The 113,210-nt window shown below is 64.7% G+C and carries 105 protein-coding genes, 2 tRNA genes and 1 pseudogene (1 of these 108 running past the window's edge); 44 read left to right on the top strand and 64 right to left on the bottom strand.

All coding sequences use genetic code 11. The features are described 5' to 3' along the window. The 3 genes in view from LB554_RS21400 to LB554_RS21390 are tightly spaced (at most 10 nt apart) and all read left to right on the top strand, a layout consistent with a single transcriptional unit that may run on beyond the window. Nucleotides 1–798 carry the 3' portion of an SIS domain-containing protein gene (locus LB554_RS21400; RefSeq protein WP_140660278.1) on the top strand. 237 nt of this gene lie to the left of the window's left edge, so only the last 798 of its 1,035 coding nucleotides appear in the window; its start codon lies off the left edge, out of view; the stop codon is at nucleotides 796–798. Continuing rightward, complete coding sequence (nagA, locus tag LB554_RS21395; RefSeq protein WP_224586841.1) at nucleotides 795–1,967, top strand: N-acetylglucosamine-6-phosphate deacetylase; 1,173 nt, start codon at nucleotides 795–797, stop codon at nucleotides 1,965–1,967. The genes LB554_RS21400 and nagA overlap by 4 nt, the downstream gene beginning before the upstream one ends. A gap of 10 nt (nucleotides 1,968–1,977) precedes the next feature. After that, a complete protein-coding gene (locus LB554_RS21390) occupies nucleotides 1,978–3,090 on the top strand; it encodes an NAD(P)/FAD-dependent oxidoreductase (protein ID WP_224586839.1) in 1,113 nt (370 codons plus the stop codon). A gap of 33 nt (nucleotides 3,091–3,123) precedes the next feature. Here LB554_RS21390 and LB554_RS21385 read toward each other — a convergent pair whose 3' ends face one another. The 5 genes from LB554_RS21385 to LB554_RS21365 form a co-directional block, all read right to left on the bottom strand. Continuing rightward, the gene (locus tag LB554_RS21385) at nucleotides 3,124–4,650 is read right to left on the bottom strand and encodes a malonate--CoA ligase (protein WP_224586837.1); all 1,527 of its coding nucleotides are present in this window, start codon (nucleotides 4,648–4,650) and stop codon (nucleotides 3,124–3,126) included. A 155-nt stretch (nucleotides 4,651–4,805) separates the two neighbouring features. Further along, the gene (locus LB554_RS21380) at nucleotides 4,806–5,543 is read right to left on the bottom strand and encodes a GntR family transcriptional regulator (RefSeq protein WP_224586835.1); all 738 of its coding nucleotides are present in this window, start codon (nucleotides 5,541–5,543) and stop codon (nucleotides 4,806–4,808) included. 369 nt (nucleotides 5,544–5,912) lie between these two features. Then, nucleotides 5,913–6,590 (bottom strand): ribulose-phosphate 3-epimerase, encoded by a 678-nt coding sequence (rpe, locus tag LB554_RS21375; protein WP_224586832.1) that lies wholly within the window; start codon nucleotides 6,588–6,590, stop codon nucleotides 5,913–5,915. 220 nt (nucleotides 6,591–6,810) lie between these two features. Beyond that, nucleotides 6,811–10,659, bottom strand: coding sequence for a DUF11 domain-containing protein (locus LB554_RS21370; RefSeq protein ID WP_224586830.1), 3,849 nt, complete (start codon nucleotides 10,657–10,659; stop codon nucleotides 6,811–6,813). Between the two features lie 10 nt (nucleotides 10,660–10,669). Further along, on the bottom strand, nucleotides 10,670–12,883 hold the full coding sequence (locus tag LB554_RS21365; RefSeq protein ID WP_224586829.1) for a hypothetical protein: 2,214 nt from the start codon (nucleotides 12,881–12,883) through the stop codon (nucleotides 10,670–10,672). 241 nt (nucleotides 12,884–13,124) lie between these two features. On the opposite strand from LB554_RS21365, the gene dnaK reads away from it, so the two are divergent. The 6 genes from dnaK (at nucleotide 13,125) to LB554_RS21335 (ending at nucleotide 18,894) form a co-directional block, all read left to right on the top strand. Then, nucleotides 13,125–15,041 (top strand): molecular chaperone DnaK, encoded by a 1,917-nt coding sequence (dnaK, locus tag LB554_RS21360; RefSeq protein WP_015314664.1) that lies wholly within the window; start codon nucleotides 13,125–13,127, stop codon nucleotides 15,039–15,041. A 223-nt stretch (nucleotides 15,042–15,264) separates the two neighbouring features. After that, the gene (gene dnaJ, locus LB554_RS21355) at nucleotides 15,265–16,392 is read left to right on the top strand and encodes a molecular chaperone DnaJ (RefSeq protein ID WP_015314665.1); all 1,128 of its coding nucleotides are present in this window, start codon (nucleotides 15,265–15,267) and stop codon (nucleotides 16,390–16,392) included. Nucleotides 16,393–16,496: 104 nt separating this feature from the next. Next, nucleotides 16,497–17,102 (top strand): phospholipid N-methyltransferase PmtA, encoded by a 606-nt coding sequence (gene pmtA, locus LB554_RS21350; RefSeq protein ID WP_140619794.1) that lies wholly within the window; start codon nucleotides 16,497–16,499, stop codon nucleotides 17,100–17,102. A gap of 181 nt (nucleotides 17,103–17,283) precedes the next feature. Then, nucleotides 17,284–17,880, top strand: coding sequence for an NADPH-dependent FMN reductase (locus LB554_RS21345; protein ID WP_140711945.1), 597 nt, complete (start codon nucleotides 17,284–17,286; stop codon nucleotides 17,878–17,880). 26 nt (nucleotides 17,881–17,906) lie between these two features. After that, nucleotides 17,907–18,590, top strand: coding sequence for an orotidine-5'-phosphate decarboxylase (gene pyrF, locus LB554_RS21340; RefSeq protein ID WP_224586883.1), 684 nt, complete (start codon nucleotides 17,907–17,909; stop codon nucleotides 18,588–18,590). Nucleotides 18,591–18,606: 16 nt separating this feature from the next. After that, nucleotides 18,607–18,894: a DUF1330 domain-containing protein gene (locus LB554_RS21335; RefSeq protein ID WP_023781950.1), complete on the top strand. Its 288-nt coding sequence runs from the start codon at nucleotides 18,607–18,609 to the stop codon at nucleotides 18,892–18,894. On the opposite strand, the gene LB554_RS21330 is transcribed toward LB554_RS21335, so the two are convergent. The 8 genes from LB554_RS21330 to LB554_RS21295 form a co-directional block, all read right to left on the bottom strand. Then, on the bottom strand, nucleotides 18,891–19,949 hold the full coding sequence (locus LB554_RS21330) for a D-alanine:D-lactate ligase-like protein (protein ID WP_224586827.1): 1,059 nt from the start codon (nucleotides 19,947–19,949) through the stop codon (nucleotides 18,891–18,893). The two genes, LB554_RS21335 and LB554_RS21330, sit on opposite strands and share 4 nt — an antisense overlap. A 139-nt stretch (nucleotides 19,950–20,088) precedes the next feature. After that, on the bottom strand, nucleotides 20,089–20,970 hold the full coding sequence (locus LB554_RS21325) for an SMP-30/gluconolactonase/LRE family protein (protein ID WP_224586825.1): 882 nt from the start codon (nucleotides 20,968–20,970) through the stop codon (nucleotides 20,089–20,091). Continuing rightward, nucleotides 20,970–21,608 carry a 2-dehydro-3-deoxy-6-phosphogalactonate aldolase gene (locus LB554_RS21320; RefSeq protein WP_140619800.1) on the bottom strand — a complete coding sequence of 213 codons (639 nt, stop codon included), beginning with the start codon at nucleotides 21,606–21,608 and terminating at the stop codon, nucleotides 20,970–20,972. The genes LB554_RS21325 and LB554_RS21320 overlap by 1 nt, the downstream gene beginning before the upstream one ends. Next, a complete protein-coding gene (locus tag LB554_RS21315) occupies nucleotides 21,605–22,564 on the bottom strand; it encodes a 2-dehydro-3-deoxygalactonokinase (RefSeq protein WP_224586822.1) in 960 nt (319 codons plus the stop codon). The genes LB554_RS21320 and LB554_RS21315 overlap by 4 nt, the downstream gene beginning before the upstream one ends. Next, nucleotides 22,561–23,328 (bottom strand): SDR family NAD(P)-dependent oxidoreductase, encoded by a 768-nt coding sequence (locus LB554_RS21310; RefSeq protein WP_015314674.1) that lies wholly within the window; start codon nucleotides 23,326–23,328, stop codon nucleotides 22,561–22,563. The genes LB554_RS21315 and LB554_RS21310 overlap by 4 nt, the downstream gene beginning before the upstream one ends. 169 nt (nucleotides 23,329–23,497) lie before the next feature. Next, nucleotides 23,498–24,847: a putative bifunctional diguanylate cyclase/phosphodiesterase gene (locus LB554_RS21305; RefSeq protein WP_015314675.1), complete on the bottom strand. Its 1,350-nt coding sequence runs from the start codon at nucleotides 24,845–24,847 to the stop codon at nucleotides 23,498–23,500. A gap of 206 nt (nucleotides 24,848–25,053) precedes the next feature. Beyond that, nucleotides 25,054–27,285, bottom strand: coding sequence for a GtrA family protein (locus tag LB554_RS21300; protein WP_224586820.1), 2,232 nt, complete (start codon nucleotides 27,283–27,285; stop codon nucleotides 25,054–25,056). Then, a complete protein-coding gene (locus LB554_RS21295; RefSeq protein ID WP_224586818.1) occupies nucleotides 27,282–28,517 on the bottom strand; it encodes a glycosyltransferase family 2 protein in 1,236 nt (411 codons plus the stop codon). Before LB554_RS21295 ends, LB554_RS21300 begins: the two co-directional genes overlap by 4 nt. Nucleotides 28,518–28,736: 219 nt before the next feature. Here LB554_RS21295 and gshB point away from each other — a divergent pair, with 219 nt between their 5' ends. Together gshB and LB554_RS21285 are read left to right on the top strand one after the other, a co-directional pair. Beyond that, a complete protein-coding gene (gene gshB / locus LB554_RS21290) occupies nucleotides 28,737–29,678 on the top strand; it encodes a glutathione synthase (RefSeq protein ID WP_224586816.1) in 942 nt (313 codons plus the stop codon). Between the two features lie 355 nt (nucleotides 29,679–30,033). Next, nucleotides 30,034–31,566 carry a YifB family Mg chelatase-like AAA ATPase gene (locus LB554_RS21285; protein WP_224586814.1) on the top strand — a complete coding sequence of 511 codons (1,533 nt, stop codon included), beginning with the start codon at nucleotides 30,034–30,036 and terminating at the stop codon, nucleotides 31,564–31,566. A 25-nt stretch (nucleotides 31,567–31,591) separates the two neighbouring features. Here LB554_RS21285 and LB554_RS21280 read toward each other — a convergent pair whose 3' ends face one another. The 6 genes from LB554_RS21280 to LB554_RS21255 form a co-directional block, all read right to left on the bottom strand. After that, nucleotides 31,592–32,212 carry a class I SAM-dependent methyltransferase gene (locus LB554_RS21280; protein WP_140619811.1) on the bottom strand — a complete coding sequence of 207 codons (621 nt, stop codon included), beginning with the start codon at nucleotides 32,210–32,212 and terminating at the stop codon, nucleotides 31,592–31,594. A 177-nt stretch (nucleotides 32,213–32,389) separates the two neighbouring features. Continuing rightward, entirely contained in the window at nucleotides 32,390–34,573 is a 2,184-nt protein-coding gene (locus tag LB554_RS21275) for a malate synthase G (RefSeq protein ID WP_224586812.1), read from the bottom strand. 136 nt (nucleotides 34,574–34,709) lie between these two features. After that, nucleotides 34,710–36,752 carry a hydantoinase/oxoprolinase family protein gene (locus LB554_RS21270; protein ID WP_140619815.1) on the bottom strand — a complete coding sequence of 681 codons (2,043 nt, stop codon included), beginning with the start codon at nucleotides 36,750–36,752 and terminating at the stop codon, nucleotides 34,710–34,712. Nucleotides 36,753–36,942: 190 nt separating this feature from the next. Next, nucleotides 36,943–37,569: a CDGSH iron-sulfur domain-containing protein gene (locus LB554_RS21265; protein ID WP_140824614.1), complete on the bottom strand. Its 627-nt coding sequence runs from the start codon at nucleotides 37,567–37,569 to the stop codon at nucleotides 36,943–36,945. Nucleotides 37,570–37,740: 171 nt separating this feature from the next. After that, entirely contained in the window at nucleotides 37,741–38,112 is a 372-nt protein-coding gene (locus tag LB554_RS21260) for a hypothetical protein (protein WP_140824613.1), read from the bottom strand. A gap of 117 nt (nucleotides 38,113–38,229) precedes the next feature. Further along, entirely contained in the window at nucleotides 38,230–38,466 is a 237-nt protein-coding gene (locus LB554_RS21255; RefSeq protein ID WP_140824612.1) for a DUF1127 domain-containing protein, read from the bottom strand. 234 nt (nucleotides 38,467–38,700) lie between these two features. Here LB554_RS21255 and LB554_RS21250 point away from each other — a divergent pair, with 234 nt between their 5' ends. Then, nucleotides 38,701–40,221, top strand: coding sequence for a winged helix-turn-helix domain-containing tetratricopeptide repeat protein (locus LB554_RS21250; protein ID WP_224586810.1), 1,521 nt, complete (start codon nucleotides 38,701–38,703; stop codon nucleotides 40,219–40,221). Nucleotides 40,222–40,253: 32 nt separating this feature from the next. On the opposite strand, the gene LB554_RS21245 is transcribed toward LB554_RS21250, so the two are convergent. Genes LB554_RS21245 through LB554_RS21235 form a run of 3 tightly spaced genes read right to left on the bottom strand, consistent with a single transcriptional unit; the run spans nucleotide 40,254 to nucleotide 43,247 of the window. Beyond that, nucleotides 40,254–40,610 carry a hypothetical protein gene (locus LB554_RS21245; RefSeq protein ID WP_015314700.1) on the bottom strand — a complete coding sequence of 119 codons (357 nt, stop codon included), beginning with the start codon at nucleotides 40,608–40,610 and terminating at the stop codon, nucleotides 40,254–40,256. A 50-nt stretch (nucleotides 40,611–40,660) separates the two neighbouring features. Further along, entirely contained in the window at nucleotides 40,661–42,148 is a 1,488-nt protein-coding gene (locus LB554_RS21240; RefSeq protein WP_224586808.1) for a pyridoxal phosphate-dependent decarboxylase family protein, read from the bottom strand. 13 nt (nucleotides 42,149–42,161) lie between these two features. After that, on the bottom strand, nucleotides 42,162–43,247 hold the full coding sequence (locus LB554_RS21235) for a PLP-dependent cysteine synthase family protein (RefSeq protein ID WP_224586806.1): 1,086 nt from the start codon (nucleotides 43,245–43,247) through the stop codon (nucleotides 42,162–42,164). Between the two features lie 196 nt (nucleotides 43,248–43,443). On the opposite strand from LB554_RS21235, the gene LB554_RS21230 reads away from it, so the two are divergent. Together LB554_RS21230 and LB554_RS21225 are read left to right on the top strand one after the other, a co-directional pair. Next, entirely contained in the window at nucleotides 43,444–45,444 is a 2,001-nt protein-coding gene (locus LB554_RS21230; RefSeq protein WP_224586804.1) for a BTAD domain-containing putative transcriptional regulator, read from the top strand. Between the two features lie 99 nt (nucleotides 45,445–45,543). After that, a complete protein-coding gene (locus LB554_RS21225) occupies nucleotides 45,544–45,720 on the top strand; it encodes a hypothetical protein (RefSeq protein WP_023772044.1) in 177 nt (58 codons plus the stop codon). A 39-nt stretch (nucleotides 45,721–45,759) separates the two neighbouring features. Here LB554_RS21225 and LB554_RS21220 read toward each other — a convergent pair whose 3' ends face one another. The 11 genes from LB554_RS21220 to LB554_RS21170 form a co-directional block, all read right to left on the bottom strand. After that, nucleotides 45,760–46,068, bottom strand: a complete 309-nt coding sequence (locus tag LB554_RS21220; RefSeq protein ID WP_224586802.1) for a UBP-type zinc finger domain-containing protein — start codon at nucleotides 46,066–46,068, stop codon at nucleotides 45,760–45,762. Between the two features lie 70 nt (nucleotides 46,069–46,138). Continuing rightward, nucleotides 46,139–47,818 carry an FAD-dependent oxidoreductase gene (locus tag LB554_RS21215; RefSeq protein WP_224586800.1) on the bottom strand — a complete coding sequence of 560 codons (1,680 nt, stop codon included), beginning with the start codon at nucleotides 47,816–47,818 and terminating at the stop codon, nucleotides 46,139–46,141. A gap of 151 nt (nucleotides 47,819–47,969) precedes the next feature. Next, a tRNA-Leu gene (locus LB554_RS21210) sits at nucleotides 47,970–48,054 on the bottom strand. A gap of 73 nt (nucleotides 48,055–48,127) precedes the next feature. Then, the gene (locus LB554_RS21205; RefSeq protein ID WP_224586798.1) at nucleotides 48,128–48,748 is read right to left on the bottom strand and encodes a 2,3-bisphosphoglycerate-dependent phosphoglycerate mutase; all 621 of its coding nucleotides are present in this window, start codon (nucleotides 48,746–48,748) and stop codon (nucleotides 48,128–48,130) included. Between the two features lie 87 nt (nucleotides 48,749–48,835). Then, complete coding sequence (gene dapB, locus LB554_RS21200) at nucleotides 48,836–49,675, bottom strand: 4-hydroxy-tetrahydrodipicolinate reductase (RefSeq protein WP_140619833.1); 840 nt, start codon at nucleotides 49,673–49,675, stop codon at nucleotides 48,836–48,838. After that, complete coding sequence (locus LB554_RS21195) at nucleotides 49,672–51,531, bottom strand: ABC transporter ATP-binding protein (protein ID WP_224586797.1); 1,860 nt, start codon at nucleotides 51,529–51,531, stop codon at nucleotides 49,672–49,674. Before LB554_RS21195 ends, dapB begins: the two co-directional genes overlap by 4 nt. 77 nt (nucleotides 51,532–51,608) lie before the next feature. After that, nucleotides 51,609–52,655, bottom strand: coding sequence for a glucokinase (locus tag LB554_RS21190; protein ID WP_015314710.1), 1,047 nt, complete (start codon nucleotides 52,653–52,655; stop codon nucleotides 51,609–51,611). A 183-nt stretch (nucleotides 52,656–52,838) separates the two neighbouring features. After that, nucleotides 52,839–53,924: a penicillin-insensitive murein endopeptidase gene (mepA, locus tag LB554_RS21185; protein WP_140619836.1), complete on the bottom strand. Its 1,086-nt coding sequence runs from the start codon at nucleotides 53,922–53,924 to the stop codon at nucleotides 52,839–52,841. A gap of 64 nt (nucleotides 53,925–53,988) precedes the next feature. Further along, a complete protein-coding gene (locus tag LB554_RS21180; protein WP_224586795.1) occupies nucleotides 53,989–54,897 on the bottom strand; it encodes an SDR family oxidoreductase in 909 nt (302 codons plus the stop codon). Next, nucleotides 54,894–56,048: a tRNA epoxyqueuosine(34) reductase QueG gene (queG, locus tag LB554_RS21175; protein WP_224586792.1), complete on the bottom strand. Its 1,155-nt coding sequence runs from the start codon at nucleotides 56,046–56,048 to the stop codon at nucleotides 54,894–54,896. Before queG ends, LB554_RS21180 begins: the two co-directional genes overlap by 4 nt. Beyond that, a complete protein-coding gene (locus LB554_RS21170; protein WP_015314714.1) occupies nucleotides 56,029–56,721 on the bottom strand; it encodes a glutathione S-transferase family protein in 693 nt (230 codons plus the stop codon). Before LB554_RS21170 ends, queG begins: the two co-directional genes overlap by 20 nt. Before the next feature lie 232 nt (nucleotides 56,722–56,953). Here LB554_RS21170 and LB554_RS21165 point away from each other — a divergent pair, with 232 nt between their 5' ends. Beyond that, the gene (locus tag LB554_RS21165; protein WP_015314715.1) at nucleotides 56,954–57,760 is read left to right on the top strand and encodes an undecaprenyl-diphosphate phosphatase; all 807 of its coding nucleotides are present in this window, start codon (nucleotides 56,954–56,956) and stop codon (nucleotides 57,758–57,760) included. Between the two features lie 118 nt (nucleotides 57,761–57,878). On the opposite strand, the gene LB554_RS21160 is transcribed toward LB554_RS21165, so the two are convergent. Together LB554_RS21160 and rsmI are read right to left on the bottom strand one after the other, a co-directional pair. After that, the gene (locus tag LB554_RS21160) at nucleotides 57,879–58,256 is read right to left on the bottom strand and encodes a YraN family protein (RefSeq protein ID WP_015314716.1); all 378 of its coding nucleotides are present in this window, start codon (nucleotides 58,254–58,256) and stop codon (nucleotides 57,879–57,881) included. A gap of 81 nt (nucleotides 58,257–58,337) precedes the next feature. Then, entirely contained in the window at nucleotides 58,338–59,234 is an 897-nt protein-coding gene (rsmI, locus tag LB554_RS21155) for a 16S rRNA (cytidine(1402)-2'-O)-methyltransferase (RefSeq protein ID WP_224586790.1), read from the bottom strand. A 165-nt stretch (nucleotides 59,235–59,399) separates the two neighbouring features. Between rsmI and LB554_RS21150 the strand changes: the two genes are divergently transcribed. Then, nucleotides 59,400–59,585, top strand: coding sequence for a hypothetical protein (locus tag LB554_RS21150; RefSeq protein ID WP_015314718.1), 186 nt, complete (start codon nucleotides 59,400–59,402; stop codon nucleotides 59,583–59,585). A gap of 7 nt (nucleotides 59,586–59,592) precedes the next feature. Next, nucleotides 59,593–59,781, top strand: a complete 189-nt coding sequence (locus tag LB554_RS21145) for a hypothetical protein (RefSeq protein WP_015314719.1) — start codon at nucleotides 59,593–59,595, stop codon at nucleotides 59,779–59,781. Between the two features lie 97 nt (nucleotides 59,782–59,878). Here LB554_RS21145 and LB554_RS21140 read toward each other — a convergent pair whose 3' ends face one another. From LB554_RS21140 to LB554_RS21125, 4 genes are all read right to left on the bottom strand, one after another. Beyond that, nucleotides 59,879–61,048: a trans-sulfuration enzyme family protein gene (locus LB554_RS21140; RefSeq protein WP_224524798.1), complete on the bottom strand. Its 1,170-nt coding sequence runs from the start codon at nucleotides 61,046–61,048 to the stop codon at nucleotides 59,879–59,881. After that, nucleotides 61,045–62,484, bottom strand: a complete 1,440-nt coding sequence (locus LB554_RS21135; protein ID WP_224586788.1) for a pyridoxal-phosphate dependent enzyme — start codon at nucleotides 62,482–62,484, stop codon at nucleotides 61,045–61,047. Before LB554_RS21135 ends, LB554_RS21140 begins: the two co-directional genes overlap by 4 nt. Nucleotides 62,485–63,320: 836 nt before the next feature. Further along, nucleotides 63,321–64,664 carry an FAD/NAD(P)-binding protein gene (locus LB554_RS21130; RefSeq protein ID WP_140660307.1) on the bottom strand — a complete coding sequence of 448 codons (1,344 nt, stop codon included), beginning with the start codon at nucleotides 64,662–64,664 and terminating at the stop codon, nucleotides 63,321–63,323. Between the two features lie 31 nt (nucleotides 64,665–64,695). Beyond that, the gene (locus LB554_RS21125) at nucleotides 64,696–65,184 is read right to left on the bottom strand and encodes an RrF2 family transcriptional regulator (RefSeq protein WP_140619852.1); all 489 of its coding nucleotides are present in this window, start codon (nucleotides 65,182–65,184) and stop codon (nucleotides 64,696–64,698) included. A gap of 634 nt (nucleotides 65,185–65,818) precedes the next feature. Here LB554_RS21125 and tauA point away from each other — a divergent pair. The 4 genes from tauA (at nucleotide 65,819) to LB554_RS21105 (ending at nucleotide 68,780) form a co-directional block, all read left to right on the top strand. Continuing rightward, entirely contained in the window at nucleotides 65,819–66,832 is a 1,014-nt protein-coding gene (gene tauA, locus LB554_RS21120) for a taurine ABC transporter substrate-binding protein (protein WP_224586786.1), read from the top strand. A 109-nt stretch (nucleotides 66,833–66,941) separates the two neighbouring features. After that, the gene (locus LB554_RS21115) at nucleotides 66,942–67,715 is read left to right on the top strand and encodes a taurine ABC transporter ATP-binding protein (protein WP_224586784.1); all 774 of its coding nucleotides are present in this window, start codon (nucleotides 66,942–66,944) and stop codon (nucleotides 67,713–67,715) included. After that, a complete protein-coding gene (locus tag LB554_RS21110) occupies nucleotides 67,712–68,572 on the top strand; it encodes an ABC transporter permease subunit (RefSeq protein ID WP_140823037.1) in 861 nt (286 codons plus the stop codon). The genes LB554_RS21115 and LB554_RS21110 overlap by 4 nt, the downstream gene beginning before the upstream one ends. Before the next feature lie 19 nt (nucleotides 68,573–68,591). Beyond that, nucleotides 68,592–68,780, top strand: a complete 189-nt coding sequence (locus LB554_RS21105) for a hypothetical protein (protein WP_140619856.1) — start codon at nucleotides 68,592–68,594, stop codon at nucleotides 68,778–68,780. 51 nt (nucleotides 68,781–68,831) lie between these two features. On the opposite strand, the gene LB554_RS21100 is transcribed toward LB554_RS21105, so the two are convergent. Beyond that, entirely contained in the window at nucleotides 68,832–69,017 is a 186-nt protein-coding gene (locus LB554_RS21100; RefSeq protein ID WP_224586782.1) for a hypothetical protein, read from the bottom strand. A 309-nt stretch (nucleotides 69,018–69,326) separates the two neighbouring features. On the opposite strand from LB554_RS21100, the gene LB554_RS21095 reads away from it, so the two are divergent. The 4 genes from LB554_RS21095 to LB554_RS21080 all read left to right on the top strand — a co-directional run bounded on the left by LB554_RS21095 (nucleotide 69,327) and on the right by LB554_RS21080 (nucleotide 72,488). Then, complete coding sequence (locus tag LB554_RS21095) at nucleotides 69,327–69,695, top strand: septal ring lytic transglycosylase RlpA family protein (RefSeq protein ID WP_015314729.1); 369 nt, start codon at nucleotides 69,327–69,329, stop codon at nucleotides 69,693–69,695. A gap of 288 nt (nucleotides 69,696–69,983) precedes the next feature. Then, nucleotides 69,984–71,261, top strand: a complete 1,278-nt coding sequence (locus LB554_RS21090; RefSeq protein ID WP_224586780.1) for a polyhydroxyalkanoate depolymerase — start codon at nucleotides 69,984–69,986, stop codon at nucleotides 71,259–71,261. Nucleotides 71,262–71,419: 158 nt separating this feature from the next. Further along, nucleotides 71,420–72,034: a transglutaminase-like cysteine peptidase gene (locus tag LB554_RS21085; protein WP_224586778.1), complete on the top strand. Its 615-nt coding sequence runs from the start codon at nucleotides 71,420–71,422 to the stop codon at nucleotides 72,032–72,034. 214 nt (nucleotides 72,035–72,248) lie between these two features. Beyond that, a complete protein-coding gene (locus LB554_RS21080; RefSeq protein ID WP_224586776.1) occupies nucleotides 72,249–72,488 on the top strand; it encodes a hypothetical protein in 240 nt (79 codons plus the stop codon). A 46-nt stretch (nucleotides 72,489–72,534) separates the two neighbouring features. On the opposite strand, the gene LB554_RS21075 is transcribed toward LB554_RS21080, so the two are convergent. The 4 genes from LB554_RS21075 to LB554_RS21060 are packed head-to-tail and all read right to left on the bottom strand — an operon-like array spanning nucleotide 72,535 to nucleotide 75,256. After that, nucleotides 72,535–72,903, bottom strand: coding sequence for a helix-turn-helix domain-containing protein (locus LB554_RS21075; protein WP_015314733.1), 369 nt, complete (start codon nucleotides 72,901–72,903; stop codon nucleotides 72,535–72,537). After that, nucleotides 72,900–73,430 (bottom strand): Smr/MutS family protein, encoded by a 531-nt coding sequence (locus LB554_RS21070; protein WP_224586749.1) that lies wholly within the window; start codon nucleotides 73,428–73,430, stop codon nucleotides 72,900–72,902. Before LB554_RS21070 ends, LB554_RS21075 begins: the two co-directional genes overlap by 4 nt. Further along, the gene (locus LB554_RS21065; RefSeq protein WP_224586747.1) at nucleotides 73,427–74,527 is read right to left on the bottom strand and encodes a murein transglycosylase A; all 1,101 of its coding nucleotides are present in this window, start codon (nucleotides 74,525–74,527) and stop codon (nucleotides 73,427–73,429) included. Before LB554_RS21065 ends, LB554_RS21070 begins: the two co-directional genes overlap by 4 nt. A gap of 21 nt (nucleotides 74,528–74,548) precedes the next feature. After that, on the bottom strand, nucleotides 74,549–75,256 hold the full coding sequence (locus tag LB554_RS21060; protein WP_224586882.1) for a Tim44/TimA family putative adaptor protein: 708 nt from the start codon (nucleotides 75,254–75,256) through the stop codon (nucleotides 74,549–74,551). Between the two features lie 200 nt (nucleotides 75,257–75,456). Between LB554_RS21060 and LB554_RS21055 the strand changes: the two genes are divergently transcribed. Then, nucleotides 75,457–75,954, top strand: a complete 498-nt coding sequence (locus LB554_RS21055; RefSeq protein ID WP_140823087.1) for an FxsA family protein — start codon at nucleotides 75,457–75,459, stop codon at nucleotides 75,952–75,954. A gap of 277 nt (nucleotides 75,955–76,231) precedes the next feature. Next, the gene (gene secB / locus LB554_RS21050; protein ID WP_015314738.1) at nucleotides 76,232–76,732 is read left to right on the top strand and encodes a protein-export chaperone SecB; all 501 of its coding nucleotides are present in this window, start codon (nucleotides 76,232–76,234) and stop codon (nucleotides 76,730–76,732) included. 330 nt (nucleotides 76,733–77,062) lie between these two features. On the opposite strand, the gene LB554_RS21045 is transcribed toward secB, so the two are convergent. From LB554_RS21045 to LB554_RS21035, 3 genes are all read right to left on the bottom strand, one after another. Then, complete coding sequence (locus LB554_RS21045; protein ID WP_224586745.1) at nucleotides 77,063–77,914, bottom strand: sugar phosphate isomerase/epimerase family protein; 852 nt, start codon at nucleotides 77,912–77,914, stop codon at nucleotides 77,063–77,065. Between the two features lie 212 nt (nucleotides 77,915–78,126). Beyond that, nucleotides 78,127–79,314, bottom strand: a complete 1,188-nt coding sequence (locus LB554_RS21040; protein WP_224586743.1) for a Gfo/Idh/MocA family protein — start codon at nucleotides 79,312–79,314, stop codon at nucleotides 78,127–78,129. A gap of 53 nt (nucleotides 79,315–79,367) precedes the next feature. Beyond that, the gene (locus LB554_RS21035; RefSeq protein ID WP_140721060.1) at nucleotides 79,368–80,423 is read right to left on the bottom strand and encodes a sugar phosphate isomerase/epimerase family protein; all 1,056 of its coding nucleotides are present in this window, start codon (nucleotides 80,421–80,423) and stop codon (nucleotides 79,368–79,370) included. Between the two features lie 400 nt (nucleotides 80,424–80,823). Here LB554_RS21035 and LB554_RS21030 point away from each other — a divergent pair, with 400 nt between their 5' ends. From LB554_RS21030 to LB554_RS21010, 5 genes are all read left to right on the top strand, one after another. Further along, on the top strand, nucleotides 80,824–81,711 hold the full coding sequence (locus LB554_RS21030; RefSeq protein WP_140721057.1) for a sugar phosphate isomerase/epimerase family protein: 888 nt from the start codon (nucleotides 80,824–80,826) through the stop codon (nucleotides 81,709–81,711). Between the two features lie 60 nt (nucleotides 81,712–81,771). Continuing rightward, complete coding sequence (locus tag LB554_RS21025) at nucleotides 81,772–82,941, top strand: mandelate racemase/muconate lactonizing enzyme family protein (protein WP_140721054.1); 1,170 nt, start codon at nucleotides 81,772–81,774, stop codon at nucleotides 82,939–82,941. Nucleotides 82,942–82,943: 2 nt separating this feature from the next. Next, nucleotides 82,944–83,663, top strand: coding sequence for a FadR/GntR family transcriptional regulator (locus LB554_RS21020; RefSeq protein ID WP_015315641.1), 720 nt, complete (start codon nucleotides 82,944–82,946; stop codon nucleotides 83,661–83,663). A gap of 14 nt (nucleotides 83,664–83,677) precedes the next feature. Further along, the gene (locus tag LB554_RS21015) at nucleotides 83,678–84,658 is read left to right on the top strand and encodes a hydroxyacid dehydrogenase (protein ID WP_224586881.1); all 981 of its coding nucleotides are present in this window, start codon (nucleotides 83,678–83,680) and stop codon (nucleotides 84,656–84,658) included. Nucleotides 84,659–84,752: 94 nt separating this feature from the next. Continuing rightward, nucleotides 84,753–85,088 carry a hypothetical protein gene (locus LB554_RS21010; protein WP_224586741.1) on the top strand — a complete coding sequence of 112 codons (336 nt, stop codon included), beginning with the start codon at nucleotides 84,753–84,755 and terminating at the stop codon, nucleotides 85,086–85,088. Here the strand turns inward: LB554_RS21010 and LB554_RS21005 are convergent. Next, nucleotides 85,077–86,408 (bottom strand): amidase, encoded by a 1,332-nt coding sequence (locus LB554_RS21005; protein WP_015315638.1) that lies wholly within the window; start codon nucleotides 86,406–86,408, stop codon nucleotides 85,077–85,079. The genes LB554_RS21010 and LB554_RS21005 overlap by 12 nt on opposite strands. 115 nt (nucleotides 86,409–86,523) lie before the next feature. Here LB554_RS21005 and LB554_RS21000 point away from each other — a divergent pair, with 115 nt between their 5' ends. Beyond that, complete coding sequence (locus LB554_RS21000; protein ID WP_015315637.1) at nucleotides 86,524–86,871, top strand: GFA family protein; 348 nt, start codon at nucleotides 86,524–86,526, stop codon at nucleotides 86,869–86,871. Nucleotides 86,872–86,909: 38 nt separating this feature from the next. Here LB554_RS21000 and LB554_RS20995 read toward each other — a convergent pair. The 8 genes and pseudogenes from LB554_RS20995 to LB554_RS20955 form a co-directional block, all read right to left on the bottom strand. Then, nucleotides 86,910–87,137, bottom strand: a pseudogene (locus LB554_RS20995) (MFS transporter); the annotation flags it as partial. Between the two features lie 223 nt (nucleotides 87,138–87,360). After that, a complete protein-coding gene (locus LB554_RS20985) occupies nucleotides 87,361–88,464 on the bottom strand; it encodes an ABC transporter ATP-binding protein (RefSeq protein WP_224529012.1) in 1,104 nt (367 codons plus the stop codon). Next, on the bottom strand, nucleotides 88,464–89,567 hold the full coding sequence (locus LB554_RS20980; protein WP_140618969.1) for an ABC transporter ATP-binding protein: 1,104 nt from the start codon (nucleotides 89,565–89,567) through the stop codon (nucleotides 88,464–88,466). Before LB554_RS20980 ends, LB554_RS20985 begins: the two co-directional genes overlap by 1 nt. Beyond that, nucleotides 89,564–89,794 carry a hypothetical protein gene (locus tag LB554_RS20975; RefSeq protein WP_015315634.1) on the bottom strand — a complete coding sequence of 77 codons (231 nt, stop codon included), beginning with the start codon at nucleotides 89,792–89,794 and terminating at the stop codon, nucleotides 89,564–89,566. Before LB554_RS20975 ends, LB554_RS20980 begins: the two co-directional genes overlap by 4 nt. Then, entirely contained in the window at nucleotides 89,791–90,750 is a 960-nt protein-coding gene (locus tag LB554_RS20970) for a carbohydrate ABC transporter permease (RefSeq protein WP_015315633.1), read from the bottom strand. Before LB554_RS20970 ends, LB554_RS20975 begins: the two co-directional genes overlap by 4 nt. A gap of 1 nt (nucleotide 90,751) precedes the next feature. Then, nucleotides 90,752–91,657, bottom strand: a complete 906-nt coding sequence (locus tag LB554_RS20965; protein ID WP_224586739.1) for a carbohydrate ABC transporter permease — start codon at nucleotides 91,655–91,657, stop codon at nucleotides 90,752–90,754. A gap of 69 nt (nucleotides 91,658–91,726) precedes the next feature. Then, entirely contained in the window at nucleotides 91,727–93,043 is a 1,317-nt protein-coding gene (locus LB554_RS20960) for an ABC transporter substrate-binding protein (protein ID WP_015315631.1), read from the bottom strand. A gap of 360 nt (nucleotides 93,044–93,403) precedes the next feature. Next, nucleotides 93,404–94,084 (bottom strand): TetR/AcrR family transcriptional regulator, encoded by a 681-nt coding sequence (locus LB554_RS20955; RefSeq protein WP_140875042.1) that lies wholly within the window; start codon nucleotides 94,082–94,084, stop codon nucleotides 93,404–93,406. 139 nt (nucleotides 94,085–94,223) lie between these two features. Here LB554_RS20955 and LB554_RS20950 point away from each other — a divergent pair, with 139 nt between their 5' ends. Genes LB554_RS20950 through LB554_RS20940 form a run of 3 tightly spaced genes read left to right on the top strand, consistent with a single transcriptional unit; the run spans nucleotide 94,224 to nucleotide 96,709 of the window. Beyond that, the gene (locus LB554_RS20950) at nucleotides 94,224–95,420 is read left to right on the top strand and encodes a Tm-1-like ATP-binding domain-containing protein (protein ID WP_224586737.1); all 1,197 of its coding nucleotides are present in this window, start codon (nucleotides 94,224–94,226) and stop codon (nucleotides 95,418–95,420) included. A 9-nt stretch (nucleotides 95,421–95,429) separates the two neighbouring features. Further along, on the top strand, nucleotides 95,430–96,287 hold the full coding sequence (locus tag LB554_RS20945; protein ID WP_140713146.1) for a phosphoenolpyruvate hydrolase family protein: 858 nt from the start codon (nucleotides 95,430–95,432) through the stop codon (nucleotides 96,285–96,287). A 5-nt stretch (nucleotides 96,288–96,292) separates the two neighbouring features. Beyond that, nucleotides 96,293–96,709: a cupin domain-containing protein gene (locus LB554_RS20940; protein WP_140823935.1), complete on the top strand. Its 417-nt coding sequence runs from the start codon at nucleotides 96,293–96,295 to the stop codon at nucleotides 96,707–96,709. A 110-nt stretch (nucleotides 96,710–96,819) separates the two neighbouring features. Here the strand turns inward: LB554_RS20940 and LB554_RS20935 are convergent, their stop codons facing one another. Continuing rightward, complete coding sequence (locus LB554_RS20935; RefSeq protein ID WP_224586736.1) at nucleotides 96,820–98,010, bottom strand: M24 family metallopeptidase; 1,191 nt, start codon at nucleotides 98,008–98,010, stop codon at nucleotides 96,820–96,822. Between the two features lie 366 nt (nucleotides 98,011–98,376). Between LB554_RS20935 and LB554_RS20930 the strand changes: the two genes are divergently transcribed. The 5 genes from LB554_RS20930 to LB554_RS20910 all read left to right on the top strand — a co-directional run bounded on the left by LB554_RS20930 (nucleotide 98,377) and on the right by LB554_RS20910 (nucleotide 103,596). Beyond that, complete coding sequence (locus LB554_RS20930; protein ID WP_224586734.1) at nucleotides 98,377–99,987, top strand: ABC transporter substrate-binding protein; 1,611 nt, start codon at nucleotides 98,377–98,379, stop codon at nucleotides 99,985–99,987. 144 nt (nucleotides 99,988–100,131) lie between these two features. Next, entirely contained in the window at nucleotides 100,132–101,118 is a 987-nt protein-coding gene (locus tag LB554_RS20925; RefSeq protein ID WP_224586732.1) for an ABC transporter permease, read from the top strand. After that, the gene (locus LB554_RS20920) at nucleotides 101,115–101,945 is read left to right on the top strand and encodes an ABC transporter permease (protein ID WP_224586730.1); all 831 of its coding nucleotides are present in this window, start codon (nucleotides 101,115–101,117) and stop codon (nucleotides 101,943–101,945) included. Before LB554_RS20925 ends, LB554_RS20920 begins: the two co-directional genes overlap by 4 nt. Beyond that, a complete protein-coding gene (locus LB554_RS20915; protein ID WP_224586728.1) occupies nucleotides 101,942–102,823 on the top strand; it encodes an ABC transporter ATP-binding protein in 882 nt (293 codons plus the stop codon). Before LB554_RS20920 ends, LB554_RS20915 begins: the two co-directional genes overlap by 4 nt. Continuing rightward, nucleotides 102,820–103,596: an ATP-binding cassette domain-containing protein gene (locus LB554_RS20910; RefSeq protein ID WP_015315621.1), complete on the top strand. Its 777-nt coding sequence runs from the start codon at nucleotides 102,820–102,822 to the stop codon at nucleotides 103,594–103,596. The genes LB554_RS20915 and LB554_RS20910 overlap by 4 nt, the downstream gene beginning before the upstream one ends. Nucleotides 103,597–103,632: 36 nt before the next feature. Here the strand turns inward: LB554_RS20910 and LB554_RS20905 are convergent, their stop codons facing one another. The 4 genes from LB554_RS20905 to LB554_RS20890 all read right to left on the bottom strand — a co-directional run bounded on the left by LB554_RS20905 (nucleotide 103,633) and on the right by LB554_RS20890 (nucleotide 107,857). Further along, nucleotides 103,633–104,388, bottom strand: coding sequence for an ATP-binding cassette domain-containing protein (locus LB554_RS20905; protein WP_140618990.1), 756 nt, complete (start codon nucleotides 104,386–104,388; stop codon nucleotides 103,633–103,635). Further along, a complete protein-coding gene (locus tag LB554_RS20900) occupies nucleotides 104,381–105,442 on the bottom strand; it encodes an ABC transporter permease subunit (protein WP_140618992.1) in 1,062 nt (353 codons plus the stop codon). Before LB554_RS20900 ends, LB554_RS20905 begins: the two co-directional genes overlap by 8 nt. A 99-nt stretch (nucleotides 105,443–105,541) precedes the next feature. Next, a complete protein-coding gene (locus tag LB554_RS20895) occupies nucleotides 105,542–106,519 on the bottom strand; it encodes an ABC transporter substrate-binding protein (RefSeq protein ID WP_015315618.1) in 978 nt (325 codons plus the stop codon). Between the two features lie 432 nt (nucleotides 106,520–106,951). Next, nucleotides 106,952–107,857, bottom strand: a complete 906-nt coding sequence (locus LB554_RS20890) for a sugar-binding transcriptional regulator (protein WP_224586724.1) — start codon at nucleotides 107,855–107,857, stop codon at nucleotides 106,952–106,954. A gap of 276 nt (nucleotides 107,858–108,133) precedes the next feature. On the opposite strand from LB554_RS20890, the gene LB554_RS20885 reads away from it, so the two are divergent. After that, complete coding sequence (locus tag LB554_RS20885) at nucleotides 108,134–109,042, top strand: tagatose-bisphosphate aldolase (protein WP_224586723.1); 909 nt, start codon at nucleotides 108,134–108,136, stop codon at nucleotides 109,040–109,042. A 35-nt stretch (nucleotides 109,043–109,077) separates the two neighbouring features. Beyond that, nucleotides 109,078–110,550, top strand: coding sequence for an ROK family protein (locus tag LB554_RS20880; protein WP_224586722.1), 1,473 nt, complete (start codon nucleotides 109,078–109,080; stop codon nucleotides 110,548–110,550). On the opposite strand, the gene LB554_RS20875 is transcribed toward LB554_RS20880, so the two are convergent. Next, entirely contained in the window at nucleotides 110,534–111,145 is a 612-nt protein-coding gene (locus LB554_RS20875; RefSeq protein WP_140720309.1) for an NAD(P)-dependent oxidoreductase, read from the bottom strand. The genes LB554_RS20880 and LB554_RS20875 overlap by 17 nt on opposite strands. Before the next feature lie 36 nt (nucleotides 111,146–111,181). After that, nucleotides 111,182–111,820 carry a DsbA family protein gene (locus LB554_RS20870; protein WP_140720307.1) on the bottom strand — a complete coding sequence of 213 codons (639 nt, stop codon included), beginning with the start codon at nucleotides 111,818–111,820 and terminating at the stop codon, nucleotides 111,182–111,184. Nucleotides 111,821–111,959: 139 nt separating this feature from the next. On the opposite strand from LB554_RS20870, the gene LB554_RS20865 reads away from it, so the two are divergent. Continuing rightward, entirely contained in the window at nucleotides 111,960–112,877 is a 918-nt protein-coding gene (locus LB554_RS20865) for a LysR family transcriptional regulator (protein ID WP_224586721.1), read from the top strand. 134 nt (nucleotides 112,878–113,011) lie between these two features. Here LB554_RS20865 and LB554_RS20860 read toward each other — a convergent pair. Beyond that, nucleotides 113,012–113,088, bottom strand: a tRNA-Met gene (locus LB554_RS20860). Nucleotides 113,089–113,210: the final 122 nt, after the last annotated feature.

Genomic DNA, 113,210 nt, shown 5'->3' with positions numbered 1-113,210 from the left:
GCCTCGATCTATGGCCGCAAGCTCCGGCTTGACGGCTCGGCCTGCCTGGCGATCTCGCAGTCGGGCAAGAGCCCCGACATTGTCGCGATGGCCGAAACCGCACGAGCCGGCGGCGCGCTGACCATTGCCGTCACCAACACCGCCGATTCGCCGCTCGCGCGCGCCTCGGATTATGCGATAGACATACTCGCCGGGCCGGAGCGCAGCGTCGCGGCAACCAAGACCTTCATCAATTCCGCCGTTGCCGGTCTCGCCCTGATGGCGCATTCGACCGGCGACGACGCGCTTCTCGCGGCCCTGGCCCGCCTGCCCGAGCATTTCGGCAAGGCGATCGCCTGCGACTGGATGAGCGTGCTGGCCGAGACGATCGAGAAGCAGAAGTCCCTGTTCATTCTCGGCCGCGGTCCGTCGGCGGCGATGGCAAACGAGGCGGCGCTGAAGTTCAAGGAGACCTGCGGCATGCATGCCGAGGCCTATAGCGCGGCCGAAGTCATGCATGGCCCGCTGGCGCTGATCGGCCCCGACTTTCCGGTGCTGGCGCTGGCCGCTCGCGACGCGTCCGAGCCCTCAGTGGCCGACGCCGCCGACAGCCTGGCGGCCAAGGGCGCGCCGGTTTTCGTCACCTCGGCGCTCGCCAATCGCGCCACGCGCCTGCCGCATGTCGCCACCGGTCACCCGCTGACCGATCCGCTGACGCTGATCGTTTCCTTCTACATGTTCGTCGAGGCCTTTGCCCGCCATCGCGGCCTCGATCCGGACGCGCCGCGCAACCTTCGCAAGGTGACGGAGACCGTATGAGCGACCGTTTTGCCCTGACCGGCGCCCGCATCTTCGACGGCGACGACTGGCACGAAGGCGCGGCCCTTGTCGTGCGCGACGGCCTCGTCGAAGCCATGCTGCCGCAAGGCGCGCTGCCCGGGGATATCCGTGCCGTCGACACCGGCGGCGGCATGCTGGTGCCGGGCTTCGTCGACATCCAGGTCAATGGCGGCGGCGGTGTGATGCTCAACGATCATCCCGATGTCGCCTCGATCGAGACCATCTGCCGCGCGCACGCGCCGTTCGGCACGACGGCGCTGCTGCCGACGCTGATCACCGACACGCCCGCAATCACGGCCGCCGCGATTGCCGCCGGCGAAGCGGCAGCGCTGCAAAAAGTGCCGGGTTTCCTCGGCCTGCATCTGGAAGGTCCGCATCTGTCGATTGCCCGCAAGGGTGCGCATGATCCGGCGCTGATCCGGCCGATGACGGACGCCGACCAGGCCATGCTGATCGCGGCGCGACAGAAGCTGCCGGTGCTGCTCACCACGATCGCGCCCGAATCCGTCGATCCTGCCCGCGTCAAGGACTTGGCCAAGGCCGGGGTCATCGTCAGCCTCGGCCATTCCGACACTGGCCATGCCACGGCTAAAGCCTTTGCCGAGGCCGGCGCCAGCGTCGTCACGCACCTGTTCAACGCGATGAGCCAGATCGGCAACCGCGAGCCCGGGCTGGCGGGCGCCGCGATCGACATCGGCGCCTTGTCGGCGGGGCTGATCGCCGACGGTATCCATGTCCACCCCGCCACGATCAGGATCGCGCTCGACGCCAAGCAGGGACCGGGCAGGATCGTGCTGGTCACCGACGCGATGGCGACGATCGGCACCGAGATGAGTTCGTTCACGCTCAACGGCCGCACCATCTACCGCAGGGATGGCAGCCTCAGGCTTGCCGACGGGACGCTGGCCGGTGCCGACCTCGACATGATCTCGGCCATCCGGTTCATGCACCGCACTGTCGGGCTCGAGCTGTCCGAAGTCTTGCGCATGGCCTCGCTCTACCCGGCCCAGGCGATCGGCCAGTCGCACCGGCTTGGCCGCTTCGCCAATGGCACGGCGGCCGACATCGTTGCGCTGTCGGACAATCTTGACATAGGAAGCGTCTGGATCGGCGGCGACAAGGTGTTCGAGGCTGCCGCTCCGCGCTGAGAGCGAGGCCATGCAGACAATCGATTGTGTCGTCGCCGGAGCAGGCGTCGTCGGGCTTGCCGTCGCCAGGGCACTTGCCTTGTCGGGCCGCGAGGTGGTGGTGATCGAAAAGGCCGACGCGATCGGCACCGTCACCAGCTCGCGCAATTCCGAAGTCATCCATGCCGGGCTCTATTATGCGCCCGGCAGCCTGAAGGCCCGGCTGTGCGTCGAAGGGCGCCGGCAGCTCTATGCATACTGCGCCGAACACACTGTCGGCCATCGCCGCGCCGGCAAGCTGATCGTCGCCAGCCAACCCGGCCAGACGGACGGGCTGCGGGCGATCGAGGCCAATGCGAAACGCTGCGGGGTCGACGATCTCGCGCTTTTGACACGCGCCGAGGCCGAAAGCCTGGAGCCGGCGCTGAGATGCGCCGGCGCGCTGCTGTCGCCATCGACGGGCATTGTCGACAGCCACGCGCTGATGCTTTCGCTGCGCGGTGACGCTGAAGCCGCAGGCGCGTCCTTCGCTTTCCTCACCTGCGTTGCCGGGGCGACGATCGAAGCCGATGGGATCCGGATCGACACGCGCGACGCCAATGGCGAGACCTTCGCCGTGGAGGCCAGCGCTTTCGTCAATGCAGCCGGCCTCGATGCGCAGGCCGTGGCCAGTCGGATCGAGGGTTTCCCAAGGGATCTCATCCCCCGGCAGTGGCTGGCGCGCGGCAATTATTTCGCGCTTCCGGGGCGATCGCCGTTTTCGCGGCTGATCTATCCGGTTCCGGTCGAAGGGGGTCTTGGCGTCCATCTGACGCTCGATCTGGCCGGCAAGGCGCGCTTTGGCCCCGATGTCGAATGGATCGACAGCGTGGATTACACGGTCGACCCTAGCCGAAGCGCCGTCTTCTACGAGGCGATCCGCCGCTATTGGCCCGATCTCGCGGATGGCGCCCTGCAGCCGGCCTATGCCGGCATCCGGCCGAAGCTCTCGGGACCCGGGCAGCCTGCGGCGGACTTCGTGATTCAGGGACCGGCCGATCATGGCGCGGGCCGGATCGTCAATCTGTTCGGCATCGAGAGCCCCGGCCTGACGGCGAGCCTGGCCATCGCCGACCATGTCGCCGAACTGTTGTACCCGACCTGAGCCAGCGTTCGCGCGCCGGAGCGCGATATCTGCTTAGCCGGCTTTATTTGAGACGTAGAGATCCTTGTAGCTGTCGCGCAAAAGGTTCTTCTGCACCTTGCCCATCGTGTTGCGCGGCAGGTCGTCGACGAAGATCACCCGTTTGGGATGCTTGTACTTTGCCATGCGGCCGGTGATGGCGTCGAGAATCTCGGCCGCGCTGATCCGCGACGCGGGCGAGCGTACGACGACCGCGGTGACGCCTTCGCCGAAGTCCGGATGGGCAAGGCCGATGACGGCGCTTTCCAGGACGCCGTCGAGCGCATCGATCTCGCTTTCGAGTTCCTTCGGATAGACGTTGTAGCCGCCTGAGATGATCAGGTCCTTGCCGCGACCGACAATGTGGACATAGCCGTCGGCGTCGATCATGCCGAGGTCGCCGGTGATGAAGAAGCCGTCGGCGCGGAATTCCGCCTTGGTCTTTTCCGGCATGCGCCAGTAGCCGCCGAACACGTTCGGACCCTTGACCTCGATCATGCCGACCTCGCCCTGGGCGAGCGGCTTGCCGGAATCGGGATCGGCGATGCGCAGCGACACGCCGGGCAAGGGGAAGCCAACCGTGCCGGCGCGCCGCTCGCCCTCATAGGGGTTGGAGGTGTTCATGTTGGTCTCGGTCATGCCATAGCGCTCGAGGATGGCGTGGCCGGTGCTCTCGCGCCAGGCCTTGTGCGTTTCGGCCAGCAGCGGCGCCGAACCAGACACGAACAGCCGGATGTTTTTCGCCGCCTCGCGATCCAGCCCGTCCTGCTGCAGCAGCCTGGTATAGAAGGTCGGCACGCCCATCAGCGCGGTGGCGCGCGGCAGCAGCGAGACGATGCGGCTCGCGTCGAATTTCTGCTCGAACAGCATCGAGGCGCCGGCCATCAGGGTGACGTTGGTGGCGACGAACAGGCCGTGCGTGTGGAAAATCGGCAGCGCGTGGATCAGCACGTCATCCCTGCTGAAACGCCATTGCTCGACCAGCACCCGCGCGTTCGAGGCGAGATTCTCATGGCTGAGCATGGCGCCTTTCGAACGGCCGGTCGTTCCCGACGTGTAGAGGATCGCCGCAAGGTCGTCGGCGCCGCGCTCCACATCGTGGAACTCGGAAGACTGACGCGATGCCTGGTCCGCGAGGGATCCCTGGCCACCGCGGTCGAGCGTGACCACGACGGCACCGGACGGCTCGACCATCCCACGGATGTCCGCCGACCGTGCCGGATCGCAGACGATCACCCGAGGTGCGGCATCCCCAAAGAAATAGCCGAGCTCGGCCAGCGTATAGGCGGTGTTGAGCGGCAGGAAGACGGCGCCGGCGCGCAAGCAGGCGAGATAAAGCAAAACCATCTCCGGGCTCTTCTCGACCTGCACGGTAACCCGGTCGCCGGGCGCGACATCCATTTGCAGGAGCGCATGCGCAAGCTGCGCCGACCGTGCCAGCATGTCGCCATAGGTGAGCGAGCGTCCATCATCGGTTTCCATCAACAAGCGCCCAGGCGCCGGCATCCGGGACCGGAACGCATCGAACAGATGATTGGTCATGAAATCTTCCCAGGTGACGCCGGCCGCGATCTTGGGCGGCACGCGACGAAGAGTTCGCGTTTCCCAGCCCTGCCGTCAAGGCCGCAGCCGGCTGCCCGGCGTCCACCGAAAAGATTCGAGGGATGGGACGGCAGAGGGCGCCGACCAAACAGCCGTCAACGCTGGGCGCGCTTACCCGGACCGGCGGGTGCCTCGCCTTGCCTGAAGCGTTCCATGCACATGGCGGCGGTCAGCTGGTAGTGATCGATCAGGGCCTGGACGGCACCATCCGCATTTCCGTCCAGCGCATTTTCAGCAATCAGCCGGTGTTCGGCGAAATCGTCGCGCTGGATGCTCTCCCCGTCATTGGCCATTTGCCTGTAGCGGTAGGCGTGATCGGAAAGCTGGTCGCAGAAACCAACCAGCCAGTGCGACCGGCACGCCGAGATCAGCACCCGATGGAAAGTGCGATGCACTTTCTCCCACTCCGGATTGAGCGACGAGCTACTTTGCGGCGAAAGCCGTGAGGCCCGCCCCAGGCGATGCAGCGCCAGCACCAATTGTTCTTCCCATTCGGCGGTGCGGTGGGCAACGGATTCGCGCAGCGCCCGCTCCTCGAGCCAGCAGCGCGTGCGCGTCAGTTCCTCGAGTTCCGTCGCGCTGACCGGCATGATGAAAAAGCCACGCTGGTCATGGCGGCCAAGGAGACCTTCGGAGGCAAGGCGATTGAGGGCTTCACGAACCGGAGAGGCACCGGCGCCATACTTGGAAACGACCCACTCGACGCGCAGCTTGCTTTCGGTTTCAAGAGCGCCGCTGAGAAGATCATCACGCAATTGGTGATAGACCGTGCTAGCAAGCGTGCTCTTGGCTCCTGTGCCGTCGTCGTTCAGATTGGCAGCTCCGTATGTCAAAAGCGACTCCTTGTCCCCTTACTGTCGTCTTGGGCAATTCGAGTCCGAAATTCTCTCTCCGTACGCGTACCATATAGCGTGACGCTTCCGGCACTCAAGCAGAAGATCGCGCTATTGTACTTTAGGACAATGGAATATACCCAATCCGCGGGGCCGATCGCGAGAATTCGAATATTTCTACAACCAGCAGAAGTTTAACGTGTTTTGTATGCACGCAGGATCATCTGTTTCTTGTGCTCCCATGCGAGCATCTTTTCTGTCGCGCGCAAAGACAGCGGACGACTGCCCGAATCAGATCGTCGCGCAACCTGATTCGGATGTACAACGACGCCGATCCGTAGCAATTGGTGCCGGAATGACCGCGCTGTGTCAGCCGGCGGCCTTGTCGGCCGCCGCCCTGATCGCTTCGATATTGGCGCCGTAGGCCTCGACACTGCCACCCCTGAAGATGGCAGCACCGGCCACCAGCACGTCGGCGCCGGCAGCGGTGACCAAGGGGGCGGTTTCCGGCGAGACGCCTCCGTCGATCTCGATGCGGATCGGCCGGTCACCGATCAGCGCCTTGATCCTTCTCACCTTGTCGACCATCGCCGGGATGAAGGCCTGCCCGCCGAAACCCGGATTGACGGTCATGATCAGGATCAGGTCGAGCCGGTCGAGCACATATTCGATCGCCGTTTCCGGCGTCGCCGGATTGAGCGACACGCCCGCCTTCTTGCCGAGGTTCCTGATTGTCTGCAGCGAGCGGTCGAGATGCGGCCCGGCCTCGGCATGCACCGTCATGCCGTCGCAGCCGGCTTCGGCAAAGGCGGCGAGGTAGGGATCGGCTGGAGCGATCATCAGGTGGCAGTCGAAAAAGGCCTTGGTGCGATTGCGGATCGCCTTGATGACAGGCGGGCCGAAGGTGATGTTTGGCACGAAATGCCCATCCATCACGTCGAGATGGATCCAGTCGGCACCGGCCGCCGCCACCGCCTCGACCTCGTCACCGAGCTTCGAGAAATCCGATGCCAGCACCGACGGTGCGATCAAGGTTTTTTTGCTCATGTCGCGGCCTTTCCGGGCGCCCTTTTGATACGATCGCTGCGTACCGACTGCCTAAAGCGCTCCCGCGGACTTGTCGAGGGCGCCAGTACAGCGGTTCCACAGGCAGGGGTAACGTCGCGGCGTTCCCGATCCTGTCGCCGCCAACCTCCGCCTGCCTGGATCATGAAGAAAGACCCGCCGGATTGCTCCAGCGGGTCTTCGTCTGGCGTCGCGCGGGTGCCTATTGCTGCTGAAGCTTCAGCACCCTGTTTGGCACCGGGTCCTGCTGCTGGTCGATCGGCTGCCTGCGCCGCGGCAGCAATTGCAGCAACTGGCCCGGATCGATTTCCAGCGATGGCTGCCCGCGCATCGGCCGGCAGTTCGGATACCGCCCGACCATGCCTTCCGGACAGTGCCGCGTGAAGATCGGCTGGCACTGGCCGTTGACCATCTGCGAGCCCGGCGCGCACTCGCTCTCTTGCCTGAGCTTGCGGCATGCGCCGTCGATCACCTCGGTCCCACGCGGGCAGACGCATTCGCCGCGCTTGTTGTGGACCTGGCCGCGTATGTCGCACTGCTCCAACCGCGGCTGCTTGCGCCGACAGGCATTGCCTTGCACCTCGGTACCCCTCGGGCAAACGCAATTCCCGTCAGAGTCATGGACCTGGCCACGGATGGTGCACTGGTCAGGCTTCGGCCTGATCGGCCGGCAGGCCCGGTCTCGCACCTCTGTGCCTTGCGGGCAGACGCAGTCCCCGTCCGCATTGTGGACCTGGCCACGGATGGTGCACTGCTCGGGCTTCGGCCGGACCGGACGGCAGGCGCCATTGCGCATCTCGGTGCCTTGCGGGCAGACGCAATCGCCATCGGCATTGCGGACCTGGCCAGGAATGCGGCACTGCTGCGGCTTTGGCCGGATCTGGCGGCAGGCCCGGTCTCGCACCTCGGTGCCTTGCGGGCAGACACAGTCCCCGTCCGCATTGTGGACCTGACCACGGATGGTGCACTGCTCGGGCTTGTCGGTCCCGACGCATTTTCCGTTCTCCAGCTCCGTGCCGCGCGGGCAGACGCAACGTCCGTCCTCGGTGCGGATCTGGCCTTCGAGCAGCACGCAGCGCGGCGGAGGTGGCAGCGGCAGAAGGTTGGTGCATTGCCCGTTGCGGAAGGTGGTGCCTTCCGGGCAGACGCAGCGGCCGGCATCGTTCATGACGAAGCCCGGCGAGCACTGGTTCTTTACCTCATGCGTGATGATGAAGGGATGGCACGCATAGGCCCTGCCGCGATCGCCCTGCACGTTGGTCGCGTCGTTGGACAGCACGTCGCCGCCGCCCTGCACCCGTGTGTCGGGAGAGAGCACGCCAACGCAGTTCCGGCCGTTGACGTTGCCCTGCAGGTTGGCAAGACGCCCATCGTCAGGGATGACCACGGTCACACGGTGCGAGCGGCTTTCGCCGGCGCCGAGCGTCAGGTTGGCGATGCAGGAGGCCGGCAAGGTCGTCGGTTCCGGCGAACAGCCGAAGGGCGGCTCGATCGAAGTGATCGCGACGCCTTCCAGCCGGCCAAGCCCATCGACGCCGATCGCGTCGCCGATGCGGACCGGGCCCGAGAAGGGGCTCGTGCCGTCATTGGTGATGGTAATGTCGAACGAGCAGGGCTGGCCCAGCCTGCATTCGCGGTCGCCGGTCTTCTCGACACGAATGGTCGAGGAGCCGCCGCCCTTGGCGCAGGCCTGGCCGATCGGGTAGACGACGTCGTCGCCCTGCGCCGGCCCATAGGAGCCGCGCGCGCAGTTCTCGAATTCGCCATTGGCCGAAACCGTCACGTCGAAGTGCCTGGAGGTTCCGGGCGTCATGACGGCGCCCGGTATCTGGCACGACAACGCATTGGCCGGAACCGGTCCGCATGCCCATTCCGCGCCGTCAGGGGTTACGGTCTGGATCTGGACAGGCGCTCCGCCCGACACCAGCGTGGCGGCATCGTTGACCCGCACCGGACCGGTGGGGGCAGCCGTGCCGACATTGGCGACGGTGATGCGGCAGGACACCAGCGCCGCGCCGGCCAGCGAACCGTTGCACACCTTGGTGATGCGCAAGGCCGGCTGGCCGCTGTTGGGACGGCGGATGCGTTCCTTGGCGCAGGCCTTGTTGTTGGTGAGATCGACCTCACCGGGGATGGCCTTCACCTCGGCGCAGTTCTCGACCGTGTCGGACCGGTAGCCGGCCGGCATGACCGCCTTGACGAAGATCGGTGTCGAGGCGCCCGCGGGTAGCGAGATGCCGGCATTGTCGCAGCGGAACTGGCCGGGGCCGTTGGGGCCGCATGTCCAGGGCGGGCTCGGGCCGAAGGTGGAGGACGCCGGCGCGCCGCCGGGGTAGTTGTCGATCACCGTCAGCGGCCCATTGTAGGTCGATGTGCCGTTGTTGATGATGTCGATGATGAAGGTGCAGACGCCGTCGGCGGTGCAGACTTCGGTGCGGGCACGCTTCTTGAGAATCAGGTCGACCTTCTTCTCGACCGGCGGCTGGCAATCCGGATTGCGATCGCCGCGCCGGCAGATCGGGATCGACGCGCAGCCCCGGTCATTGGCCTGGCTGCCGAACAGCGGCTTGCCGCTGGCGCCGTAATTGTAGGTGGCGCAGTTGCGCAGCACGCTGCCTTGCCAGCCTCCGGCCGGCTTGAAGCCGAGCTTGAGGTCGACAAAGGCTCCCGGAGCGAGCGTGGTCACCGGGTAGGTGCACGTCATCGGGGTGGTTCCCGGCGCGCAGACCCAGGGCGGATTGGGCCCTGAACTCAGCGTCGAGCCGGCCGGCAGCGTCACCTCGTCGAGCACGATCTTACCGTTGTAAGGCGCTGTGCCGACATTGGTGACCCGGATGGTGAAGTCGCAGCCGCCGCCCATCGTGCAGCGTGTGACGTCGGCATGCTTTTCGACCTTGAGGTCCGGTTCCTTATCCCTGGGTGGGCACCTCTGGTCACGCGGGATGACGATGTCGATGGTTTGCGTGCAGCACAGGCCCCAGCCCTCCTTCGGTCCGGCATAGGTCTCGATACCGGTGACGATGAGGTGGATGACGTCGCCGGGTGACGCGCCGACGATCTTCCAGTTGAGCACGCCGCCGCCCGCCGGCACCTTCTGGGTGTCGGGGATGATGCTGATGCCTGGCGAGGTCGTCGACACCTGCACCCATTTGCCGCCCATCTCGGGGCCGACAGGCATGTGGTAGATGAAGGCGCCACCGCCGGGCACGCAGTCGACCGTGCCGCGTTCGACCTTGAAACACTCATGGTCGGTTGGAGGTGGAGGTTGCTTGTCGCATTTGGTGAGGTCGATCCGGATCGAGGTCTTTTCCCCGGTCGCGATGTTGCCGTCGTCCGGCTTGCCCGGATCCTGCGACGGGATGATGGTGCCCGTGCCGGTGCCGCCGGTGACCTTGATCATGCCCTGGTTGTCGACGTTGACCGGCGCTGGAAACGCGGCGTGGTCGATCTTGGCGGTGATGCGGAAGGTGATGACGCGTTCGTTCAGTGCGCCCGAGCCATCGAGATCGCTGGCGGAAATCCGGAAATCGGAAACCGTTGCCGTGTCGTTGGGGCCGGCCGAATTGCTTACGACAGCGCCCGGCAAGGCCCCACCCGATGCATCGGTGCCGTCGCCGGAGACTGTCACATTGACGATCGAAAGACCGTGCGGAAGCTGGTCCTTGAAGTCGAGCTTGGCTTTCTTCAGCGCCGCCTCGAGGGCAGGATTGGCAAAGCCTTGCGGATTGCCGCGCAGTCCGAAGGTCAAGGTATAGAAGACATAGTCGCAACTGCGCTGGCCACCGGTCTTGGTGAAGAACGGCACGACACGTCCGGGTTCCGGGTTGATGATGCGCGGATTGTCGAGCTGCAGCGGCTGCACATCCTGGCTGGTGACAGCCTGGACGGTCTGGGCGGCGGATGCCGGCAGTGCGGGCGCAAGGGCGACCGCGATCCCGGCCGCCATCAGCCAGCGCGCGCCGCGCCTGGCGAGTGACAGGGGTTTCATGATCGTCTCCATGACGGTTTTTGGGGATTTGGCCGCGAGCGGGGATGGGGCAAGACTGTTCATCTTTGCCTCCTCAACGTTCGCAGCTGACGGCTGGGGTCCGGAGCGGCAAGGTCATCTTGCAGCAAGGGTAGTAGCCACCCTTGTCCTTGTCGGACTTCCTGTAGAAGCAGAGTCCAACATCCACTCTGTCGCCCGGATAGTGGCCGGTGATGTCGATCGTGTAAGGCTTGCCCGGCGCATGCGACATAGGTGAGGTCACAGCGACGCCTGGCGTCCTGGATTGGGCCTTGATCGAATCGCCGCCGAAGCCGGCATGGTCATGGAGATAGAGATCGGCCTCGAGACCGCGCGGCGTGCAGTAATACTGCACGTCCTCGACATCGAGACACGGAGGCAGATTGCCCGGCGGTAGGAAATCCGGCGGGTAGAAGGGGGGCTCATAGCCGCCCGGTATGTCCTCATAATAGCCGGCCCGGCCCTCGCAGGGATGCCAGACGGCGACGTCGCCGACATGGCCTTCCACTTCGGGATCCTCGAAATAGCCGTCGAAATCGACGAACCAGGAGCCGAAGGGCGGCACGTTGGCCGGCTTGACCAGCTCCTTGGGCGTGATCTGCACGCCGTGCACGGCAAGCGGCCCGCCCGCGGCGAGCCTTTCGGCGAACTCGGGGTTGTCGCGCAATTTGTCGCCTGTGCTGACCAAGGTCTGGGTGCAGACCGAGGTGTCGAGATTGCCGTCGGCATCGTAGCCATATTGCAGATCGAGGCCGCCGGCCGACTGCCTGTTGCCTTGCGGGAAGCCGGCCGCATATTCCTGCGGCGCTTCCACCCAGACCGATTCCGTCGAGGGATCGTCGGGATTTTCCCTGAAGTAGCGGATGACCTCGCCTTTGCCGGAATCGGCGAAGCGGCTGTAATCATAGCGGTTTTCGATCGGGCCGCGCTGGGCGAGATACATGAAGCCGCTGTTGTCGAAAGCGATGTCGGTGACGGCGTAGTCCTTGTCGGCCTTCACAGTCAGTTCCCAGCGGGGATCGCCGGCGAAGGTGCCGTCTCGGGCAATGCCCACCGACCAGATTTCCGACTTTTCGCCAACCGAATAATAGAGCCGGCCGCCATTATAGGAGACGGCCCAGACGCGACGCTCGTCCTGGGTGTAGCCCCAGCTGTCGGGGTCCTCGGTGTCGAAGACTGCGCCCTGTACGTCCATCACCGCGCCATCGTCGGCGACCGGGGCCAGCCCATGCGTCGGCCGGCCGGCGACGCCATGGTCGAACGTGTCGACCAGTCTGCCGCCGGCGTCAATGCGATGGATCAGGCCGGTGTCGAGATCGGAGGCAAAGAACTGCCGGTGGGCGGGATCGAAGGTGATATTGCCGATGCCAGGTCCGCTGTTGGTGTCGATGTCGGCGAATTTGGCGACCTGGCCGGTGATGCCGTCGATCTTCCAGATGGTGCCCGGTCCGCCGCCGTTTTCGGTGCCGAACTGGCCCTCCATGAAGGTGGCGCCCGCCGTGCCGCGGCGCTGCCGCTCCGGCCTGCCGTCCTTGTCTGCGTCCGGCGTGACGATCTCAATGCCATGCAGCGAGGTGGCGGCGGCATAGAGGTTGGGAACGCCAGAGGGCACACCGTCGCGCACGCCGTCATCATAGGTGAGGCCGAACACCTCGCCGATCTGGCCTGCTGTCACCTCGAAAGGCGGCGGCGTGAAAACGAGCTGGCCCGAGGCCGGACCACCCAGGTGTGAAACGTCGAAGACGCGCAAGGTGGCGCGCGAGATGTCGATGAAGGTCTCGTCGACCGGATCGACGCCGGGCGGCAACCCCTCGTCGACATTGGGGATGATGGTGCCGGGAAAGCCGGTGACCGCCATCGAGCCTGGATAGATGATCTGGGTTTCCTGCGCTTGGGCGGTGGCGCCCAGCCACAGGCTGGCGGCAAGCGCCAGAGCCAGCAGGCCGCCGGCCTGCAAGGCACCGCGCAAGCGGTTGTCGAACTCAAGAAAAGGCACGAACGCGCCGCGGATGCGAGACATGACACTACCCCCGTAGTCCAGGGGAGAGACGTCCGGACTTGCCGCGCAAATCAGGGCAAGGCGCGGTGGTCCGGCTCGTTCTTCCCTGATCGAATTGTCTGCTTTCCTCACAGTGACGATACGCCTGCTCCTGCGCAGGGTCAACGGAATCAGCGGGAAGCCCAGCGCATCGACCCCGTCCCGAAGGCGGTGGTCGCGCCGAGCTCCTGTTGGTCCCGGAGACCATGGAGCCTCTGGGTTGCTGGTCATGGGGGGCTTCCTTTCCGGGGCCGCACCATGCGGCACCTGGACATCAGTCGCGGGCCGGCGCGGAAAGGTTCATGGAAGCGTTGCGCAGAATGCTTGCGCGCGATGCCGCCTGTTCTTATATACGCGCCAAGCCGTGCGGCGCCGGAGAACCGGTGGGTGGACGGTATTTCTTGTGAACAGGGGCTTTCGTCGGAACGCCTTACCGGGTCCTGAGAGCCTGCTTAGCGGAGAGACTAGAAAAATGGCAAAAGTAATCGGTATCGATCTCGGCACCACCAATTCGTGCATCGCCATCATGGATGGCAAGGAGCCGAAGGTAATCGAGAATGCGGAAGGCGCGCGCACGACGCCTTCCATCGTCGCCATCTCGGGCGACGGCGAACGTCTCGTTGGCCAGCCGGCCAAGCGCCAGGCGGTCACCAATCCTGAAAACACCATCTTCGCGGTCAAGCGCCTGATCGGCCGCCGCTATGACGATCCGGTGACGGAGAAGGACAAGAAGCTTGTCCCCTACAAGATCGTCAAGGGCGACAATGGCGATGCCTGGGTCGAGGCCGGCGGCAAGAAGCAGTCGCCCTCGCAGATCTCGGCCATGATCCTGCAGAAGATGAAGGAAACGGCGGAGGCCTATCTCGGCGAGAAGGTCGAGAAGGCGGTCATCACCGTTCCGGCCTATTTCAACGACGCCCAGCGCCAGGCCACCAAGGACGCCGGCAAGATCGCCGGCCTGGAAGTGCTGCGCATCATCAACGAGCCGACAGCGGCAGCGCTCGCCTATGGCCTCGACAAGAAGGAAGGCAAGACCATTGCCGTCTACGACCTTGGCGGCGGCACCTTCGACATTTCGGTGCTCGAAATCGGCGACGGCGTGTTCGAGGTGAAGTCGACCAATGGCGACACGTTCCTCGGCGGCGAGGATTTCGACATGCGCCTGGTCGAGTATCTGGCGGCCGAGTTCAAGAAGGAACAGGGCATCGACCTGAAGAACGACAAGCTCGCCCTGCAGCGCCTCAAGGAGGCGGCTGAAAAGGCCAAGATCGAGCTGTCGTCGACGACGCAGACCGAAATCAACCTGCCCTTCATCACCGCCGACGCGACCGGACCGAAGCACCTGACGCTGAAGCTGACGCGCGCCAAGTTCGAAAGCCTGGTCGAAGACCTCGTCCAGCGCACCATCGAGCCCTGCAAGGCGGCGCTCAAGGATGCCGGCTTGAAGGCTGGCGAGATCGACGAAGTGGTCCTGGTCGGCGGCATGACCCGCATGCCCAAGATCCAGGAGATCGTGAAGCAGTTCTTCGGCAAGGAGCCGCACAAGGGCGTCAACCCGGATGAGGTCGTCGCACTCGGTGCCGCCATCCAGGCCGGCGTGCTGCAGGGCGACGTCAAGGACGTGCTGTTGCTCGACGTGACGCCGCTGTCGCTCGGCATCGAGACGCTGGGCGGCGTGTTCACCCGGCTGATCGAGCGCAACACGACGATCCCGACCAAGAAGAGCCAGGTGTTCTCGACGGCCGAAGACAGCCAGTCCGCCGTGACCATCCGCGTCTTCCAGGGCGAGCGTGAAATGGCCGCCGACAACAAGGCGCTTGGCCAGTTCGACCTGGTCGGCATTCCGCCGGCGCCGCGCGGCGTGCCGCAGATCGAGGTCACGTTCGACATCGACGCCAACGGCATCGTCAACGTCTCGGCCAAGGACAAGGGCACCGGCAAGGAGCACCAGATCCGCATCCAGGCTTCGGGTGGACTTTCCGACGCCGACATCGAGAAGATGGTCAAGGATGCCGAGGCCAATGCCGATACCGACAAGAAGCGTCGGGCCGTGGTCGAGGCCCGCAATCAGGCCGAAGCCCTGGTGCATTCGTCGGAGAAGTCGCTGAAGGAATATGGCGACAAGGTCTCGGAGACCGAGCGCACGGCGATTTCGGACGCGATCGCAGCACTGAAGACCGCTGCCGAGGGCGACGACCCGGCCGACATCGAGGCCAAGAGCCAGGTGCTTGCCGAAGCTTCCATGAAGCTTGGCCAGGCCATGTACGAGGCCTCGCAGAAGGAAGCGGCGGAAGCCGACGCCAAGGCGGATGCCGCCAAGGACTCCGACGTGGTCGACGCCGATTTCGAGGAAATCGACGAAGACGACGACAAGAAGAAGTCGGCCTGAGCGGCCTGACGGCAAGATAATGCGAAAAGCCCGGCGCAAGGCCGGGCTTTTTTTGCAACCCTCGCTGAAAAAGTGCGAGCACCGCCGAAAAAATCACTGAAAACCACGGACAAGTTCGCGCCGGCCCTAGCATACGGGCAGCACCGCTCCTAAATCGAAACAACGTGCCGGCAAACGACGCAACATTGCATCACGACGTTGAGCATCCGGACTGCGGGAAAAAATGAAAGCTGATTTCTACGAAACGCTGGGCGTGCAGAAGGGCGCCGACGAGAAGGAGCTCAAGAGCGCTTTTCGCAAGCTGGCCATGCAATTCCATCCCGACCGCAACCCCGGCGATCATTCCTGCGAGCACAAGTTCAAGGAAATCAACGAAGCCTACGAGACGCTGAAGGACCCGCAGAAGCGCGCGGCCTATGACCGTTTCGGCCATGCCGCCTTCGAGCAGGGTGGGATGAATGGCGCGCAGGGCTTTGGCGCCGGCGGCTTCGCCGACATCTTCGAGGACATTTTCGGCGACATGATGGGCGGCCGCCAGCGCCGCTCTTCCGGTGGCCGCGAGCGCGGCGCAGACCTGCGCTACAACATGGAAATCTCGCTGGAGGAAGCCTTCGCGGGAAAGACCGCGCAAATCCGCGTGCCGGCTTCGATCTCCTGCACCGAATGCTCCGGCAGCGGCGCCAAGCCGGGCACCCAGCCGGTCACCTGCTCGATGTGCAACGGCCACGGCAAGGTGCGCGCCACGCAAGGGTTTTTCTCGATCGAGCGGACCTGCCCGCAATGCCAGGGCCGTGGCCAGACAATCAAGGATCCCTGCCCGAAATGCGCCGGCCAGGGCCGTGTCACCGAGGAGCGTTCGCTGTCGGTCAACATCCCGGCCGGCATCGAGGACGGTACCCGCATCCGCTTGGCCAATGAGGGTGAGGCCGGGCTGCGCGGCGGGCCATCGGGCGACCTCTATATCTTTCTGGCGGTCAAGCCGCACGAATTCTTCCAGCGCGACGGCGCCGATCTTTATTGCAAGGTGCCGATCTCGATGACCACCGCCGCACTTGGCGGCTCCTTCGAGGTGACGACGCTCGACGGCACGCAGACCAAGGTGAAGGTGACCGAAGGTACGCAGAACGGACGCCAGTTCAGGCTCAAGGGCAAGGGCATGCCGGTGCTGCGCCAGCCCAATGTCGGCGACCTCTACATCCAGACCGCGGTCGAGACGCCGCAGAACCTGTCGCGCCGCCAGCGCGAATTGCTGGAAGAGTTCGAACAGCTTTCCTCGCAGGACAATTCGCCCCAATCGAGCGGCTTTTTCGCCCGCATGAAGGACTTTTTCGAGTCTTTCGGCGAGCGTTGAGACGCGACGAAAACTATCTTATCCACGCCATAGGCAAGGCCGCGCCTTGCCTTGCGTCATCCAGATGTTAAGTAGTTTCAAGGGGCGCGCTGAGGAGAGCTTGCATGGCACGTGGTCACGGACTGCGGAAGGCGTTTGCCGAGAAGTTCGACGACGAACTCAAATTCTTCAAGGGCTGGATCGACAAGCCGAAGACGGTCGGCTCGATCGTTCCGACCAGCTCGATCACCGCGCGCAAGATGGCCTCGATCGTCAATCCCAAGTCCGGCCTGCCGGTGCTCGAGGTCGGCCCCGGCACCGGTGTCATCACCCGCGCCATCCTCGCCCAGGGCGTGCGGCCCGAAAACCTCTACGCGATCGAATATTCCACCGATTTCGTGCGCCACCTGCGCCAGCTCTACCCCGGCGTCAACGTCATCGAGGGCGATGCCTTCAACCTCAACGCCACGCTTGGCGAGAGGAGCGGGATGATCTTCGACAGCGTCGTTTCCGGCGTGCCGCTGCTCAATTTCCCGGTCGCCCAGCGCATCGCCTATATCGAGAGCCTGCTCGACCGCATTCCGGTCGGACGGCCGATCGTGCAGCTGACCTATGGTCCGATGTCGCCGATCCCGGCCGGCCGCGGCGACTACACGGTGAAGCATTTCGACTTCATCTTCCGCAACATCCCGCCGACGCAGCTGTGGATCTACCGGCGCGAGGCGCATTAGAAGAGAAGGCAGTAGGGCAGTAAGGGAGTAGGGGGGAAAAGATTGGCCAGGGAAACGTTTCTACTGCCCTACTGCCCTACTGCCCTACTGCCCTACTGCCCTACTGCCCTACTGCCTTTCCCCATCCAGCCGTTGATTTGATCGAACCTTGGCTGTACGTGTCCCAGAACAAGGGTGGCCAATGGCAGTGATCCCGAAAATCCTCGTCTTCGCCGGCTCGGTGCGCAGCGGCGCCTATAGCGGCAGGACCGCCGACGTGGCACAGAAGGAACTTGCGGTGCAAGGTGCCGAGGTGACCCGTATTTCGCTTGCCGATTACCCCTTGCCGATCCTCGACGAGGACCTGGAGAAGGAAAACGGCGTTCCGGAAAACGCCCAGAGACTGGCGCGGCTGATATCAGCCCATGACGGGCTGCTGATCGCGACGCCGGAATATAACGGTTCGATCCCGCCGCTGCTCAAGAACACGATCGACTGGGTGAGCCGGGTGCGACGGGATGGCGGCCGGTCGGTCAGGCCGCTTGCCGGCAAGGTCGCCGGCCTCTGCTCGTCCTCCAACGGGCACTTCGCCGGCATCCGCTGCATCAACCATTTGCGTGCCGTGCTGGTGCGCTGCCAGATGGAAGTGGTGACACCGGAATGCTCGGTGCCGGAGGGTGGCGACGCCTTCGACGGGGACGGCCATTTCCGTGACGAAAGACTGCACAAATCGATGGAGCACCTATGCCGCACGCTGATCGAAACCTCGCGCATGCTGTCGACCAGGGTCGAGGCGTGACCGCCGCACCCCTGCAGCCTCATTCCATGCAGGAGCGATTGATCGTCGGCCTCGACGTGCCGACCGTGAAGGAGGCCGAGCAGGCGGTGCGCGAGCTCGAAGGCGTCGTCTCCTTCTACAAGATCGGCTATCAGCTGGCTTTTGCCGGCGGCATCGACTTCGCCAGGGAACTGGCCAGCGGCGGAACGAAAATCTTCCTCGACATGAAGCTGCTCGACATCGACCACACGGTGGCCAAGGGCGTCGAGAACATCGTCAGGATGGGCATGACCATGCTGACCATCCACGCCTATCCCAAGGCGATACAGGCGGCGGTGGAGGCGGCGCGCGGCAGCGAGCTTTGCCTGCTCGCCGTCAGCGTGCTGACCTCGATGGACGAGCAGGACATGATCGATGTCGGCTATGAATACGACCCGCACACGCTGGTGCTGCGGCGGTCCGAACAGGCGCTCCATGCCGGCATGGGCGGCATCGTCTGCTCGGCCGCGGAAGCCGAAGCGGTGCGCCGCATCGTCGGCCCTGACATGGCGGTGGTGACGCCGGGCATCCGGCCGCCCGGCAGCGACCATGGCGACCAGAAACGCGTGGTAACGCCGGCGCAAGCGGTCCGCAACGGCGCCAGCCATCTTGTGGTGGGCCGCCCGATCGTCGCGGCAAACGACCGCCGCGCGGCAGCGCAGGCGATCCTCGACGAAATGCGCTCCGCGTAGAACAAGGGAGAGAACAATGCCGAAGGGATACTGGATCGCCCGCGTCGATGTGCGCGACGCCGAAGGCTACAAGGATTACGTCGCGGCGGCAAAACCAGCTTTCGAGCGCTTCGGCGCGAAATTCCTGGCCCGCGGCGGCGAGCATGAGAAAGCCGAGGGCCCAGGGCGGGCGCGCAATGTGCTCATCGAGTTCGAATCGCTCGCCGCCGCGCATGACTGCTACCACTCGCCGGAATATCAGCGCGCGGTGGCCATCCGCCAGAAGGTCGCCGACGGCGAGATCGTCTTGGTCGAGGGTATCTAGCGCAAAAGCCTGTTCGCCGCGGTTTCAGCCATCGCGTCGGCCAAGCTCAACCCCCATTGCCGGCGGCAATAGGCGCGGAAGTCGAAACAGGGCAGGCCGGGACAGACCTCGAATTCGATCAGGTGAACCGTGTCGTCGGCCTCGACGCGCAGGTCCATGGAAAACACGTCGCGCAGGCCGAGCCCGGTGATCAGCCGTTCGGCGATCCCCCTGATCCTCGCATCGGCCGCCGGCTGGCTGTCCGCGACCACAGCGAGTTCGGGTTCGGCGTATTGCCCGGCAGCCTTCGCCGCCTCGCCGGTCTCGCCATAGAGCGCCAAACTGTCTTCCATGGTCTGGAAATCACCTCCCGACTCGACAAAGGCGACGCCGAGCGCTTCGACCCCGGTATCCGGCATCAGCCCAAGGAAGCTGGCGCGGACGTTGCGGCCGGCGACATAGGGCTGAACGACGGCATCGTCGCGATAACAGGCGAAAACACGCCGGCTAAGCTCCAGCGCGTGAGCGAGATCAGTTACGCGCGAATCCGGCCAGATGCCGATCTTGGCGCCGAGCCGGTTGGGCTTGACGAACCAGCCGGCGGCGGAGGCCGGCGCCTCGACCAGCCATTTGCCATCCCGCGCGAGACCGGCCTGCGGCACCGGCAGGTCGAGCGCGCCAAGCACGGCGCCGGAGCGGAACTTGTCCTGGCAGAGCGCGAACAGCGAATCGTCGGCTCCGATAGTGTTGAAACCGCTCAGTCTTGCCAAAGCGGGTGCCGCGCCGCCACGGAAATAGGCGACGCCGTCGGTCAGCGTCCAGACCAGCGCGCTTCGCGGATCCTCCCCGTCGAGCACCTTGGCCGCATCGTCGAGCACCACCGGCGCAAAGGACAGGCCGCGCGCCTCGCAGGCGGCGGCTAGTGCATCGAATTCGAGAGCGAGATCGGTCGACTGCGCCAGATAGGACGAGATTTCGGCGGCACGCCGCGATGCATGACCGTCGGCGAGCAAGCGGTCGAAACAAGCCTTTTCAGGCTCGTGGACAAGGACCAGTTTCGGCTTGTGCGTTGGCATGATGTGGCGGTTCCCGACGGTGCGATGACCTACCATCGCACGGCCCGCACAATCGGCTTTCGCGAAATCGACGCGCCCCGGGCGCCTGTGTGACAGCGCCAGGATTGCGACCGTAGCCCCGGGTCCGCGTCCGGCAATGTCAGGCGATCAGCACGCGCGGTTCCAGGCGGCCATTGACAGGAATGTCGAGCAGGAAGGTCATGCCGCCCTGCAGGTCGAGCAGACGCTGCTTTTCATTCTTGCCCGACCAGGCCGAGGTCACGGCCAGCCGATCGGCATTCCTGCCGACGAAGGCCGGGCAGGATGGCTGCGTCACCGGCATTGCGACCGTGCGGACGAGCTCGCCGTCCGGCCCATAGGCCTCGATGACGCTGCCGCCCCAGACGGCGTTCCACAGGATGCCGTCGCGGTCGAGCACCGAACCGTCGATATAGCCCTTGGCCGAGCGGTGATCGACGAAGATCTTCGGCTCGCCGACGGGCAGGCCGGTCGCCGGATCGCAGGCAACGCGCATCAGCAATCCGGTCGAGGTGTCGGTGTAGTAAGCAAGCGTGCCGTCTGATGAAAAGCAGATCGAGTTCGAGACGGTGATATCCGAAAACAGGCGGCGCAGTTCGCCTTTGAAAAACCAGTAGATCGAGCCCGCGCCCTTCTCCTCGCCCTTGCCCATGGTACCGACCCACAAGGCACCGCAGGGATGGACGCGGGAATCGTTGGAACGGGTGACCGGGTTGTCGGCCTCGATGGCGGTGTGCAGCGTCATTCCGCCGGTGGCGACGTCGCGGACAAAAAGCCCGGTTTCGGTGGCGATCAGCTGTCGCTTGTCATCGATGATGGCGATCGCGCTTGCCATCCGGCCAAGCTCGTGGATTTTCAGCGCGCCGCCGGACAGCTGCTTCTCCAGAAGCTGGCCGTTGACGATGTCGAACCAGAATAGCGCATCCGTGCCGGGATCGTAACTTGGCCCTTCGCCGAGTTGGCAGACATGATCGGAAAAGACGGAAACGATCGGTTCACTCATCATGCTTCTCCGAATACCGCATCCCAGGCAGCGACGGCTGCGTAGGCGCGCGCCGCCACATCATCGACGCTCATGCCTGGCTTGAACAGGCTGGAGCCGAGCCCGAAGACCGTCACGCCAACCGCCTTGTAGCCGGCAAAGTCCTTTTCCGAAACGCCACCGACCGCGCCGACCAGAGTCTGCGCCGGCAGCACGGCCCGGATCGCGGAAATGCCCGATGCGCCGAGCACGCTGGCGGGGAAGAATTTCAGCGCCGAGGCGCCGAGCCGGATCGCCTGGAAGGCCTCGGTGGGGGTGAACACGCCGGGCATGGTGACCATGCCGTAGTGCGCGGCGCGGCCCATCACCTCGGCATCGATGTTGGGGCTGACCAGCAGTCGTCCGCCGGCCGCGTGAAGACTATCGACGTCGGCCGCGGTCAGCACCGTGCCGGCGCCGACCAAAGCTGTCTTCGGCAGCACTTGAACAAGCCTGGCGATCGACGAAAACGGCTGGGGCGAATTGAGCGGCACCTCGATAGCCTCGATGCCGGCATCGAACAATGCCTGGCCGATGGCGATCGCCTCGCTTGCCTTGAGGCCACGCAGGATGGCGACCAGACCGCGCTTGAGTTTTGGAAAGGGTGCGGTCTCGGTCATATGGCGGCTCCACTTCTGGCAATCATGCCATTCTCCCGCGCGGCCTCGATGAGACCGGCGCGTACAGCCTCGTCCGCGTCGACTGTCCGCACACCAAGCCCGCCGAGGCCAAGGGCGGCCTGGTAGAGCCCGGCCAGCGCGCCCGAGGCAACCAGCACGACCGATGTCGCGCCGGCGCCATGCCGGCGCCGGGCCGACGCGATCTCGCCGCCGATCAGCAAGCCGGACAGGCAGGCGGCGGCATTATCGGCCTGGAGATCCTGGAGCAGGCCGGCGGCGCGGATGGCAAACAGCCGAGAGGTGACGTCGCCGCCATCGGCCAGCGCTGTTTCGCACCAGCGGCGGAAGAACAGATTGTCTGGAGCAACCGGGCTCGGATGTTCACCCAGCGAATGGCGCAGGATCGAGTGCGCGGCAAGCACTGAAAACAGCTCGCCCGTCGGCCAGGTGCCGAAGCCGGCGACGGCGCCGTCCTCGACCAGCACCCATTTCGAATGCGTGCCGGGCATGCAGACCAGTTCGCGGCCCCTGGCGGGCAGGCCGGCGCCGGCAAGCTGCGTTTCCTCGCCGCGCATGACATCGGGCGCGTCGGCCAGGCGCTGGGCAAGGCCGGGAATGATGCGGATGTCGCGCTTCTGCCCGGGCACCCTAGCGGCGCCGCCGAGAATGGCGCCGAGCGGCGACGGCACGCCGACATAGGGCGCCTCCAGCCAGCCCTGGCGGGAGCCGGCCATGCCGCAGATGATGACTGGCAATTCCTCCGGCGCGCCCATCGCTGCCAGATGGCCCTCCAGAACGTTGGCGAAGCCCTTTTCGCGCGCGGTGATCAGGCCATCGTCGCCGCGCCGCTCGGCAAGCACCTTGCCGCCGCCGTCGATCAGCCAGGCCCGAAGCCGGGTCGTGCCCCAATCGAGCGCCGCGACTGCCGGCACGCTGCTTGCAAACCCGGGGCTCACAGGAAGCCTCCATCGACGATCAGCATCTGCGCGGTCAGCATGCGCGAGGCATCCGAGGCCAGGAACAGCACCGTGCCGACCATGTCGTCCGGCCGCATGACGTCCCTGATGCACTGCTTGGCGACATGGGCGGCAAGCGCCTGTTCAGTGACCCAGAGCTGCTTCTGCCGCTCGGTGATCACCCAGCCGGGCGCGATGGCATTGACGCGGATGCGGTCGGGCCCGAGCTTGCCGGCCAACCCCTTGGTGAGGCCGAGGATGCCGGCCTTGGCGGCGGTGTAGGCCGGTAGGTCGGGATGATTGATCAGATAGGACGTCGAGGTGAAATTGATGATTGAGCCGCCGCCGGCGCGCTTCATGCCCGGCGCCACCGCCTGCGCGGTGAAGAAATGCGGCCGCAGGTTGATCGCCTGGTTATTGTCCCAGAACTCCACCGTCACGTCTTCGACGGCGTGGCGTTCGTCCCAAGCGGCGTTGTTGACCAGCACGGTGACGTCGCCATGCGCTTCGGCCGCCTTCGCGGCGGACGCCCGCAGTGCTTCGATATCGCGCAGATCGGTCCTGAGATAGAGCGGCCGACGGCCGAGCTCTTCCTCGATACGGTCGGCGAGTGCGATGCTGGGCTTGTCGGCGATGTCGATGAAGGCGACCTTGGCGCCCTGGCGCATGAACCCTTCGGTCAATGCCGCGCCGATGCCGGAGCCGCCGCCGGTGATCAGCACCGAAGCGCCTTCGAGGTCGGCAAAACGCGCCGATGGCATCATGATTTTTCGTCTCCCGGGTCAACCGGCGCGCATCCTAGCCAGACACGTCCGGCGGGCAAGGGCGAAAAGACCGATTTCGGGGCTTATGTCTGACAAAAAGGCGATCGCGCCCGCGCTCGACCCCGCCAGGCGGCATCGCCGCATCGCGGGCAGGGCCGAAACCTGCCGCTCAGATCGCCTTGGCGCGCAAGGCGCCACGGAAGGAATCACGGAGGTAGCCCAATGTCGCGTCGGCATCGGCCGGCTTGCCGAACAGATAGCCCTGCCCGCCGGCGCAACCGAACTGGACCAGCCGGTCGGCCTGCGCCTCCTCTTCGATGCCTTCGGCGACCACGTCCATGCCAAGCCCTTCGCACATGGCGAGGATGGCGCGGATGATGTGTTCGGACGGCCGGTCGTCGAGAATGGAGGAGACGAAGGCGCGGTCGATCTTGAGCTTGTCGAAATGGAATTCGCGCAGGCGGCCGAGCGAGGACTGGCCGGTGCCGAAATCGTCGAGCGAGACACGGATGCCGACGCGGCGCAGATCCTCGACGATCTGCGCCGCCGAAGCCGGGTCGTTCATCAGGCCGGTTTCGGTGATCTCGATCTCCAGCCGGCGCGGATCGAAGCCGGTGCGGTCAAGGATCGCCAGTATGTGCAGGCCGGTGTTCTGGTCGACGAGCTGCGAGGGCGACAGGTTGAAGGACAGGAACAGGTCTTTCGGCCAGCTCCTGGCGGCCTCGGTGGCCTTGCGCAGCACGAGCTGCGACAACGGGCCGATGATGCCGCGCTCCTCGGCGATCGGGATGAAGACGGTCGGCGGCACCGCGCCGAGGTCGCGGTCTGTCCAGCGCGCCAGAGTCTCGAAGCCGATGGTGCGGCGCGTGGTGAGATCGACGATCGGCTGGAAATGCGGCTCCACCTCGCCGGCCGAGACGGCGCGGCGCAGCGCCTGCTCGATGCGGGTGACGCGTTTGGCGGCCTCCTCCATCTCGCGGGTGTAGACGACGACGCGGCCGCGGCCGGAGCGCTTGGCATGGTAGAGCGCCGTTTCGGCCTTGTTGATGAGGATCTCGGTGGTCTCGTCGCCGGAATAGAACAATGAGCAGCCGACCGAGGCCGAGAGCCTGGCGGTGCGCTCGCCGACATCGTAGGGCGCCGACAGGATCTCGATCAGCATGCGGGATTTTTCCGCCGCCGCCTCCTCCGAGAACACCAGCGGGTAGAGGAAGGCGAATTCGTCGGCGCCGATGCGGCAGACCGTCGAATGGCCGTCCATCGAGGCGCGCAGCCGCATCGCCACCTGGATCAGGATGTCGTCGCCGGCCTTGTGGCCGAACAGGTCGTTGATCGGCTTGAAACCATCGAGGTCGAGAATGCCGACGGTGAAGGGCGCGGGATCGTCGGAACGGTCGCTGATCAGGCGATCGACCTTGTCGAAGAAGCGGCGATGATTGCCAAGCCCGGTCAACGGATCGGTGAACGCCAGATCCGTGCTTTCCCTGTTTGCCTGACCGGTGCCAAACGGAGTTTGCATCGGTGTCCCTGTTCGTCCTGCTTTTGTCGTCGGAATTTATTTCCAGACTGGCAGCAAACCCTTTAGGAAACGTATCCCACGGACCGATTTTTGTGGCCGGAGCATGATCCCGAAAAGGGGTCCGGCTTTCGCCGCGAGCGGTGCCCAAACCGTAAGCCGGATAGCTTCGTGAAGCCGGCTACAAGATCCGTCAAGCGCTTGGATTTTCAGCCGTTTGGCTTGACGCGATACAGTTCCAGGGGTCTTCCCTTGGTCTCCGCCACCGGCTCCAGCCAGACCGGCACGTCCCCGCTCATCAACCTGGCCAGGAAACCGTCCGGTGCCCTGGCCATGAGCAGGCGGCTTTCCGCATTGCCACGGCAGAGTGCGACAAGGCCGACATGATGCCTTTCGACAACGGTTCTGGCATCGGCATCCGAGCCCAGCAAGGCATCAAGCGCGACCAGATTTCCGGCGACGTTGCGGTGGTAGAGTCCGGCCAGCACGCGGTGACCAGTAAAGGCCAGTATCGGCGAGCCAAGATTGGAGAGCGAAAGCACGGTGGTGGCCGGCATCAGGCCGAGCGCCGCGAACGATGCCTTGCCGAGGCAAGCCGTGTCTGCGGCCTTGGCACCGGTGGCAGCCGCGTCGGTTTGGAAAGCACTCGACGCCGCCCCGGCAGCGCCTGCCCAGATTGCATTTACCGATATCAGCCAGGCTGCGGCCATCCTGAGTAAGGAGCCGTTGGACGGACTGGTTTGCGCACGCTGCCGCCAGCGGGCGATCCATGCCGCAAGCGGGATCACCGCGAAGGCGATGGAGAAGGTCGAGCCGCGAACTTCCCAGGCGCTGACCAGGAACGCCATAACCAGCAGCGAGCCGACAAGGCTGTCCTGCCGACGCCAGCCATGGCCGACGCGGAGCGCCATCAGGATGATGGCCACCAACGGCGTGGCAAACCGTGCCACCGCTCTGGCCGGATCATTGGTGACGATCTGGAACAGCGGCTGCGCCTCGTCGATATGGCTGAGCCACATCTCCTTCAGGCGCGGATCGAGGTTGGCATAGGGCGAGGCCAGGCATTGCGGGAACAGGAATACAACCACAGCCGCAAGGGCTAGCCCAAGCAGGCCGAGCGAGGCCAGGCGGCCGGCGACGGTGGCACTGGTGGCCTTCCATGAAGCGATGATCGCCAGCCCCGCGCCGGCAAGTCCGGCGACGGCGAACTGCACAATCGAAAATGTGTCGCACTGTGCCTGGGTCCATGCGGATGCCGGGACGGTGGCGACGAAGACGAGAGCCGAAACAGCGGCGACGCCCAGGCCAAAGCCCCTCGCGGTCAGCCTTTCCCGAGCACCATTGCCAAGGAACAGCAGCGCGACAGCGGCGCCAAGGGTTCCGGCGTAGGGAGCGCTTTCCATGCCGATGGCCACGCTCAGCGTGGCGCAGGTGCCCGAGAGCAAGGCGGCCGGCCGCAGCAAGGGAGCCTCGAGCAGCAAGGCAAGGCTCGCCAGGATCAGCATCAGCTGCACATTGTGATGATCCAGCGAACCTGGGGAGAAAATGCCGAGGTAATAGAGCGCGGCGCCACCGACGACGGCGGCGGGCAGGACAGCGTGGCCGCCGGCGAAAGCGCGCGCGGCGCGGATGAGGAAGAAGACCGCCAGCCAGAACAGCAGGGCAGGCCAGGCCACCTGCACGATCTGTTCAGCCAAGGCGACGTTGCCCGTCAGGGCCGATACGGCAAGGACGCCAAGGGCCAGCGGCGCGTCGAGCAGCCGCGACCAATGCATGACGAAGCCGCCTTCCAGTCCCATCCTGTACTGGTGCAGGTCGAACCAGCCCTGGCCGGCCAGAAGATCGCGGACCTCGACCAGTTGCAGCAGGCTGTCATTGTCGCCCGCGGGATTGGCCAGTTGCGGAAATCCGGCGATGGCATAGACCAGGAGCGGCACCAGGGCCGCGAGCAGCGCCGCCAGCATGTCCGCCCGCCAGGAGGGACAGGCGGTTTCCTTGGAAGGCATCGCGGCATGGCCAGCGGTCATTTTCCCGGGATAGCCGTGGCCGCGCGCCGGAAACACCCAAAGCCTCGAGACCAGATAACTGATGGTGCTTGTCACGACCATCGTCAGCGCCGACATCGCGACGGGCGACAGGCCGAAATGCGTTACCGCCACCTGCGAGACGAGGCCGGCAAAAGCGGCGCATCCGGCTTGCAGGGTAAGATAGCGCGGGAACGCGACCTTGTGATCGTGTTCCGCACCGAACGTCCAGCCCCGTTGCGCCCGATAGGCAATGACGAACGCCGTCGCATAAGCCATGGCACTACCGGCGAACGGCGGAACGCCCAGCGAAACCAGCAGCCAGGAGAGCGTGAAAAACGATCCCGCCGCACCGATGCCCACCACCATGAAGCGGAACGGGCGCGCCTGGACAAGCGCCGGCAGCACGTCGGTCATTGTTGCTCGCGTGCCGTCGTTTCCCGCGACAGCCCGGCCTTCAGCCGCTTGACAGGTATCTCCAGCACACCGAGCAGGAATGCCGAAAAGAAGACCTGGAACGAAATGACGATCAGGCTCAAGCCCAGCACGACGATGCGCGGAATTTCGGAATCGTTCAGCGGACCGAAGCCGAGATGGGCCCAGCGCGCCACGGCATAGAGGCAGAACAGGAAGCCGGCGGCAAAGCAGATGCCGGCATTGGCGGCGAGACGGTCGGTGCTGATGGTCCTGGTCAGCCAGTCCGACCCGCGGCTTGGCGGCAGGATGCCGGTAATTTCGGCATAGTATCGCGAAATGGCACCGAAGGTGATGAGCTGGATGCCGGTGACGATCATGAAACAGGCGGCGACGAAGGTGTTGAGATCGAGCGAAAGATTGTCGACCACCCGCAAGGGGCCGAACACCAGCAGCGCCGCGAACAGCGTGCCGAGGCCGGAAAGCACCGCCCCTGGAATGAAGAACATCCAGCGCGGATTGTAGACCAGCAGGAATTTGAGATGCCGCCAGCCGTCGCGCCAGGTCCTGAGATGCGGCGGCCTGCTGCGGCCGTCGGGCTTGAGCGTGGTCGGCACTTCCTCGATGCGCAGCCCGGCAAGCGCGCTGCGCACCACCATTTCGCTGGCGAATTCCATCCCGGTGGTCTGCAGATCGAGCTTCCTGATGCTGCCGGCGTTGAAGCCGCGCAGGCCGCAGTGGAAGTCGCCGGTCTTGATGCGGAAGAACAGGCGGCCGACGAAGCTCAGCACCGGATTGCCGAGATAGCGGTGCAGAGCCGGCATGGCGCCAGCCTCTATGCCGCCGTGGAAGCGGTTGCCCATGACCAGGTCGGCGCCGCCGCGCAGCCGCGCCACGAATGCCTCCAGTGCACCGAAATCATAGCTGTCATCGGCATCGCCCATGATGATGAAGCGTCCCCTGGCGGCAGCGATGCCGCCCAGAAGGGCCGCGCCATAGCCCTTCTGCGCCACCGGGACGACACGAGCACCGCCTTGCGCTCCGATCTCCCGCGAGCCGTCGGTGCTGCCATTGTCTGCGATCAGCACCTCGCCCGCTATGCCGGATTGGTCGAGAAAGGCCTTGGCCTTGCCGATGCAGACGGCGAGCGTCTCGGCCTCGTTGAGGCATGGCATCAGGATGGTGAGTTCGAGCTGCTGGGTCGAGGCTGCGCGGACGGCAGTGAGCGCGTTCATGATCGTCGTTCCATCGGGTGCCCGGCGCTGCGTCAGGTCGGCCGGCTGCATTCGAAGCTTACCGTCGCACGGCAAGGCTTAAGAAAGCGATGATGTCAGTCCTCGTCTTGTCTGCAACCGGCAGACGCGCCTTGCTGATCCCAATGTTCAAAACGTCGCGATTGGCAGAACGCGCCGCGACGCTTATATCGCTTGCGTCGACTATGCTGGGGACCTGCCATGAAGTTGAAAATCGCCGTCCAGATGGACCATGTCTCCACCGTGTCGATCGCCGGCGACACCTCGTTCGCCCTGTCGCTGGAGGCGCAGCGGCGCGGTCACCAGCTGTTCCACTACACGCCCGACCGGCTGTCGATGCGCGACGGCAAGGTGTTTGCCCGCATCGAGGAGATGACGGTGCGCGACGAAAAGGGCAGCCACTATTCGCTGGGCGAAAAGGTGCGCACCGACTTGTCCGAAATGGACGTCGTCCTGCTGCGCCAGGACCCGCCCTTCGACATGAACTACATCACCACGACCCACATCCTCGAGCGCATCCATCCAAAGACGCTGGTCGTCAACGACCCGGCCTGGGTGCGCAACAGCCCGGAAAAGATTTTCGTCACCGAGTTCCCGGACCTGATGCCGGACACGCTGATCACCAAGGATCCGCTCGAAGTCGCCGCCTTCCGCAAGGAATTCGGCGACATCATCGTCAAGCCGCTCTACGGCAATGGCGGCGCCGGCATCTTCCACATGCTTGAAGCCGACCGCAATCTCGCCTCGCTGCTCGAAATGTTCGGCCAGATGTTTCGCGAGCCCTATATCGTGCAGCGTTACCTGAAGGATGTGCGCAAGGGCGACAAACGCATCATTCTGATCGACGGCGAGCCGGTCGGCGCCATCAACCGGGTGCCGGCCGAGCACGACTCCCGCTCCAACATGCATGTCGGCGGCCGCGCCGAGAAGACCGAGTTGACGACACGCGAGCGCGAAATCTGTGCCCGCATCGGGCCGTCGCTGAAAGAGCGCGGCTTCATCCTGGTCGGCATCGACGTCATCGGCGACTACATGACCGAGATCAACGTCACCTCGCCGACCGGCGTGCGCGAGGTCAAGCGCTTCGGCGGCGCCGACATCGCCAGCCTGTTCTGGGACGCGGTGGAGGGGAAGCGGACATAATTTGTTTTCAGTTTGTGTTAACCATGTTCCGCTTTTGCAGCCGGGCACAACCGGCGCGCAACCTGTGCGGCTACCGGTTGCGCCAATGTTCCCGATTTGATCAAGAGTGGCGCCTCAGAGCCGGCGCTGTTCGCGCTCTCCCTGACGTCAGCCGTCTGGGACCCAATCTCGGAACAGCTTGATCTTAGGCGTGTTGCGGCGGCTTTCGGAATGCACCAGCCAGTAGTCGCTCCATGCGCTCACCTCACTTGTTCCTGTAATGTTCTTGCCCTGGGCTGAAATCTGTGGTTGTCTTGCGTTGACGTCGCTCGCGGCCCGTTAAGGGGCAAGGGCGAGCCGGCATCGGGGGCAGACAATGGTGGCGCGGGTTCGTACGGTCGCTTTCCAGGGCATCGAGGCGGTGCCGGTCGACGTGCAGGTGATGATCGCGCCCGGCAAGGTCAACATGCATATCGTCGGCCTGCCAGACAAGGCGGTGGCGGAAAGCCGCGAGCGGGTGCAGGCGGCATTGCATGCGTCGGGCCTGTCGATGCCGTCGAAGAAGGTGACCGTCAACCTGGCGCCCGCCGATCTGCCGAAGGAAGGCAGCCACTACGATCTGCCGATCGCGCTCGGCTTGATGGCAGCCCTTGGCGCCATTCCGGGCGACATGCTGGCTGGCTATGTCGTGCTGGGCGAGCTGTCGCTCGACGGTACGATCACTGCCGTTGCCGGTGCCTTGCCGGCGGCGATCGGCGCCAATGCCGAAGGCAAAGGGCTGATCTGTCCCTTCGCTTGCGGGCCGGAAGCGGCCTGGGCGGGGCGGGAATTCGACATTCTCGCGCCCCGCAGCCTGATTGCGATCGCCAATCATTTCCGCGGCACGCAGGTGCTGTCGCGCCCGGAGGCCGGCATCCGCGCCGCACCGCGCGACCTGCCCGACCTTGCCGACATCAAGGGCCAGGAGACGGCGAAGCGGGCGCTGGAAGTGGCGGCCGCCGGCGGACACAATCTGCTGATGATCGGTCCGCCGGGCTCAGGCAAATCGATGCTGGCGCAGCGCCTGCCGTCGATCCTGCCGCCACTGGCGCCGAAGGAACTGCTCGAAGTCTCGATGATCGCCTCGGTGGCCGGCGAACTCGGCGAAGGCAAGCTGACCGACCGGCGGCCGTTCCGCGCCCCGCACCATTCGGCCTCGATGGCGGCGATGGTGGGCGGCGGCCTGCGCGCGCGGCCGGGCGAGGTGTCGCTCGCTCATCACGGCGTGCTGTTCCTCGACGAGTTCCCCGAATTCACGCCGCAGACGCTCGATGCGCTGCGCCAGCCGCTTGAAACCGGCGACTGCATGATCGCACGGGCCAACCATCGCGTCACCTATCCGGCCCGCATCCAGCTGGTGGCGGCGATGAACCCGTGCCGCTGCGGCATGGCCGGCGAACCGGGTTATCGCTGCCTGCGCGGCGATCGTTGCCGCACCGATTACCAGGCGCGCATTTCAGGTCCGCTGCTCGACCGCATCGATCTCAGGATCGAAGTGCCGGCGGTCTCGGCCAGCGACCTGATCCGGCCGGATCGAGCGGAAAAGAGCGCCGACGTGGCGTCGCGCGTGGCGCGTGCCCGCACCATCCAGCGCGAGCGTTTCGAGCGGCTCGGCGTCAACAGCGCCACCACCAACGCGCATTGTTCTCCAGCCGTCATCGAGACGATCGCCATGCCCGACGCCGCAGGCCTGTCGCTGCTCAAGGATGCCAGCGAAAAACTCGCCTTTTCGGCGCGGGCCTACCACCGGGTGCTCAAAGTGGCGCGCACGCTCGCCGACCTCGACGCCAGCGAATGTGTCGGCCGCATCCATCTGGCCGAGGCGATTTCCTATCGCATGAGTTCGGAGCGCATGGCGCAGGCGGCGTAGCCGCGTTCCGCCCAGCTCCGGTTACCTATCGCAAGGTCCCGATGAAATGCAGGCGACGGTCGAAAAACACGCTGGCCGGGAACGGATAGAGCGACAGCTTCTCACGCCAGGTGCGGGGTGTGATGCCCGCGGCGGCAAAAATGGCGTCCCACTCGGCCTTCGAGAGATAGTTGTAAGGCAGGCGCACATTGTGCCCCTTGTTGCCCACCCAATCCATGAAACGAAGCGTCTGGTAAGCCGCGAAGCCTTCGCGCAGGTGATCCTTGATGACAACGCCCTTGCGCGCCACCCGGGCCGCCTCGCGCACGAGATGGCCCGGGTGGTCGGCATGATGCAGCACATCGACAATCGTCACCCAGTCATAGGAGCCATTCGCGGCGGGAATGGTGCTGCCATCGAACAGTTCTACCGGGATATGGGTTTGCGGCCTGATCAGCACGTCAATGCCGCGAAACGTCAGCCCCGGCTTTTTTTCCATGATCGCCTTGGCGATGGAGCCGTCGCCGCAGCCGAGATCGAGAACGGTGCCGGCCGGGCCCAGTTCGTCGGCCAGCCGGTCGGACAGGATGCGCACGCGGCGCTGGAAAACCGCCCGGTCATGGACGGAATTCAACAGTTTCTTTTCGATCGCCATCGTGTTGGCCATGCCAATGCTCCCGAGCCTTCCAGCCAGCACTAACTGAAAAAAGCAAAGGAACCGTATCCAGCCATAAGAGCCTGCCGCCTTCGGCACGACATTGCCGCTGGGGCTGACGCCGCCGTCTTCGCCGCTCGATGGCCGACTACGCGGACCGGCGACATCCAGTCGGCGCTCCAAACCCTTTCAACGTGGCATCGCCCTACCTTGACGGGCCTTCAACTCCAGCCTGCGCTTGTGCAGCACAGGCTCGGTGTAGCCGTTGGGCTGGCTTGTTCCCTTGAACACCAGGTCGCAGGCGGCCTGGAAGGCGATGGAAGCGTCGAAGTCGGCGGCCATCGGCCGGTAGAGCGGGTCGCCGACATTTTGCAGATCGACAATTGCCGCCATGCGCCGCAAGGAATCCATTACCTGGATTTCCGAGCAGACCTTGTGGCGCAGCCAGTTGGCGATGTGCTGCGAGGAAATGCGCAGCGTGGCGCGGTCTTCCATCAGGCCGACATCGTTGATGTCGGGAACCTTGGAGCAGCCGACGCCCTGGTCGATCCAGCGCACGACATAGCCCAGAATGCCTTGGGCATTGTTGTCGAGTTCGCGCTGGATCTCGTCGGGCGTCCAGTTCGGCCGCACGGCCACCGGCACCGACAATATGTCGTCGAGCTTGGCCTTGGGCCGGCTCTTCAGCGCCGCCTGGACCGCATGGACATCGACCTTGTGATAGTGCGTGGCGTGCAGCGTCGCCGCCGTTGGCGATGGCACCCAGGCGGTGTTGGCGCCGGCCTTGGGGTGGGCGATCTTCTCGGCCAGCATCGCGGCCATCAAGTCGGGCATCGCCCACATGCCCTTGCCGATCTGGGCGTGGCCGGCGAGCCCGCATTCCAAGCCCGTGTCGACGTTCCAGGCCTCATAGGCGGAAATCCAGGCGGCCTGCTTCATGTCACCCTTGCGGATCATCGGGCCGGCTTCCATCGAGGTGTGGATCTCGTCGCCGGTGCGGTCGAGGAAGCCGGTGTTGATGAACACCACGCGCTCCCTCGCGGCGCGGATCGCTTCCTTGAGGTTGATCGTGGTGCGCCGCTCCTCGTCCATGATGCCCATCTTGATGGTGTTCCGGGCCATGCCGAGCAGGGCTTCGACACGATCGAACATCTCGACGGCGAAGGCGACTTCCTCCGGGCCATGCATCTTGGGTTTCACGACATACATCGAGCCGGCGCGAGAGTTCATCCGCCGTCCCTTCGGCCCGACATCGTGCAGCGCGATCAGGGCCGTCATCGCCGCGTCCATGATGCCTTCCGGCACCTCGTTGCCGTCGCGGTCCAGGATGGCCGGATTGGTCATCAGGTGGCCGACATTGCGCACCAGCATCAACGAGCGGCCAGGCACGGTCACCGTGCCGCCGGCAGGGGCGATGTAGGCGCGGTCGGGGTTGAGCTTGCGGACGAAACTCTTGCCGCCCTTGCTGATTTCTTCGGTGAGGTCGCCCTTCATCAGGCCGAGCCAATTGCGGTAGACGACGACCTTGTCCTCGGCATCCACGGCCGCGACCGAATCCTCGCAGTCCTGGATGGTGGTCAGCGCCGATTCCAGGATGACGTCGGCAATGCCAGCCGGATCGGTGCGGCCGATCTGATTGTCGCGGTCGATGACGATCTCGACATGCAGCCCGTTTTTCACCAGGAGCACGGCTTGCGGATTGGCGGCGTCGCCGCGATAGCCGACGAATTGCCTGGGATCGGCCAGCGTCGTCGAGCCGGCGCCGGCGCTGAGCTTCAGGGCGGCGTTGGCAATCGACAGGCCGTTGACCCCTGCCCATTTGCCAGAGGTGAGCGGCACCGACTGGTCGAGAAAGTCCTTGGCCCAGGCGATGACCTTGGCGCCGCGCGCCGGGTTGAAGCCCTTGCCCTTCTCAGCGCCATCCGTTTCGGGGATGGCGTCCGTGCCATAGAGCGCGTCATAGAGCGAGCCCCAGCGTGCATTGGCGGCGTTGAGCGCATAGCGCGCGTTCATCACCGGCACCACCAGCTGCGGTCCGGCCACGACCGCGATTTCCGGGTCGACATTGTCGGTCGAGACGCTGAAGGCCGGCCCTTCCGGCACGAGATAACCGATCTCCTTCAGGAACGCCTTGTAAGCGTTCATGTCGATGGGCGCGCCATTGTCGCGATACCAGCCATCGAGCTTTTCCTGCATGGCATCGCGTTTTGCCAGCAGCGCCCGGTTCCTGGGCGCCAGATCATGGACGATGACCGAGAACCCGTCCCAGAAACGCGCCGCTTCGATGTCGAGGCCGGGCAAAGCTTGGTCGACGACGAAGTCATGCAGCTCGCGGGCAATGCGCAATCCGGCGATCTCGATGCGATCGGTCATCAGGCTACTCCAGATGAAAGGCTTTGCGGGCGTTTGGCATGTCAGGGGTGCAGGGTCAATTCAGCTTAGGGTGTAGGTGGGGCATTTTGGGCGGTTGGCCAATCTCCCCGAGGAGGGCGGAAATGGCTCTTCTTCCTCAAACCGCGATCCTCGGCCTGCCCGAGGCCACCGCCACGATATGCGCTTCGATGAACATGCGCTGCGCTTCGACAGTCGAGACCCGGAACTCCGTCGCCACGTCGATCTCGGCGCTGTCGGTGCCGGCATCAAGAGCCCGCTGGGCGACAATGGCGCGCACATCGGCCTCGGCGGCCGCGATCGCCGCCGCCTCGTCGAGGAAATCGCGCACCATCTCACCCGAGGCAAGCCGGAACAGGCCTTCCTTGGGTTGGCTGACGCGGGCCTCCGCCGAAACCCTGACCTGGCCGACGACGGCGCCGAGCGCGTTGGCGACGTCGGTATCCCGGGGCACGACGCAGTCATTGCCCACCAAGGGCGCCAGGCCGGCATAGTGCAACGGCGCCGAAGCGCCGAGCCCGATGACCGGCCGGTCGAGCGCGACGCTGAGGCGGGCGATGCCGGGGTGAGCGTCGACGGCGCGCTGCACCAGCGCGTGCGCCACCGTCGCCGCGCCGTCGAGCCCGTCCTCGGCAAAGGCTGTCTCCAGGATGTATTCGGCCGACCAGCGCGTCAGGGTCAAGAGCACCCGTTCAGAGATCGCTTCCGGGGAGGCCGCGATGGCCTGGCCACGGCCGTCGCGCCTGCGGGCGAACAGTTCGGCGCCAAGGCGGGCGGCGGCGGCATCCCAGTTCGCCTGTTTGCCAAGCACGTGCGCGGCGTCCGACGGGGTGAAGCCCGAGATATGCACCAGCCCGCGCGAGACCAGCCGGTTCAGCGTGGCATTCTGGGCATTCGAGGTCAGCAGCCTGTCGAGGGCAAGCGGCGTCGCGCCGATCGCTTCGTAGAGCTTTGCCTCGGGGGCGGTCAGCCCCGCGGCGAGCCTGTCAGGCACGCCGGTGCGGACCGCGAAGCGGCCATCCATGCGGCCTGTGTTGGGCGCGCGCAACTGGCGTTCGAGTTCCGCCGTCACCGCCTCGCCATGCGCCATGCCGGACAGCGCCAGCGGCACCAGGCGGCGCGGCCCGAGCAGGATTTTCGGATTGAGCGCTCCATCCTCCAGCATCACTTCGGAATCGCCGCCGAGGCCGAAAGTGCGCATGGCGACCGCCTCGACCATGGTTCGGAAACCACCGACGGTGGCGCCTTCCGGATCGAGCCGCGGCCGGCCGCCGTCGAGGACCGCCACGTCGGTGGTGGTGCCGCCAATGTCGGAGACCACCGCGTTGTCGAGCCCGGTCATGTGGCGGGCGCCGACCAGGCTGGCGGCGGGGCCGGAGAGGATCGTCTCGATCGGCCGCTGGCGGGCAAACGCCGCCGAAACCAGCGCGCCATCGCCGCGCACCACCATCAACGGAGCGGCGATGTTGCGGGCCTGAAGGAACCCCTCGGTCGCCGCCACCAGCCGGTCGATCATCGAGATCAGCCTGGCATTGAGCAGCGTGGTGAGCGCCCGGCGCGGACCGCCGAGCTTGGCCGACAGCTCATGGCTCGCCGTAACCGGGAGGCCGGTCCTGTCGCGGATCAGCTCGCGGGCGGCGATCTCGTGCGCCGGATTGCGGGTGGCGAAATAGGCACAGACGGCAAAGCCGGACACCGACACGCCGAGTTCCGGCAGCATCGCCTCCAGCCCGGACAGGTCGAGCTTGGCGGCATTGCCATGCACATCATGGCCGCCCGCGCAAAACACCACCGGGTCGGTGCCGAGCGCCGTCTTCAAACCGTCGCGGGCAAGATCGGCCTCGGAAAAGCCGATCATGACCAGAGCCACGCGGCCGCCCTGGCCCTCGACCAGCGCATTGGTGGCGAGCGTCGTCGACATCGAGACCAGTTTGATATCGGCCGGATTGGTGCCCGCCTTTTCCAGCACAGCATCGACGGCGCCCGAAATGCCGACGGCCAGATCATGCCGCGTGGTCAGCGCCTTGGCCTTGGCCAGCACCTTGCCCTTGTTCGGCCCCTCCCGCGGACCTTCGGTCTCGGACCACAACACGGCATCGGTGTAGGTGCCGCCGGTGTCGATGCCGAGGAAGAGAGGGGCAGACTTGGTCTTGGCGGTCATTTTGGGCGAAAGTCCGGGCAGATTGTTTGGTTGCCTGCCCTTAGCCGATACCGGCTTGCGGATAAAGCCGGGAGAGATGGGCCAAGGGACGCGGCACTGCCGCGATGGAGACCTTATTGAAAGGTTGGTGTGAGGCGCCCCCCTCTGTCCTGCCGGACATCTTCCCCACGAGGGGAGATTGGCTACCCACCTATCCCACGAACCCAACCCTCTTGTGGCTGCCATCGCAGAACGGCTTGTTGGCCGAGTGGCCGCAGCGGCACAGGAAGACCTTTGTGGTGCGGTCGATCGTGTGGCCGGTGCCGGTGACGATCTCGACATTGCCTTCGAGCTTGAGCGGGCCGTTCGTGGTCGGCGTCGCCTGCAGCGGTCCGTCGCGGACCTCCAGCGCCGGCGTGTCCTTCAGCGCCGGTTCTCCGGTGGCGGCAAAGCCCGCCTTGATATGGCTGTTGTCGCAGAACGGCTTGTTCTGGGAGGCGCCGCAGCGGCAAAGCGTGGCGCGGAAAAACGTCTCGGCGCCAAGCACGATCTCGGCATGCACCGCCAGCGGGCCGTTTTCGCGCAGCCGCACGGTGTTGACCACGGGCGGCTTTTCCGGCGGGCCGCCATCCTTGCGCGCATAGGTGATCGCGCCCGAGGGGCAGTTCTCGGCCAGTGCGACGATCTTCTCGACGCTGGCCGCCTCGGGATGGATCCACTGGCCCGGCGCGTTGGGCACGAAGACATGCGGGTCGCCGAGCACGCAATTGCGCGAATGGATGCAGCGCTTGCCGGAAAACCCGACGTCGATTTTTTCGCCCTCGACCGTGCCGGCCATCGCGGTGCTCCTGTTGCCTGGAGTACGCCGCGCCTGAATGCACAGGCGCGGCGTGCCCTTGGGATGGTCTTGTTTCGGTGCATGTCGTCGCGCCGAAACCGGAACCGATTTTGGGCGGCATGCATGGCCAAGCTATGGCTCGAACAGGAAAACCGTCAAGCCGGCAACCGGTCAGGGGACCAGATCGATCTCCTCGGTTTCGCCGCCGCTACAGGTGTAGCAGCAATCCTCGCATTTTTCCTTGTTGCCGGGGCCGACGCCCCAATAGGTGCCCTCATCGCCATCGACCCAGGCGCCGTAGCAGATCGATTCGCCTTCGTTGCAGGAAATCGGCAGCTGCTTGGTCTCGCCGTCGTCGAGATAAAAATCCTTGCCACTGCCAGGCCAGACATAGTCGCGGTCCTGGCTATAGAGTTCCAGACGCATGGCGTTGGGATGGCTGTTCTTGACAGCGAAGGTGACGTCGCCGGCCTGGGCGGCCGATGCAGACAGGACGGCAAGCGAAAACGCGGCGGCGAGCCGGCGCGCGAATGTGAACGACATGGAAAACCCCCGATGTAGAATCGGCCCCCACGGCCGATAGGGGATCATGGCACGACACGGCCCGCCGCTAAAGGGATGATGCCGGCGATTGTTTCCAGATCGTCGCGGCATTTCGCCTTAGCGCTGCCAGAATGGCAGCTTGGCGATCTCAGCCTTGGCCTGCAATTGCGTCAGGCCAATATCGTCGATCAGATGCGGACTGACCTCGGACATTCGTTTGAGGTCCCAGCGAAAGCGTGTCCGCTCGCGCCAGCTTGCCAATAGGCTTCGCAGGGAGCGCGGATGCGACGATCGTTGGACGGGCACACCCGGCCGCACTGCCCGATGCTGGACCGATGCGATTGTATTGTTCATGGCAACCTCCATTGGGTTTGGCGGCCCACACCGTTGGGAACCGTGGACCTCACCGGAAAGAGATTGAATTCTGCAGGATACGAGCGGCGCCGTAATTAAGCCCTCCCAAATAGTTCTCAAAAGTTCCAAACTTGCGCTAACTGTTTGTTTTGACACCACTCTCGGGAGGGCTAGCCCCGCGTTTCCTGGCGAAACCGCTTCGCACTTTTCCCGGAATTGTCTATAGATGCGCCAATGCAGGGAGAGCGCTTCGCCTTTGGTCCGTTCGTGCTTGATCCGGGTGCGGGAACGCTGCTTCGGAACGACGATCCCGTTGCCGTTGGCTATCGCGGGCTGAAGCTGCTTGCGGCGCTCGTCGCAAAACCCGGCGAAATCCTGGGAAAAGCCGAACTGATGGACGCGGCGTGGCCGGGCACGGCCGTCGAGGAAGGCAACCTCACCGTCCAGATCGCGCAGCTGCGCAAGCTGCTCGGCCCGCCCGGCATTGTGGGTGAAGGGGGCGGGGAATGGATCACGACCGTTCCGCGCGTCGGCTATCGTTTCACGGGGGCCGTCGAACAGCTCGCCGGCGCCAAGCCGAAACCCTTGCCGCTGCCGGACAAGCCTTCGATAGCGGTGCTGCCCTTCGTCAATTTCAGCAACGATGCCGGGCAGGACTCTTTCTGCGACGGCTTGACCGAAGACCTGATCACCGACCTGTCCAGGATCTCCGGCCTGTTCGTCATCGCGCGCAATTCGACTTTTGCCTACAAGGGAAAGGCAATGGACGTGCGCGAGATCGCCAGGGAACTCGGCGTTCGTTATCTGCTGGAGGGCAGCGCGCGGCGCGATGCGGGGCGGGTGCGCATCAACGCGCAGCTGGTCGACGCGGCCAGCGGCGACCATCTATGGGCGGAACGCTTCGACCGCGGCCTGGACGATATCTTTGCCGTCCAGGACGAGGTGACCGCCAAGATCGTGGAGGCGCTGCTCGGCCGGCTGCGCGCACCGCCGCCACGCAACCGGCCCGCCAATCTCGACGCCTACGACCTGTGCGTGCGGGCGCGCAAGCTGATCGATGATTCGCCGCAGACCGCACGGGAAGCGCATCTGATGCTGACGCGCGCGGTTGCGCTCGATCCCCACTACGCCGAGGCCTATCGCTGGCTTGCCATGAACCACTGGATGGGATGGGTGCATTGGGGCGAGCCTATCGACCCTAACCGCCGCATTGCCCTGGAGCTGGCGCGCAGGGCGGTCGCGATCGATCCCAACGATGCCGGGTGCCACTGGGTGCTCGGCAATTTGCTTGCCTATGAGCATGAGTTCGCCGAGTCGGAGGCCGAATTCGCCAGGGCGTTCGAACTCGACCCGAACGAGGCCGATGCCTGGGCGACATTGTCCGACATAACGACCCTGGCTGGGCGGGTCGAGGAGGCCCTGGAGCAAATCCGCAAGGCGTTCCGGCTGAACCCGTTTCCACCGAGCTGGTACTATCTGACGCTCGGCCAGGCGCAATATGCGGCGCGCGACTACGCAGGCGCCGTCGAGACGCTGCGCCGGGACGAGACCTACCGCACCAGTTCACGCCGCTTCCTGGCGGCAAGCCTTGCGCAACTTGGCCGGCTCGAGGAGGCACGCACGGAGGTGGAACTGTTCCTCGTCGGCAACCCGCATTTCACGACCCGCCATTGGGTCTGGACGGAGCCCTTCCGCGACGACGCGACGCGCGAGCACTTCCTCGATGGCTTTGGCAAGGCCGGCCTTCCCGACTGACGCGCCGGGGTGGCTCCTGCACCGAAGCGCCGCTACGGCACCAGGTCGATGGTTTCGGTTGTGTGCTCCACGCAGATGAAGCAGCAGGTATCGCAAGGCTGGTCGTTGTCTGGACCGACTCCGGCGGAAATCTTGTCGTTGCCATCGACCCAGGCGCCATAGCAGATGCGTTCGCCCTGATTGCAGGAGATCGGCACTGATTTCTGCGAGCCCGGATCGACAAGGAACACCTTGTCGTTGCCCGGCCAGACGGTCTCGCGATCGCGGCTGAACAGCTCGACCGCGACCCCCTCCTTGCGCAGGTTCTTGACGAAAAAGGCCATGTCGGCGGCCTCGGCCGAATTGGCCAGGACCAGTGCCGCCAGCGCAAGCATGCGAAACAGCGTCACCGCCGACCTCCTCCGAATCATCGCGGGCAGGTTCGCACGGCGGCCGGGAACTAGGAAGACACGTGGCCCTGCGCGGTGATCTCACGTCCCAGCCTCACCACTTCATGGATCAGCAGATCGAGATCGTCGCGTCGGGTGCGATGGTTGGTGATCGCCACACGCAGCCAGTGCTCGCCATGCACGGTGGTGTCGGAGAGTGCGGCGATGCCTTGCTCCTGCAGCCGCAGCATGATCTCGGTGTTGAGCGCCTTCAGCGCTTCGCCCGCCAAACCGGGCTGATAGCGGAAGCAGACGATGTTGATGGTCGGCGCCGCCGACAGCTCCAGCGAAGGCTCGGCCTCGATCAGGCCGGCCAGATAGGATATCTGCGCGATGTTCTGGTCGATCAGGCGGCCGAATTTTTCGACGCCATGTTCCTTGAGCGCCATCCACACCTTGAGCGCACGAAACCCGCGCGACATCTGCAGACCGTAATCGAGCAGCCATTCGCCGGAGGCGATGCCGCGCGGCGTCAATTCCAGATATTCCTGCGTCACCACGAAAGCCCCGCGATGCGCGGCGGCATTCCTGACCAGGGCACAGCCGACCTCGAACGGCGCATGCAGCCACTTGTGCGGGTCGAGCGCGACCGAATCCGCCAATTCGATGCCGGCGACGCGATGGGCATTGTGCGGCGCGATGGCGATCAGCGCGCCGATGCAACCATCGACGTGAAACCAGAGGTCTTCCTCCCGCGCCAGCCTGGCAAGCGCCCGCAGGTCGTCGATCGCGCCGGTGTTGACCGTACCGGCGGTGCCGATGACGCAAGCCGGCTTGAACCCGGCTGCCCGGTCCTCGGAGATCGCGGCGCGCAGGGCGTCGATGTCGATCCGCAGTCCGGCATCCGTCGGGATGCGGCGCAGCGCCCGATTGCCGAGGCCAAGTGCCTCCATGGCCTTGCGGTGGCAGGCGTGGATCTGATCCGAGCCATAGAAGCGCAGCGGCTTCTCGATGGCTGAAACGCCGTGCTCGCGCACGTCGACGCCCGCCTTGACGTTGCGCGCCACCGTCAGCCCGATGATGTTGGCCATCGAGCCGCCGCTGACCAGCGTGCCGGAGGCCGAGGCCGGAAAGCCCAGCATCTCCTTGCACCAGTTCACCACCTGGCTGTCCATCAGCCCGGCGGCATGGTTGCCGCCGCCGAGGTTGGAGCCCTGGATCGCCGCCAGGAAATCGCCGAGCGCGCCGGTGAAGTTGCTGGATCCCATATACCACGACCAGAAGCGTGGATGGATGTTGCCCATCGGATAGGACATCACGGTGCGGGAGACCTCGCCATAAACGGCGGCAAGTGGCGTCGGCGAGCGCGGCAAGGGCGCGCGGAACATGCCTCTCACATCCGCCGGCATTTCCCGCCAGACCGGACGGTCTCGCACGTCGCGCAGATAGTTGACGGCTTCATCGACGGCCCGGCGCGACAGGGCCTGCACTTCGGCCCAGTCAGGCGGATCAAGCGTTTCCTCGGCCACCATGCCAGCAGATTCCCGCGCGACGTCCATGGCGATCTCCCTATCAAGCCGGGAACTGGCAGCCGGGCGTCGAGCGCGAGAGCGCCAGCTCATCGGCATCCATTTCAGCCTCGACGCCGTCGAACAGCGGCGTCGACATGTAGCGCTCGCCCGTGTCGGGCAGCATGCACAGGATCACCGATCCGGCCGCCGCCTTCTCGGCGACCTGGCGCGCGACGGCGAAGGTGGCGCCGCCGGAAATGCCGGTGAAGATGCCTTCCTTCCGCACCAGCGCCCGCGCCCATTTGATGCCCTCCGGACCGGCGATCGGCATCACCTCGTCATAGAGGCTGGCGTCGATCGCCTCCTGCAGCACGTTGGGGATGAAGTCCGGCGTCCAGCCCTGGACGGGATGCGGCTCGAAGGCCGGGTGGCTGGCGGCTGGCGCGCCATCGGCACCGCGCTGCTGCGCCTTGCCGCTGCCGACCAGTTGCGCGTTGGTTGGTTCCGAGAGCACGATGCGGGTGTCGGGCCGTTCGCGGCGCAAGACCCGCGCCACGCCGACGACCGTGCCGCCGGTGCCATAGCCGGTCACGAAGCAGTCGAGCCGCGAGCCGGCGAAATCGTTTATGATTTCGCGCGCGGTCGTCGACTCGTGGATGGCGGCATTGGCGGCCGTCTCGAACTGGCGGGCAAGGAACCAGCCATTGGCCTCGGCCAGTTCGACCGCCTTCTTGTACATGCCAAAACCTTTTTCGGCGCGTGGCGTCAGCACCACCTTGGCGCCCAGCATGCGCATCAGCTTGCGGCGCTCGACGGAAAAGCTGTCGGCCATGGTAACGACCAACGGATAGCCTTTCTGCGCGCAGACCATGGCAAGCCCGATGCCGGTGTTGCCGCTGGTCGCCTCGACCACGGTCTGGCCGGGCTTCAGCGCGCCGCTGCGTTCGCCCTCTTCGATGATGTTGAGCGCCAGCCGATCCTTCACCGAGGCGCCCGGGTTGAAGAACTCGGCCTTGACGTAGATGGTCGCATGGGCCGGTGCGAGATTGTTGATGCGCACAACCGGCGTGTCGCCGACGGTGTCCAGGATGCCGTCGAACAATCGGCCGCGCCCCGCGGTGGTTCTGATTTGTTGTTTGTTCAACATCGTCGATCTCCTCGATCGTGTTCTCACGGGCCGGTTACAAACCGGCGGCCTGGGCGGCGAGGTTTCGACACCTTGCCGCGATATGACGTGCCGCTCATACGGCAAAGGTGACATCGGGCGCGAAAGCATCGCCACCGGATGCGCCGTGTCGGGTCTGTGATAGAGTAAGGGCCGACAGGCCAACGTGGGAACAGGCGTGGAAACCGACGTGGAAACCGCACAGGCGAGGCGGGACGGCAGGGCAACGGCCCCGTCCGTGCGCCTGCTCGGAACGCTGGCGATCACACGCGACCAAGTGCCAGCCACCCTGCCGGGCTCGCGCAAGCTGCGGGCGCTGTTGGGTTATCTGGCGCTGGCGCCGCACCCCGTCGGCCGCTCCCGCCTGTGCGAGCTTTTGTGGGATGTGCCCAACGATCCGCGTGGCGAGCTGCGCTGGTGCCTTAGTAAGTTGCGCACCGCTCTGGACGGGCCGGAACGGGGTCGGGTCGTCACACAAGGCGATACGGTGGCGCTCGATCTCGAGGATTGCCCTGTCGATGCGCTGGAGGTCAGCCGCGCCGGCTTCGAAGGCATCGCAACGCTTGGTGTCGAGCGCCTGCGGGCGCTGGCGAAATTGTTCGCCGGCGAGTTCCTTGACGGCCTGGAGCTCGAGCGAAGCCCACTTTTCAACAGCTGGCTGACGGCACAACGCCGTCGCTTCGGTGCCTGGCACGTGGCCGTGCTGGAAAGACTCGTCGAAACCCTGCCGGCGGATTGCGACGAAGCGGTCGCTCATCTCGACAGATGGCTGGAACTGTCGCCGTTCGAGGAGCGCGCGCACCGGGCGCTGCTGGCCGGTCTGGCGCGGCGTGGCGCCGTCGGCGCGGCCGAGCAACATCTGGCGGCGGCCGAGCAGCTGTTCGGGTCGGAAGAACTGGATTTCGCGCCGCTGCGCGCGGCCTGGCAAGCGATCCGCGAGCGGCCGGCCGGCTTGTCCATGGTGTCGCAGCCGGTGGCCGGGCCGACCGTCGCCGAGACCGCCGAGCCGAGCCACGCTTCGCTGGCGGTGATGCCGTTTGCCGGAGAGGCGCGCGGCGGACCGGCCGACGGTTTCACACACGACATCATCACCCGGCTGGCCAAGCTGCGGGATTTCTTCGTCATCGCGCGCGGGTCGGTGTTTGCGTTGGCCGAGGAAGCCATCGCGCCCGAGGAGGCGGGCCGCCGGCTGAATGTCGACTATGTGGCCACCGGCGCGGTGCGCAACCCGGCCGGCAGGCTGGTCGTCAACATCGAGCTGATCGAGGTGCGCACGGCCAGGATCGTCTGGGCCGAAACCTTCGAGCGGCGGTCGGACGATCTCTTCACCGTGCTCGACGAGATCGGCGACAGCATCGTGTCGTCGATCTCGTCCGAGATCGAGACGGTCGAACGCAACCGCGCCCTGCTCAAGGCTCCCAACTCGCTCAATGCCTGGGAGGCCTACCATCGTGGCCTCTGGCACATGTACCGTTTCACGCAGGCCGAGAACGAAACGGCACGGCACTTCTTTGCCAGCGCCCTGCGGCTTGATCCAACCTTCGCCCGCGCCTATGCCGGCCTGTCCTTCACCCATTGGCAGAATGCCTTCCAGCGCTGGGGCGACCGCGATCGCGAAAGCGCGCTGGCCTTCGAGAGTGCCGGGCAGAGCTTGCTGGTCGATGACCACAATCCTGCCGCGCACTGGGCGATGGGGCGGGCGCTGTGGCTGCGCGGCGAACAGGACGGCTCGCTCGGCGAACTGGAACAGGCAGTCAAACTCAGCCCCAATTTCGCGCTCGGCCACTATGCGCTGTCCTTCGTCCATTCGCAGTCGGGCGACCCGCGGGCGGCGATCGGCTCCTCCGACCATTCGCGCCATCTGAGCCCCTTCGATCCGCTTCTGTTTGCCATGCTGGTGGTACGCGCCATGGCGCATGTCCGGCTCGGCCAGTTCGAGGAGGCGGCCGAATGGGCGCTGAAGGCGACGGCGCGGCCAAATGCCCATGTCATCATCCTGGCCGTCGCCGCGCATTGCCTGGCGCTGGCGGGCCGGCTCGACGAGGCGCGCGGCTTTGCCGCCGCCATCCGCAAGACGCTGCCGGATTACCGCGCCGACGATTTCATCGCCACGTTTCGCTTCGAGCCGGACGCCGAGGCGTTGTTCCGGCAAGGCGGCAGGCGGATCGGGCTCGGCTGAATTTCGTGCTTGAACCCTGCGTTAACGAAGTCGGAAGGAGTTGTTTAACCGTTGACGGCTATGTGACCTCGCGGGGGGGTCCATGGCAAAGTGAGTATGATGAGCGACAGCCCCGACAAGCGCAGCGAATGGCGCGCCATCCTTCATGTACAGGCCCGCATCGCCGTGCTGTTCGTTCCGGTCGTGGCCAGCCTGCTGCTCATCGCTGCCCTTGCCGGCAACGATCGCAAGTCCGTTCCGGATGTCGACCGAACTGTTACGGGCTCGGTGCGATAAATCAGGCCGAACCCGCTTTCCCCCTGCTCTTCGCAGCATTCAATAGAAGCGCGGGATCGGGCCGTTCTGCGGGGTGGTGCGGTCGCCGAGGTCCAGAAAAACCTCGTCGACGTAGCACCAGCCCCAGCCTTCCGGCGGGTCGTAACCCTCTATGACGGGATGGCTGGTGGCGTGAAAATGCTTGGTGGCGTGGCGGTGGGGGGAGTCGTCGCAGCAGCCCACATGGCCGCAGGTGCGGCAGAGCCGCAGATGCACCCACCACGAGCCGCTCTTCAGGCACTCCTCGCAGCCGAGCGCGCTCGGCGTCACGTCCTTGATCCCAGCGGCGTGCTTGCATTCATCCGCCATCACACTCTCCCGACCTATCTCTCATTCGAAGCATGATCTTTTCCGAAAACTGGTTTCCCACTTTTCGGGATCATACTTGAGGCGCGCCGGCCTGGCTGCCGTCCCGCGCAAGAAATGCATGCAGCGCCGCCACCACCTGGGCGCCCTCGCCGACAGCCGCCGCGACGCGTTTGACCGAGCCGGAGCGCACGTCGCCGATGGCGAACACGCCGCTGCGGCTGGTCTCCATCACGCCATGGGCCGATGCTATGTCCGATCCGGTGCGGATGAAACCCCTGGCATCCAGCGCCACGTCGGATTGGGCGAGCCAATCGGTGTTCGGGTCGGCGCCGATGAACAGGAAGAGATGGCGGATCGGCCGCGTCGTCGAGGCGCCGCTCGAGCGGTCGCGCCAGCGTACCGTGGCGAGATTGCCTGCCTCGCCGTCCAGCGCCTCGATTTCGGCGCCGGTCAGCACCTCGATGTTCGGCTGCGCCCTGATGCGCTCGACGAGGTAACGCGACATCGAGGCCTCGAGGCTGCCGCCACGCGCCAGCAGCGCTACTTTCCTGACCTGGCTGGCCAGGTAGACGGCCGCCTGGCCGGCCGAATTGCCGGCGCCGACCAGCGCCACTTCCTGGCCGCCGCAAAGCCGTGCTTCGATGGGCGAGGCCCAATAATGCACGCAGGTACCCTCGAACTCGGCGAGATTGGCGACATCGAGGCGGCGATAGCGCGCGCCGCTGGCGATCACCACCGAGCGCGTGCGCACCGTCTCGCCGTCGCCGACCGTGAGCTGGTAGCGCGCGCCGTCGTCGGCGGCACCGAACAGCTTCACCTCGTCGGGAATGACCATCTCAACGCCGAATTTCTGCGCCTGGTTGTAGGCGCGCGCCATCAGCGCCATGCCGGTAATGCCGGTGGGGAAGCCGAGATAGTTCTCGATGCGCGCTGAGGCGCCGGCCTGGCCGCCGAAGGCACGGCAATCGAGCACGATGGTCGACAGCCCTTCGGAGGCCGCGTAGACCGCCGCCGCCAGACCAGCCGGTCCTGCGCCGACTATGGCGACGTCATAGACCTTGCTGGCGTCGACCGGCCGCAGCAGGCCAATGCAGCGGGCGAGGTCTTTCTCCGCCGGATTGAGCAGCAGCCTGCCATTCGGGCACAGCACGACCGGCAGGTGGTGGGGATCGACCTGGAAGTGCTCGAACAGGGTCTTCGCGCAAGGATCGGTTTTGGAATCGAGCACGCGGTGCGGCTGGCCGCTGCGGGCGAGAAAGCCTTGCAGGCGAAGGACGTCGCCATTGTCGGCAGGTCCAACGATGATGGGACCGATCGTGCCGCTCTCGAGCAGCCCGACGCGGCGCAGGATCAGCGCCCGCATGATGCGCTCGCCGAGATTGGCCTCCTGCACCATCAGGTCGCGCAGTCGCTGCGACGAGATGACGAACGCCTCGACCGGCTCGGCCGCCTGGGCATTGACCAGCGACGGACGGGCCGAAAGCTGCGCCAGCTCGCCGGCGAAGCTGCCCGGGCCATGCGTGACGATCGTCTCGCGCCGGCCAAATTTGCCGTCCTGGGTGATATCGACCTTGCCCGCCAGCACCACGATCAGTCCCGGGGACACATCGCCGGCCTCGAAAATGTGCTCGCCGGCGGCATAGGCACTGGCCTCGCCGAACCGGCGCATGCGCTCGATGTCCGCCTCGGCGAGGACGGGAAAAGCCTGGTCGCGGCGGGCGCCGAAGATCGCGGTGCTGGATTGAGACATGGTCGCGAGCGTAGCGAAGGGGGCGCGCGGTTTGAAGCGGTTTGTTCGGGGACTGGCCAGGAGGGCAGGTCATCGGGCAAGAAAAAAGCCCGGACGAACCGGGCTTTTTCTCAGGGTTTCTGAACCGATCGAATGGTTCGAAACGGGAATTTGGTGCCCAGAAGAGGACTCGAACCTCCACTCCTTGCGGAACACGGACCTGAACCGTGCGCGTCTACCAATTCCGCCATCTGGGCTGGTGCGGGCTCAATAAGCGGGCAAGCGATTGCTGTCAACGCGCTTTTTTAAACCCGCTGCTCGCTTGCCGGCTTAGCCTTCCAGCACTTCCTTCGAAGCCACGGTCGAATCGGCGTTGAGCTGGTAGATCACCGGCACGCCGGTGCCGAGTTCCAGCTTGACGATCTCCTCGCCCGACTTGCCGTCCAGCGCCATGATCAGCGCGCGCAGCGAATTGCCGTGGGCGGCGACCAGCACCGTGCCGCCGCGCAGCACATGCGGTTGCAGATCGTGCAGGTAGTAGGGCCAGACGCGGGCGCCGGTGTCCTTCAGGCTTTCGCCGGCGGGCGGCGGCACATCATAGGAGCGGCGCCAGACATGCACCTGCTCCTCGCCCCATTTCTGGCGCGCGTCGTCCTTGTTGAGGCCGGAGAGGTCGCCATAGTCGCGCTCGTTCAGCGCTTGGGCGCGAACGGTCTGCAAGTCGCTCTGGCCGACCGCGTCGAGAATGTGCTGGCAGGTTTTTTGCGCCCGGATCAGCGCCGAGGTGAAGGCGATATCGAACTTCAGGCCGCGCGCCTTGAGTTTTTGGCCGGCGGCCTTGGCCTCGGCATGGCCCTGCTCCGTCAGGTCGACGTCGCGCCAGCCGGTGAACAGGTTCTTCAAGTTCCATTCGCTCTGGCCGTGGCGCACGAGCACGAGGGTTCTCGACATTTTTGCTCCTCTGGGGTCCGGGCATTCCAGGAAAAGTGTGTAGTGGTTTTCCGTCCTGCGTAAGAACGAAGATGGTTCAGGGTCGTTTCAGGCAAGCCCAAGCACGTCCCGCATCGAATACAGTCCCGGCTTCTGGCCATGCGCCCAAAGTGCGGCCTTGACGGCACCGCGGGCGAAGATGGCGCGGTCCTCGGCATGGTGCGACAGCGTGATGCGCTCGCCGGTGCCGGCCAGGATCACGCTGTGGTCGCCAACCACCGAGCCACCGCGCAACGTGGCAAAACCGATCGAGCCGGTTTGTCGCACACCCGTATGGCCGTCGCGCGAACGCACATCATTGCCGGCCAGCGCGATGCCGCGCCCGGCGGCGGCCGCTTCGCCGAGCAGAAGCGCGGTGCCCGAAGGCGCGTCGACCTTGTGCCTGTGGTGCATTTCGAGGATCTCGATGTCGAAATCGTCGGCGTCGAGCGCGCGTGCCGCCTGTTCGACCAGCACCGCCAGCAGATTGACGCCGAGGCTCATATTGCCCGACTTGACGATGGTCGCGTGGCGGGCGGCGGCAGCGATTTTCGCGTTGTCGTCGGCCGAACAGCCTGTCGTGCCGATGACATGGACGATGCGCGCCTGCGCCGCGTAACCGGCGAACTCGACCGTCGAGGCCGGGGTGGTGAAATCGAGCACGCCGTCGGCCCTGGCGAAGACCGGCAACGGATCGCTGCCGATCGCCACGTCGATGCGGCCGACGCCGGCGAGTTCCCCCGCATCCTTGCCCAGGTGAGGCGAATCCGGGCGCTCGACCGCGCCGATGACGCGGGCGCCCGGAATGGCGTGGATGGCGCGGATCAGCGTCTGGCCCATGCGACCGGCCGCGCCGGCCACCACAAGGCCCATATCGCCGGCCGGCTCGCCTGATGTGGTCTCGCTCATGGCGTGCTCCCGGCGATGTCCCGGGTCTCTAGTTCCTGAACCGAACTCTCGGCCGGGGCGCTGTCGTCGACAAGCCCCAGGCCCTTGACGCCCTGTATCCGGTGGAAACGGGCATAGACGCTGTGCGGGTCGGCCATCAGCGAGGCATGCGTGCCCTCTTCGACCAGATGGCCCTGTTCCAGCACGATGATGTGGTCGGCATTGACCACGGTGGACAGGCGGTGCGCAATGACGATGGTGGTGCGCCCTTCCATGACCTTGGTGAGCGCCTGCTGGACGCGCGCTTCGGCCTCGTTGTCGAGCGCCGATGTCGCCTCGTCGAGCAGCAGGATCGGCGCCTGGCGCACAATGGCGCGGGCAATCGACACGCGCTGGCGCTGGCCGCCGGAAAGCGTGGCGCCATTCTCGCCGACCGGCGTGTCATACCCTTGCGGCTGCTGGCGGATGAACTCGTCGGCCGCGGCCAGTCGCGCGGCCTGCTCGATCTCGGCATCGGTGGCCGAGGGGCGGCCATAGCGGATGTTGTCGCGGATGGTGCCCTCGAACAGATAGGGCGCCTGCGAGACATAGGCTATCGAGCCGCGCAGCGACTGTTTGGTGACCTTGGAAATGTCCTGGCCATCGATCTCGATCGTACCGCTCTCGACGTCGTAGAAGCGCTGCAGCAGCGCCACCAGTGTGGTCTTGCCGGCACCGGAGGCGCCGATGACGGCGGTCATCTTGCCGGCGGCGGCGACAAAGCTGAGGTCCTGAAGGACAGGCGTCTCTTCGACATAGCGGAAGGACACGTTGTTGAAGCGCACTTCGCCCGTGGTGAAGTTTGCCTTGGTAGCGCCAGGCGCGTCGCCCTGCTTCGGCTCGAGGTCGAGCAGTTCGTAGATCATGCGTGCATTGACCAGAGCCCGTTCCATGCCGACCTGCATGCGTGCCAAGCGGCGCGCCGGATCATAGGCCAGGATCAGCGCCGTGATGAAGGAGAAGACCGCGCCAGGCGGCTGCCCGAGAACCAGAGCCCGGTAACCGGAATAGGCGATGACGGAGGTGACGGCGAAGCCGGCCAGCATGTCGGAAATCGGCGACAGCCGTTCGGAGACGCGGGCAATCTTGTTCGAGCGCTGTTCGGCGTCGCTGGCGAGCTTGCCGATGCGGCCGGACAGTTCGTCCTCCATGGTGAAGGCCTTGACGATGGCGATGCCTTGCGTGGCTTCCTGCACGGCGCCGATCAGGCGCGAATTGATCAGCACGGATTCGCGGGTAATGCGCCGCACGCGACGGGTGAGGTAGACGACGGCCCAGATCAGCGGCGGTCCGATCAGCAGCGAACTGAGCGACAGGACCGGATCCTGGTAGACCATGACGCCGAGCAGGCCGAGCAGCGTCACCGCGTCGCGGGTGATCGAGGTCAGCGTCAAGGACAGGAGGTCGCGGATGCCGCCGACGTTTTCGTTGACCTGCGCCGCCAGCCGGCCGGAGCGTGTATCATTGAAGAAGCCGACGCCGAGCTTCATCAGGTGATCGAAAATGCGCTTCTGGTAGCGCGCCACCAGATTGTTGCCGATCTTGGCCAGCGCCACCGCCTGGCCATAGCCGGCAAAGCCACGCAGCAGGAAGGCCGCCATGAAGCCTGCGCAGATCCACACGATCGCGTCGCCACGCCGTTCGTAGAAGATCTGGTTGACCATCGGGGCCATGATCCAGGCCGTGAAGGCGGTCGTGCCCGAAACGATCAGCGAGCAGGTGATGACCATCACATAAGTCCAGCGATAGTCGTGGCTGTTCTCAGCGAGAATGCGGCGCAGCACCGCTGTGACCTCGCCGGGCCGGGCTTTCAGCTTGTTTGGAGTTTGAAGTGTCAAATCAGAGGGCTTTGTCGGTTTCGCTTCCCGTGGCCGGGCAATTCGGCACCCCTATTACCGCCAAGCAGCCGGCTTGCCTATGCCTTGGGGTGACTAACTTCGTCGCGCCAGCGCCGGCCCGATGTCTGGACGCCGAACAGCGAGGGGTTCCTGGCATAGGCGGCAAGGCCGAGAAGGGCAGCCAGCGGATGGGTGATGACATAGACCGGCATGGTGCGCATCAGCGCGCTGTGCGGCGCCTTGTCCTCGAAGGCGGCGCGGAAATTGCCCTCCTTCAGCGCCGGCACGATCTTTTGCGCGATGCCGCCGGTGAGGAACACGCCGCCCCGGCTCATGAACACCAGCGCCAGGTCGCCGGCGGTGCGGCCGAGGCAGGTGACGAAGGTCTCGAGCGCTTCCTGCGCCACCGGATCGGTCTTGGCCAGTGCCGCACCGGTGACTTCGGCCGGCGTGGTGAAGGGCGACGGCTTGCCATCCGCCCTGGCCACGGCCCGGTAGACGTTGACGAGACCGCGTCCGCACAGGATCTGTTCGCCCGAAATGCGGCCCTCGAGCTTCTCGATATGCGGGAAGACCTCGAAATCGCGCGGCGTGCGCGGTCCGATGTCCATATGGCCGCCTTCGCCGGGCACCGGGATCCAGTGATGCAGCGCGTGGACCAGCCCGGCGACACCGAGCCCGGTCCCGGGGCCAAGCACGACGCGGCCGGCATTGGGCTCCGGCGTGCCGCCGCCGATCTTTTCCATATGCTCTTCGCCAAGCGCCACGACGGCCAGCGCCTGCGCCTCGAAATCGTTGAGCACGACGATGTCGCTCAGCCCAAGATTGGCGAACATCTGCCTCGGCTTGACCACCCAGGGACAGTTGGTGAGCTCGATCTCATCGCCGTCGACCGGGCCGGCCACGGCCAGCACCGCCGAATTTGGCCGGACCGACGAGCGGTCGAGCACCGCCGCCTGGATCGCCTCGTCGATGGTGTTGTAATTGGCGGTCTGGACGATGATCGGCTCGCCGGCCCCGGAATTGGCGTCGAGCACGATCGAAAACCGCGCATTGGTGCCGCCGATATCGCCGATCAGGATCGGAAACCGCAGCAAAGTCTCGTCATCGCCTGTGCTTGGCATGCTCTCGTCCGTCCCCCGGCGCCCGCGACGGCATTCGCGGTTCCTGCGTTGACTAGCGCATGAGTTTGAAAAGGGAAACGGTTTTCGGACCTGGTGGCGCGCAGGGAGAGGTTCTGCGGCCAAACGGCCACTGTTTCATGAAAACGGGGGCTAAACCGATTGAGCCTGCGGGTGGCGCGCCAATCACTTCGCTGGCGGCCGTGGCCGCGGCACCGGCACGCCGACCTCGGGCGTCGCGGTGAAGGCGTTCACCGCGCTTGGCAGGCCGGCGGTGCCGCTTGCCGTGACGGCGGGCAGCGACGGCGCTTCCGGCTCAGGCACCGCCACCGCGACCGGCACGGCGTCGCCGTGATAGGTCGCGGCCTCGGCCGAGGCAGGTCCCGGCGCGTCGAGCACCGCGCGGCATTCCTTGGGCAGGTTGGCCATCGTCATCAGGTCACGTGCCTTGGGCGCATCCGGGTTCTTGTTCGGCCGCCACGGCTCCTGCGTGAACCACCAGGCCAGCGGCTTGCCGCAGCCATCATCCTCCGGCGTTGCTTCCTGCGCCTTGCAATTGGGCGAGCCCGGCTGGCAGCCGATGCGCATGTGGAAATGGTAGTCGTGGCCCCAGAACGGCCTGATCTTGCGTAGCCACGAGCGGTCACTCTTGACCGTGTCGCAGAGCTTTTTCTTGATGCCGGGATTGACCAGGATGCGCTCGACCTCCGGATAGCTCGCCGCGCGCTTCAAAAGCCGCGTGTGCGCCGGCGTCCACAGCGCGTCTTTCACAAGATGCGTCTTGTCGTCGACCATCAAGGTGGCGCTCATGGTCTCGCGCTGCGCCCTGGTCATGGTGCGGTCGGGCATCGGCGTCAGCCAGATGTCGGCGTCGAGCCCGATCTGGTGCGAGGCATGACCTGATAGCATCGGGCCGCCGCGTGGCTGCGCGATGTCGCCGATCAACAGGCCCGGCCAACCGTCGGCGACGGCGTCGCGCGACAATCTCTCGATCAGCGCGATCATCGCCGGATGGCCCCAGCGGCGGTTGCGCGATGGCCGCATCACCTGCCAGGTCGGACCATCCATGGGAATGGCGACGCCGCCGGCAAAACAGCCCTTGGAATAGAAGCCGAAGGATTGCGGGGCGGTGGCCGTCGGCAGCTTCTCGGCGCCGAACAGGTCTTTCGCCCGCTCCTCGGCCGCTGCCGGCTGCGCGGCCAGGCCTGCCAGAGCCAGCGCTGCCGCCAATACCGCATTTCTGGGGCAAAGCGACCGCATCGATGATTTCATGAACCGCACCCCCGTGCCTGCAATCGCCGCATCATACCACGCCAAGCGCCACGCTTCGATCATCCTATCCCTTCACGCCCCTCATCGGGCTGCGCGGCGCACCGTCACGCCAGTCGCCGCTTGCCCACATATGGTCGAAAGCGGCGCGATAATCGGGAAATCGAAACCGATAGCCCGCCGCCTTGATCGCCGCATTGGTGACCCGCTTGTTCTCGCCATAGAAGGACCGCGCCATGGGCGAAAGTTGGGCGGTGTCGAAGGGAATTTCGGGCGGCGGCTCAACGCTCATCAGATGTGCGGCGTAGGCGACGACATCCTGCGGCGGCGCCGGCTCATCGTCGGTGACGTTGAAGATGCCGCCTCTATTGCCGCTGATCAGATGCCACAGCGCGCCTGATATGTCGTCGCAATGGATGCGGTTGAACACCTGGTCCGGCTTGACCAGCCGCCTGGCAGTGCCGTTCTCCAGATTGACCAGCGCGTTGCGGCCGGGACCGTAAATACCGGACAGCCGCAGGATCGCCACTGGGCGCCCGATGTCCTCGCCAAGCCTCTGCCAGGCCCGCTCGGCCTCGACCCGCATCACCGAACGCTTCGACACCGGCCGGCAGGCGGCCATCTCGTCGACCCAGGCGCCGCCATGATCCCCATAGACGCCAACGGTCGAGAGATAGCCTATCCATTCCAGCGCCGGCATCCCTGCGATTGCCTGGCGAGCGGCATTCAACACCGGATCGCCGGCTTCTTCAGGGCCGACCGAAACCACCAGATGCGTGGTTTTCTCCAGCGCAGCGCCGATTTCGTTCGTCAACTTGCCGTCGAACAGCAGCGGGACGATGCCGGCCTGGCGCAGCGCTTCGAATTTTTCCTCGGAGCGTGTCGTGCCGAAGATGCTGGCGGCTCCCCTATTGGCGCGGGCAAAGGCCGTTCCGGAATAGCCGGCACCGAAGATGAAGACCTGTTTTCCGCTCATGGATGCGCCCTGCTTGGCCGCGCCAGGCGCCATTCCTCGCGCACCGCCGCGTCGTCCTCACTGTTCAAGCCGTTCGCGGCCCGTTCGGCATATTCGGTTTCCGGCACCAGCCGCGCCAGCGCCCATATTGCCGCGCCCCGCACCAGCGGCGAGGCATCGCCGAGCAGGTCCCGGACGACGCCGACGAGCGCGCCGTCGCAGGAATTGCCGGCGGCGATCAGCACGTTGCGGACGAAACGGTCGCGGCCGATGCGTTTGATCGGCGAACCGGAGAAGAAGGCGCGGAAGCCGGCATCGTCGAGGGCCAAGAGATCGGCGAGCGGCGGCTCGCGCAGATCGTCGCGCGCGGCGAGCTTGGCCTCGGACGCGGCGCGGGCGAATTTGTTCCAAGGACAGGCGGCGAGGCAGTCGTCGCAGCCATAGATGCGGTTGCCGATCTTTTCCCGAAATTCATGCGGGATCGGCCCCTTGTTCTCGATCGTGAGATAGGAGATGCAGCGCCGCGCATCGAGCCTGTAGGGCGCGGGGAACGCGTCGGTCGGGCAGGCGTCGAGGCAGGCGCGGCAGGAGCCGCAATGGTCGATCTCGGGCTTGTCCGGTTCCAGTTCGACCGTGGTGAAGATGGTGCCGAGGAACAGCCAGGAGCCGTGCTCGCGGCTGACCAGGTTGGTGTGCTTGCCTTGCCAGCCCAGCCCCGCTGCTTCCGCCAACGGCTTTTCCATCACGGGCGCCGTGTCGACGAAGACCTTCACGTCGCCGCCGGCGCGCGCGACGATCTTGCCGGCGATCTCCTTCAGCCGGCCCTTCATGACCTCGTGATAGTCGCGGTTTTTCGCGTAGACCGAGATCGCGCCGCGATCGCGCCTGGCCAGCACGTCGCGCGGATCATGGTCCGGCCCGTAATTCATCGCCAGCACGATGATCGAGCGCACGTCGGGCCACAGCGTGGATGGCTCGCCGCGGCGCGCAATCGTCTCGGCGATCCAGTCCATCGAGCCGTGAAAGCCGTCGGCGACGAATTCGGCCAGGCGCGCCGGAGCCAGCGGGATGGCATTGGGGGTGGTGACGGCGACCGCGTCGAAGCCGGCGCGCCGCGCCTCCGCGTCGATCAGCGCGCGCAGTTTCGACGCGTCAGAAGTCGAGATCCGCATAGTGCGATACCGGTGACAGGCCGCGCACGCGGTCGGTCAGGAGCGGCCGGAAGGAGGGCCGCGACTTCACCCGCGTGTACCATTCGCGCGCGGCGGGGTGTTCGCGCCAGTCAATCTCGCCGAGATAGTCGAGCACCGACAGCGTCGCGGCGGCCGCCAGATCGGCATAGGTGACCCTGCCGCCGGCCAGCCAATGACGGGTGCCCGCCAGCCAGTTGGTGTATTTCATGTGCTGGCGGATGTTGGCGCGCGCGGCGCGGATGGCGCCTGAATCGGGCGAGCCGCCGCCCGCCGTTTCCGGCATCACCGGCTTCAGCACGCGTTCGCGCACCAGATGGCGCGTCACTTCGCTTTCGGCCTTGTTGAGATACCAGTCGATCAGCCGGCGGATTTCGGCGCGCTGCATCGGGTCCTCGGCGAACAGCCGCTTGTCGCGCTTGAGCACGCCGCGCGTCTCGTCGAGATATTCGGAAATCACTGTCGCGCCGATGATCGGCACGTCACCTTCGGCCAGCAGGATCGGCAGTGTGCCGGCCGGGTTCAGCGCCAAGAACTCCTTGCGCCGCGTCCACGGCTTTTCCTCGATCAGCGCCAGCTCCTCGCCATACTCGCCAAAGGCGAGGCGGACGAAGCGGCAGGTAGCGAACATGGGATGGTGGAAAAGCGTCAGCATGGTTCCGCGATGATAAAGCGCACTGGTGTCGTTCAGAATCCGGAATTCGCGCGTCGCGCTCGTTCCAGGTATGGCGAATTCCGGATTGCCACACTGGCGAATCGCAGGGCGCACCGGTAAGTCTTGGCCGCCCGGCTAGCGGGCCGTCAGGGGTGTTGCGACCTATAGGGGGACTTCGGCGCCATGACAAGCAAGCCATTCTGTTAGCCGTCACGCCAATGCCGAGGTAGAAATGGAAAGCCAGACCATCGTCGAAGCCCTGCTGCTTGGCCTGCTGGAGGGGTTGACCGAATTCATCCCGGTGTCCTCGACCGGCCACATCCTGCTCGCCGGCCATTTCCTCGGCTTCCAGTCGACCGGCAAGGCCTTCGAGATCCTGATCCAGCTCGGCGCCATCCTGGCCATCCTCAGCGTCTATTTCCGGCGCCTGTGGCAGATGCTGCTCGACCTGCCGCATGACCGGCTGACGCGGCATTTCGTCATCGGCATCCTCATCGCCTTCCTGCCGGCGGCGATCATCGGCGCGCTGGCGCATGACTTCATCAAGACGGTGCTGTTCGAATCACCCCGGTTGATCTGCATCATGCTGATCATCGGCGGCGTCGTGCTGCTGGTCGTCGACCGCATGAACCTCAAGCCGGTCTATCGCGACGTCGAGCGGTTCCCGACCAGACTCTACCTGCAGATCGGGCTGTTCCAGTGCCTGTCGCTGATCCCCGGCACGTCGCGCTCGGGCTCGACCATCGTCGGCGCGCTGCTTCTGGGTGTAGACAAGCGGGCGGCGGCGGAATTTTCCTTCTTCCTCGCCATCCCGACCATGGTCGGCGCCTTCGCCTTCGACCTGTTCAAGAACCGCAACGTGCTGACCTCGGCCGATCTGCCGATCATCGCCATCGGCTTCGTCGCCGCTTTCGTCACGGCCTTGGTCGTGGTGCGCTACCTGCTCGACTACGTCTCGCGCAACGGCTACTCGCTGTTCGGCTGGTGGCGCCTGGTGGTGGGGATCGTCGGGCTGGTGGCGTTGATGATCTGGGGCTGAACGTGCGTTGTTGCAGGCCCCTCACCGGGATTGCCAACCGAATTGAGAGGGGCAATTCGGGGCAACCCGAGCTCTCCCCTAGCGGCCGGATGAGGGGGCTGCCTCGCACGGATTTCTGTCAACTCCTTCCGTAAAACGCATTCGGGACATGCACCGGCCAGCGCCAGGGCAGCACGGCGACCATGTCGAAGCGCATCGACAGCCTGCCATAGTCGGGCTGGCGGGACAGCCAGATATCGGCAGCACCCTCGATGCGGCGCTCCGATTCGTGACCGATCGCCTCCATGGCCTCTATCAGCGTGCGGCGCGCCTTGACCTCGACGAACAGGACGAGGTCGCCGCGCCGCGCAATCAGGTCGATCTCGCCGAAGCGGGTGCGGTGGCGGCGCGCGAGAATCCGGTAGCCCTTCAACATCAGCGCGGCCGCCGCCAGCCATTCGCCGCGATGGCCGCGCCGGTAGGCCTTTTGGCGGCTGGCGCTCGGGCGCTCAGCCACCGCTGGTTTCTCGTTGCTCGGCCATGACTTTTGGACAAACGGAACCGTTTGTCCGAGAAAACCGGTTTCCGCTTTTCGCGATCATGGTCTGTCCTTGAGCTCGAGCAGCCGCCGATATAGCGCCTGCTTCTGGCCGCCGGTCATTTTCGCCGCTTCCGCCGCCGCCTTGGAGGCGGGCATTTCAGCGGCGAGCGACAAGAGCAGGCGATCGATGTCTTCAGGTTCGTCGGCCTTGGCCTCGGCGGCGCCGACGCAGACGACGATCTCGCCCTTGGGCGTATCGGCCGCCGCATAATGCTCGGCAAGCGTCCGCAGCGTGCCGGTGCGCATCTCCTCGAACGTCTTGGTCAATTCGCGGCCGATGGCGGCCTTGCGCTCGCCGCCGAGCGCCTCGACCATGGCGCCAAGCGACTCGGCCAGCCGGCGGGGCGATTCGAAGAAGATCAGCGTCGCCGGCACGGCTCTCAGCGCCTCCAGCCGGGCCAGCCGTTGTCCGGATTTAACGGGCAGGAAGCCGGCGAACAGGAAAGCGTCCGACGGCAGGCCCGACGCCGTCAGCGCGGCAAGCGGCGCCGAGGGGCCGGGGATCGGCACGACGCGGATGCCGTGGTCGAGCGCCTCGCCGACCAGCCGGTAGCCGGGATCGGAGACCAGCGGCGTGCCGGCATCCGAGATCAGCGCCACGCTCTGGCCGGCTTCGAGTGCGGCGATCAGCTTCGGCCCGGCCTCGCCCGCATTGTGTTCATGATAGGCCGTGGTGCGGCGGCGGATGCCGTAGCGGTCGAGCAGCACGCGCGACACGCGCGTGTCCTCGCAGGCGACAATGTCGGCGGCGGCCAGCGTCTCCAGCGCGCGCAGCGTGATGTCGGCGAGGTTGCCGATAGGCGTCGCCACCAGATAGAGCGCCGGATCGAGCGGACGGGCCGCGATCTCGGTCTGCCCGACCACATAGCTGCGCTTGCCCGTTTCGCCAGTCACCGATGCCGTCTCCGTTCAGCCTGTTGGCTTGCCAAACCCATTTGGCATGGCTGGCGCCGGCTTGCAAAACTCACACCCATGTAAGGCAGTCGCCATTCCTTCGCCACAGTAGGGAACGAAACCGGTTTTGGCAGATTTAGCCCCTGATTCCCAAGGGAGGACAGGATGGACAGCCTGACGATACAGGACGCTTTCGAGCCCTACTATGCCGGCCGCGGCCGAATTGCCGCACGCCAGGACAAGCGGCTGCCGGCCCGGGACGACACCAGCCTGACCAAGCAGGCCGCGATTGCCTTGCCGACGGATGTCAGGCTTTCCGACAACAAACCCGACAGCACGACGGAGCACTGACCGGACGATGCCCAATCGCTTCGATATTTTCATCACCCGTCTCGAAACGAAAACCGCGCGCCACGGCGTGCCGCTATCTCCGATAGGCGACCAGCACCGAGGGCGCCGCGACAAGGACAACGCCAAGCCGGTACGCTCCGGAGAATCCCACGCCGAGAAAGACCGCGGAAAGCATCGCCACAAACACGACGCCTGATCTGGTTCAGATCGGCGAGTTCATCGTCGTGGGCGGAGCAAGGCGCGACGCAGGGCATGCCCGCGAGCAACACGGGCCTCGGTCAGCCGAAAGGCACTCAGCCCCCCAGCGCCCGATCCAGATCGGCGATCAGATCGTCGCCATCCTCGATCCCCGCCGACAGCCGCACCAGCGAATCCGATATGCCGATCTCCGCCCGCTTCTCGGCGGGAATGGAGCCATGCGTCATCAGCGCCGGGTGCTCGATCAGGCTCTCCACCCCGCCAAGACTTTCGGCCAGCGTGAACAGCTGCGTGCGTTCGAGAAAGCGTTTGGTGCCGGCAAGATCGCGATCGAGCACAGCCGTGATCATGCCGCCGAAGGCATGCATCTGCTGGACTGCGATGGCGTGCTGGGGATGGCTGGCGAGGCCGGGATAGATGACGCGGCGCACATCTTTTCGCGCTTCCAGCCACTGCGCGATCTTCAGGCCGTTGGCGGAATGGCGCTCCATCCTGAGCGCCAGGGTCTTCAAACCGCGCAGCGCCAGGAAACTGTCGAACGGGCCTGATATGGCGCCGACGGCGTTCTGCAGGAATTTCAGCCGGTCGGCCAAATCCTTGTTGTCGCCGACCACGGCGACGCCGCCGACCATATCGGAATGGCCGTTCAGATATTTCGTCGTCGAATGGACCACGATGTCGATGCCGAGCTCCAGCGGCCGCTGGATGTAGGGGCTGCAGAAGGTGTTGTCGGCGACGGACAAGATTCCCTTGCGCTTCGCCAACGCCGCGACGCCTTCGAGATCGACGATGCGCAGCAATGGATTGGTCGGCGTCTCGACCCAAAGCATTTTTGTTTCCGGCCGGATCGCGGCTTCAACCGCGGCCAGATTGGTGAAATCGACGAAAGAAATTTGCAGATTGGCCGAGCGCTTGCGCACCCGCTCCATCAGCCGGAACGAGCCGCCATAAATGTCGTCGGTGGCGACGATATGCGCGCCGGAATCGAGCAATTCGAGCACCGTGGCGATCGACGCCAGGCCGGAAGCGAATGCGAAAGCCGCCGAGCCGCTTTCGAGATCGGCCACGGCGCGCTCGAAGGCGAATCGCGTCGGGTTCTGGCTGCGGGCATATTCGAAACCCTTGTGCACGCCGGGCGACTGCTGGCCATAGGTCGAGGTGGCGTAGATCGGCACCATCACCGCACCGGTGAGCGGGTCGTGGCTCTGGCCGCCATGGATGGTGCGCGTCGAAAACGCCAGGCGGTTCTTTCCGGATGTTGTCATCGTGCGCGCCTCAGATGGTTGATCAGGTCGATGCGGGTAATCAGGCCGACGAACTCGTCGCCGTCGAAGATGATGGCAACCTCGTTGCGGTCGAACACCGGCAGCAGCGCGTCCAGCGTCTGGCTGGCCTGCAGCGTGTGCAGGTTCGAGGTCATGGCTGTGCGCACCGGGCCGTTGAAGCGCTCCCAGCGCCCGTCATAGGGGCCGTCGACATGGGCAAGGATGTCGCTCTCGTCGACGATGCCGACGAGCTTACCATTGTCGAGCACCGGCAGTTGCGAGACATCGGAGCGGCGCATGCGTCCATAGGCGTTGAGCAGGCTCTCGTCCGGCCCGACATAGACAGTGTCGCCGGTACGGTGAGTGCGCATCACGAGATCGCGCAGGTCGCCATGCTGTTCGTGTTCGGCCAGTCCCTGTTCCGCCAGCCAAAAATCGTCGAACACTTTTGACAGGTACTTGTTGCCGCTGTCGCAGACGAAGGTGACCACGCGCTTGGGCACCGTCTGCTCGCGGCAATAGCGCAGCGCCGCCCACAACAACGTGCCCGAAGACGAGCCGGCCAGTATGCCTTCCCGGGACAACAGATCCCGCACCGCCAGCATGCTCTGCTTGTCCGTGATGGAATAGGCCTTCTTGACCAAAGACAGATCGGCATTGGGCGGCACGAAATCCTCGCCGATACCTTCCACGGTCCAGCTTCCCGCCTCTTCCATCTTGCCGGTCTTGATCAGCGGCGCCAGCACCGAGCCGACCGGATCGGCCAACACCATCTCCGTCTTCGGCGACACCTCGGCGAAGTAGCGGCCAAGTCCGGTCAGCGTGCCGCCCGAGCCGACGCCGACCACCACCGCGTCGACATCCCCGTCAAGCTGCGAGAAAATCTCCGGGCCGGTGGTCGTCTGATGCGCCAGCGGGTTGGCCGGATTGGCGAACTGGTTGGCGTAGAAGGCGCCGGGCAGTTCGGCGGCGATTTTTTCCGCCATGTCCTGGTAATATTCGGCATGGCCCTTGCCGACATCGGAACGCGTCATGCGCACTTCCGCGCCGAGCGCGCGCAGATGCTGGATTTTCTCGCGCGACATCTTGTCGGGCACGACCAGGATGATGCGGTAACCCTTGGGAATGCCGACCTGGGCGAGGCCAAGGCCGGTATTGCCGGCTGTCGCCTCGACGATGGTGCCGCCGGGCTTCAGCTTGCCCTGTTTTTCGGCCGCCGCGATCATCGACAGCGCGATACGGTCCTTGATCGAGCCGCCAGGGTTCTGGCTCTCGAGCTTGATGAACAGCCGGCATTTTCCGGTGTCGAACTTGGTCAGCTCGACGATGGGCGTCTGCCCGATCAGATCGAGCAACGACGCATAGGGCGGCCGGAGGCGCGAGAGCGCCCTATCCGAGGAGCCACTGTCGGCCGTGGTTTTTCTATGCTCACTCATGTCGGAGCCTCCATGGGTCAACCCTACCGTCTTTTCCAGCCGATCGCAGTTGGAAAGAAGATAGATCGTGCCAATCCGGTGGCCAGACGGGGAATGAAATTCCATGGGGCCGTCATCCAGGCGAGGCGGTGCCGACCGAAACGCCAGCGAGACAGCGCCAAGCCGTGGGACTGGACGGCGGCATGATCCGGTCCAGCGAAGGCGTCGCAACCTGATCACCGGCCAGCAGAATTTTCCGGCGCCGAGACCGCGCGCGCCGTGTGTGAGGCATTTGGGCTGAACGCCATCCCTCCGGCTGGTAGCTGGAGGGACTTAAGTCTTAGTTGAGCAATAGCTAATATATATGTAGCTTGGTCGTGCGGGGGACGATCCCAATCGAAGCCTAACCCGCGATGGCCGGTGCGACCTGCTTCCAACCCAAGCATCCCCGCACCGGCCATTCTTTTGGTCCGAGGGCATAGGAAAGCACTGGCTCGAAACCGGGCTGGGGAGGCATTGGGTCACTCGACGGAAGGAAGATCGCGCCTTTTGGCAGGCCGATTCGCATCCCCATTACCGCGGTCCATATCAAGCCACGTATATCTCGATTGACTAAAGTAATGGAACGTCCAATGGACAAGCACGGAACGTTCGAAGACCCCTCGGACCAAGGCCTGCTAGCGCGCAAGACTTTAGTCCTGCCGTTTTATAGTTAAGAACGGAAGTTGTTCAGACCGACATAGGGCCGCTCAGGACGAATACCAGACTACGCCCAGCCGAATATGGTGCGATCACGGAAGACGCTCGCGGCTTAAGGCGGGCACCACTTGCCAAAGACAATCGCCGCCTGGGATTGTCTACCCCAGCAACCGCTTGCTCAGCCTGGCGCACTGGACTCGGATATCGGGAATGGCGTCGATCTCGAAGAAGGTGCCTCGCGTCAGCGGGCCGACGGCGAGAATTTTTCGCGAAACGGTGCCATCGGCGGCGATGATCTCGCAATTGGCCGAGACGTCGAGGCCGATGCGCAGCGGGTCCGGCCGCGCCAGGCCGCGGTCGACCAGCGAGCGCACCACGCTGTTCGACGAGGTCGAGATGTCGCGCACGATACCGGAGCAATCATAGATGCGGGCGACGCCGAATGTTTCGAGGCGCTGGGTGTGGCGCGACTGGACCTCCACCGCGAAACCGTCGCCCGGCGTGACGGCGACGACGCGCCCGGCGAGCGGCCGGATGCGGCCCGATTGCACGGCCTCCGTCACCCTGGCGTAGACCTCGGGTGCCATGCGGTGACGATGGATGTCCCACCAGGCCTTGGTGTGCTCGACGAAGCGGCGCTTGGCCGAGGCCGGCCAGTTCTGCCAGATCTTCTGGTTGAAGGGGCGCAGGCCGTCCACCACGTCGCGCCAGTCGACGCCGGCCTTCTGGTTCTGACGGATGAGGTCGCGGAACCAGCCGACGAAATAGGAGAGCTGGGTGCCGAGCGGGATGTCGGCGACGTCGAGCTTGATCGGATTGCCCTTGCGATGCGGCGAGGGCAGCAGGCCGCGCCGCGACACCGCGATGATGTCGCCGCGATGGCCGCGCTGCTCCAGGGAAAGGAATGCATCGACCATGCTCAAGCCCGTGCCCAGCACCAGGATGCGGCTGTCTGGATCGAGCGCGGTGTCGGCTTCCGAGCCCATCCGGATCGCGTGGCCCTGCGCGGGCTGTTCGTCATGGCCGGTGGCGAGCACGGCAAGATGGGCGACCACGCTGGTGCCGTTGGCGAGCGCCACCTCGACCCCGGACGCCGTCGGCGTGATCGACAGGCTCTCCTCGCGGATCAGGCGCAGCCGGCCGGTCTCGCGCTCGCGCGTTTCCAGGTCGTCGAGCAATTCCTTGAGATAACGCGCATAGAGGCTGCGCGGCGCATAGACCGGAGCCTGTTCCGGTGTCGCAAGCCCCCGCTCCAGCAGCCAGCGCCAGAAATTGCCGGGATCGTCGGCATAGGCGCTCATGCCTGCGGCGCTGACATTCAGCACATGCGCCGACAGCAGCGTCGAATAGGCAATGCCCTGGCCAAAATGCGGGCGTTTTTCGATCAATGTGACGCGCAGGTCCGGATTGGGCGATTTGAGCAGATGCGCGGCCAGCACGACGCCGCTGGCGCCGCCGCCGACGATGATGATGGAACGGGTCGGGTTCGTTCGCCCGGTCATGCGCAAGCGAGCCCCATGCGAAGTGCCGGCTTCAGGCCTGGACCTTCACCGCGACCGACAGGTCGTTCCGCACTACCGGCAGGTCGTCCCTCGCGACCGGGAGGTCGTCGGCAATGTCGCGCATCTCGGCGAGGCTGCGCTGGTCGAGCACCTCGGCGATCGCCTGCCGGACTTCCAGCATCAGATGTCGGACTTGGCATGTCGCCTCGTTGCAGTCTTCACAGCGCTGATACTGTGTGCGGCTGGCGCAGGGGATCGGAGCCAGCGGACCGTCGAGGACGCGCACGACGTGGCCGACCTTGATCTCGTCGGCGGGCCGGGCCAGGCGATAGCCGCCCTCCTTGCCCTTCCGGCTCTGGACGAAGCCGGCATTGCGCAGCTCGCCCAGTATAGCGTCGAGGAATTTCTTCGGAATGTTGTTGCCGGTCGCGATATCGCCGACGAAGGCGAGCCGTCCGGCCGGCATGTGCGCGAGATGGACGAGCGCCTTGAGGCCGTACTTGCCTTTTTTGGTGAGCATGAACCGAACGTTTCTCTGTCGTGCGATGGCCTTAGACCATCCGTTGCGAAACGCCTCGCGTGCCTCCCCGCCGCGCCGAAGCCTCCACGACACATAAATTCCAGTGACATGATATACAAGCCAATTGCGATTGATCTTGTTGGATTTTCAACTCGTTGCGGCGATTTTAGGCCCGCCTTGTGACACCGATGACACGGAAACATCGCTTGCTTGCATGAAGGCCTGCAGCCGGAAGCCGGTGACGCCAGCGGTCGCCCGCGATGTGGTGAGTACGGCCCGTCATTCAGCGCCTCCAACCTTATTTGATAAGATTACTATACTTAAGTGGCGGCACGCGGAACTCCATTCTAAATTCTCTGCCATTTGAAGCATTGACTTGCTGGAGGTAGGGAAAATCTGGAATTCTGGTTTGAACCTCTCTGTATCTGCAACGGTCGAGGCGAGCCCTCGGGCAAAGTTGATGGGCTCGCCGCTCTTGGACGACGGCAACCGTCACTTCCGCCGTGGCGGCCCGCCGCCAGTGGCTTTTTTCCAACAAGCTCTCCTCCCTTGGAAGGATTTAACTCTACAAGAACCATGGAATTAGCGAACTATGGACATGCAATCCGGTTTTCCCTTTTCATGGAGCCCTTTGATGCCCACCATTTCGCGACGCATTCTCCTTCTGTCATCGGCCGCCCTCGCCGGCGCCGCCTTCCTCAGCCCGGCGCTCGCCGAAGACCTGAGGATCACCATCGGCTACCAGACGGTGGTCGAACCCTCGAAAGTGCCGCAGGCCGATGGCGCCTATGAAAAGGCGACCAAGGCCAGCATCGACTGGCGCAAATTCGATTCCGGCGCCGATGTCATCGCCGCGGTCGCCTCTGGCTCGGTCGATATCGGCTATGTCGGCTCGAGCCCGCTGGCGGCCGCCGCCAGCCGCGAACTGCCGATCCAGACCATTTTCGTCGTCGGCCTGATCGGGCAATCCGAGGCGCTGGTCGCCCGCAACGGCGCCGGCATCGAGAAGGTCGCAGACCTCGCCGGCAAGAAGGTCGCCGTGCCGTTCGTGTCGACGACGCATTACAGCCTGCTTGCCGCGCTCAAGCACGAGAATGTCGATCCGAAATCGGTCCAGATCCTCAACCTGCGGCCGCCGGAAATCGCCGCCGCCTTCGCGCGCGGCGACATCGACGCCGCCTATGTCTGGGACCCAGCGCTGGGCCAGATCAAGACATCCGGCAAGGTGGTGCTGGATTCCTCGCAGGTCGCCGCCTGGGGCGCGCCAACCTTCGACGCCTGGATCGTGCGCACCGACTTCGCCGAGAAGAACCCGGAAGCCGTGCGCGACTTCGTCAAGGTGACGGGCACCGCCTATGCGGACTATCTCGCCAAGCCCGACGCCTGGTCGGTGTCGTCGTCGCAGGCCGTCGCGATCGCCAAGCTCACCGGCGCCAAGCTGGAAGAGGTGCCGGAGCTGCTCAAGGGTTATGTCTTCCCCACCCTGGAAGAGCAGGCATCCGGGAAGTTCCTCGGCGGCGGTACGGTCAGTGCGATCGCGGCGGCATCCGCCTTCCTCAAGGAGCAAGGCAAGGTCGACGCGGTGCTGCCGGACTATTCGAAATACGTCACTTCGAAATACGTCACCGAGGCGCTGGCCTCGAACTGACGCCTCGCACACGCGGCTCTCCTTCCCACGCCGCGTATTGCCTGTCTCGAAGCCGCAGACGAGGCGCGGTTTTGGGGCCGGCGGATATTCTTCCAATCGGCGAGGGCCCATGCCGCATCTCGTGCTCGACAAGATCTCCATCCAGTATGACGGCCAGCCGGCACCCGCCGTCGAGCACGTGTCGATCGGCGTTGCCAAGAACGATTTCGTCGTCCTTGTCGGCCGCTCCGGCTGCGGCAAGACCTCGCTGCTCAACGTCGCCGCCGGCCTGGTCATACCGGCGCGCGGCAGTGCCACGGTCAATGGCAAGCCGATCACCGGGCCCGGTTCGGACCGGGCCGTGGTGTTCCAGAACGATGCGCTGTTTCCGTGGCTCACGGCGCGCGAGAACGTCGCCTTCGCGCTCAGGCTGCGCGGTGTGAGGCCAGCCGAACGGGCGCGCCGCGCCGATGAACTGCTGGCGCTGGTCAAGCTCGCTGAAGCCGGCGACAAACGCATCTGGGAGCTGTCCGGCGGCATGCGCCAGCGTGTCGGACTTGCCCGGGCGCTCGCCGCCGAACCCGAATTCCTGCTGCTCGACGAGCCGCTCGGCGCGCTCGACGCGCTGACGCGCGAGCGCATGCAGACGACGCTGCTCGACCTTTGGACGGCAAGCCATGCCGGCGTGCTGATGGTGACGCACGGCATCGAGGAGGCGCTGGTGCTCGCCACCCGCATCGTCGTGCTGGCGCCCGGCCCGGGCCGCGTGGTGCGAACCTTCGAGCCGAGCTTCTCCAGGCGTTACGCGGCAGGCGAGCCCATTCGCGCCATCAAGGCCGATCCGGCCTTCGCGGCGGCGCGCGGCGAACTGACCGACGCGATCTTCGAGGGAGAGGCGGCATGACCATTTCCTCCTACACCGAACGGCCCGGTTCAAGGACAGACGAAATCGACGGCCTGTCGGTGCCCTGGTCGAGGCCACGGGCGAAACGGACGGGCGTTTCGGCGCGCATGGTCAGCGCCGCCACCATCCTGGCGGTGCTGGCGCTCTGGACACTGTCGGCCCGCCTGCAACTGGTGTCGCCGGTGTTCCTGCCCTCGCCGCTAGCCGTGTGGAACAAGTTCATCGTGGTTATCAGCGACGGCTTCGTCGACGCGACGCTGCCGCAGCATGTCGTCGCCAGTCTGGGCCGCGTCTTTGCCGCGCTGGTCGCCGCCATCCTGGTCGGCGTGCCGGTGGGGCTCGCCATAGGCATCAGCACGGTGGGGCGCGGCATCTTCGATCCGCTGCTCGAATTCCTGCGGCCGATCCCGCCGCTGGCCTACCTGCCGCTGGTCATCATCTGGTTCGGCATCGGCGAGCCGTCGAAGATCCTGGTGATCGCCATCGCCATGCTGGCGCCGGTCGCGCTGTCGACCGCCTCGGGCGTCCGCGGCGTCTCGCGGGAGCGCGTCAACGCCGCGCGTTCGCTTGGTGCGACTCGACGCCAAGTGGTCCGCCACGTGATCCTGCCCAGCGCCCTGCCCTCGATCCTGACCGGCCTGCGCATCGCGCTCGGCGCCGGCTGGTCGACACTGGTCGCGGCCGAGCTGGTGGCGGCAACGCGCGGGCTTGGCTTCATGATCCAGTCGGCGGCCCAGTTCCTCGTCACCGACGTGGTGATCATGGGCATATTGGTGATCGCCGCCATCGCCTTCGTGCTCGAATTCACCATCCGCCGCATCGAGCGCGTGCTGGTCCCATGGGCGGGGCGGGAATGATCGGAAAAGGAGAATGACGATGACCCATTCCACCGCCGTGTTGTTTGCCCATGTCAGCGCCTGGCTGCTCGGCCTTGCTTCCGACGAGAAAGCGGCAAGTGACGACAGCCCGCGCTCGCCGGCGCCGGTCCATCTCCGCGCCGGGCGCGATCGCCTGCCACCGCGCGACGAGAGTTTTTACTGGGCCTGGCAGTACTGGTCCCAGTGAACGCAGTCGCCACGGGCGGCGCGCTCGGCAGCGGGCGCGCTTGCTCGAAAATCAACCATGCCCACGGTTCGCCCATACCAGGCCGGCCAGGCCGACCAGCATGGCGGCGAGGCCGATATAGAGCCATTGCGATTGGCCGGTCATGAAACTGCCGCCGACCACGCCGATCCGTTGCAGCGACCACAACGCACCGATCGCCAGCACAATCAACGCCAGCAGATTTTTGGTCAGTCTCATTGTCGGATCTCGCTTTCCCAGTCGATCGAGAGCGGCGCCACAGCCGCGATGAAAGAGCCAAAGGAAGTGGCTCGATCCCAGCGGTTTCTACTTGGAGATTAATCCCGGATCTTGTCAAACGGATCTCGGATATCGGCACGAACATCATCGATAACTGATGAAATCTGGTCCGAAAATCCCTGACAAACTGTTACCCCCTGACTCCAAACGTGTGATCTTGCCATGGAACCGCCAGATCACTGCCGCATTTCCTGCCTTATTTCCCACCTAACGGCTTGGGTCTGTCAAAAACGGAGCCATCCCCCAAATATGAAGACCACGAAACAGACCGCGCTTGTCGCGGTAACGATCGCTGCTGGCCTGATGGTCGGCGCCTCCGCCACTTCGGCAACCGCCGCCGCCGGCCAGTGTGGCCGCGCTTCCTGGTACGCGCTGCACTCGAGGACCGCATCGGGCGAGCGTATGAACCCCTCGGCGATGACCGCCGCCCACCGCACGCTGCCTTTCGGCACCAAATTGCGGGTCACCAACAAGAACAACGGCCGCAGCGTCGTCGTGCGGATCAACGATCGCGGTCCCTTCATCAAGGGCCGGGTGCTCGACCTGTCGAAAGGCGCCGCCGGCCAGCTCGGCTTCATCGGCTCCGGACAGACCTCCGTCTGCATGGCGCGCGTCTGATTTGACCCTCTCCTGACCATGAGCCTTCCCGACCGCGGATCAGCGCAGCAACCGGGAACTTTCGGGATCATGGTCAGGCGGGCGCGAGAGCCTGACACATATCCTACACATTTCGGCACTGCACATTGAGCCGGCTGGGCCGGCCGTGCCCGGTTTTCAAGGCCTTCGGCGAAAGAAGCATTGGTCACGCCACGTGACGTATTGCATCGCAGCAATTAGTTGTTAACTTCCCCGCGAGACATCTAGGGCTCGGCGCTGATCGTCGTCCCTTCGGTCGCGGGGTAACGTATGTTCTACCAGCTCTACGAAATGAACCACGCGGCCTTGCAGCCGGCGCGGCTCTATGCCGACGCGGTCCGGTTGTTCTACTCTAACCCGCTCAACCCGGTTTCGCATACGCCCTGGGGCCGTTCCATCGCGGCCGGCGCCGAACTGTTCGAGCGCACCACGCGCCGCTACGGCAAGCCGCGATTCGGCCTCGCGAAGACGGTGGTCGACTGGAAGAGCGTCGCGGTCACCGAGAAGACCGTCTGGTCGAAGCCGTTCTGCAATCTCGTCCGGTTCGAGCGCGCCGTTCCCGCCGGGCGCAAGGCCGACCCGAAGCTTTTGATCGTGGCTCCGATGTCGGGCCATTATGCCACGCTGCTGCGCGGCACGGTCGAGGCGATGCTGCCCTATGCCGATGTCCATATCACCGACTGGGTCGACGCCCGCATGGTGCCGCTGGCCGATGGCAGCTTCGATCTCGACGACTATATCGACTACGTCATCGACATGCTGCACACGCTGGGTCCGGACACGCATGTGATGGCCGTGTGCCAGCCTTCCGTGCCGGTGCTTGCGGCGGTGGCGCTGATGGAGGCGAAGGGCGATCCCTTCGTGCCTTCGACGATGACCCTGATGGGCGGGCCGATCGACACCCGCCGCAACCCGACCGCCGTCAATCTGCTGGCCAAGGAAAAGGGCATCGACTGGTTCCGCGACAACGTCGTCATGCGCGCGCCCTGGCCAGTGCCGGGCTTCGGCCGCGAGGTCTATCCCGGTTTCCTGCAGCTTTCGGGCTTCATGAGCATGAACCTCGACCGCCACATCATCGCCCACAAGGAATTCTTCATGAACCTTGTGAAGCACGATGGCGACAATGCCGAAAAACACCGCGACTTCTATGACGAATATCTGGCGGTGATGGACCTGACGGCGGAGTTCTATCTGCAGACGGTCGACACGGTCTTCGTGCGCCATGCGCTGCCCAAGGGCGAGATGACGCATCGCGGCACCAGGATCGATCCGTCCGTGATACGCAATGTTGCCCTGTTCACGGTCGAGGGCGAGAATGACGACATTTCGGGTCTTGGCCAGACCAGGGCGGCGCAGGATTTGTGCGTCAACATCCCCGCCGACAAGAAGGCCCACTACATGCAGCCGGCAGTCGGCCATTACGGCGTCTTCAACGGCTCGCGCTTCCGCTCCGAGATCGTGCCGCGCATCGTCGACTTCATCACCAGCTATGGCCGCCAGAACCGCGTCGCGGTGAAGCCGAAGCTGGTTCGCACCGCCAAGCGGTAGGCGGTTTTGAACGGAACCGTCCGCGGGTCCGATTCCGTTGCACAAGTGCCGCTCTGCCTCCTCGCGGGTAACCATGCTGCAAATCAGGCCGATGTCGTAATTGACACGGAGTGTAAATCGCCCTTAACGTTTCGTTAACAACAGGGCGAGCGGGGACAATGAATTCCTCAACCATGCAAAGGCTGCGCGTATGCGCGGCAGCAGGGCTGGCGTTAACGGGGGGCTGGATGGCACCGGCCTGGGCTTCGGGCGCCATGGCGACCGGGGGCCTCACCTCGCAGCCGATCGGCCACTACGATTTCTGCAAGCAGCGTCCGGGCGAATGTTCGATCCGCCCGGCCAATCTCGCGCCGGCGGTGCTGACCGACGGGTTGATGCGCAAGCTGGTCAACGTCACCGCCAGGGTCAATGCCGCCGTCAAGCCGATGAGCGACATGGACATCTACGGCAAGGACGAGGTCTGGGCCTATCCGGACAAGGGCGTCGGCGATTGCGAGGACTATGTGCTGGAGAAGCGGCGCCAGCTGTCCCGCATGGGCATATCGCTCGCCGATCTCCTGATAACCGTGGTCCGCAAGCCCGACGGTGAAGGCCACGCCGTGCTGACGGTGCGCACCGACGGCGGCGACTATGTGCTGGACAATCTGACCGACAAGGTCAAGTTCTGGGACCAGACCGGCTACCGCTTCCTCAAGCGCCAGGCGATCGACAACACCGGCCGCTGGGTCTCGATCCGCGGCGGCCAGCAGGTTCTGGTCGGCTCGGTGCAGTAGGGCCATAGCGGGGCACCTGCCTGAGGCGGCGCCACCCCAGCGCTTCGTGGAGGTTCCGCCAATCTCTGGGGCCTCTGCCATTGCCGCACTGCCTTGACCCACGGCTCCCTTTGGGGACCCTCCAGAAAATTTCCGCATCCCTCCGTGAACCATTTCCGTTCGCCCGGCGACACACAGCCGTGAACCGAACCAACCCAAATCATGGAGACTTCAAATGACTGCTTTTCTGCGCAACACGCTTCTCGCCGCCGCCGCCGTTTCGGCGCTCACCGGATCAGCTCTGGCCGGGCAGACCATTCCAAGCTGCGCCAACACCAACCTCGACGATTCGTGGGCCGGCCGCTGTTGCGGCGAGGCCGGCGCGTCGGACTGCCTGGGCGGTGGAAATGGCGGCCAGGGCCATGGCGACCATGGTCGTGGCGGCAATGGCGGCAGCACGGCCGGCAAGAATTGATCGCACCACGGCTGCCCGCCGGCTGCTCGCCGGCGGGCACTGTCTTCTACGATCGCCGGCCCAATGCCGCGCGGATCGAAGCAGTGATGCGCAGAAGCTCGGCCTCGTCGAGTTTCTCGATGGTCTCGGCCAGAAGATTGGCAAGTTCGGTGGCGGCGGGGGACAGGCCTGACGTATCGAGTTTCACCCGCGGATGCGAGGTTTCGGCCAGCCGCGCCAGTTCCTCGGCATCGTCCCAGATGATGTTGAAATAACCGATGATCTTCTGGATCAGCGTCCAGGTCGGCGCGCCGCGCCGGCCATGCTCGAGCGCTGAGAGATAGGCGGCGCTGACGCCGATCGCCGCCGCCATGTCCTTCTGGCTGACGCCGCGCTCGGCCCGCAGCGCCCGCAGCCGCTCGCCGAACGGCGTCATGAGCGCGCCCGCCGCAGCCTGACATAAAGCGCGCCCGAGCCGCCATGGTTGCGGGCGGCATGGTCGTGGCTGGAGACCAGTGGCCGGAACGCGGGTGTCGACAGCCAGGCCGGGACGGCGCGCCGCAAGATGCCATCGCCGCCCGAGGAAGACCCCTTGCCGGTGATGACCAGCACATAGCGGACGCCGCCGGCATGCGCCCGGTGCAGGAACGAGAACAGCAGCGAATAGGCCTCGTCCTGCGTCATGCCGTGCAGGTCGACGCGGCCCTCGATCGGCAGCCGGCCTTTTTGCAGCTTGTCCAGCGTCGGCTCGTCGAGCCGGTGCGTGACATGCTGGATTTTCGGTTTTGCAACAGCCGTCGCGTTGGCGGCGGGCTGGACCGGCTGCGCCGGCGCCGGCCTGGCATCGACGGCCATGTCCGGAATGTCGACCGCGGCGTGGCCCTTGAGCGGCTTGGCGGTGCGCGCCACCAGGTTCCACAGCACCCGGTCGTCGTCGCTGAGTTTATCGCCGCGCTTGCTCATCTCGCGCCCCCGGCCAGCGCTCGCGGCACCAGCGCATAAAAATCGGCGGCGTCGCGCACCACGCCGGCGATCTCGCCGGCGGCATCGCCCGAGCCGGCGAACAGGTCGCCCCGCGCCGGCCCTGTTATGGCCGAGCCGGTGTCCTGTGCGATCATCAGCCGCCGGAACGGGTTTTTGTCGAAGGCGGTGAGCGTCGGCGCGTCGATGTAAAAAGGCGTGCCGAATGTGTGCAGCAGCCGGTCGACGGCCATCGAGCGGCCTGGCGTCAGCGGCACCTTGGCGGCCGCGATCGGACCGAGCGCGGCATCATCCACTGCAGCCTCGCGGAAGAAGATGTAGGAGCGGTTTTGCCACAGGATCTCGTCGACCCGCCCAGGATGCGCCTTGAACCAGGCGCGGATCGACTGCATCGTCACTTCGGCCAGCGGGATTTCGCCGAGCCCGCTCAGGATTTTGCCGGGACCAGTAAAGCGCTGGCCTGACTTGGCGGCGTAGGTGACGCGGCAAAGCCGCCCGTCGGTCATGACAAGCCGGGCCGCGCCTTGGACATGGATGAAGAAGGCATCGACCTTGTCGGCCAGCCAGGCAATCTCCAGCCCCTGGCCGGCGAGCGCTCCGCGCTCGATCGCGCCACGGTCGGGATATTCGGCCAGCCCGTCGGCGGTCCGGCGCGCGAAGGCGAGGTAAGGATCCATCCCGGCGGGCCGGTTGGTGTCGTCGACATCGACGAGATCGGCCGGACGCGACAGCAGCGGCACGGCAAAATGCTCCGTCCGCACCGGCGAGGCCTCGACTTGCGGTTCGTAGAAACCGGTGACGAGGCCGGCGCCGGTTTCGGGCCGGACCAGCATGGGGACAAAATGGCGCTCGAAGAAGGCGCGCGCTTCGGACGAACTGGCGGCGGGGGCTTCGCGTGCTTGCGCATAGGCCTCGGCGAAGGCGCCGAAGTCGACGCCCAGCGCGCCGCTGCGATAGGGTTTTACCGGCACATGGAAGGCGGACCGGGCAAAGGCGGCGAAAGCCGGCAGATGGTCGTCGTCGCCCCAGCCGGGCAGGTCGCCGAAGGACCTTTCAACAAGGAGAGGCGACAGCGACACCGGAGCCTGCCTTTGCCGGACTCAGTCTTCTTCTTCGGTGGCGACGAGCTTCCAGTTCGGATCGCGCGAGCGTGTGTCGCGGGCGAAGGTCCAGACATCCTTGACCTCGGCCACCGTCTCGGGATCGCCGTCGATGACCGTACCGGCCTGGTCGCGCGTCGCCGAGATCAGCTCGCTGATGATGCGCAGCGTCACATGCGCCTCGCCGCCCTTCATCTCGGCCGAGACGATGTCGGCCTTGTCGATGCCGACGAAGGAGGACTGGATCTTCTCCGACTTGGCCTCGCGCTCGCCGATCGCGGCGACGAAGCCGTCATAGACCTCGCGCGACAGAAGGTTCTTCAGCGTTTTGCGGTCGCCGTCGGCATAGGCCATGACGATCATTTCGTAAGCCATCTTGGCGCCGTCGATGAACCCCTTGGGATCGAAGGACGGGTCATTGTCCTTGATCGCGCGCAGGCCCTTGTTGAGATCGGTGTCGGGCTTGGCGAAGGCGTCGATGGCCGTGTAGGCGTCGGCCGGCGCCGGCTCGCCGGGCGCCCGCTTGCGCGGCAGCGAAACGACATTCTCGGGCTTCTGCGTGGCGTCCTTGTCGGTGCGCGCCGCCGTGTAGGGGTCGAAGGGCGGCCGCTCGCTACCGGTCCGGCGGCCCAGCACGTTGCGCAGCTGGAAGAAGATCACCACCGCCGCGATCAGGAAGAAAATCGTGCCGAAGTCGAAGAAGCCCATATTTTCCGCCAATCAATCCCTGCCTCTAAGCCGGACCGTCCAGCCCAGCAGGCCGCGGTCGCATAGCGTTCACCATTCAAAGCATATAGAACGCAAGGCGCAATCATTCAAATCAAAGGCAGGCATACCTATCTAACAGCCTCCGTGCCAGCGGCGATTGGCCGCCAGCGGGACAAAACAATCGAATGATCGGTAAAGACTTGCGCATTTCGCTGCTTCCCCTCTTTCTCCTCGCGCTTCCGCTGCTGGAAATCGCCGGTTTCGTCGTCGTCGGCCGTGAGGTCGGCGCGCTGGCGACGGTCGGCCTGGTGCTGGCCTCGAGCTTCGCCGGCGTGCTTTTGCTGCGCCACCAGGGTTTCGGCGTCATGACCCGCATCCGCACCGAGATGGCCGCCGGCCGCGACCCCAGCGGCCAGCTCGCCCATGGCGCCATGATCGTGGTCGCGGCGATCCTGCTGATCATTCCCGGTTTCATCACGGACATTGTCGGCCTGCTCCTGTTCCTGCCGCCGGTGCGCGACCTTGCCTGGAGCAGGCTGAAGGGCCGCATCGTCGTGGCCAGCAATTTCTCCACCGGCGGCTTCCGCCGTCAGCGCGACAAGGTCATCGACCTCGACGACGGCGACTATTCGCGCGAGGACGACCTCAAGCGCGGCCCCGACCACAATTCGCCTTGGCGGCGGCTGAAGGACGATTGAGACTGCATCGATATTCAGGTGATGCCGGTCTGCAAAGGGCGGCTTCCTGCGCTTCCGGTGCTCACGTACTTCAAGTACGCTCCGCTCCGGTTCTCGGAAACCACCCTTTTCGCCTCGGCCTGACCTGAATCTCGATGCAGTCTGGGTCCGCTCCGGTCACACGGCGGCAAACCTTGTCTTGTCATGCCGGCCATGGTAGCGAACGCCCGATTTCAATTCGGTCAGCCCCGATTCAATTCGGTGAGCGAGACTGCCCAGGGGAAAAGGATAGTGGCTCATGGCCAGCAATGATGACGCGCCGGTCGGCGCCAATGGCAACGGCAACGCGGCACAGCCGTCGCTCAACGTGCTGGCCCAGTATGTGAAGGACCTGTCCTTCGAAAGCCCCGGCGCGCCGAACTCGTTGCGCGGCCGCGACAAGGCGCCCGGCATCGCCATCAACGTCAACGTCAACGCCAACCCGCTCTCCGACAAGCAGTTCGACGTCAATCTGACGCTGAACGCCAAGGCCTCCTTCGACCAGGAAGTGCTGTTCAACGTCGAGCTGGTCTATGGCGGCGTCTTCGCCATTTCGGGCTTCCCGCAGGAGCACATGCTGCCGATCCTGTTCATCGAATGTCCGCGCCTGCTGTTCCCCTTCGCCCGCCAGATCATCGCCGAGGCGACGCGCAATGGCGGCTTCCCGCCGCTGATGCTGGACCCGATCGACTTCGCGCAGATGTTCCAGCAGAAGCTGGCCGAAGACCAGGCCGCGTCCTCCAAGACCCAGGTGAGCTGATCCTCGTCTGACAGGCATCGCTTGAAAAACCCGGCCTCGCGCCGGGTTTTTTGTTCTGGTGGATTGACCGATCGCGCCATGGGTCGACCCCCACTCCGTCGAGCTTCGCTCGACACCTCTCCCCCGGTCGACGGGGTAGAGGAAAGGCACCAGACTGTCCGATCCGCGCTTGTCCCCGAAGGCCGAGGCTCTCTTCGTGTCCCGGCGCCACCAAGCCCCTTCCTCTCCCTCCGGAGGGGGGAGAGGTGGCTCGGCGAAGCCGAGACGGAGTGGGGGAACCACCTGGCAAGCGACGCGAACACAAATAGAAAATGGACCAGACGTAGGCGCCTAAGCCGCCTTCCTCCACCCGTCCCTGATATGCCTGTACCCATCGCGATAGACGGCTTCCGGCGTCTCGGAAAAATCCCGCCACACCTTGGTCGCCGCCGCCAGATCCTTCAGCGAGCGACCGAACGCTTCGATCGTCAGCCAGTCGTCATAGCCGCTCTTGCGAATGGCGGAAAAAGTTTCCTTCCACGGAATGTTGCCACGCCCCGGCACGCCGCGATCGTTCTCCGATATATGAATATGCACGACATTGCCCCGGTGCTTCGTATAGGCGCCGATCGGGTCGGCTTCCTCGATATTGGCGTGGAACGTGTCGTACATTGCCTTGATGTGCGGCCGGTCAATGGCATCGATATGCTCCGACAGGTCGGCCATGGTGTTGAGGAGGTAGCATTCGAAGCGGTTCAGCGCCTCGAGCCCGACGGTGACGTTGCGCTTGCCGGCATGGTCGCCGATGGCACGCTGCGAGGCGATCGAGCGCTTCTTTTCGGCGACGGTCGGTCCGGACCCGGAAAAGGCGCCGAGCGTCGAATGCAACGGTCCGCTCAGCGTGCGGGCGCCAAGCGCATCGGCGCAATCGATGGCCCATTTCATGTAGTCGACACCGGCCTTGCGCGTTGCCGCATCGGCCGAAATCAGGTTCATCGCCGGATCGCCCATGGCTGACACAGCGGTCCGCTCCAGCCCGATACGGTCGAGCAATTCGCCCAGTTTCCTGTAGTCGTCCGGCGTGCCGGCGAAGATCGGGATTTCGACACCGTCGAAGCCGGTTGCCTTGATGTCTCGAAGCAGCGGCTCGTGCTTCTTCGATACCGCCGTCGTCCACAAGAACATGCACATGCCGATCTTCATCGACGCCCTCCCTTTTTGGCGGCCGGCCGATTGCACCGCCGGTGTTCGCCACTCCCCTCATCCGGCCGCTTCGCGGCCACCTTCTCCCTGAGAGGGAGAAGAGATATGCGCCAACGCCTCCTCTCCCCCTCGGGGAGAGGTCGGATTGCCCCGAATTGCCTTTCGCAATTCGGTTGGCTATCCGGGTGAGGGCCCTCGTTACTCGGCGCCTCTTACAGCTTGGTCCAGGCCCCGTTCTTCTTCGACGACTTCACGCAGGCCTCGATGAAGGCCATGCCCTCGACGCCGTCCTGGATGGTCGGGAAGACGACATCCTTTGCTGGCTTGCCACCCTTCTTGCGTGCCGCGCGGATGGCCCGTGCGGCCTCCTGGTAGATGTTGGCGAAGCCTTCGAGGTAACCCTCGGGATGGCCTGACGGGACGCGGCTGACGCGGCCCGCCACCGGCAGCGCACCGGCGCCGCTGCGGGTGATCAGCTGTTTCGGCTGGCCGAAGGGCGTGTACCAGAGATAGTTGGGATCGGCCTGCACCCATTCCAGCCCGCCCTTCGAACCGTAGATGCGCAGCTTCAGGCCGTTCTCATGCCCGGGCGCCACCTGGCTCGCCCAGATCATGCCCTTGGCCGGATGCGTTTTCCCCGTCGGCTTGAAACGCAGCATGACGTTGACATTGTCGTCGAGCAGCCTGCCCGGCACGAAGGCGTCGAGATCGGCCGACAGGGAGTCGAGTTCGAGCCCGGAGACGAAGCGGGCGAGATTGTAGGCATGGGTGCCGATATCGCCGAGCGCGCCGCCGGCGCCCGCCTGCTTGGGGTCTGAACGCCAAGCCGCCTGCTTCTGGCCGGTGGCGGCGAGGTCCTCGGTCAGCCAGTCCTGCGGATATTCCGACTGCACGATGCGGATGTCGCCGAGCACGCCCTTGGCGACCATTTCGCGCGCCTGCCGCACCATCGGATAGGCGGTGTAGTTGTGGGTGAGCACGAACACCTTGCCGGTCTTTTCGACGATCGCCGCAAGCCTTTTCGCCTCGGCCAGGGTCGTTGCCAGCGGCTTGTCGCAGATCACGTGGATGCCTGCTTCCAGGAAGGCCTTGGCCGCCGGCACATGCACGTTGTTGGGAGTGACGATGGCCACCGCCTCGATGCCATCCGAGCGCTTCGCCTCGGCCTTGGCCATTTCGGCGTAGGACGCATAGCTGCGCGAGGGATCGAGCCCCAGTTCGGCGGCCGAGGCTTTCGCACGCCCCGGATCGGCCGACAGGGCGCCGGCGACCAGCACGAAATCATTGTCCATGCGCGCCGCGATCCGGTGCACCGCGCCGATGAATGCGCCCTGCCCGCCGCCGACCATGCCGTAGCGGATCGGGCCGCCTCCCGTTTCCGACTTCGATGCACCAACCATGTCTTTCTCCCTCGTGTGAGATACCCCTCCCCCGAGGGAGAGGGAAAGCCGTGTCAAAATCCCATCATGGCGCGCAGCAGCTTCTTGTCCGTGGTGCCGGCGGCGAAATCGTCGAATGCCTTCTCCGTCACCCGGATGATGTGGTGCTGGATGAAGGGCGCCCCTTCGGCCGCACCATCCTCCGGATGCTTCAGGCAGCATTCCCACTCCAGCACCGCCCAGGAATCGTAATTGTACTGCGTCAGCTTGGAGAAGATGCCGCCGAAATCCACTTGCCCGTCGCCGAGCGAACGGAAGCGGCCGGCGCGGTTCGTCCAGCTCTGGTAACCAGAGTACACGCCCTGCCGTCCAGTCGGATTGAACTCGGCGTCCTTGACGTGGAAAGCCTTGATCCGCTCGTGATAGATGTCGATGAATTCGAGATAATCGAGTTGCTGCAGCAGGAAATGCGAAGGGTCGTAATTGATGTTGCAGCGCTTGTGGCCACCGACCGCGTCGAGGAACATCTCGAAGGTCGCCCCGTCGAACACGTCCTCCGAAGGATGGATTTCGTAGCCGACATCGACACCATTGTCTTCATAGGCGTCGAGGATCGGCTTCCAGCGTTTGCCGAGTTCGCCGAAGGCTTCCTCGATCAGTCCGGCGGGGCGCTGCGGAAAGGGATAGAGGTAAGGGAAAGCCAGCGAGCCGGTGAACGACACCGACACATTCAGCCCGAGATTGCGCGATGCCTTGGCACCGAACTTCATCTGTTCGACAGCCCATTCCTGTCTCGCCTTCGGGTTGTTGTGCACCGACGGCGGCGCGAACCCATCCATCTGCGCGTCATAGGCCGGATGCACCGCCACCAATTGCCCCTGCAGATGCGTCGACAGTTCGGTGATCTCGACCCCGGCGTCAGTGCAGATGCCCTTCACCTCATCGCAATAGGCCTTGGAAGACGCCGCCTTCTTGAGGTCGAACAGGCGCGCGTCCCAGGTCGGGATCTGCACGCCCTTGTAGCCGAGGCCGGCGGCCCATTTGGTGATCGACGTCAGCGAATTGAACGGTGCGGCATCACCCGCGAACTGCGCCAGAAACAGTCCAGGGCCCTTCATTGTCGTCGGCATCGGCATCCTCCTCGTTTGTCACGACCAAGCATAGCGCCTGATGAAAGCAGGGCCAGTCACTTTGGTCTTTATCGCGTCGGACGCTCTGCCGACACCGCCATTCTGGTATGACCAAATAAGGCAATCTGGTCAAGCCTTGGAATGCGCCGAAAAGGCACTCCGAAAGCCCAAAATAACGGCACATATTGCAATGTAATCAACAAACTAATTCACCCTGAAAGTTGCGTCGCCACAGTTGTTGCCGTCTCAAGGAATTTGCTGTAGACCTCATTTCAGACCCAATTGGTCTAACCAGTTTGCAGTAAAAGGCTGGGGATGCCTTGGGGAGGAACCCTTGCGTCGTCTTCCGGCGATGCATGTCGCAGGCAAACCATACGGACGAATCTGGGAAGGACAGACCATGCATCTTTCGACGCACAACTGGATGCGCGCGGAACCGCTTGAGACGACGCTGAAGCGCATCAAGAAATTCGGCTATGAGTCGATCGAGATTTCCGGCGAGCCCGCGCAGTACAAGACCAAGGAGACACGGGCGCTGCTGAAGGAGCATGGCATCCGCTGCTGGGGCGCGGTGACCTTGATGCTGGGTGAACGCAACCTCGCCGCCAGGGACCAGGGCCAGCGCGAGCGCTCCGTGCAATACGTCAAGGACGTGCTGACGATGGTCGGCGAACTCGATGGCGAGATCATCACGCTGGTTCCGGCAACCGTCGGCAAGGTGGTCCCGGACGGTACCGAGGAAGAGGAATGGAAGTGGGTGGTCGACGCGACCCGCGAATGTTTCACCCACGCTAAGACGGTCGGGGTCAAGATCGCCGTCGAACCGCTCAACCGCTTCGAAACCTATCTGTTCAACCGCGGCGCCCAGGCGCTGGCGCTGGCTGACGCGGTCAGCCCCGAATGCGGCGTCTGCCTCGACGCCTACCACATCCACATGGAGGAATTTAACGTGCATGACGCTATCCGCCAGGTCGGAAAGCGCCTGTTCGACTTCCATGTCGCCGACAACAACCGCTTTGCCGCCGGCCTCGGCCAGATCGACTGGCCAAGGATCGTCGCCACCTTGAAGGAAGTCGGCTACGACGGCGCACTGACCAACGAGTTCGTCGCCCCGGTCGACCGCACGCCGGCAGCACCCTATCCCGACATGGTCGAGCGCCATCCGGTCGATATCTCGCCCGAGCAGCTGAAGTTCATCCAGGACCATGGCTCCAGCGTGCTGACCGAGAAATTCTACACCGACCAGATGCGCATCACCGCCGAAACACTGCTGCCGCTGATCAAATAGTCGACTGCCGCTGGGAAATTTGTCCTTCCGCCCCGACCGGCGGCAGGGCTGGGGAAAAATATGCGCATCAAGACAGTCCAGGCCTGGTGGGTCCGCGTGCCGATCGAAGCCGCGAAGCAGCATCGCAGCGACTTCGGCCAGGTGACGACCTTCGACGCCGCCATCCTGCGCGTCGAAACCGATGACGGGCTGGTCGGCTGGGGCGAAGGCAAGAACGCGGCCGGCAGTGCCGGCAGCTACGGCGCACTCGTTCACATGCTGAATCACGAGGTCGGGCCGCAGTTGATCGGCCGCGATCCGGCCGACATCGGAGTCATCTGGGAGATGCTCTACAACGGCGTGCGCCATGAGAGCGCCGCCCGCGCCGGCCACGCCATGCCACAACTGGCGCGGCGTGGCATGAGCGTCGCCGCCATCAGCGCGGTCGACATCGCGCTCTGGGACATACTGGGCAAGTCGCTGGGCCAGCCGGTCTGGCGGCTCCTCGGCGGCCGCAAGGTCGATCGCATGCAGGCCTATGCCTCGGGCGGCTGGGCCTCCGCCGATGCCATCGGCGAGCAATTGAAATCCTATATCGCCAAAGGCGGCTTCAAGGCGTTGAAGATGCGGGTCGGCGCCATGGACGGCGCGGCACATGTTTCCGCCGCCCGCGTGCGCGCCGCGCGCCAGGCCCTCGGCCCCGACATCGAGCTGATGGTCGACGCCCATGGCACCTATACGGTAGCGGAAGCCAAACGCTTCATCCATCTCGTCAACGACCTCGATCTCGCCTGGTTCGAGGAGCCTGTTATCGCCGACGATAAGCTAGGCATGGCCGAAGTGCGCGCCTCCGGCGCCGTTCCGATCGCCACCGGCGAAAGCGAGGCGACACGCTATGCCTTCCGCGATCTCGCCGTTCTCAAGGCCGCCGACATCTTCCAGCCCGATCCTGCCTTCTGTGGCGGTATCAGCGAGGCGATGAAGATCGGCACCATCGCCAGCGCCTTCAATTTGCGCTTTGCGCCGCATCTGTGGGCCGGCGCGCCCTGCTTCTTCGCCGGGCTGCATGTCTGCGCCGCGTCGCCTTCGAGTTTCACCGTCGAGTATTCGCTCGGCGCCAACCCGATGATCCACGATCTGGTCGAAGAGACTGTCGAAGCCCAGGACGGTATGATAGCGATCCCGGAAAAGCCCGGACTGGGATTCACCGTTTCGGAGCGATTCCTGGAGGCGCACGCGCAACGCAATTGACGATGAAAGAAAAGAACCTTCTCGCGGAACTCGCCGCCTATCTGTTCTCCCACTCGGACAAGGAGAGCGGCCGCACGCCGTCGGAACGCGAGCTGGCCGAGCATTTCGGCGTCAGCCGTGGCCAGATCCGCGAAGCGCTCGCCATCCTCGAGGCCATGCGCATCGTCGAGCGCCGCGCCAAGTCCGGCATCTACATCGACACCAAGCAGGCCAGCGTCGAGGCGCTGGCGCTGTTCGCACGTGCCGGCCTGCCGCTCGATCCCTTGCAGATCTATGAAACGGTCGAGTTGCGCAAGATCCATGAGATCAAGGCCGCCGAGCTTGCCTGCTCGCGCGCCACCGAGGAGAATTTCGAGCGCCTGCGCGAAATCCTCAAAGCCTCGGAAGACCGCATCGCCGCTGGCGAAGGTCTGGCCAAGGAAGACCGCGAGTTTCACCTCGAGATCGTGCGCGCCACCAAGAACAGCGTCTTCCACAACATCTGCAGCGTCTACTATCTGATGGGCGAGCAGCGCCTGCCGATCTATTTCAACGATCCTGAACGCAGCGTGCGCTCGCATGCCGAGCACGTGCAGATCTACGAGGCGCTGCTGCGCCGCGACGGCAATCTCGCCCAGGCGCTCATGAGCGCCCATCTGCAGGGCGCGGAAAGCTACTGGAAGGGCCTGATCGAGGGCGGCATGGCGGCTTCGCCCGCGGGCGCGGCACTCGAAAAGGCCTGACCGTGACCCAGACCGTGCCAAAGATCCTGTCGACGCATCCGCTGCACCCGCGCGCCACGGCCAAGCTGGCCGGCGCCGGTCAGCTGGTCATCGCTTCGGCGCTCGACCCCGGCACATTGACGGGGGAGGCCAAAGATGCCGACATCGTCATCGTGCGCGCGCCGCTGCCGCCGGCGCTGTTCGAGGGTGCATGGAAGCTGAGGGCCGCGATCCGCCATGGCGCCGGGCTCGACATGATCCCGATGGAAGCGGCCGCGGCGGCCGGCGTGCTCGTGGCCAACGTGCCGGCGGTCAATGCCCGCTCGGTGGCCGAGCATGTCATGTTCACCGCGCTTGCACTGCTGCGGCAGTTCCGCCGGGTCGACCGCGACCTGCGCGCCAAGGGCTGGCTGGCCGGACGCGAGCATGCCAATGCCAATATCGAACTCGCCGGCAAGACCATCGGCATCGTTGGTCTCGGCGCCGTCGGGCAGGCGGTCGGCCACATCGCCGCACACGGCTTCGACCTCAAAGTGGTGGCAACGACACGCAGCATGCAGCCGGCGCCGGAAAAGGTCGGCTTCCTGTCGATTGACGCGCTGGTCGAGCAGAGCGACATCATCGTGCTCTGCTGTCCGCTGACGCCGGAAACGCGAGGCCTGATCAGGCGCGAACGCATCGCCCGCATGAAACCCAACGCACTGCTGATCAACGTGTCGCGCGGGCCGGTCGTCGATGACGACGCGCTGATCGAGGCCTTGCGGGAGCGTCGCATCGGCGGCGCCGCGCTCGACGTGTTCTCGACGCAGCCGCTGCCGCCAAACCATCCCTATTTCGGCTTCGACAACGTCATCGTCACCCCGCATATGGCGGGGATTACCGAGGAATCGATGATGCGCATGGGCGTCGGCGCGGCCGGCGAAGCCTTGCTGGTGCTGGCGGGCAAACTGCCGGTCAATCTGCGCAATCCAGAAGTGGTCGATCACTACCGGCGTCGCTTTCCGGCGCAGATATAGCATCGCGGTTTCGCCCCAATTCTCCGCGACGTTGCGAGCGATGTCCGGTCTTCGCCTTGCAGTTCTGATTGTCGCAACTTCGTCCATCTGCACCTTGCCGGCATTCGCAGCGGCCGAGAGCAGCTATGTCTATTGCGACAACGGACTACGCTGCTTCAAGGCGCCCTGCCCGTCGAACAGCGCGCTCGACCTTGCCACCGGCACCATCACCAAGGGCGTGTCGATCGACACCAGCGGATTGCCGCAGGCCGACGAGGCGATAACGGCCCAGTCCGACGTGCTTTATAGCGGAAAGATCGTGGTCAGGGGCTCGATCGAGCACCGCATCCAGACCTTCACCGGCAAGGAATACAGCCTGCCTTGGCTGGTCGCGACCCGCATCGTGCGCACCGCCAAGGACGGCGAACGCAAGCACTGTTCATCGCACTGATCCGTCATCCATGACTCGCTGCCGATCAACCCCCAGCAGCCTCTCCACCGACACGGCGATCCGCAGCAGATGCCGGTCATGGCCATTGCGCGCCACGAGCATCAGCCCCATTGGCAGCGATGGCCCCGGCATCGGCAACGAGATCGCACAAAGGTCGAACTGGTTGGCGACCTGGGTGTTGCGCAGCAGCAGGCCTTCGGTGCGGTCACGCAACTCGGCATCCTCGGCCATGGAAGCGATGGCCGGCGCCGTCACCGGTGTGGCTGGCAACGCCAGCACGTCAACCGATGCCAGCCGCTCATCCATGGCGGCGGCCAGCGCGGCACGGCGGCGGAGCGCCCTGATATAGACCGGCGTCGGCAGCAGCGCCGCCCGCGACAATGGCCCGCTGACATGCGGGTCGACCGGCACGGATGCGCCTGTCGCCAGCCAGTCGGCATGCACTTCCGCGCCCTCCATCGCCGCGATCGATCCGCGCCTGGTGGCCGCGCGCAGATCCGCGATCATGTCGTCGATCGACAGATCCGTAATGTGTGCGCCAGCCTGTTCGATCTTGCCAAGACAATACTCGAAGGCGGATCCAACCTCGCCTTCCGTGTCGCCGAAAAGAACGCCGCGCGGAATGCCGATGCGAAGCCCGGCGAGTGGAATGGCCACCAACTCCTTCGGCGCTTCGCCGGCCATCACCGCGTCGGCGGCGGCGCATATCGAGACGGTTCGGGCAAGCGGTCCGACCGAGTCCAAAGTGCCCGAAAGCGGAAAGGTGCCAGAGAGCGGGACGCGCCGTGCAGTCGGCTTGAAACCGACGACGCCGTTGAGCGCCGCCGGAATGCGGATCGAGCCGCCGGTGTCGGAGCCGATCGAGATGTCGCTCGTCCCCTCGCCCACGGACACGCCGGCGCCCGAGGACGACCCGCCTGGAATGCGGCTGGCATCAACGGCGTTGCCTGGCGTGCCGTAATGCATGTTGTCGCCGATCGCGGTGAAGGCGAACTCGGTCATGTTGGTCTTGCCGATGACGACCGCACCGGCTTGCCGAAGCCGGCTGACGATGGCGGCGTCGCGCTGTGCCGGCGCGGCGGTCTTGCGCATCAGCGACCCGGCCGTGGTCGGCTCGCCGGCGACATCGAACAGGTCCTTGATCGAGACAATGGTGCCGTCGAGCGGGCCGAGTGTCACGCCCACTCTTTTGCGGGCATCGCTGGCGTCAGCCGCGACCCGCGCCGCTTCGGCATAGAGCTTCGTAAAGACCTTCTCGTCCGCCGCACGGTTGGCAAGACGTGACAGGATGATTTCGAGGCGGTCGCGGATTGGTTGCATGTTGGTGTCGGACTCCGCCAGGATGGAACGTCTTTAAGGCAAGCAGCCGTTGGGACTGCAGAAGGGATAACCCGGCCAGCGTGCCTTTGCACCTGCCAGCGACAGGAAGATACTGATGCTGTACAAAGGCAGCTGCCATTGCGGCAAGGTTGCGTTCGAGGTGGAGGGCGAACTTGAGGGCGTCGTGCGCTGCAATTGCTCGATCTGCGCCCGCAAGGGTGCGCTGCTATGGGCCGTGCCACACGACAAGCTTACGCTCGTCGCCTGGGGCGATGACCTCGGCCGCTACACATTCGGCGAAACGAAGATAGCGCACCGCTTCTGCCGAACCTGCGGCATCCATCCTTTTGCCGAGGACACCAGCGAAGGCGGCGAACGCAGCGCCTACATCAACATCAATTGCGTCATCGGTCCCGACCCGTCCACCTTGTCGATCTTCGAGTTCGACGGGCGGGCCGTCTAAGCTTCCCATCATCCCCTATAGGTGGCTGTTGCGAGAGACTATTCGGCCTTTGGGCCGCGCAGGAACACCGCGATGGCCGCCAGCAGCGTCGCGGCGCCGCAATAGGCAAACGCGCTGCCGACACCGGCATGGTCGACCAGCAGCCCGCCGAAGACGGCGCCCATCGCAATCGCTACCTGGAAGGTCGCCACCATCAGGCCACCGGCGCTTTCAGCCTGGTCGGGCGCTGCCCGCACCAGCCAGCTCTGCAGCTCTACCGGCACGCTTGGGATCACTGTGGGGCGAAAGGGCCAAAGGCGCTGCCGGAACCTTGCTGAAAGTCCCCGGCAACTGGCGGTGAAGCGACCAAGGTCGAACTGCCGTCTGGATCCTATTGGACGCAGAAAGCCAATGAGATGCATGACGACGCCTGCCTCTCGGAGACGGAATGCGTGATCCTGCTGATCAACGACACGCCTTACGAGACCTACCTGCCGAAATAGCCGCGCCCTATGATGCGTGCCGCAGGCTGACACCACTGCCCTTGTCGAACAGCACCACCTTGTCGGGATTCCAGGCAAAGCGCACCGGTTGCTCGATCGCGACATCGGTCCTGGCCGGCACCGTGGCGCGAAGCGTTGTATCGCCGACCCGCAGCGTCAGGATCTTTTCCACGCCATGGTTCTCGACGTCGTGGACACGGGCCTCGACCGGTGCGCCGCTTTCCAGATAGACATCCTCCGGACGAATGCCGAAGACGAGCGGGCGACCGTCGGTCGCCGCACTCGCCCCAGCCCCCGTAAAAATTTTGGCCCCCCCCGCGAAGGGCAGCTCGAAATTCAATGGCGCCATCACCGCGCGGCCGTTAACCAGCCTGCCGTCGATGAGGTTCATCGGCGGCGAGCCGACGAAGCTCGCCACATAGGTGTCGCGCGGATTGTTGTAGATCTCGTGCGGCGTGCCGGTCTGGATGATGCGGCCATGGTTGAGCACGCCGACCTTGTCGCCCATCGACATCGCCTCGATCTGGTCGTGGGTCACGAACAGGAAGGTGGCGCCAAGCTGTATCTGCAGGTTCTTCAACTCGGTGCGGAGCGCCTCGCGCAATTTGGCGTCGAGCGCCGACAGCGGTTCGTCCATCAGGAACACGCGCGGCTTGCGCACGATGGCACGGCCGATGGAGACGCGCTGCATCTCGCCGCCGGACAGGCGGTCGGTCTTGCGGTCGAGCAGATGCTCGATCCGCAGCGTGCGGGCGGCGCGGTCGACGCGGTCCTTGATCTCGGCATCCGGCAGCCGGCGGATCTTCGGCTTCAGAGGAAATTCGAGGTTTTCGCGCACCGTATAGCGCGGGTAGAGCGAATATTGCTGCAGCACCAGCGCCACGTCGCGCTCGGCCGCGCCCCAGTCGGCGACGTCGACGCCGTCGATGAAGACCTGCCCCTCGCTCGGCTTCTCCAGGCCGGCAATCAGCCGCAGCGTCGTCGTCTTGCCGGCGCCCGTCTCGCCGAGCAGGACAAAGAATTCGCCATCGGCGATGTCGAGGTCGAGCCCGGTCAAGGCCGTGTGGTTGCCGAAAGTCTTGGAGATGTTCTTGAGCTGGATATGGGCCATCAGAGCCTCACCTCAAGCGACTTGCCGCTTGCCTTGTCGAAGAAATGCGCCTGGGTCGGATCGATTCGGGCAAACACCTTCTCGCCCGGTCCGGCAACGAAGCCGCTCTTCGTGCGGGCCCGCAGCATTTTCGAGCCAACCTTGAGGTCGACGATGTCGAAGGAGCCGAGCGGTTCGACGATCTGCGTCTCGACGGCCATGAAGCCATCGGCCGCGTCACGACGAATGAGGACGCCTTCCGGCCGGATGCCGAGTGCGAGTTGGCCGCTGGCGTGGCCGTTGAGTTTCGACAGCAGCGCCCGCGGAAACTCGAAGCCGGAAGCCGCTCCACCAACGGTGACCGAGGCCGATGACGTTGTTTCGGCAACCGCCGCGTCGGCGACATTCATCACCGGGCTGCCGACGAATTGGGCCACGAACAGGTTGGCTGGACGCGAATAGACCTCGTCGGGCGTTCCCACCTGCTGCAGCACGCCCTCATGCATGATGACGATACGATCCGCGAGGCTCATCGCCTCGATCTGGTCGTGCGTGACATAGATGGTGGTCGAGCCCTGCTTGATATGCAGCCGCTTGATCTCGGCTCGCATCTCCTCGCGCAATTTGGCGTCGAGCGCGCCGATCGGCTCATCCATCAGCATCGCCTTTGGCCGCCGCACCAGCGCTCGGCCGATCGCAACGCGCTGCATGTCGCCGCCCGAAAGCGCCGACGGCTTCTTCGCCAGCAGATCCGTTATCTGCAGCGTCTTGGCAACCGAGCGCACTTCCTGGTCGATCTCGCTTTTGCTCTTGCGCGTGGCACGGAGCGGAAAAGCGATGTTCTCATAGACGCTCATATGCGGGTAGAGGGAGAATGATTGGAACACCATGGCGATGTCGCGGTCGGCGGCTTTCAGATGCTGGACCGGCTTGCCGTCGATGAGGATGTCGCCCTCGTCGATGGTTTCCAGTCCGGCGATGGCGCGCAACGTCGTCGTCTTGCCGCAACCGGACTGGCCGAGCAGGACGATGAACTCATTGTCCGCGATCTTGAGGTTGAGGTCCTTGATGACCTGGACGGCACCAAAGAATTTCTGGACGCCGCGAAGCTCGATCTGGGTCAATGCTGTGCTCCCGGATTTCGCGCGTCCCCGGCATGACCGGTGCCGGCCTGTTCCTCGGGTGCGATCTTCGAGGTGATGTTGAAGCCGATCAGCCCGATCAGGATGATGGTCAGGCCGTAGGTGTGCAGGGTCATGTTCCAGGGCTGGCAGAGGGCCACGATGCCGAGCACCATGAGTATCTGCGAACCCGGTTCCAGATATTTCTGATTGATGGCGCGAAAGCTCATTTGCGGATCGCTCCGAAGGACATGCCGCGCAGCAGATGGTTGCGGAGCAGGAAGGTGAAGATGGCGACCGGCAGCAGGAACAGGAAGGTGCCGGCGGCTATCACCGTCCAGTCCGGCAGGCCCGAGCCGACCTGGCTCGGGATGAACGGCGGCGCCGTCTGGGCGCGGCGGTTGGTCATGATCAGCGCGAAGGCGTATTCGTTCCACGCCGTGATGAAGCAGAAGACAGCGGTGGCGGCGATGCCGGTGGCGGCCTCCGGCAGCACGATCTTGAAGAAGGCTTCCATGCGTGTGTAACCGTCGACCAGTGCCGCCTCCTCATATTCCTTCGGGATTTCATCCATGAAACCCTTCATCAGCCACACCGAAAAGGACAGGTTGAAGGCGGTGTAGAGAATGATCAGCCCGATGTGGGTATCGTTGAGGCCGACCGCGCGGTACATCAGGAACATCGGGATCGCGACCACCACCGGTGGCAGCATGCGTGTCGATAGGATGAAGAAGAGCAAGTCCGCCTCCCCCTTTACCCTGAAGCGCGAGAAGCCATAGGCGGTGAACGTGCCCATGCCGACGGCCAGCACCGTCGAGGTGATGGCGATGATCAGCGAGTTCAGGAAGCGGCTCGGATAGCCCGACCACTGCACCTGGCCCTTGCCGTCGCGCACGATCTTTTCGCCACCGTCGAAGACGACGCGCTCCCACCATGGGGCCGCCGCGTACTCTTCCGGCGATGGTGGACTGCGCAATTGAGAGCGCTTGGTGAACAGCTTCACGAACGGCGATATCTCCGGCTGGAAGACGACGGTCGGCGGAATTGTGGTGGCAAGATTGCGCGGCTTGAACGCCGTCGAGGCGATCCAGTAGATCGGCGCCAGGAAGATGATCGTCACCAGCAGCACGGCGACTATGGCGACGCGGTTGAAGGTGATTTCGGAAGAAGTGCGGACGGCCGCCATCTCAGCGCTCCTTCACCTTGTTGAGATATTTGACGTAGATGTTGGTGATCGCCAGCACCATGATCAGCACGATGTAGGCCATCGCGCAGGAGCGCCCGGTCTGCCATTCCTGGAACGCCATCTTGTAGAGCCGGATCGAGATCAGCTCCGCCGTCGGCTGGCTGGTCAGGATGTAGGCGAGATCGAAGGTCTTGAAGGCTTCCATGGTGCGGAAGATGACGGCGATCATCAGGATCGGCGCGACCAGCGGCAGGGTGATGCGGAAGAAGGTGTAGAACGGCCCGGCGCGGTCGATCGCGGCGGCCTCATAGAGATGCTTCGGCACCGCCGACAGCCCGGCCAGCGACAGCAGCATGACGAAGGGCGACCACATCCAGATGTCGGTCAACGCAACGGCGTAGAGCGCCATCTTGGGGTCGGCCAGCCACTCGAAATTGCCGAGCCCGAGCGCATAGTTGATAACCCCCCATGACGGATCGTAAAGCAGTTTCCAGAACAGCCCGACCACCGCCATCGACAGCATCATCGGCAGCAGCAGCAGCGTGGTGATAAGACCCTTGAGCGGAATGTCCCGGTTGAGCAGCATCGCCACGCCGAAGCCGACAAGCAGCTGTCCGACGACCGAGACAATCACGTATTTCGCCGTGATGGCGAAGTTCGACCAGACATAGAGGTCGTTGAGCAGGTCGCGATAATTCTGCAGCCCGACGAAATTCGCCGGCGCATTGGTCGACGCGCGGAAGTCGGTGAAGGAATAGCCGAGCGAGTAGATCAGCGGAAAAATGTTGAAGACGATCAGGAACAGAACCGTCGGGATGATGAAGAGATTGCGGATGGAGATATCGCTTAGGCCGCGTGCCGCGGCGCGCGAAGATCTGTCGAGGGTGGTGATCATCGTGGTCGCCAAGACCCTGCTCCCGGTTCAAGAAAAAGAAACGGAGGAGGCGACACCGCCCCCTCCGCGGGACATGAAGGATTATTGGACGCGGCCGTATTTCTTGAAGGTCGCGTTCCAGTCTCCAGCCAATGCGTCCAGCGTTTCCTTGGCGGTGCCGCTGCCGCCGATCATGTAGGGGTAGACGCGCTGGTTGAGCTGCTGCAGCAGTTCTGCGTATTCCGGCACTGCCCAGAAATCCTTCACCTTGAACATGGTCTCGTAGAAGGCCTTGTTGTAGGGCGTGGCGTTCTGGAACTCAGGCGACTTGAGCACCGCCTGGCTGCAGGTATAGCCGCCAAGGGCCGCCCACTTCTTCTGGGTCTCGTCCTTGATGAACCATTCGAGGAACTTCATCGCCTCGTCCTGCTTCTTCGAGTACGAGATGACGGAGATGCCTTGCCCGCCGAGTGCGGCGAACTGGTCGCCATTTGGGCCGGGAGGGTTGGCGAAGAAGCCGGTGTTCTTGGCATTCGGGTTCGACGCTTCGTTGATCAGCGAGGGGAAGAACGCGAAGAAGTTCATGCTCATCGCGGCCAGGTTTTCCGTGATTGCCTGGTTGTCCTCGACGAAGAACGATTTGGCCCAGCCCGGAGGCGTGAACTTGTAGAGCTCCTTGTAAGCATCGAGCGCGGCCACCGCCTTGTCGGAGTTGATGTGACCGTCGACCTTGTAGGTCGTGTAATCGCCCAGCTCACCGCCATAGGAGAACAGCGCGTTCTCAAAGCCCATCGCCATCGCGTCGTAGGAATTGTCGGTGTAGATGGCGATGCCGTATCTCTTCTGATCCGGCCGGTGGAAGAACTCGGCGATGTCGCGCAGCGCCTTGAAATCCTTCGGCACGTCGAGGTCGTAGCCGTATTTGGCTTTGAAGGCTTCCTTTTCCTTGGGATCCTCGAACCAATCTTTGCGATAGGACCAGCCGACGGCGTCGCCCTCAAGCGGGATCGCCCAGTATTTGCCGCTGTTGCCGGGATACTCGGCATAATATTTCACCGTCGCCGGTGCCATGACGTTGCCGAGATCATGCTTCTTGAAGAAGTCGGTCAGGTCGACGTAGTGGCCGCCGGTGGAGCCGGCGCCGAGCCACTGCGAGTCGCCGACGACCAGGTCATAGGCGTCGCCATGGGCGTTGAACTCGGTAAATGCCTTGGTCTGGAAGTCGGACCAGGGCGTGGTCTCCACCGTGATCTTGACGCCGGTTTCCTTCTCGTACTCGTTGCCGAGTTCCTGCAGGTAATTGGCCGGATCCCATTCCGCCCAGAAGATGGTGAGCGACTTTTCCTGCGCGTAGACGGACGTTCCGCAGGCAAGCGTTAAGCCGATACCAGCAAGCATGCTGGTCACTAACTTGCGCATAATGATTTCCTCCCTTGTGCGCATTCTACCTTGTCGTACGAGCCAGCGACGGAGCCGGCCCTGGTAGTTCCTCCCGTGGTCGCGCTTTTCCGAATTCGGAGCCTCCTCGCTCTGTCCGGAAATGGATCGCAGCCCTCACTTTCGATCCGCTTATCTTCCTTCATCTGGTATTACCAATCCTGCGGCGACGTCAAGCCCTTTCTTGAAAGCCGGCATGGACCGTTACTGTCGAATTAAAGCTTTATCTGCCTGTTTTCCCATGATTTTCCTACTCAATGATATACACTGACCTTGCCCCATGATCGCATTTTGGGCTAGGATCAGCGGTATGCAGGCAAATCTGGTCCAACCAGATTGGGGCTATTTCGCCGCTCCTGAAGCGGACTCATCACCACCATAAGCCGACTCCGCGATTGCCGTGCGCACCAGCGCACTCGCCGCCCATTGCGCCACCGACATCATCCGGCGGCTGTCCAGCCCCCATATATCCTTGAGCACGATCAGCACCTCCACGCCGAAGATCAGCGACAGCGCCTGCGCCAGCCGCTTGAAGTCGCGCGGCGGCAAGCGGCCCTTGAGCGGCGTGAGCGCCTCCTTCAGCAATTCGACGCGATGGCCGCGCGTGAAGGCCGGCTCTCCGCCCAGCGTGCCCGCCTGGCGCCGCGCCCATTGATCGAGCGACAGCTTCAAAGCAGCCTTGAATGTCGCCTCGAAGGCCTCGATGCGCGGCATGGCCGTATCGAACAGTTCGGTGACGCGGCGCTCGGCATCGGCGGCGGTGGACTTCCAGGTCAAGATTGGCCCCAGCCCCTCGTCGACGACGGCCTGCACCAGGGCTGCCTGGCTGGGGAAGTAACGGTAGGCCGTGGCCCGGGAGACCTCGGCTGCCTCCGCCACCTCGCTGACCGAAGGCGTCGCCCCCGCCTGCATCAGCCGCGTGGCCGTCTCCAGCATCAGCCGCTTTGTCCGCGCCCGCGGTCCGCGCTCTGCTCTCTCCCCGGCATTGTCGTCCGTTGCGGGTTGTTGACGTGAGACATCCATGCCAATACGATACGCGCGTCTCAAAAATTTGCAATGGCAGCCCTTTTCCTGGAGTGGCCACGTTGACGCTCTACGGCGCACAAAGCTTTCATCTGATGAGCATCACCACCTTCGAACCAACCAGCAGAGGGACGCACGGATGAAGCGCATCCATGTGGTGGGCACCGCCGACACCAAGGGCGAGGAACTCGCATTCCTGGCCGATGCGATCGCCGCGACGGGTGCCGTCGTCTGCCGTGTCGATGTCGGCACGCGAGGCGCGACCGTGCCGGTCGACGTCTCGGCTGAAGAGGTCGCCGCCCATCATCCCGACGGCCGCGGTGCGGTGCTCGGCATCGACGACCGCGGCAGATCGGTTGCGGCAATGGCTGGGGCCTTCACGCGCTTTGTCCAGTCCCGCGACGACATATCGGGCATCATCGGCATTGGCGGCGGCGGGGGCACCTCGATCATCACAGCGGGCATGCGCGCGCTGCCGCTCGGTCTGCCCAAGCTCATGGTCTCCACGCTGGCCTCGGGCGACACCGCCCCCTATGTGGACGTGTCCGACATCATCATGATGCCATCGGTGACCGACATGGCCGGCCTCAACCGGCTGTCTCGTGTCGTGCTGCACAACGCCGCCCAGGCGATAGCGGGCATGGCGGTCAATCCGGCGCCTGCGGCGGACGGCAAGGCCTCGATCGGCCTCACCATGTTCGGCGTCACCACGCCTTGCGTGACGGCAATCGCCGAACACCTCCGCTCGACTTATGATTGCAAGGTCTTCCATGCCACCGGCACCGGCGGCCGCAGCATGGAGAAGCTGGCCGACAGCGGCCTGCTGTCGGGTGTCATCGACATCACCACGACGGAGGTCTGCGACCTGCTGTTCGGCGGCGTGCTGCCGGCGACGCAGGATCGTTTCGGTGCCATTGCCCGCACCAAGCTACCCTATGTCGGCTCGGTCGGCGCGCTCGACATGGTCAATTTCTGGGCGCCATCGACCATTCCGGAGCATTATCGTGGCCGGCTGTTCTACGAGCACAATCCGAACGTCACGCTGATGCGCACGACCGCGCGGGAATGCCGCGCGATCGGCGAATGGATCGGCACAAGGCTCGCCCATTGCGAAGGCCCGGTGCATTTCCTGATCCCGGAAAAAGGCGTTTCCGCGCTCGACATCGAAGGCGGCGCCTTCTTCGATCCGGAAGCCGACGCAGCTCTGTTCGAAGCCGTCGAGCGCACCATCAGGCCGGGTGCGACGCGCCGCGTCACCCGCCTGCCGCTGCACATCAACGATCCGGACTTTGCCAAGGCGGCGGTCGCGGCCTTTCTCGACATCGCCAGACAGTGAGACCCAGACATGCCAGCCATACCGCGCAAGGACATACTGAAGAAGTTCCGGGGAATGATCGACAAAGGCGTGCCGATCGTCGGTGGCGGCGCCGGCACCGGCCTGTCGGCCAAGGCCGAGGAGGCCGGCGGCATCGACCTCATCATCATCTACAATTCCGGCCGCTACCGCATGGCTGGCCGCGGCTCGGCCGCCGGCCTGCTCGCCTATGGCAACGCCAACGAGATCGTCAAGGAGATGGCCTATGAGGTGTTGCCGGTGGTCAAGAAGACGCCGGTACTGGCCGGCGTCAACGGCACCGATCCCTTCGTCATCATGCCGCTGCTGCTGGCGGAACTGAAGACGATGGGCTTTTCCGGCGTTCAGAACTTTCCCACCATCGGCCTGTTCGACGGCCAGATGCGGCAGAGTTTCGAAGAGACCGGCATGGGCTTCGGCCTAGAGGTGGACATGATAGCCGAGGCACACAAGCTCGACCTCCTGACCACGCCCTATGTCTTCAACCCCGAAGAAGCACGCGCCATGACCAAGGCGGGCGCCGATGTCGTCGTCGCCCATATGGGCGTGACCACCGGCGGCTCGATCGGCGCCACCTCGGCCAAGTCGCTCGACGACTGCGTCATTGCCATCGACGCCATTGCCGAGGCGGCGCGCTCGGTGCGCAACGATGTCATCCTGCTTTGCCATGGCGGCCCGATCTCGATGCCCGACGACGCCCGCTACATCCTCTCCCACGCCAAGGGCCTGCACGGCTTTTATGGCGCGAGCTCGATGGAACGGCTGCCGGCGGAAGCCGCGATCGCCAGGCAGACGGTGGATTTCAAGGCGGTGACGCTCGGCGGCGGCGCAAAGAACAAGAAGGGATGAGAGAGATGACCGACAGGAGCAAGGTGTTTGTCTACCCGAAGGACGTCAGCGCCTTCGGCTTCGACTGGGGAAAACTGTCTTTGACGGTCGCCCCGGAAGTGAACGGCGCGACCCGCTTTTCCGGCGGCGTCGTCGACCTGCCCTCGGGCAAGGGCCACACCCGCCACAACCATCCGGGCGCGGAAGAGATCATCTTCGTCATCTCGGGGCATGGCGAACAGATGGTCGAGGATGAGAAGGGCAATCCGGTGGTGGAGAAGGTCGGCCCCGGCTGCACCATCTACGTGCCGGAGAGCCGCTTCCATTCGACGCTTAACACCGGCGACGGGCCGATGCAGCTGTTCGTCGTCTATTCGCCGGCAGGGCCGGAACTGGGCCTGCGCGAACTGCCGGATTTCAGGCTAATCCCGGCGGGCAGTTGATCAATCTATTCTGCTAGAGGCAGCGCCACCTCTGAGGCTGCTCCTTTCTCCCCGTTCTACGGGGAGAAGGTGCCCGAAGGGCGGATGAGGGGCAGCGCCGGCCTTCAAAATTAGGCTGTCCCACCCCTATTCCATCCCCGGCCCCGATCGCCAAACATCACGTACCCGCTCCCGGTCACCGCCAGCGTATCCTCCAGCTTGATGAAGCCGCGCGTCGGGTGGAGCATGGTGGTCTCCACCGACAGCACCATGTTTTTCTCCAGCGGCTTGGCCGCATAGGTGCCTTCATAAGTCACTGGATGGTTGGTCATCAGGAACGGCGCCTCATGCGTGATCAGGCCCATGCCGTGGGCGAAGAAATCCGTATAGGGCGCGACCTTGGATGTCTTCAGCACACTCTCCGCATGAGAAATCATGTCACCGCCAAGCGTGCCCGCCTTCACCTTCGAGAAGGCCGCCTGCTGCACCGTCTCGACCTCGGCCAGCAGATCCTCGAGCTCGGCATCGGGTTCGCCCAAAATGCCCATCCTGCAGAGATCGCCAATATAACCGTGATAATTGCCGCCGGAATCGATCGACAGCACCTCGCCCTTCTTCCACGCTTGCGGAGAGGTGGCGCGGTTGTGGCTGGAGCCCAGCGTCAGCAGGCAATATTCGAAATGCGCACCGCGATTGGTCTCTTCGCGCCTGATCTGCTCGATCATCTCGGCCTTGGTCGTGCCCTCGCGCGCCCAGGCGATGGTCGCCAGCATGGAATCGGTGATCAGCTCGGAGGCCGTGCGCAGCTTCTCCAACTCCGCGTCGGTCTTGATGGCACGCATGCGTTCCAGCATGTCGGTCGCATCGATCAGCTTCGCGTCGGGCAATGCCTTGCGGATCAGCGCATAGGCGTCCGACGGCAGGAAACCGGGCTCGATACCGATGCGGGCATCGCCCTTGCCGATCTTCCTGACATGCTCGACGGCAAGATTGGCGGCGTCGAGGGTGCCCCAGCAGGCGGCATGCAGCGTCGGCGTCCAGAACGGGTGGTTCTGGTGCTCGCCGCCTTCCATGCGATTGCCGATATAGGCAGCATGATCCGGACCGCCCTTCTCGTAGACCACGATCGGCAAATAGCGGCTGTGGCCGATCGCATCCATGGCGGCGAAGAAGATGAACTTGTAGCCGCCCAGCAGATACTGCGTGTTGTGCTTGGAGGTCGCGAGCAGCACGTCGATGCCGGCCTCCTCCATCAGCCGGTCGACCCTGGCCTGCTCGAACGGGATATCGCTGACGGCACTCTTGCCCGGCGCAATGTTCATCACTCTCTCCCAGAATTGCCCGGGATCGGCGCTGTTTCGCACCCGATCCGCCGGCTCGCGGTCAAATCTGCACCATTTTTCTCGCTCTGGTCCAGCCAGAATGTTTACGAACACAGCGCCAGGGCGGTCACCAAAGCGTCATTTGTTCACATATCCGGAAATCTGGTCCTACCAGCCAACCGAATTGACTGGACTTGTGCTAAACTGGTCCAGCGGACGGAAATTTCAAAGCCAAGCAGGGATGCGCCAATTCCGTCTCTGGCGAAACCCTCGGCAAGGCCCATAATCCCGCCGCAAGGACGCCGATGCGCGCGCCGGCGTTCGAGGCCGCGCCCGGTCGGGTGGAGGAGAGGACGGAGTTCGATCATGTCAGGTTTCACCATTTCCAGACGCACCGTGCTTACCGGGTCGGCAATGCTGCTGGCGTCCACCGCCATGCCGGCCCTGGGCTGGACGCAGACGCCAAAGAAGGGCGGACGGCTCGTGCTTGCCGCCGATTCCGAGCCGCGCAATCTCAACCCGGCGATCGTCGCCTCCAACGGCGTTTTCTTCATCTCCAGCAAGATCGTCGAGACGCTGGCCGAAGCCTCCTTCGACGGCAAGGACGGGCTCGCGCCCCGGCTGGCGGTGAGCTGGGAAGGTGCGGCCGACGGGCTCTCGGCGACCTTCAAGCTGCGCGAAGGAGTCAAATGGCATGACGGTAAGCCGTTCACCTCGGCCGACGTCGCCTTCTCGGCGCTGCAGATATGGAAGCCGCTGCAGAATCTCGGCCGTACCGTGTTCAAGGATCTCAGCACGGTCGACACACCAGACGATCTGACCGCCGTGTTCAAATTCGCCAAGCCGACGCCGTTCCAGCTGATCCGCAACGCCTTGCCGGCGCTGTCGAGCGTGGTGCCGAAGCACATCTACGAAGTCGGCAAGATCGAGGACAACCCCGCCAACAACGCACCGATCGGTACGGGTCCGTTCAAGTTCGGCGCGTATAAGGCCGGCCAGTACTACCGGCTGACGAAGAACGCCGACTACTGGGGCAAGGACGAGCCCTATCTTGACGAGATCATCTATCAGGTCCTGCCCGACCGTACCTCGGCCGCCGCCGCGCTGGAGGCCGAGGAAATCCAACTCGCGGCTTTCTCGGCCGTGCCGCTGGCCGATCTCGACCGCATCTCCAAGGTTCCCGGCCTGAAGGTCATCACCAAGGGCTATGAGGGCCTAACCTACCAGCTCGTGGTCGAGATCAACCATCGCCGCAAGGAATTGGCCGACCTCAAGGTGCGCCAGGCCATCGCGCACGCCATCGACAAGGACTTCGTCGTCAAGACAGTGTTCCTCGGCTACGCCGCCACGGCCACCGGCCCGGTGCCGAAGAACGATCCGCAATTCTACACCGCCGACGTGCCGATCTATGCCTTCGACGTCGCCAAGGCCAACGCGCTGCTCGACGAAGCTGGTTATAAGAAAGGCGCCGACGGCAACCGCTTCTCGCTCAGGCTCTTGCCTGCCCCCTATTTCAATGAGACGAAACAGTTCGGCGACTACCTGCGCCAGGCGCTCGCGGCAATAGGCATCGACGCGCAGCTGGTCAACAACGACTCGGCCGCCCACATCAAGGCGGTCTATACCGACCACGCCTTCGACCTTGCGGTCGGTCCGCCGGTTTTCCGCGGCGACCCGGCGATCTCGACCACCATCCTGGTGCAGAGCGGCATTCCCGATGGCGTGCCGTTTTCCAATCAGGGCGGCTACAAGAATGACGCGCTCGACGCCCTGATCACCAAGGCCTCCGAAACGCTCGACACCACGGCGCGCACCGACCTCTACAAGGAGTTCCAGAAACAGGTCGCGGCCGACCTGCCGCTGATCAACGTCGCCGAATGGAGTTTTATCAGCGTCGCCAGTGACAAGGTCGGTAACATCGCCAACAACCCGCGCTGGGCGGTGTCGAACTGGGCGGACACGTATCTGGAATCGTGACAGACTTGCGCGGATGAGAGTTCGCGAGGAAAGCCATCGGCAGCAGCCAATCTCCCCCCTCGAGGGGGAGATGTCCGGCAGGACAGAGGGGGGCGCCTGGGCTCGACATTTCCTTATGTCCCTTATCGCACATTCGAGGTCCGCATGAATCGCGCCCTCGTTCTCCTGCGCCGTCGCCTCGTCGGCAGCATCGTCGTGCTTTTGATCGTCGTCATCGGCACCTTCGTGCTGCTCGAAGCAGCGCCCGGCGATGCGGTCGACGCCTACATCGTCTCGACCGGCGGCGACGCCGGCATGATCGAGCTGTTGCGCCACCGCTGGGGTCTCGACCAGTCGGAGCTGACGCGGCTCGCCAACTACCTCTGGGCACTGCTGCATCTCGATCTCGGCCAGTCCGTCACTTTTTCCCGGCCGATCCGGGACGTCACCCTCGAGCGCCTGCCGACCACGCTCATCCTGATGGTCAGCGCCACCGCGCTCTCCTTTGGCCTCGGCTCGGTGCTCGGCATCTATGCCGGCGCCAGGCCAGGCAGCTTCCGCGACCGTTTCCTCTCCGTCGCCTCGCTGGCTCTCTACGCGGTGCCCGGCTTCTGGCTCGGCCTGGTGCTGATCGTGATCTTCGCCGTCGACCTGCGCTGGCTGCCGATCGGCGGCGTCGAGACCCTGGCCTCGGACAAGACCGGCCTCGACCGCGGCGCCGACATCGCCATCCATATGGTGCTGCCGGTTTGCGCACTCGGTTTCATCTATCTGGCGCTTTATCTGCGCATGATGCGCGCCGGCATGGCCGAGGCCTGGCGCCAGGATTTTGTGCTGGCCGCCCGCGCCCGGGGGTTGTCGCGCCGCCGCATCGTGCTTGCTCATGTGGCCCGAAATGCGCTGCTGCCGCTGGTCACCATGCTCGGCCTGCAGTCCGCGCAGATGCTGGGCGGCAGTGTCGTCATCGAGAGCGTCTTTGCCGTGCCCGGCCTTGGTCGGCTGGCGCAGGAAGCGGTCGCCGCGCGCGACACGCCGCTGCTGCTCGGCATCATTCTTACCAGCGCCGTCCTGGTCATCGTCATCAATCTTGTCGTCGACATCGCCTACGCGTTCCTTGACCCGCGCGTCGGCGCCAGCGGGGCCGGTGCATGAGCCGTCTGCGCCGCTTTCTGCGCACGCCCGAGGCGGCCGCCGGTGCCATCATCCTGGCGGCGCTTTTTGCCATGGCGCTGTCGGCCTCGCTGCTGTTTCCCGGCGACCCGCAAGCCATTGCTGGCGCGGCGTTGCTGCCGCCTTTCCAGGACTGGTCGCTGCCGCTCGGCACCGACCGGCTCGGCCGGGACGTGTTGGCCGAGCTGTTTCATGGCGCCCGTACCTCGCTGGCCGTCGGTCTGGCGGCGGCGGCCGCGGCACTCGCTTTCGGCGCGGTGATCGGCACGCTGGCCGGCTTCGCCGACGGCCTGATCGACGAGGTGCTGATGCGCGTCACCGATGCTTTCCAGACCGTGCCGGGCTTCCTGCTGGCACTGGCCTTCGTCAGCGTGGTTGGGCCCTCGCTCGGCGTCGTCGTCGTCGCAATAGCGCTCGGCACCTGGACGGGGCCGGCGCGGGTCGCCCGCGCGGAAGTCCTCTCCATTCGCGAACGCGACTATGTCGCCAGTGCCCGTGTCATTGGCATGCATCCCCTGGAAATCGCCTTTCGCGAGGTGCTGCCCAATGCCTTGCCGCCGATCTTGGCGATGTCGTCGGTGATCGTCGCCGCCGCGATCCTCACCGAAGCAGCCCTGTCTTTCCTTGGTCTTGGCGACCCCAACCGGGTCACCTGGGGTGGCATGATCGCGGAAGGTCGCGCTGTCTTGCGCACCGCGCCGTTCCTCTCGATCGTCCCGGGCATTGCGCTGGTGCTGACGGTGCTCGGCGTCTATCTCGCCGGCGAAGGCATCGTCGAGACGACGGCCGTGCGCAGGGGCCTGTCGTGACGGGACTGGCGTCGATCCGAGATCTGACGGTGACCTACCGCCGTGATGGCAGCGAGGTCGCCGCGCTGAAGAATATTATTCTCGATATCCAGCCAGGCGAACGGCTGGCCATCATCGGTGAAAGCGGTTCGGGCAAGAGCACGCTGGCGCTGGCGATCGCGGGATTGTTGCCGGCGAGCGCCAGGATTGAGGGGAGTATCGACTGGTTCATGCGATCACCGCCAACGTTGGGGGCCAAGGCACCCCCCTCCGGCAGGATAGAGGGGGGTGGGAAGGATCGCCTATCTCTCAACCGTCACAATCAAGCCTCCCTTGGCGGCCGCGACATCGGCTTCGTCTTCCAGGATCCGTCCGCCAGCCTCGATCCGGTAATGGCAGTCGGCAAACAAATCGCCGAAGTCGCGCGCACGCATCTCGGCCTCACATGGGCCCAGGCATATGCCAAAGCCAAAACCCTTCTCGAACGCGTCCGCTTGCCCGACCCCGACTCCGCCCTGCACGCCTTCCCGCATCAGCTTTCCGGCGGCCAGAAGCAGCGCGTGGCGATTGCCGCCGCGATTGCCGCCGGGCCGAAACTGCTGATCGCCGACGAGGCGACCAGTGCGCTCGACACCATCGTGCAGGCCGAGATCGTCGCTTTGATTCGACGGCTTGTGGCCGAGGACGGCATGACGCTGCTGTTCATCAGCCATGACATTGCGCTCGCCGCGGAGCTTGCCGAACGCATCGCCGTGTTCCGCCACGGCGAGTTGGTGGAGTTTGGCAAGACCGAGCAGATTGTCGAAGCCCCGACGCAAGCCTATACCCGCGCGCTGCTCGACGCCCATATCGACCTCGACGCCGAGCCGCTGCTGCACCGAAGCAGGCTGAATGCATGAGCCTGCTGACAGTGTCCAATCTCACCAAACGCTACAGTCGCGGCGGCAAGACCCTTGCTGCGGTGAGCGATGTCTCCTTTCATATCGAGCCCGGCGAAACGCTGGCGCTGGCAGGCCCTTCCGGCAGCGGCAAGTCGACCATCGCGCGGTTGGTGCTGCGCCTGATCGAGCCGGATGGCGGACGCATTGAATTCGAAGGCGATGATTTCCTGGCTCTGGGCGGCTCGGCACTTCGAGCCCGTCGCGCGCGCGTGCAAATGGTGTTCCAGGATCCGCTGGCCGCCTTCAACCCGCGCGCCACAGTGGCGCGCGTCCTCGATGACCCCTTGCGCATTCATGGCGTCGCCCCGCGCACGGAGCGCCCGCGCCGCATCGCCGCCTTGCTGGAGCGGGTCGGCCTGGCGGCCGATCTCGCGCCCCGCGCAATCCATGAAATCTCCGGCGGTCAGCGGCAGCGTGTGGCGATTGCCCGCGCCATCGCCACCAAGCCGTCGCTGATCGTGCTTGACGAAGCGGTGTCGGCGCTCGATGTCTCGGTGCGCGGCCAGATCCTCGATCTCCTGCTGGACCTGCAGCGCGAGGAACGGATCGCCTATCTCTTCATTTCGCATGATCTTGGCGTCGTCCGGGCGGTCGCCCACCGCGTCATCCTTCTCGATGCCGGGCGGATTGCCGAGAGCGGCGATGCCCGAACCGTCATCGACGCGCCGCAATCGGCCATCGGCAAGGCACTGGTGGCGGCTGCGCCCAGATTGAACAGAAACAGACCATGATCCGCTCTTCGAACAAGATCACACCGACAGGACGGCCTACCCTCCAACCATCAACCTGACGACCTCGTCATGGTTGGTCTCGGAAATCTTGCGCTCGCCGGCCTGGACGCCGCGGCGCAGCACGACGATGCGGTCCGAGACCGCGAAGATATCCTGCAGATTGTGCGAGATGAAAATCACGCCGCGTCCTTGCGCCTTGAGCTGGTGGATGAGCGAGATCACCTTGCGCTGTTCCGGCACGCCAAGTGCCGCGGTCGGTTCGTCCATGATAAGGATCTGCGCATCCCAGTAGACGGCGCGGCCGATGGCGACGGCCTGGCGCTGGCCGCCGGAGAAATTGCTGACCGGGGCGTTCATCCGGCTGACGTGGAAATCCAGCCGCTTCATCGTCTCCCTGGCCGCCTCGGCCATGGCCTTGCGGTCGAGCACCGGCAGGAAGCCGAACGCCTTGCGCATCGGTTCGCGGCCAAGGAAAATGTTGGCGCCGATCGACAGATTGTCGGCGAGAGCCAGATCCTGGTAGATCGTCTCGATGCCTTTTTCGCGCGCCTCTTGCGGCGTCGCGAATGCCACCGGCTGGCCCCTGAGCAGGATTTCGCCGCCTGTCGGCTGGAACACGCCCGAGATCGCCTTGATCAGCGTCGTCTTGCCGGCACCATTGTCGCCGGCCAGCGCCACCACTTCGCCTGGCCGCACGGCCATGGAGAAATCGTTGAGCGCGCGCACGGCGCCGAAGTGCTTGGACAGGTTGCGGACCTCGAGCAAGGGGGTGTTCTGGTCGGTGCTATTCATCCTGGCGGCCTCCACTGAACCGGCGCTGCGCCTGGTCTATGAGCACGGAAATGATGATGACGACGCCAACGGCGATGAACTGCCAGAACGGCTCGACATTGACGAAGACCAGCCCGTACTGGATGACCGCGATCACCAGCGCGCCGGCGACCGTGCCCAGGATGGTGCCGGAGCCACCGAACAGGCTGGCGCCGCCGATGACGACCGCCGCGACGCTGTCGAGCAGCAGCGGCTCGCCGGCTTGTGCCGCACCGGCCGTGAAGCGCGCCGCGTAGAGCGCCCCGCCAAGGCCGGCGCACATCGCCGACAGCACATAGAGCCGCAATATGTGGCCCCTGATATCGATGCCGGCGCGCCGCGCCGCCTGCACATTGGCGCCGATGGCATAATTGTGCTGGCCGAACCGTGTCTGGCTGAGCAGATAATGCATCACGATGACGAACACGGCAGCGATCATGACCAGATAGGGCACGCCGTAGAACTTGCCATTGCCGAGCAGCGCGAACCAGGAATTCTGAACCGGCACCGTCGTGCCGCCGGCAAGCAGGAAGGCAACGCCGCGCGCGACGCCGAACATGCCGAGCGTGCCGATGAACGGCGGCACCCTGAGGCGCGAGATGAGCAGGCCGTTGATGATGCCGGGCAAGCCGGCGACGATCACCGCGGCGAGGATGCCCGCCAGCATGGCCAGCGGCAAGGGAATGGCGGCGCCCGCCATATTGGTGGCATGCGCGGCAACGACGGCGGCAAGCCCCATGATGAACCCCAGCGACAGATCGATGCCGCCCGAAATGATGACGAAGGTCTGTCCGGTCGCAAGCAGCAGCGGCGCTATGGCAAAGATCGCGATGGATTGCAGGTTGAACGGGTTGAGCACGAACGTCGCGCCGAAGGCGAACCTCGACCATACCTCGAAACAGATGATCAGACCGGCGAGGAACAACCAGGCGCGCCCTTCGGCGATGCGTCCGATCAGGGTCCTGGCCGGATCGCCATGATCGGCCTGGGGGGCGACATGCTTCTCGGCCGGCTGGGCTGGTGATGTCGAGGTCATGAATACTCCGCGGCGCGGCTGCGTTCAAACAGGCCCCGCCTTTGGGAACCCGGCACGAGCTCCCCCCGGCGGACCGGGAGGAGCCAAGCTCGTCTTGACCTACTCGGAGTAGAGGTACTTCGAGATGTTCGGGTCGGCGATGTTGGACTTGTCCATGATCGTGAAGCCGGTGCCGATCGTGACCGGGATTGAATGGCCGGTCAGGTGGGCATAGGCCGAGACGACGCCGAAGTAGCCGATCTCGGCGGGATGCTGGGCGATCGCCACGTCCACCAGGCCGGTGTTGATGTTGTCGACGATGCTGGTCGGTGCATCGAAGGCAACGACCTTGACGGTGCCGCTCTGCCCGGCCTGCTTGACGCCGTTGGCCGCACCCAGCGCGGAGAACAGATTGGCGCCGAACACGCCGACCAGATCGGGATTGCGCGCGAAGACGGCCTGCAGCTGCGAGGCCGCCTTGTTGGCGTCGTCGTCATTGAATTGGGTCTCCAGCACGGTGATGCCCGTATGCTTGGCCATTTCCTTCTTGAAGCCTTCTTCGCGCTGGTCGGTGGTCGAGATGCCGGGCTTGACGTTCGACACATAGACCTTGCCCTTGTCGCCGACGGCGGTGGCAAGCGCACGCGCGGCGATCTCGCCGCCCAGAACATTGTCAGAAGCAATGTAGGCCAGCGGGAAATCGGCATCGCCAGCACCCGTCTGGTAGACGCCGCTGCCGATGAAAGTATCGACTGTTATGACCGGAATGCCGGCGTCGTTGGCCTTGCGCAGCGGCTCGACCAGCTGGACCTTGTCGGTCGGCGCGATCAGGATCGCATCCGGCTTCTTGGCGATGACCGCGTCGAGCACCGGCACCTGGGTGACCGGGTTGAAGTCCGGAGCGCCCTGGAAGACCAGGTTCACGCCGAGCGCGTCGGCGGCCGCTTGGGCACCCTTGCGCATGGTGATGTAAAAGCCATCGGTCGTGAGGCCCGGAATGAGCGCAATGGTGTATTTTTTGTCCTGCGCCTGCGCGGGCGCCATCAGTACCGTTGCGCTGACGGCAAGTGCCGCGAGCGCGGCAACGATCTTCTTCATGACATCCTCCTCATTGTTGGCAGTTCTGCCGTTTTCGGTGACATTGGAATGGCCGTTATCCGCTCAGAGGCAGGATGCCGACGGCCGGAACGCCTGTGTGCCTTTCGCGGGCAGCTCCTCCCAAGCGCCCTCCAGTCTAAATATCAGCCGGCCGAGCCGACCGCACAATCCCGTGCTCACTTTCCTCGCCTCCGCGAGGTCAGGAAACCATCGCGCCCGGCATCCTGCACGACGGATCGGCAATTTGTAACACTTTGCAGAAATAAATTGCAACTCGGTTTTTCCGCGACTGCAACGCCGGCTTTCCAGACGCCTTATGACTGCTCCTCCGAGCCCCGGGCGAACTATCGTCCCGACTCCCCGGCGACACAATCGATTTCGCAGCGGCTTCTCTCCGCACCGACAGCGCCGCATCAGTCCGCATATCTGCCGCTATCGCGTTGCAAGAACCGCGAGGATGGCCTGAGCCGTCTTGGTATCCGTCACCAGCGTGTTGATGAGCCCGGAACGAACGGCGCCGATGATGGCCGTCGCCTTCTCCGGCGAGGCTGCGACGCCGATCACCAGGGGCACGGCGCGAAGCTGCGCCGGCGACATGGCGATCATCCGGCTCTCCCCTTCCCAAGCGATCAGGGCGCCTTCCGCATCGAAATAATGGCGAAGGACGTCGCCAGCCGCATGGACCAGCGCCTGCTCGGTCGGCGTGGCGGCACTCGCCTCGGGTGGGTTGATGGCGTGCGGCAGGCCAATGCCGACGATGGCAACGTCGGTCCTGTCCCACAGCCCGACGGCATCGCGGATGGTGGCGTCTCCGAGGAAGACGTCACGCAGTTCGCTGGACGGCAGATAGGGCGCATGGATAAAGTGCGGTGTCCCGCCAAACTCTTCGGCGGCGAGCCGCACGAATTCATTGACCTGGAAATGCGCCGCGTGCTGCTGCATGCCGCCAGTCGCGGCCACAGTCAGCACGCCCGGCATGCGCGGCAGGCCGGCTCGAATGACCTCGCGCACGGCGCGTCCCCAGCCGATGGCGACCACGGAGCCGGCAACCAGTTGCGCCTGCCTGAGCAAAGCGCCAAGCGGGGCGGAAAGCGCAGTCAGCGCACCCGCTGCCGGCGTTTCGACAACGGCGGCGTCCCGCAACTTCAATCCGTCGACAAGTTGCCTGGTAATATCCTCCGGCGTCGCCAGGTCGATCACCTCGATGCGCACGATGCCTTCGGCCCGCGCCCGCTGCAGCAGCCGCGAAATCGTCGCGGTGGAGACACCGAGCTGCCGCGCTATGTCGACCTGCGACATCTCCTCCACATAGTGCAACTTGGCAACCGTGTGCAGCATCGTGCGCGATGCGGTCGCGTCCTGGGCGGAAGAAACAGACAGCTTGCAATTCCTTTCAGCAACGTGTTACACGCGTATACGCCGATGCGAGTTATCGCGCAAATCCGGTGAACTCGCAACTTGAGGCATACCAGGCCAAACGCCGGTTGGGCTGCTTATCCCAGCAGCCGGCGATGTATCAGGCGGCAAACTCTTCCTGCCGGCAGGCGGGCAAACTGACCATTTGTTTCCACGGGATCAGCGCCTCGGCGCGCCAACATCGGACAGAAGAAAACCATGACCAGGATGACCACCGCGGAACTGCGCGGCTACCAGCAGATATGCGGCAAGGACGGAGCCATGGTGGCCATCGCTTGCGATCAGCGCGGCGGCATGCGCACCTTGTTGGCGTCGGACCCCGAGGACCAGGCCAGAATCACCAACGACATGCTCGGCGACACCAAGGCCGACATCACGCGCTACCTCGCAAGTGCGGCGTCCTGCGTGCTGCTCGACCCGCTCTGCGCGGTGCCGAGAGTTGTCGACGACGGCGTACTGAACCGTGACACTGCGCTGCTCATCGGCCTCGACGCGTCCGGTTTCGACGTTTCGCCGGAGGGCTATCGCCTGTCGCGGCTGGTCCCCGGCATTGACGCGAGGCGCGTGCGCGAACTCGGCGGCACGGGCGGCAAGATCATGGTGTATCTCAGGGCCGACAAGCCTGAAGCCAACGAACACAACATCGCCATCCTGCGCCAATGCATCACCGACTTCGGCAAAGAGGACCTGCTGCTCGTCGTCGAATTCCTGACCTATCAGCTTGAAGGTGAAAGCCCCGAGGACTATGCGGCCAAGACGCCCTGGCTGGTCGAGGAGGGTACGAGGATTTCGCTGGAATGCGGCGCGAAGGTGCTGAAGCTTCCCTACCCCGGAACACCGGAAGCCTGCGCCAACATTACAAAAATGGCCGGCGAAGTGCCGTGGGCCGTGCTTTCGGCTGGCGTCAACCACGCCACCTTTCTCGGCCAGGTCGAGATCGCCATGCAAAACGGCGCCTCCGGTGTGATCGCCGGCCGTTCACTGTGGAAGGACTGCATCTCGCTCGACCGTGACATTCAGCGCGACAGGCTTAAGACCATCGCGGTGCCGCGGCTGCGAGAGATTCAGGCGGTGATCGGGCACTATCGGCGGAAGGCTGCCGCCTGATATCCACGTTTGAGCGCCGTCACGTGCAGGACGTCATGCCACAAAAGTCGATGGCCATAGGGATCGATATAGGCGGCACCAATTTGCGTGCCGCCCGCATCTCGTGCACCGGTGAATTCCTCGAACGCCTTTCTGAAAAGAGCGCGCCTGACCCGGAGCTGGTGCTTGGCCGCATCGCCGACATGGTGCGCCTTCTCGATACGCCTGATGTGGCGGCCATCGGCGTCGGCGTTCCCGGCCGCGTCGACGCACGGCGCGGCGCGGTCCTGTCGGGAGGCTATGTCAACCTCGCTTCGGTCGCGCTCGTGCAGCGGCTGGAAAGCATGACCGGCAAGCCTGTCATCGTCGACAATGACTGCAACATGGCGCTGGCCGCCGAGATGGCGCTTGGCGCCGGCCAAGGCCACGACAACATCGCCATGTTCACCATCGGCACCGGCATTGGCGGCGCCGTCGTCCAGAACCGACGGATCATGCGCGGCCGGGCAACAGCGGGGCAACTGGGGCACATCACCGTCGATGTCAACGGCGAACTCTGCGCTTGCGGGCGGCGCGGCTGTGTCGAAACCACCAGTTCGGGTACGGCGCTCGGCCGTCACATAGCGCGGGCTGGCCTTGGTCCCGAGGTTTCGGTCGACCAACTCTTTGCCCGCGATGCCGCCGGCGACATCCAGGCGCGAGGCATATTGGAAGCCTGGGCGAGGCCACTGCGGGCGGCTATCGATACCACCGTTGCCGTGTTCGACCCCGACCTCGTCCTGCTTGGCGGCGGTCTTGGCCGGGCGGCACACAGAGCGCTTGGCCACGCGCCGGCGCTGGCGCCGTGGTACCAATGCCCGGTGGCGCCGGCGCAGCTCGGCGACGACGCCGGAGTGATCGGCGCCGGTCTCCAGGCGCTTTCGGCACCGACATCGACATCGCTTTCCGTTCAGCCCGGCCGCGCCAGACGCGCCGTGCTCGTCAACGGCATCCCGGCCAGCGGCAAGAGCACGGTGTCACGCGGCATCGCAGATCGCATGGGATGGCCGCTGCTCGCGCTCGATACGGTCAAGAACCCATTCCTCGAAGTGCTCGGCGGCGGCGACCGTGAATTCAATCGCACGCTGGGCCGCGCCAGCTATCAGGCAATCTGGTCGCTCGTCGGCGACGCCCCGGCCGGCAGCACCTTCATCGTCGATGCCTGGTTCGGCTTCCAGCCGCGGCAAGTGCTCGAGGATCATCTGCGCAACGCCGGCGTCGAACACACGGTCGAAATCTGGTGCCACGCGCCGGGCGAAGTTCTGGCCGAGCGCTACGGCGCCCGGCTGGGTCAGCGCCTCCCGGGTCATCCCGGCGCTGCCTATATCCCCGAATTGATCGAGCTGGCCAAGCGCGCCGAACCGCTGCGGCGCGGGCCGCTGTTCGACGTCGATACGACGCAGCCGATCGACTTCGAGGCCATCGCCGCATGGCTCCGCGCGACTTTGGCCGGCGACGCGTCGGTCCTTTCAATCAATAGCCGACGGTGAAGCGCTGCCTGACATGCGTCGGCTTCTCGATTTCGTCGATCATGGCGATGGCATAGTCCTCGAACGAGATGCTGCTACCCTTATCCGAGGCGAGAAGCGTGTCCTTGCCGACGCGGAACTTGCCGGTGCGCTCACCTGGGACGAACATCGCGGACGGCGACAGGAACGTCCAGTCGAGGTCGCTGACTGTCTTCAACTTGTCCAGGAAGTCGGCGCCCTTCTGTGCCTCGGCCTTGTAGATCGCAGGAAATTCGGCGGTATCGACCAGACGCTTGCCGGGCGCGACTTCGAGACTGCCCGCGCCGCCCACGACGAGATAGCGCTTCACGCCCGAGGCACGCACCGCGGCGATCAGCGTGTCGGGGTCGCTATCCACGAAATGCACCGCGCTGATCACCGCGTCATGGTCGCGGATCAATTTGGCAAGGCCTTCCTTGTCGAAGACATCGCCCTTCTTGGCGGTCACGCCGGGCAGCGCGGCAATTTTTTCAGGACTGCGGGCGATACCGGTGACCGTGTGGCCACGATCGGAGAGTTCCTTGAGTATGCGCGAGCCGACAGCGCCGGATGCACCGATGAGAGCGACGTTTGCCATGTTCTTTTCCAGTCCTTGTTGGAGGTCGGTTGAGGGTCACGCCGCCGCTATATGGGCGACAAGATTGTCAAAGCTGCCGAACAGCGCGTTCGAACCGATGAGCCGAGGCGCTTCGTTGCGGATGGCCGCTAGCGAAGGCACGCCCTTGGCATGCAAGCGCTGGAACAGCGCGCTGCCCCGATTGACCAGGTCGAGGTGCGCCGTCAGTAAGGTTTCGGTCGGGCTCTTCAGGATCGCGGCGGCATCCATCATGCCAGCGCCGGCGAGCACGGCAGCCACGCCTTCCACAGTTACGATATCGCGACCGTCGACATAGCGCGCACGTTGGATTGCCTTGAGCGCGGTCAACCGGCGGCTCGGGTCTTCCAGGCCGGCGGCGCTGATGGCGAGGGTCGCGGCATGCGAGTCCAGCAAGGTGCCACGGATGCCGAGGACATTGTGCTGATAGGGCTGCGTGAACGCTTGTCCGGTCAGACGCTCGATACGCTGGTCGTTCGCCCAGGCGTGAGCGGCAAAACCTTCATCCATCGGCCTCGCGCCCGCTCCCGAAAACAGACCAGTCGGCAGCAATTCGACGCGCACGCCCCTGGCAGCCAATTTGTCCAGCATCGGGGCGGCGCCGTAGCACCAGCCGCAGAGCGGATCGAAAAGATAAATCACATCCGAATTGCTCATGATTGCCTGATATCCCTTGGCGCGGCGTGCAGCGGTCTGGATTGCCAAATCTGTTGCTCCTATGTGGCAGACAACGATCTTGCGATAAACACCATCCAATAATATAGATTGTCTGACCAGTTCATACAAAGCGATCGCCGTGGCTGACCTGCTGAACCTCAATCGACTGGTCTACTTCACCACCGTGATGGAGACCGGCTCCTTCACATCGGCGGCCGACCGGCTTGGCGTCGCCAAAGCCGTGGTCAGCCATCAGATCGGCAAGCTCGAGGAGGAGTTGGGCGCGACACTCATGCGACGAACGACACGGCGTGTCGCGCCGACCGAAGAGGGACGCCTCTTCTATGATCGTGCGATGATAATCCTGCGGGAAGCGGAGGCCGCCTATGGCGAGATTTCGCGCGCGGCCGTCGAACCGGCTGGAATGTTGAGACTGACGGCGCCGCTCGACTACGGCACGAAGGTGGTTGCACCGGTCATCGCCGCCTATCTGAGAACTTATCCGCATATGCGCGTCGAGGTGATCTTCGACGACGCGGTAAGCAATCTGGTCGACGAGCAGATCGACCTCGGCATCCGCGTCGGCTGGCTTGCTGATTCCTCCAACCAGGCGCGGCGCCTGGGCACGATCCGGCAGATCGTGGTGGCAAGTCCTGCGTTCGCCGCAAACCTGCCGCAGGGCGTGAGCCCGCGGCAGGCGCGGTCGCTGGCCTGGGTCGGAAACGCCCAGCTTCGAGGCGTCGGCCAATGGGTGTTTTCCAGGGATGGCGATAAGGTGCTGACCGAACTCAACCCGGTCATCACATGCGACAAGAGCCCGGCTGCCCATGCCTGCGTGCTTGCCGGCATAGGGCTGGGTGTGTTTCCCGACTATAGCGTCAGCGACGACATCGCCGAGGGGCGGCTGGTGCCGGTCTTTGCCGACTGGGCCTTGCCCACCGGCGGCATCCACGCCGTCTTTCCGCCGGCAAGGTTCAGGCCCGCCAAGGTGCGCGCGTTTGTGGACCTGCTCGCCGCCGCCGAGAGAAAGCGATCGCGCGGCAGTGCCGTGGCGTGAATGTAATCGAGGCAGAAGGTCGGTAATGGCTTATATAAAGCGGTTCTGCCGCACCCCAAAACAAGACATCCGCAGCATTATGAGATCGGAACGCGAACGGCCCGCCGGCATTGAGCCAGGCGGGCCGTTTTGTTTGGTTGCGGGGACAGGATTTGAACCTGTGACCTTCAGGTTATGAGCCTGACGAGCTACCGGGCTGCTCCACCCCGCGTCACCACCATGATCGCCTTGTGGCGATTGCGGTATTCTGTCTCCACCAAATGAAAGGGCCGCTTAGAGCGGCCCGGGATCCCTTGGTGGGCCTTTATGCATGTTGCCCAAAAGTGTTAGCGG

Origin of the sequence: Mesorhizobium sp. CO1-1-11, assembly GCF_020164995.1 — a bacterium.
Lineage (GTDB): Bacteria > Pseudomonadota > Alphaproteobacteria > Rhizobiales > Rhizobiaceae > Mesorhizobium > Mesorhizobium australicum.
The sequence above is the reverse complement of the archived record's forward strand: the minus strand, read 5'-3'. Positions and strand labels throughout refer to the sequence as shown.

Bases quoted from the DNA above. Each gene is read 5' to 3' on its own strand.
- nagA (WP_224586841.1), top strand. From the start codon at position 795: ATGAGCGACCGTTTTGCCCTGACCGGCGCCCGCATCTTCGACGGCGAC.
- LB554_RS21390 (WP_224586839.1), top strand. From the start codon at position 1,978: ATGCAGACAATCGATTGTGTCGTCGCCGGAGCAGGCGTCGTCGGGCTT.
- LB554_RS21385 (WP_224586837.1), bottom strand. From the start codon at position 4,650: ATGACCAATCATCTGTTCGATGCGTTCCGGTCCCGGATGCCGGCGCCT.
- rpe (WP_224586832.1), bottom strand. From the start codon at position 6,590: ATGAGCAAAAAAACCTTGATCGCACCGTCGGTGCTGGCATCGGATTTC.
- LB554_RS21370 (WP_224586830.1), bottom strand. From the start codon at position 10,659: ATGAACAGTCTTGCCCCATCCCCGCTCGCGGCCAAATCCCCAAAAACC.
- LB554_RS21365 (WP_224586829.1), bottom strand. From the start codon at position 12,883: ATGACCAGCAACCCAGAGGCTCCATGGTCTCCGGGACCAACAGGAGCT.
- dnaK (WP_015314664.1), top strand. From the start codon at position 13,125: ATGGCAAAAGTAATCGGTATCGATCTCGGCACCACCAATTCGTGCATC.
- dnaJ (WP_015314665.1), top strand. From the start codon at position 15,265: ATGAAAGCTGATTTCTACGAAACGCTGGGCGTGCAGAAGGGCGCCGAC.
- pmtA (WP_140619794.1), top strand. From the start codon at position 16,497: ATGGCACGTGGTCACGGACTGCGGAAGGCGTTTGCCGAGAAGTTCGAC.
- LB554_RS21345 (WP_140711945.1), top strand. From the start codon at position 17,284: ATGGCAGTGATCCCGAAAATCCTCGTCTTCGCCGGCTCGGTGCGCAGC.
- pyrF (WP_224586883.1), top strand. From the start codon at position 17,907: ATGCAGGAGCGATTGATCGTCGGCCTCGACGTGCCGACCGTGAAGGAG.
- LB554_RS21335 (WP_023781950.1), top strand. From the start codon at position 18,607: ATGCCGAAGGGATACTGGATCGCCCGCGTCGATGTGCGCGACGCCGAA.
- LB554_RS21330 (WP_224586827.1), bottom strand. From the start codon at position 19,949: ATGCCAACGCACAAGCCGAAACTGGTCCTTGTCCACGAGCCTGAAAAG.
- LB554_RS21325 (WP_224586825.1), bottom strand. From the start codon at position 20,970: ATGAGTGAACCGATCGTTTCCGTCTTTTCCGATCATGTCTGCCAACTC.
- LB554_RS21320 (WP_140619800.1), bottom strand. From the start codon at position 21,608: ATGACCGAGACCGCACCCTTTCCAAAACTCAAGCGCGGTCTGGTCGCC.
- LB554_RS21310 (WP_015314674.1), bottom strand. From the start codon at position 23,328: ATGATGCCATCGGCGCGTTTTGCCGACCTCGAAGGCGCTTCGGTGCTG.
- LB554_RS21305 (WP_015314675.1), bottom strand. From the start codon at position 24,847: ATGCAAACTCCGTTTGGCACCGGTCAGGCAAACAGGGAAAGCACGGAT.
- LB554_RS21300 (WP_224586820.1), bottom strand. From the start codon at position 27,285: ATGACCGACGTGCTGCCGGCGCTTGTCCAGGCGCGCCCGTTCCGCTTC.
- LB554_RS21295 (WP_224586818.1), bottom strand. From the start codon at position 28,517: ATGAACGCGCTCACTGCCGTCCGCGCAGCCTCGACCCAGCAGCTCGAA.
- gshB (WP_224586816.1), top strand. From the start codon at position 28,737: ATGAAGTTGAAAATCGCCGTCCAGATGGACCATGTCTCCACCGTGTCG.
- LB554_RS21285 (WP_224586814.1), top strand. From the start codon at position 30,034: ATGGTGGCGCGGGTTCGTACGGTCGCTTTCCAGGGCATCGAGGCGGTG.
- LB554_RS21280 (WP_140619811.1), bottom strand. From the start codon at position 32,212: ATGGCCAACACGATGGCGATCGAAAAGAAACTGTTGAATTCCGTCCAT.
- LB554_RS21275 (WP_224586812.1), bottom strand. From the start codon at position 34,573: ATGACCGATCGCATCGAGATCGCCGGATTGCGCATTGCCCGCGAGCTG.
- LB554_RS21270 (WP_140619815.1), bottom strand. From the start codon at position 36,752: ATGACCGCCAAGACCAAGTCTGCCCCTCTCTTCCTCGGCATCGACACC.
- LB554_RS21265 (WP_140824614.1), bottom strand. From the start codon at position 37,569: ATGGCCGGCACGGTCGAGGGCGAAAAAATCGACGTCGGGTTTTCCGGC.
- LB554_RS21260 (WP_140824613.1), bottom strand. From the start codon at position 38,112: ATGTCGTTCACATTCGCGCGCCGGCTCGCCGCCGCGTTTTCGCTTGCC.
- LB554_RS21255 (WP_140824612.1), bottom strand. From the start codon at position 38,466: ATGAACAATACAATCGCATCGGTCCAGCATCGGGCAGTGCGGCCGGGT.
- LB554_RS21250 (WP_224586810.1), top strand. From the start codon at position 38,701: ATGCAGGGAGAGCGCTTCGCCTTTGGTCCGTTCGTGCTTGATCCGGGT.
- LB554_RS21240 (WP_224586808.1), bottom strand. From the start codon at position 42,148: ATGGACGTCGCGCGGGAATCTGCTGGCATGGTGGCCGAGGAAACGCTT.
- LB554_RS21235 (WP_224586806.1), bottom strand. From the start codon at position 43,247: ATGTTGAACAAACAACAAATCAGAACCACCGCGGGGCGCGGCCGATTG.
- LB554_RS21225 (WP_023772044.1), top strand. From the start codon at position 45,544: ATGAGCGACAGCCCCGACAAGCGCAGCGAATGGCGCGCCATCCTTCAT.
- LB554_RS21220 (WP_224586802.1), bottom strand. From the start codon at position 46,068: ATGGCGGATGAATGCAAGCACGCCGCTGGGATCAAGGACGTGACGCCG.
- LB554_RS21215 (WP_224586800.1), bottom strand. From the start codon at position 47,818: ATGTCTCAATCCAGCACCGCGATCTTCGGCGCCCGCCGCGACCAGGCT.
- LB554_RS21205 (WP_224586798.1), bottom strand. From the start codon at position 48,748: ATGTCGAGAACCCTCGTGCTCGTGCGCCACGGCCAGAGCGAATGGAAC.
- dapB (WP_140619833.1), bottom strand. From the start codon at position 49,675: ATGAGCGAGACCACATCAGGCGAGCCGGCCGGCGATATGGGCCTTGTG.
- LB554_RS21190 (WP_015314710.1), bottom strand. From the start codon at position 52,655: ATGCCAAGCACAGGCGATGACGAGACTTTGCTGCGGTTTCCGATCCTG.
- mepA (WP_140619836.1), bottom strand. From the start codon at position 53,924: ATGAAATCATCGATGCGGTCGCTTTGCCCCAGAAATGCGGTATTGGCG.
- LB554_RS21180 (WP_224586795.1), bottom strand. From the start codon at position 54,897: ATGAGCGGAAAACAGGTCTTCATCTTCGGTGCCGGCTATTCCGGAACG.
- queG (WP_224586792.1), bottom strand. From the start codon at position 56,048: ATGCGGATCTCGACTTCTGACGCGTCGAAACTGCGCGCGCTGATCGAC.
- LB554_RS21170 (WP_015314714.1), bottom strand. From the start codon at position 56,721: ATGCTGACGCTTTTCCACCATCCCATGTTCGCTACCTGCCGCTTCGTC.
- LB554_RS21165 (WP_015314715.1), top strand. From the start codon at position 56,954: ATGGAAAGCCAGACCATCGTCGAAGCCCTGCTGCTTGGCCTGCTGGAG.
- LB554_RS21150 (WP_015314718.1), top strand. From the start codon at position 59,400: ATGGACAGCCTGACGATACAGGACGCTTTCGAGCCCTACTATGCCGGC.
- LB554_RS21145 (WP_015314719.1), top strand. From the start codon at position 59,593: ATGCCCAATCGCTTCGATATTTTCATCACCCGTCTCGAAACGAAAACC.
- LB554_RS21140 (WP_224524798.1), bottom strand. From the start codon at position 61,048: ATGACAACATCCGGAAAGAACCGCCTGGCGTTTTCGACGCGCACCATC.
- LB554_RS21135 (WP_224586788.1), bottom strand. From the start codon at position 62,484: ATGAGTGAGCATAGAAAAACCACGGCCGACAGTGGCTCCTCGGATAGG.
- LB554_RS21130 (WP_140660307.1), bottom strand. From the start codon at position 64,664: ATGACCGGGCGAACGAACCCGACCCGTTCCATCATCATCGTCGGCGGC.
- LB554_RS21125 (WP_140619852.1), bottom strand. From the start codon at position 65,184: ATGCTCACCAAAAAAGGCAAGTACGGCCTCAAGGCGCTCGTCCATCTC.
- tauA (WP_224586786.1), top strand. From the start codon at position 65,819: ATGCCCACCATTTCGCGACGCATTCTCCTTCTGTCATCGGCCGCCCTC.
- LB554_RS21115 (WP_224586784.1), top strand. From the start codon at position 66,942: ATGCCGCATCTCGTGCTCGACAAGATCTCCATCCAGTATGACGGCCAG.
- LB554_RS21110 (WP_140823037.1), top strand. From the start codon at position 67,712: ATGACCATTTCCTCCTACACCGAACGGCCCGGTTCAAGGACAGACGAA.
- LB554_RS21105 (WP_140619856.1), top strand. From the start codon at position 68,592: ATGACCCATTCCACCGCCGTGTTGTTTGCCCATGTCAGCGCCTGGCTG.
- LB554_RS21100 (WP_224586782.1), bottom strand. From the start codon at position 69,017: ATGAGACTGACCAAAAATCTGCTGGCGTTGATTGTGCTGGCGATCGGT.
- LB554_RS21095 (WP_015314729.1), top strand. From the start codon at position 69,327: ATGAAGACCACGAAACAGACCGCGCTTGTCGCGGTAACGATCGCTGCT.
- LB554_RS21090 (WP_224586780.1), top strand. From the start codon at position 69,984: ATGTTCTACCAGCTCTACGAAATGAACCACGCGGCCTTGCAGCCGGCG.
- LB554_RS21085 (WP_224586778.1), top strand. From the start codon at position 71,420: ATGAATTCCTCAACCATGCAAAGGCTGCGCGTATGCGCGGCAGCAGGG.
- LB554_RS21080 (WP_224586776.1), top strand. From the start codon at position 72,249: ATGACTGCTTTTCTGCGCAACACGCTTCTCGCCGCCGCCGCCGTTTCG.
- LB554_RS21075 (WP_015314733.1), bottom strand. From the start codon at position 72,903: ATGACGCCGTTCGGCGAGCGGCTGCGGGCGCTGCGGGCCGAGCGCGGC.
- LB554_RS21070 (WP_224586749.1), bottom strand. From the start codon at position 73,430: ATGAGCAAGCGCGGCGATAAACTCAGCGACGACGACCGGGTGCTGTGG.
- LB554_RS21060 (WP_224586882.1), bottom strand. From the start codon at position 75,256: ATGGGCTTCTTCGACTTCGGCACGATTTTCTTCCTGATCGCGGCGGTG.
- secB (WP_015314738.1), top strand. From the start codon at position 76,232: ATGGCCAGCAATGATGACGCGCCGGTCGGCGCCAATGGCAACGGCAAC.
- LB554_RS21045 (WP_224586745.1), bottom strand. From the start codon at position 77,914: ATGAAGATCGGCATGTGCATGTTCTTGTGGACGACGGCGGTATCGAAG.
- LB554_RS21040 (WP_224586743.1), bottom strand. From the start codon at position 79,314: ATGGTTGGTGCATCGAAGTCGGAAACGGGAGGCGGCCCGATCCGCTAC.
- LB554_RS21035 (WP_140721060.1), bottom strand. From the start codon at position 80,423: ATGCCGACGACAATGAAGGGCCCTGGACTGTTTCTGGCGCAGTTCGCG.
- LB554_RS21030 (WP_140721057.1), top strand. From the start codon at position 80,824: ATGCATCTTTCGACGCACAACTGGATGCGCGCGGAACCGCTTGAGACG.
- LB554_RS21025 (WP_140721054.1), top strand. From the start codon at position 81,772: ATGCGCATCAAGACAGTCCAGGCCTGGTGGGTCCGCGTGCCGATCGAA.
- LB554_RS21020 (WP_015315641.1), top strand. From the start codon at position 82,944: ATGAAAGAAAAGAACCTTCTCGCGGAACTCGCCGCCTATCTGTTCTCC.
- LB554_RS21005 (WP_015315638.1), bottom strand. From the start codon at position 86,408: ATGCAACCAATCCGCGACCGCCTCGAAATCATCCTGTCACGTCTTGCC.
- LB554_RS21000 (WP_015315637.1), top strand. From the start codon at position 86,524: ATGCTGTACAAAGGCAGCTGCCATTGCGGCAAGGTTGCGTTCGAGGTG.
- LB554_RS20985 (WP_224529012.1), bottom strand. From the start codon at position 88,464: ATGGCCCATATCCAGCTCAAGAACATCTCCAAGACTTTCGGCAACCAC.
- LB554_RS20975 (WP_015315634.1), bottom strand. From the start codon at position 89,794: ATGAGCTTTCGCGCCATCAATCAGAAATATCTGGAACCGGGTTCGCAG.
- LB554_RS20970 (WP_015315633.1), bottom strand. From the start codon at position 90,750: ATGGCGGCCGTCCGCACTTCTTCCGAAATCACCTTCAACCGCGTCGCC.
- LB554_RS20960 (WP_015315631.1), bottom strand. From the start codon at position 93,043: ATGCGCAAGTTAGTGACCAGCATGCTTGCTGGTATCGGCTTAACGCTT.
- LB554_RS20955 (WP_140875042.1), bottom strand. From the start codon at position 94,084: ATGGATGTCTCACGTCAACAACCCGCAACGGACGACAATGCCGGGGAG.
- LB554_RS20950 (WP_224586737.1), top strand. From the start codon at position 94,224: ATGAAGCGCATCCATGTGGTGGGCACCGCCGACACCAAGGGCGAGGAA.
- LB554_RS20945 (WP_140713146.1), top strand. From the start codon at position 95,430: ATGCCAGCCATACCGCGCAAGGACATACTGAAGAAGTTCCGGGGAATG.
- LB554_RS20940 (WP_140823935.1), top strand. From the start codon at position 96,293: ATGACCGACAGGAGCAAGGTGTTTGTCTACCCGAAGGACGTCAGCGCC.
- LB554_RS20935 (WP_224586736.1), bottom strand. From the start codon at position 98,010: ATGAACATTGCGCCGGGCAAGAGTGCCGTCAGCGATATCCCGTTCGAG.
- LB554_RS20930 (WP_224586734.1), top strand. From the start codon at position 98,377: ATGTCAGGTTTCACCATTTCCAGACGCACCGTGCTTACCGGGTCGGCA.
- LB554_RS20925 (WP_224586732.1), top strand. From the start codon at position 100,132: ATGAATCGCGCCCTCGTTCTCCTGCGCCGTCGCCTCGTCGGCAGCATC.
- LB554_RS20920 (WP_224586730.1), top strand. From the start codon at position 101,115: ATGAGCCGTCTGCGCCGCTTTCTGCGCACGCCCGAGGCGGCCGCCGGT.
- LB554_RS20910 (WP_015315621.1), top strand. From the start codon at position 102,820: ATGAGCCTGCTGACAGTGTCCAATCTCACCAAACGCTACAGTCGCGGC.
- LB554_RS20905 (WP_140618990.1), bottom strand. From the start codon at position 104,388: ATGAATAGCACCGACCAGAACACCCCCTTGCTCGAGGTCCGCAACCTG.
- LB554_RS20900 (WP_140618992.1), bottom strand. From the start codon at position 105,442: ATGACCTCGACATCACCAGCCCAGCCGGCCGAGAAGCATGTCGCCCCC.
- LB554_RS20895 (WP_015315618.1), bottom strand. From the start codon at position 106,519: ATGAAGAAGATCGTTGCCGCGCTCGCGGCACTTGCCGTCAGCGCAACG.
- LB554_RS20890 (WP_224586724.1), bottom strand. From the start codon at position 107,857: ATGCTGCACACGGTTGCCAAGTTGCACTATGTGGAGGAGATGTCGCAG.
- LB554_RS20885 (WP_224586723.1), top strand. From the start codon at position 108,134: ATGACCAGGATGACCACCGCGGAACTGCGCGGCTACCAGCAGATATGC.
- LB554_RS20880 (WP_224586722.1), top strand. From the start codon at position 109,078: ATGCCACAAAAGTCGATGGCCATAGGGATCGATATAGGCGGCACCAAT.
- LB554_RS20875 (WP_140720309.1), bottom strand. From the start codon at position 111,145: ATGGCAAACGTCGCTCTCATCGGTGCATCCGGCGCTGTCGGCTCGCGC.
- LB554_RS20870 (WP_140720307.1), bottom strand. From the start codon at position 111,820: ATGAGCAATTCGGATGTGATTTATCTTTTCGATCCGCTCTGCGGCTGG.